Source organism: Streptomyces sp. NPDC045846, assembly GCF_056431605.1.
This window is the reverse complement of the sequence record NZ_JBWKKJ010000008.1, coordinates 618-113,430: the sequence shown is the minus strand read 5'-3', so window position 1 is coordinate 113,430 and position 112,813 is coordinate 618. Positions and strand designations below refer to the sequence as shown.

At 72.6% G+C, this 112,813-nt stretch carries 99 protein-coding genes and 4 pseudogenes (1 of these 103 running past the window's edge); 34 read left to right on the top strand and 69 right to left on the bottom strand.

Features of this window, described 5'->3' with window-relative positions; genetic code table 11:
- The 5 genes from AC07F3_RS23135 to AC07F3_RS23115 form a co-directional block, all read right to left on the bottom strand.
- Positions 1-583: the 5' portion of a Zn-dependent alcohol dehydrogenase gene (locus tag AC07F3_RS23135; RefSeq protein WP_479116368.1), read on the bottom strand. Its footprint begins 497 nt before the window's first position; only the first 583 of its 1,080 coding nucleotides appear in the window; the start codon lies at positions 581-583; the stop codon falls past the left edge of the window.
- Between the two features lie 44 nt (positions 584-627).
- Positions 628-2,022, bottom strand: coding sequence for an aldehyde dehydrogenase family protein (locus AC07F3_RS23130; protein ID WP_479116367.1), 1,395 nt, complete (start codon positions 2,020-2,022; stop codon positions 628-630).
- A 238-nt stretch (positions 2,023-2,260) separates the two neighbouring features.
- On the bottom strand, positions 2,261-3,652 hold the full coding sequence (locus AC07F3_RS23125) for a CitMHS family transporter (protein WP_479116366.1): 1,392 nt from the start codon (positions 3,650-3,652) through the stop codon (positions 2,261-2,263).
- 121 nt (positions 3,653-3,773) lie between these two features.
- On the bottom strand, positions 3,774-5,999 hold the full coding sequence (locus tag AC07F3_RS23120) for a molybdopterin oxidoreductase family protein (RefSeq protein WP_479116365.1): 2,226 nt from the start codon (positions 5,997-5,999) through the stop codon (positions 3,774-3,776).
- A gap of 78 nt (positions 6,000-6,077) precedes the next feature.
- Positions 6,078-6,653: a TetR/AcrR family transcriptional regulator gene (locus AC07F3_RS23115; RefSeq protein WP_479116364.1), complete on the bottom strand. Its 576-nt coding sequence runs from the start codon at positions 6,651-6,653 to the stop codon at positions 6,078-6,080.
- A 147-nt stretch (positions 6,654-6,800) separates the two neighbouring features.
- On the opposite strand from AC07F3_RS23115, the gene hmgA reads away from it, so the two are divergent.
- The 3 genes from hmgA to AC07F3_RS23100 are packed head-to-tail and all read left to right on the top strand — an operon-like array spanning position 6,801 to position 10,170.
- Positions 6,801-8,135 (top strand): homogentisate 1,2-dioxygenase, encoded by a 1,335-nt coding sequence (hmgA, locus tag AC07F3_RS23110; RefSeq protein ID WP_479116363.1) that lies wholly within the window; start codon positions 6,801-6,803, stop codon positions 8,133-8,135.
- Positions 8,136-8,158: 23 nt separating this feature from the next.
- Positions 8,159-8,911 carry a GntR family transcriptional regulator gene (locus AC07F3_RS23105; RefSeq protein ID WP_479116362.1) on the top strand — a complete coding sequence of 251 codons (753 nt, stop codon included), beginning with the start codon at positions 8,159-8,161 and terminating at the stop codon, positions 8,909-8,911.
- 14 nt (positions 8,912-8,925) lie between these two features.
- A complete protein-coding gene (locus tag AC07F3_RS23100) occupies positions 8,926-10,170 on the top strand; it encodes a type ISP restriction/modification enzyme (protein WP_479116361.1) in 1,245 nt (414 codons plus the stop codon).
- A 13-nt stretch (positions 10,171-10,183) separates the two neighbouring features.
- Here the strand turns inward: AC07F3_RS23100 and AC07F3_RS23095 are convergent, their stop codons facing one another.
- Both AC07F3_RS23095 and AC07F3_RS23090 read right to left on the bottom strand, forming a co-directional pair.
- Complete coding sequence (locus tag AC07F3_RS23095) at positions 10,184-10,717, bottom strand: GNAT family N-acetyltransferase (protein WP_479116360.1); 534 nt, start codon at positions 10,715-10,717, stop codon at positions 10,184-10,186.
- A 55-nt stretch (positions 10,718-10,772) separates the two neighbouring features.
- Positions 10,773-11,480: a TetR/AcrR family transcriptional regulator gene (locus tag AC07F3_RS23090; protein WP_479116359.1), complete on the bottom strand. Its 708-nt coding sequence runs from the start codon at positions 11,478-11,480 to the stop codon at positions 10,773-10,775.
- Positions 11,481-11,544: 64 nt separating this feature from the next.
- Here AC07F3_RS23090 and AC07F3_RS23085 point away from each other — a divergent pair, with 64 nt between their 5' ends.
- From AC07F3_RS23085 to AC07F3_RS23070, 4 genes and pseudogenes are all read left to right on the top strand, one after another.
- The gene (locus tag AC07F3_RS23085) at positions 11,545-12,507 is read left to right on the top strand and encodes an ATP-binding cassette domain-containing protein (RefSeq protein WP_479116358.1); all 963 of its coding nucleotides are present in this window, start codon (positions 11,545-11,547) and stop codon (positions 12,505-12,507) included.
- The gene (locus AC07F3_RS23080) at positions 12,504-13,286 is read left to right on the top strand and encodes an ABC transporter permease (protein ID WP_479116357.1); all 783 of its coding nucleotides are present in this window, start codon (positions 12,504-12,506) and stop codon (positions 13,284-13,286) included. The genes AC07F3_RS23085 and AC07F3_RS23080 overlap by 4 nt, the downstream gene beginning before the upstream one ends.
- Before the next feature lie 65 nt (positions 13,287-13,351).
- A pseudogene (locus AC07F3_RS23075) lies at positions 13,352-13,465 on the top strand (hypothetical protein); the annotation flags it as partial.
- 58 nt (positions 13,466-13,523) lie between these two features.
- Positions 13,524-13,777, top strand: a pseudogene (locus AC07F3_RS23070) (CoA transferase); the annotation flags it as partial.
- Between the two features lie 29 nt (positions 13,778-13,806).
- On the opposite strand, the gene AC07F3_RS23065 reads toward AC07F3_RS23070, so the two are convergent.
- Positions 13,807-14,070, bottom strand: a complete 264-nt coding sequence (locus AC07F3_RS23065; protein ID WP_189390052.1) for a hypothetical protein — start codon at positions 14,068-14,070, stop codon at positions 13,807-13,809.
- 276 nt (positions 14,071-14,346) lie between these two features.
- Here AC07F3_RS23065 and AC07F3_RS23060 point away from each other — a divergent pair, with 276 nt between their 5' ends.
- The gene (locus AC07F3_RS23060; RefSeq protein ID WP_479116356.1) at positions 14,347-15,987 is read left to right on the top strand and encodes a serine/threonine-protein kinase; all 1,641 of its coding nucleotides are present in this window, start codon (positions 14,347-14,349) and stop codon (positions 15,985-15,987) included.
- A gap of 6 nt (positions 15,988-15,993) precedes the next feature.
- Here AC07F3_RS23060 and AC07F3_RS23055 read toward each other — a convergent pair whose 3' ends face one another.
- Positions 15,994-16,803 (bottom strand): SGNH/GDSL hydrolase family protein, encoded by an 810-nt coding sequence (locus AC07F3_RS23055; protein WP_479116355.1) that lies wholly within the window; start codon positions 16,801-16,803, stop codon positions 15,994-15,996.
- Between the two features lie 269 nt (positions 16,804-17,072).
- Between AC07F3_RS23055 and AC07F3_RS23050 the strand changes: the two genes are divergently transcribed.
- From AC07F3_RS23050 to AC07F3_RS23030, 5 genes and pseudogenes are all read left to right on the top strand, one after another.
- Positions 17,073-17,486 carry a hypothetical protein gene (locus AC07F3_RS23050; protein WP_479116354.1) on the top strand — a complete coding sequence of 138 codons (414 nt, stop codon included), beginning with the start codon at positions 17,073-17,075 and terminating at the stop codon, positions 17,484-17,486.
- Positions 17,487-17,815: 329 nt separating this feature from the next.
- Positions 17,816-18,679 carry a glycosyltransferase family 2 protein gene (locus AC07F3_RS23045; RefSeq protein WP_479116353.1) on the top strand — a complete coding sequence of 288 codons (864 nt, stop codon included), beginning with the start codon at positions 17,816-17,818 and terminating at the stop codon, positions 18,677-18,679.
- Positions 18,676-19,701 (top strand): glycosyltransferase family 2 protein, encoded by a 1,026-nt coding sequence (locus AC07F3_RS23040; RefSeq protein WP_479116352.1) that lies wholly within the window; start codon positions 18,676-18,678, stop codon positions 19,699-19,701. The genes AC07F3_RS23045 and AC07F3_RS23040 overlap by 4 nt, the downstream gene beginning before the upstream one ends.
- Positions 19,698-20,507: a polysaccharide deacetylase family protein gene (locus AC07F3_RS23035; protein ID WP_479116351.1), complete on the top strand. Its 810-nt coding sequence runs from the start codon at positions 19,698-19,700 to the stop codon at positions 20,505-20,507. The genes AC07F3_RS23040 and AC07F3_RS23035 overlap by 4 nt, the downstream gene beginning before the upstream one ends.
- A 117-nt stretch (positions 20,508-20,624) precedes the next feature.
- A pseudogene (locus AC07F3_RS23030) lies at positions 20,625-21,836 on the top strand (lipopolysaccharide biosynthesis protein); the annotation flags it as partial.
- Here AC07F3_RS23030 and AC07F3_RS23025 read toward each other — a convergent pair.
- The gene (locus AC07F3_RS23025; protein ID WP_479116350.1) at positions 21,830-23,218 is read right to left on the bottom strand and encodes a xylan 1,4-beta-xylosidase; all 1,389 of its coding nucleotides are present in this window, start codon (positions 23,216-23,218) and stop codon (positions 21,830-21,832) included. The pseudogene AC07F3_RS23030 and the gene AC07F3_RS23025 overlap by 7 nt on opposite strands.
- A 119-nt stretch (positions 23,219-23,337) precedes the next feature.
- Here AC07F3_RS23025 and AC07F3_RS23020 point away from each other — a divergent pair, with 119 nt between their 5' ends.
- The gene (locus AC07F3_RS23020) at positions 23,338-24,438 is read left to right on the top strand and encodes a DUF5925 domain-containing protein (protein ID WP_479116349.1); all 1,101 of its coding nucleotides are present in this window, start codon (positions 23,338-23,340) and stop codon (positions 24,436-24,438) included.
- A 257-nt stretch (positions 24,439-24,695) separates the two neighbouring features.
- On the opposite strand, the gene AC07F3_RS23015 is transcribed toward AC07F3_RS23020, so the two are convergent.
- Positions 24,696-25,070, bottom strand: coding sequence for a GntR family transcriptional regulator (locus AC07F3_RS23015; protein ID WP_388983144.1), 375 nt, complete (start codon positions 25,068-25,070; stop codon positions 24,696-24,698).
- A gap of 292 nt (positions 25,071-25,362) precedes the next feature.
- On the opposite strand from AC07F3_RS23015, the gene AC07F3_RS23010 reads away from it, so the two are divergent.
- On the top strand, positions 25,363-25,863 hold the full coding sequence (locus tag AC07F3_RS23010; protein WP_479116348.1) for a ribonuclease FAU-1 family protein: 501 nt from the start codon (positions 25,363-25,365) through the stop codon (positions 25,861-25,863).
- Positions 25,864-26,005: 142 nt separating this feature from the next.
- Here AC07F3_RS23010 and AC07F3_RS23005 read toward each other — a convergent pair whose 3' ends face one another.
- Positions 26,006-26,482 carry a GNAT family N-acetyltransferase gene (locus AC07F3_RS23005; RefSeq protein WP_479116347.1) on the bottom strand — a complete coding sequence of 159 codons (477 nt, stop codon included), beginning with the start codon at positions 26,480-26,482 and terminating at the stop codon, positions 26,006-26,008.
- A gap of 195 nt (positions 26,483-26,677) precedes the next feature.
- Here AC07F3_RS23005 and AC07F3_RS23000 point away from each other — a divergent pair, with 195 nt between their 5' ends.
- Positions 26,678-27,706 carry a lytic polysaccharide monooxygenase auxiliary activity family 9 protein gene (locus tag AC07F3_RS23000; protein ID WP_479116346.1) on the top strand — a complete coding sequence of 343 codons (1,029 nt, stop codon included), beginning with the start codon at positions 26,678-26,680 and terminating at the stop codon, positions 27,704-27,706.
- Between the two features lie 73 nt (positions 27,707-27,779).
- Here the strand turns inward: AC07F3_RS23000 and AC07F3_RS22995 are convergent, their stop codons facing one another.
- Positions 27,780-28,640 carry an esterase/lipase family protein gene (locus AC07F3_RS22995; RefSeq protein WP_479116345.1) on the bottom strand — a complete coding sequence of 287 codons (861 nt, stop codon included), beginning with the start codon at positions 28,638-28,640 and terminating at the stop codon, positions 27,780-27,782.
- Between the two features lie 297 nt (positions 28,641-28,937).
- Positions 28,938-29,585: a TetR/AcrR family transcriptional regulator gene (locus AC07F3_RS22990; protein ID WP_479116344.1), complete on the bottom strand. Its 648-nt coding sequence runs from the start codon at positions 29,583-29,585 to the stop codon at positions 28,938-28,940.
- Positions 29,586-29,687: 102 nt separating this feature from the next.
- On the opposite strand from AC07F3_RS22990, the gene AC07F3_RS22985 reads away from it, so the two are divergent.
- A complete protein-coding gene (locus AC07F3_RS22985) occupies positions 29,688-30,425 on the top strand; it encodes an SDR family oxidoreductase (protein WP_479116343.1) in 738 nt (245 codons plus the stop codon).
- A gap of 173 nt (positions 30,426-30,598) precedes the next feature.
- Positions 30,599-31,279, top strand: a complete 681-nt coding sequence (locus AC07F3_RS22980) for a hypothetical protein (RefSeq protein WP_479116342.1) — start codon at positions 30,599-30,601, stop codon at positions 31,277-31,279.
- 73 nt (positions 31,280-31,352) lie between these two features.
- On the opposite strand, the gene AC07F3_RS22975 is transcribed toward AC07F3_RS22980, so the two are convergent.
- The 3 genes from AC07F3_RS22975 to AC07F3_RS22965 form a co-directional block, all read right to left on the bottom strand.
- Positions 31,353-32,324 carry a DNA polymerase Y family protein gene (locus AC07F3_RS22975; protein WP_479116341.1) on the bottom strand — a complete coding sequence of 324 codons (972 nt, stop codon included), beginning with the start codon at positions 32,322-32,324 and terminating at the stop codon, positions 31,353-31,355.
- Entirely contained in the window at positions 32,321-35,773 is a 3,453-nt protein-coding gene (locus tag AC07F3_RS22970) for a DNA polymerase III subunit alpha (protein ID WP_479116340.1), read from the bottom strand. Before AC07F3_RS22970 ends, AC07F3_RS22975 begins: the two co-directional genes overlap by 4 nt.
- A gap of 125 nt (positions 35,774-35,898) precedes the next feature.
- Positions 35,899-36,687 (bottom strand): VOC family protein, encoded by a 789-nt coding sequence (locus AC07F3_RS22965; protein ID WP_479116339.1) that lies wholly within the window; start codon positions 36,685-36,687, stop codon positions 35,899-35,901.
- A 163-nt stretch (positions 36,688-36,850) separates the two neighbouring features.
- Between AC07F3_RS22965 and AC07F3_RS22960 the strand changes: the two genes are divergently transcribed.
- A complete protein-coding gene (locus AC07F3_RS22960) occupies positions 36,851-37,867 on the top strand; it encodes an ABC transporter permease (RefSeq protein WP_479116338.1) in 1,017 nt (338 codons plus the stop codon).
- A 147-nt stretch (positions 37,868-38,014) separates the two neighbouring features.
- Here AC07F3_RS22960 and adhE read toward each other — a convergent pair whose 3' ends face one another.
- From adhE to AC07F3_RS22940, 4 genes are all read right to left on the bottom strand, one after another.
- On the bottom strand, positions 38,015-40,633 hold the full coding sequence (gene adhE / locus AC07F3_RS22955; RefSeq protein WP_479116337.1) for a bifunctional acetaldehyde-CoA/alcohol dehydrogenase: 2,619 nt from the start codon (positions 40,631-40,633) through the stop codon (positions 38,015-38,017).
- A 222-nt stretch (positions 40,634-40,855) separates the two neighbouring features.
- Positions 40,856-41,725: a slipin family protein gene (locus AC07F3_RS22950; protein ID WP_479116645.1), complete on the bottom strand. Its 870-nt coding sequence runs from the start codon at positions 41,723-41,725 to the stop codon at positions 40,856-40,858.
- Between the two features lie 134 nt (positions 41,726-41,859).
- Positions 41,860-44,049, bottom strand: coding sequence for a radical SAM/SPASM protein FxsBH, inactivated beta-hydroxylase extension form (fxsBH, locus tag AC07F3_RS22945; RefSeq protein ID WP_479116336.1), 2,190 nt, complete (start codon positions 44,047-44,049; stop codon positions 41,860-41,862).
- Between the two features lie 139 nt (positions 44,050-44,188).
- Positions 44,189-44,314, bottom strand: coding sequence for a hypothetical protein (locus tag AC07F3_RS22940; protein ID WP_479116335.1), 126 nt, complete (start codon positions 44,312-44,314; stop codon positions 44,189-44,191).
- A gap of 267 nt (positions 44,315-44,581) precedes the next feature.
- On the opposite strand from AC07F3_RS22940, the gene AC07F3_RS22935 reads away from it, so the two are divergent.
- Positions 44,582-45,478, top strand: a complete 897-nt coding sequence (locus tag AC07F3_RS22935) for a DUF4231 domain-containing protein (RefSeq protein WP_479116334.1) — start codon at positions 44,582-44,584, stop codon at positions 45,476-45,478.
- A 9-nt stretch (positions 45,479-45,487) separates the two neighbouring features.
- Here the strand turns inward: AC07F3_RS22935 and AC07F3_RS22930 are convergent, their stop codons facing one another.
- The 10 genes from AC07F3_RS22930 to AC07F3_RS22885 form a co-directional block, all read right to left on the bottom strand.
- Complete coding sequence (locus tag AC07F3_RS22930; protein WP_479116333.1) at positions 45,488-45,967, bottom strand: hypothetical protein; 480 nt, start codon at positions 45,965-45,967, stop codon at positions 45,488-45,490.
- Positions 45,968-46,130: 163 nt separating this feature from the next.
- Positions 46,131-47,036 carry a S1 family peptidase gene (locus AC07F3_RS22925; RefSeq protein WP_479116332.1) on the bottom strand — a complete coding sequence of 302 codons (906 nt, stop codon included), beginning with the start codon at positions 47,034-47,036 and terminating at the stop codon, positions 46,131-46,133.
- Between the two features lie 194 nt (positions 47,037-47,230).
- A complete protein-coding gene (locus AC07F3_RS22920) occupies positions 47,231-48,028 on the bottom strand; it encodes a DUF1684 domain-containing protein (protein ID WP_479116331.1) in 798 nt (265 codons plus the stop codon).
- Positions 48,025-49,335, bottom strand: a complete 1,311-nt coding sequence (locus AC07F3_RS22915; RefSeq protein ID WP_479116330.1) for an NtaA/DmoA family FMN-dependent monooxygenase — start codon at positions 49,333-49,335, stop codon at positions 48,025-48,027. The genes AC07F3_RS22920 and AC07F3_RS22915 overlap by 4 nt, the downstream gene beginning before the upstream one ends.
- Entirely contained in the window at positions 49,322-50,344 is a 1,023-nt protein-coding gene (locus tag AC07F3_RS22910; RefSeq protein WP_479116329.1) for an LLM class flavin-dependent oxidoreductase, read from the bottom strand. Before AC07F3_RS22910 ends, AC07F3_RS22915 begins: the two co-directional genes overlap by 14 nt.
- Before the next feature lie 76 nt (positions 50,345-50,420).
- Positions 50,421-51,419 carry an ABC transporter substrate-binding protein gene (locus AC07F3_RS22905; protein WP_479116328.1) on the bottom strand — a complete coding sequence of 333 codons (999 nt, stop codon included), beginning with the start codon at positions 51,417-51,419 and terminating at the stop codon, positions 50,421-50,423.
- A complete protein-coding gene (locus AC07F3_RS22900) occupies positions 51,419-52,183 on the bottom strand; it encodes an amino acid ABC transporter ATP-binding protein (protein WP_479116327.1) in 765 nt (254 codons plus the stop codon). Before AC07F3_RS22900 ends, AC07F3_RS22905 begins: the two co-directional genes overlap by 1 nt.
- The gene (locus AC07F3_RS22895) at positions 52,180-53,064 is read right to left on the bottom strand and encodes an amino acid ABC transporter permease (RefSeq protein WP_479116326.1); all 885 of its coding nucleotides are present in this window, start codon (positions 53,062-53,064) and stop codon (positions 52,180-52,182) included. The genes AC07F3_RS22900 and AC07F3_RS22895 overlap by 4 nt, the downstream gene beginning before the upstream one ends.
- Positions 53,065-53,098: 34 nt before the next feature.
- Positions 53,099-54,871 (bottom strand): FAD/NAD(P)-binding protein, encoded by a 1,773-nt coding sequence (locus AC07F3_RS22890; RefSeq protein ID WP_479116325.1) that lies wholly within the window; start codon positions 54,869-54,871, stop codon positions 53,099-53,101.
- A complete protein-coding gene (locus AC07F3_RS22885) occupies positions 54,868-55,722 on the bottom strand; it encodes an amino acid ABC transporter permease (RefSeq protein ID WP_479116324.1) in 855 nt (284 codons plus the stop codon). Before AC07F3_RS22885 ends, AC07F3_RS22890 begins: the two co-directional genes overlap by 4 nt.
- Before the next feature lie 469 nt (positions 55,723-56,191).
- Here AC07F3_RS22885 and AC07F3_RS22880 point away from each other — a divergent pair, with 469 nt between their 5' ends.
- Positions 56,192-57,160 carry an ABC transporter substrate-binding protein gene (locus AC07F3_RS22880; RefSeq protein ID WP_479116323.1) on the top strand — a complete coding sequence of 323 codons (969 nt, stop codon included), beginning with the start codon at positions 56,192-56,194 and terminating at the stop codon, positions 57,158-57,160.
- Positions 57,161-57,192: 32 nt separating this feature from the next.
- Here the strand turns inward: AC07F3_RS22880 and AC07F3_RS22875 are convergent, their stop codons facing one another.
- Positions 57,193-58,485: a DUF5685 family protein gene (locus tag AC07F3_RS22875; RefSeq protein WP_479116644.1), complete on the bottom strand. Its 1,293-nt coding sequence runs from the start codon at positions 58,483-58,485 to the stop codon at positions 57,193-57,195.
- Positions 58,486-58,808: 323 nt separating this feature from the next.
- Between AC07F3_RS22875 and AC07F3_RS22870 the strand changes: the two genes are divergently transcribed.
- Positions 58,809-59,246: a cell division protein SepF gene (locus AC07F3_RS22870; protein WP_114040025.1), complete on the top strand. Its 438-nt coding sequence runs from the start codon at positions 58,809-58,811 to the stop codon at positions 59,244-59,246.
- Between the two features lie 94 nt (positions 59,247-59,340).
- On the opposite strand, the gene AC07F3_RS22865 is transcribed toward AC07F3_RS22870, so the two are convergent.
- Both AC07F3_RS22865 and AC07F3_RS22860 read right to left on the bottom strand, forming a co-directional pair.
- Positions 59,341-60,534 carry an acyl-CoA dehydrogenase family protein gene (locus AC07F3_RS22865; RefSeq protein ID WP_479116322.1) on the bottom strand — a complete coding sequence of 398 codons (1,194 nt, stop codon included), beginning with the start codon at positions 60,532-60,534 and terminating at the stop codon, positions 59,341-59,343.
- A gap of 73 nt (positions 60,535-60,607) precedes the next feature.
- Positions 60,608-62,287, bottom strand: a complete 1,680-nt coding sequence (locus AC07F3_RS22860) for an MFS transporter (protein WP_479116321.1) — start codon at positions 62,285-62,287, stop codon at positions 60,608-60,610.
- Positions 62,288-62,789: 502 nt separating this feature from the next.
- On the opposite strand from AC07F3_RS22860, the gene AC07F3_RS22855 reads away from it, so the two are divergent.
- Positions 62,790-63,791 carry a phosphatase PAP2 family protein gene (locus AC07F3_RS22855; protein ID WP_479116320.1) on the top strand — a complete coding sequence of 334 codons (1,002 nt, stop codon included), beginning with the start codon at positions 62,790-62,792 and terminating at the stop codon, positions 63,789-63,791.
- Between the two features lie 91 nt (positions 63,792-63,882).
- On the opposite strand, the gene AC07F3_RS22850 is transcribed toward AC07F3_RS22855, so the two are convergent.
- Entirely contained in the window at positions 63,883-64,098 is a 216-nt protein-coding gene (locus AC07F3_RS22850) for an I78 family peptidase inhibitor (protein ID WP_114040021.1), read from the bottom strand.
- Positions 64,099-64,566: 468 nt separating this feature from the next.
- Here AC07F3_RS22850 and ctaD point away from each other — a divergent pair, with 468 nt between their 5' ends.
- On the top strand, positions 64,567-66,297 hold the full coding sequence (gene ctaD / locus AC07F3_RS22845; RefSeq protein WP_479116319.1) for an aa3-type cytochrome oxidase subunit I: 1,731 nt from the start codon (positions 64,567-64,569) through the stop codon (positions 66,295-66,297).
- On the opposite strand, the gene AC07F3_RS22840 is transcribed toward ctaD, so the two are convergent.
- The 3 genes from AC07F3_RS22840 to AC07F3_RS22830 form a co-directional block, all read right to left on the bottom strand.
- Entirely contained in the window at positions 66,294-67,121 is an 828-nt protein-coding gene (locus AC07F3_RS22840; protein WP_479116318.1) for a transferase, read from the bottom strand. The two genes, ctaD and AC07F3_RS22840, sit on opposite strands and share 4 nt — an antisense overlap.
- Positions 67,118-68,398: a glycosyltransferase family 4 protein gene (locus tag AC07F3_RS22835; protein ID WP_479116317.1), complete on the bottom strand. Its 1,281-nt coding sequence runs from the start codon at positions 68,396-68,398 to the stop codon at positions 67,118-67,120. Before AC07F3_RS22835 ends, AC07F3_RS22840 begins: the two co-directional genes overlap by 4 nt.
- A gap of 242 nt (positions 68,399-68,640) precedes the next feature.
- Positions 68,641-69,300 (bottom strand): transglycosylase family protein, encoded by a 660-nt coding sequence (locus tag AC07F3_RS22830; RefSeq protein WP_479116316.1) that lies wholly within the window; start codon positions 69,298-69,300, stop codon positions 68,641-68,643.
- A 505-nt stretch (positions 69,301-69,805) separates the two neighbouring features.
- Here AC07F3_RS22830 and AC07F3_RS22825 point away from each other — a divergent pair.
- Together AC07F3_RS22825 and AC07F3_RS22820 are read left to right on the top strand one after the other, a co-directional pair.
- Positions 69,806-70,579 carry a hypothetical protein gene (locus AC07F3_RS22825; RefSeq protein ID WP_479116315.1) on the top strand — a complete coding sequence of 258 codons (774 nt, stop codon included), beginning with the start codon at positions 69,806-69,808 and terminating at the stop codon, positions 70,577-70,579.
- A 130-nt stretch (positions 70,580-70,709) separates the two neighbouring features.
- Positions 70,710-71,093, top strand: a complete 384-nt coding sequence (locus tag AC07F3_RS22820; protein WP_479116314.1) for a hypothetical protein — start codon at positions 70,710-70,712, stop codon at positions 71,091-71,093.
- 47 nt (positions 71,094-71,140) lie between these two features.
- Here the strand turns inward: AC07F3_RS22820 and der are convergent, their stop codons facing one another.
- From der to aroH, 5 genes are all read right to left on the bottom strand, one after another.
- Positions 71,141-72,589 carry a ribosome biogenesis GTPase Der gene (gene der, locus AC07F3_RS22815; protein ID WP_114040015.1) on the bottom strand — a complete coding sequence of 483 codons (1,449 nt, stop codon included), beginning with the start codon at positions 72,587-72,589 and terminating at the stop codon, positions 71,141-71,143.
- Between the two features lie 70 nt (positions 72,590-72,659).
- The gene (locus AC07F3_RS22810) at positions 72,660-73,349 is read right to left on the bottom strand and encodes a lysophospholipid acyltransferase family protein (RefSeq protein WP_479116313.1); all 690 of its coding nucleotides are present in this window, start codon (positions 73,347-73,349) and stop codon (positions 72,660-72,662) included.
- Positions 73,307-74,014 (bottom strand): (d)CMP kinase, encoded by a 708-nt coding sequence (gene cmk, locus AC07F3_RS22805; RefSeq protein ID WP_479116312.1) that lies wholly within the window; start codon positions 74,012-74,014, stop codon positions 73,307-73,309. The genes AC07F3_RS22810 and cmk overlap by 43 nt, the downstream gene beginning before the upstream one ends.
- A gap of 99 nt (positions 74,015-74,113) precedes the next feature.
- Positions 74,114-75,199 carry a prephenate dehydrogenase gene (locus tag AC07F3_RS22800; RefSeq protein WP_450893698.1) on the bottom strand — a complete coding sequence of 362 codons (1,086 nt, stop codon included), beginning with the start codon at positions 75,197-75,199 and terminating at the stop codon, positions 74,114-74,116.
- On the bottom strand, positions 75,196-75,558 hold the full coding sequence (gene aroH / locus AC07F3_RS22795; protein WP_114040011.1) for a chorismate mutase: 363 nt from the start codon (positions 75,556-75,558) through the stop codon (positions 75,196-75,198). Before aroH ends, AC07F3_RS22800 begins: the two co-directional genes overlap by 4 nt.
- Positions 75,559-75,784: 226 nt before the next feature.
- Here aroH and AC07F3_RS22790 point away from each other — a divergent pair, with 226 nt between their 5' ends.
- The 3 genes from AC07F3_RS22790 (at position 75,785) to AC07F3_RS22780 (ending at position 77,565) form a co-directional block, all read left to right on the top strand.
- Positions 75,785-76,120, top strand: coding sequence for a DUF952 domain-containing protein (locus AC07F3_RS22790; protein WP_479116311.1), 336 nt, complete (start codon positions 75,785-75,787; stop codon positions 76,118-76,120).
- Positions 76,121-76,359: 239 nt separating this feature from the next.
- Positions 76,360-76,806: a Rieske (2Fe-2S) protein gene (locus AC07F3_RS22785; RefSeq protein ID WP_479116310.1), complete on the top strand. Its 447-nt coding sequence runs from the start codon at positions 76,360-76,362 to the stop codon at positions 76,804-76,806.
- Positions 76,807-76,824: 18 nt separating this feature from the next.
- Positions 76,825-77,565, top strand: coding sequence for a nucleotidyltransferase domain-containing protein (locus AC07F3_RS22780; protein ID WP_479116309.1), 741 nt, complete (start codon positions 76,825-76,827; stop codon positions 77,563-77,565).
- Here the strand turns inward: AC07F3_RS22780 and AC07F3_RS22775 are convergent.
- From AC07F3_RS22775 to AC07F3_RS22710, 14 genes are all read right to left on the bottom strand, one after another.
- The gene (locus AC07F3_RS22775; RefSeq protein ID WP_479116308.1) at positions 77,494-78,246 is read right to left on the bottom strand and encodes a nucleotidyltransferase domain-containing protein; all 753 of its coding nucleotides are present in this window, start codon (positions 78,244-78,246) and stop codon (positions 77,494-77,496) included. The genes AC07F3_RS22780 and AC07F3_RS22775 overlap by 72 nt on opposite strands.
- A gap of 3 nt (positions 78,247-78,249) precedes the next feature.
- A complete protein-coding gene (locus AC07F3_RS22770) occupies positions 78,250-79,263 on the bottom strand; it encodes an ADP-ribosylglycohydrolase family protein (RefSeq protein ID WP_479116307.1) in 1,014 nt (337 codons plus the stop codon).
- Positions 79,260-80,039 carry an NUDIX hydrolase gene (locus tag AC07F3_RS22765; RefSeq protein ID WP_479116306.1) on the bottom strand — a complete coding sequence of 260 codons (780 nt, stop codon included), beginning with the start codon at positions 80,037-80,039 and terminating at the stop codon, positions 79,260-79,262. The genes AC07F3_RS22770 and AC07F3_RS22765 overlap by 4 nt, the downstream gene beginning before the upstream one ends.
- Positions 80,036-81,118 carry an AAA family ATPase gene (locus AC07F3_RS22760; RefSeq protein ID WP_479116305.1) on the bottom strand — a complete coding sequence of 361 codons (1,083 nt, stop codon included), beginning with the start codon at positions 81,116-81,118 and terminating at the stop codon, positions 80,036-80,038. Before AC07F3_RS22760 ends, AC07F3_RS22765 begins: the two co-directional genes overlap by 4 nt.
- Positions 81,115-81,711: a nicotinamide riboside transporter PnuC gene (gene pnuC / locus AC07F3_RS22755; RefSeq protein WP_479116304.1), complete on the bottom strand. Its 597-nt coding sequence runs from the start codon at positions 81,709-81,711 to the stop codon at positions 81,115-81,117. The genes AC07F3_RS22760 and pnuC overlap by 4 nt, the downstream gene beginning before the upstream one ends.
- Before the next feature lie 142 nt (positions 81,712-81,853).
- Positions 81,854-83,029 (bottom strand): pseudouridine synthase, encoded by a 1,176-nt coding sequence (locus tag AC07F3_RS22750; RefSeq protein WP_114040004.1) that lies wholly within the window; start codon positions 83,027-83,029, stop codon positions 81,854-81,856.
- Positions 83,029-83,649: an SMC-Scp complex subunit ScpB gene (scpB, locus tag AC07F3_RS22745; protein ID WP_479116303.1), complete on the bottom strand. Its 621-nt coding sequence runs from the start codon at positions 83,647-83,649 to the stop codon at positions 83,029-83,031. Before scpB ends, AC07F3_RS22750 begins: the two co-directional genes overlap by 1 nt.
- The gene (locus tag AC07F3_RS22740) at positions 83,646-84,749 is read right to left on the bottom strand and encodes a segregation and condensation protein A (protein WP_479116302.1); all 1,104 of its coding nucleotides are present in this window, start codon (positions 84,747-84,749) and stop codon (positions 83,646-83,648) included. The genes scpB and AC07F3_RS22740 overlap by 4 nt, the downstream gene beginning before the upstream one ends.
- Positions 84,750-84,822: 73 nt before the next feature.
- On the bottom strand, positions 84,823-85,362 hold the full coding sequence (locus AC07F3_RS22735; RefSeq protein WP_479116301.1) for a hypothetical protein: 540 nt from the start codon (positions 85,360-85,362) through the stop codon (positions 84,823-84,825).
- Positions 85,347-86,498, bottom strand: coding sequence for a ParA family protein (locus AC07F3_RS22730; RefSeq protein WP_479116300.1), 1,152 nt, complete (start codon positions 86,496-86,498; stop codon positions 85,347-85,349). The genes AC07F3_RS22735 and AC07F3_RS22730 overlap by 16 nt, the downstream gene beginning before the upstream one ends.
- 404 nt (positions 86,499-86,902) lie before the next feature.
- Entirely contained in the window at positions 86,903-88,018 is a 1,116-nt protein-coding gene (gene ald, locus AC07F3_RS22725; protein ID WP_479116643.1) for an alanine dehydrogenase, read from the bottom strand.
- 181 nt (positions 88,019-88,199) lie between these two features.
- Positions 88,200-90,209, bottom strand: coding sequence for a tetratricopeptide repeat protein (locus AC07F3_RS22720; protein WP_479116299.1), 2,010 nt, complete (start codon positions 90,207-90,209; stop codon positions 88,200-88,202).
- Positions 90,210-90,408: 199 nt separating this feature from the next.
- Positions 90,409-91,035 (bottom strand): NUDIX domain-containing protein, encoded by a 627-nt coding sequence (locus AC07F3_RS22715; RefSeq protein ID WP_479116298.1) that lies wholly within the window; start codon positions 91,033-91,035, stop codon positions 90,409-90,411.
- Positions 91,036-91,172: 137 nt separating this feature from the next.
- A complete protein-coding gene (locus AC07F3_RS22710) occupies positions 91,173-92,864 on the bottom strand; it encodes a CTP synthase (protein WP_479116297.1) in 1,692 nt (563 codons plus the stop codon).
- A gap of 415 nt (positions 92,865-93,279) precedes the next feature.
- Here AC07F3_RS22710 and AC07F3_RS22705 point away from each other — a divergent pair, with 415 nt between their 5' ends.
- On the top strand, positions 93,280-95,085 hold the full coding sequence (locus tag AC07F3_RS22705; RefSeq protein ID WP_479116296.1) for a glycoside hydrolase family 15 protein: 1,806 nt from the start codon (positions 93,280-93,282) through the stop codon (positions 95,083-95,085).
- 156 nt (positions 95,086-95,241) lie between these two features.
- Complete coding sequence (locus tag AC07F3_RS22700) at positions 95,242-96,876, top strand: PucR family transcriptional regulator (RefSeq protein ID WP_469839430.1); 1,635 nt, start codon at positions 95,242-95,244, stop codon at positions 96,874-96,876.
- A gap of 18 nt (positions 96,877-96,894) precedes the next feature.
- Here the strand turns inward: AC07F3_RS22700 and AC07F3_RS22695 are convergent, their stop codons facing one another.
- The 3 genes from AC07F3_RS22695 to recN form a co-directional block, all read right to left on the bottom strand.
- Positions 96,895-97,974 (bottom strand): glycosyltransferase family 4 protein, encoded by a 1,080-nt coding sequence (locus AC07F3_RS22695; protein ID WP_479116295.1) that lies wholly within the window; start codon positions 97,972-97,974, stop codon positions 96,895-96,897.
- Positions 97,975-98,148: 174 nt separating this feature from the next.
- The gene (locus AC07F3_RS22690) at positions 98,149-98,874 is read right to left on the bottom strand and encodes a hypothetical protein (RefSeq protein ID WP_479116294.1); all 726 of its coding nucleotides are present in this window, start codon (positions 98,872-98,874) and stop codon (positions 98,149-98,151) included.
- Between the two features lie 42 nt (positions 98,875-98,916).
- Positions 98,917-100,662, bottom strand: coding sequence for a DNA repair protein RecN (recN, locus tag AC07F3_RS22685; RefSeq protein WP_479116293.1), 1,746 nt, complete (start codon positions 100,660-100,662; stop codon positions 98,917-98,919).
- Positions 100,663-100,812: 150 nt separating this feature from the next.
- On the opposite strand from recN, the gene AC07F3_RS22680 reads away from it, so the two are divergent.
- Entirely contained in the window at positions 100,813-102,165 is a 1,353-nt protein-coding gene (locus tag AC07F3_RS22680) for an FtsX-like permease family protein (protein WP_479116292.1), read from the top strand.
- A gap of 21 nt (positions 102,166-102,186) precedes the next feature.
- On the opposite strand, the gene AC07F3_RS22675 is transcribed toward AC07F3_RS22680, so the two are convergent.
- The 3 genes from AC07F3_RS22675 to AC07F3_RS22665 are packed head-to-tail and all read right to left on the bottom strand — an operon-like array spanning position 102,187 to position 104,276.
- Positions 102,187-103,104 carry an NAD kinase gene (locus tag AC07F3_RS22675; protein ID WP_469839437.1) on the bottom strand — a complete coding sequence of 306 codons (918 nt, stop codon included), beginning with the start codon at positions 103,102-103,104 and terminating at the stop codon, positions 102,187-102,189.
- Positions 103,101-103,916 carry a TlyA family RNA methyltransferase gene (locus AC07F3_RS22670; protein ID WP_479116291.1) on the bottom strand — a complete coding sequence of 272 codons (816 nt, stop codon included), beginning with the start codon at positions 103,914-103,916 and terminating at the stop codon, positions 103,101-103,103. The genes AC07F3_RS22675 and AC07F3_RS22670 overlap by 4 nt, the downstream gene beginning before the upstream one ends.
- Positions 103,917-103,964: 48 nt before the next feature.
- The gene (locus tag AC07F3_RS22665) at positions 103,965-104,276 is read right to left on the bottom strand and encodes a hypothetical protein (protein ID WP_479116290.1); all 312 of its coding nucleotides are present in this window, start codon (positions 104,274-104,276) and stop codon (positions 103,965-103,967) included.
- A 42-nt stretch (positions 104,277-104,318) separates the two neighbouring features.
- Between AC07F3_RS22665 and AC07F3_RS22660 the strand changes: the two genes are divergently transcribed.
- Positions 104,319-104,666: an SCP2 sterol-binding domain-containing protein gene (locus AC07F3_RS22660; protein WP_479116289.1), complete on the top strand. Its 348-nt coding sequence runs from the start codon at positions 104,319-104,321 to the stop codon at positions 104,664-104,666.
- Between the two features lie 513 nt (positions 104,667-105,179).
- On the opposite strand, the gene AC07F3_RS22655 is transcribed toward AC07F3_RS22660, so the two are convergent.
- Genes AC07F3_RS22655 through AC07F3_RS22640 form a run of 4 tightly spaced genes read right to left on the bottom strand, consistent with a single transcriptional unit; the run spans position 105,180 to position 109,202 of the window.
- Complete coding sequence (locus tag AC07F3_RS22655; RefSeq protein ID WP_479116288.1) at positions 105,180-105,980, bottom strand: ABC transporter ATP-binding protein; 801 nt, start codon at positions 105,978-105,980, stop codon at positions 105,180-105,182.
- A 56-nt stretch (positions 105,981-106,036) separates the two neighbouring features.
- Positions 106,037-107,065 carry a FecCD family ABC transporter permease gene (locus AC07F3_RS22650; RefSeq protein WP_479116287.1) on the bottom strand — a complete coding sequence of 343 codons (1,029 nt, stop codon included), beginning with the start codon at positions 107,063-107,065 and terminating at the stop codon, positions 106,037-106,039.
- Entirely contained in the window at positions 107,062-108,117 is a 1,056-nt protein-coding gene (locus AC07F3_RS22645; RefSeq protein ID WP_479116642.1) for a FecCD family ABC transporter permease, read from the bottom strand. Before AC07F3_RS22645 ends, AC07F3_RS22650 begins: the two co-directional genes overlap by 4 nt.
- Positions 108,118-108,173: 56 nt before the next feature.
- A complete protein-coding gene (locus tag AC07F3_RS22640) occupies positions 108,174-109,202 on the bottom strand; it encodes an HAD-IIA family hydrolase (RefSeq protein WP_479116286.1) in 1,029 nt (342 codons plus the stop codon).
- A 72-nt stretch (positions 109,203-109,274) separates the two neighbouring features.
- On the opposite strand from AC07F3_RS22640, the gene AC07F3_RS22635 reads away from it, so the two are divergent.
- Complete coding sequence (locus tag AC07F3_RS22635) at positions 109,275-110,558, top strand: DUF1015 domain-containing protein (protein WP_479116285.1); 1,284 nt, start codon at positions 109,275-109,277, stop codon at positions 110,556-110,558.
- 284 nt (positions 110,559-110,842) lie between these two features.
- Here AC07F3_RS22635 and AC07F3_RS22630 read toward each other — a convergent pair whose 3' ends face one another.
- Together AC07F3_RS22630 and AC07F3_RS22625 are read right to left on the bottom strand one after the other, a co-directional pair.
- Positions 110,843-111,676, bottom strand: coding sequence for a tetratricopeptide repeat protein (locus AC07F3_RS22630; protein WP_479116641.1), 834 nt, complete (start codon positions 111,674-111,676; stop codon positions 110,843-110,845).
- Between the two features lie 72 nt (positions 111,677-111,748).
- Positions 111,749-112,813: pseudogene (locus tag AC07F3_RS22625) on the bottom strand (hypothetical protein); the annotation flags it as partial.

Genomic DNA, 112,813 nt, shown 5'->3' with positions numbered 1-112,813 from the left:
GGGTGGCCAGGCCCACCCCGCCCACGCCGAACACCGCGACCGTCTCGCCCGCACGCACCCGCGCCGAGTGGTGGATCGCCCCGTATCCCGTCAGGACCGCGCAGCCGAGCAGCGCGGCCTCGGTGAGCGGCACGCCGTCGGGGAGCGGGATGAGGCAGTTCTCCGCGACGACGGTCTCCTCGGCGAACGCGGCCACGTTCAGACCCGGGTGGAGCTCGGCGCCGTCGGCGGTGCGCGCGTACACCGAGGCCGCGCCGTTCAGCGCGTTGACGCAGAGCCACACCTCGCCGAGCGAGCAGGGGTGGCAACTGCCGCAGGACGGAGCCCAGTTGAGGACGACCTCGGCGCCGGGGGCGACCGAGGTGACCCCCTCGCCGACGGAGACGACGGTGCCCGCGCCCTCGTGGCCGAGCACGGCGGGGACCGGGACCCGCATGGTGCCGTTGGTGAGCGAGAGGTCGGAGTGGCAGACCCCGGCGGCGGCCAGGCGGACCCGCACCTGGCCGGGGCCCGGCTCGGGAAGGTCGATGTCGGTGATCTCCAGCGGAGAGCCGACGGCGGGCAGTACGGCGGCGCGAACCATGGCGGGCGTTACTCCTGAGCGGTGGGAGGGGAAGGCGGACGGTCTCAGAACTGGAGCGACTTGGTCTGGAGGTACTCGGTCAGACCGTGGACGCCGAGTTCGCGCCCCACGCCCGACTGCTTGTAACCGCCGAACGGGGCGAGGGGGTTGAAGCGTCCCCCGTTGATGTCGACCTGGCCGGTGTCCATGCGGCGCGCGAAGGCCACGGCCTCCGCCTCGTCGCCCGCCCAGACCCCGCCCGCCAGGCCGTACACGGTGCCGTTGGCGATCCGCAGCGCGTCGTCCTCGTCCACGTACTTGATGATCGAGACGACCGGGCCGAAGATCTCCTCCTGGGCGATGGTCATCTCGGGGGTGACGTCCGCGAAGACGGTCGGCGAGACGTAGTAGCCCTGTTCCAGGGGTGCTTCGGCGCCGCCCACGACGATGCGCGCGCCTTCCTGGACGCCCTTCTCGATGTAGCCACGCACGCGCGCCAGCTGCTTGGCGTTCACCAGCGGGCCGACGCGGTCGCCGACGGTGTACTTGGCGGCGGCGGCCGAGGCCAGCTCGACGGCCTCGTCGTACTGGTCGGCGTGCACCAGCATCCGCGTCCACGCGCTGCACGTCTGGCCGGAGTTGGCCATCACGTTGGCGACGCCCACGCCGACGGCCTTCGCGAGGTCGGCGGAGGGCAGGATGACGTTGGCGGACTTGCCGCCCAGCTCCAGGGCGACGCGCTTGACGGCGCCGCCCGCCGTCGCGCCGATCTGCCGGCCGACGGCGGTCGAGCCGGTGAACGAGACCAGGTCGACCCCCTCGTGCCCGGCGAGCGCCTGGCCCGCGACCGGGCCGAGCCCGGTGACCAGGTTGAACACCCCGGCGGGCAGGCCGGTTTCGTGCACCGCCTCGGCGAAGAGCTGCGCGGTCAGGGGCGTGTCCTCCGCGGGCTTCAGGACGACCGTGCAGCCCGCCGCCAGGGCAGGTGCCACCTTGTTGACGATCTGGTGCAGCGGATAGTTCCAGGGCGTGATCGCGCCGACGACCCCGACCGGCTCCTGGTAGACCGTGGAGTTCCCGATCCGCTCCTCGAAGGCGTACGAGGCGGCGAGCTCGGCGTACGAACCGGCGACCGCGATCGGCAGGCCCGTCTGCACGGCCTGGGCGAAGGACGGCGGCGCGCCCAGCTCGGCGCTGATGGTCTCGGCGATCTCGTCCTTGCGCGCGACCAGGTGGTCCCGCAGCGCCGCGAGCCGGGCCGCGCGCTCGGCGGGCGCGGTCGCGGCCCAGGCCGGGAGGGCCGCGCGGGCGGCGCGTACCGCGGCGTCGACGTCCTCGGCCGTGCCGGCCGGGACGTGCCCGATGACCTGTTCGTCGGCCGGGTTCACCACCGCGATGGTGTCGCCGCCCGCGGCGGCCCGCCACGCGCCGCCGATGTACATGCCGTCGTGGGCCTTCATCGCAATCCTCCCGAGCGGAGCCAGTGTCGTCCGCCGCCTAAACTAGCGCCGTTAGTTTTTGGGCGCCAGAGGCGGCCCGCGGAGCCGGGAGCCCGCGCCCCCGCTTCCCCACCGGCGCCATCCTCCTGGTCTCCGGGCCGCTCCGCCAGGCACCCGCTTCGGCCACCGGCCGCGACGGCCGCCGGCGCGGCACGAAGGACGTGCCGCGCCGGAGAGCGACCGGGGAGGAGGGACCCGGTCAGATGATGCCGAACAGGATGCCCGAGGCGAGGACCACCAGGCAGGTGAGCGCCGCCCACTTCACGGTGAACCGGGTATGGTCGCCGAACTCCACCTTGGCCATGCCGACCAGCACGTACACCGCGGGAACCAGCGGGCTGGACATGTGCAGGGCCTGGCCGGCCAGCGAGGCGCGGGCGATCTCCAGCGGGGAGACGCCGTGCGCGGCACCGGCCTCGGCGAGGACGGGCAGCACGCCGAAGTAGAAGCCGTCGTTCGACATGAAGTAGGTGAGCGGCAGGCTGAGCAGGCCGGTGACGAGGCCCATCTGGGAGCCCATGCTGTCCGGCACCACGCCGACGAGCCAGTCGGCCATGTGCCTGACCATGCCGGTGCCGTTGAGGACGCCCGTGAAGACGGCGGCGGCGAAGACCATGCCGGAGACGTTGACGACGTTGTCGGCGTGGGCGGCGATCCGGGCCTTCTGGTCCTGGACGCGCGGGAAGTTGACGGTCAGCGCGAGAGCAGCGCCGATCAGGAAGAGCACCGGGATCGGCAGCCACTCCATGATCATGGAGGTGAGCAGTGCGACGGTGAGCAGCGCGTTGAACCAGTAAAGGCCGGGCCGCAGGGTCTCCCGCGCGGGGTCGAGCCCCTGGAAGTCGTCGTCCTGCGCGGCGCCCGCACCGGCCGCCGTACCCGCGCCGCCGCTCGCCGCGCGTGGGGCTTCGCCCGGGCCCCCGGCGCCGACCAGAACGGTCTCCGCCTCCGGCTCCAGGACCTGGTCGAGGGAGAGGTGGCCGACGCGCTTGCGCTCGCGCAGGCCGAGCACGTACGAGAGGACGAGGACCGCGACCAGGCCGACCGCCAGGGCGGGGATCATCGGCACGAAGATGTCGGAGGCGTCCAGCTTGAGCGCGGTCGCGGCGCGGGCCGTGGGGCCGCCCCAGGGAAGCGTGTTCATCACGCCGTTGGCGGTGGCGGCGACGCCGGTCATCACGACGAGGCTCATGCCGAGCCGCTTGTACAGCGGGTACATCGCCGAGACGGTGATCATGAAGGTGGTGGAGCCGTCGCCGTCGAGCGAGACGACCGCGGCGAGCAGCGCGGTGCCCACCACCACGCGCATCGGGTCGGCCTTGCAGAAGCGCAGGATGCCCCGGACGATCGGGTCGAAGAGGCCCACGTCGATCATCACGCCGAAGTAGATGATCGCGAACATGAGCATCGCGGCGGTCGGCGCGAGCGAGCCGACGCCCTTGATGACGTAGTCGCCGAGATGGGCTCCCTTGCCGACGAAGACGCAGAAGAGAGCGGGGATCAGAACCAGCGCCGCGATCGGCGACATCTTCTTCAGCATGATCAGGACCAGGAAGGTCGCGATCATGCCGAAGCCGAGGAGGGTCAGCATGGAGGACACCTAACGTTCACCCTTGAACTCCACCAGGGGCTGGCGGTGCGGATGACGTTAGGTCGCCGTTTCAATCCTTAACAAGATGTTGACACCTGAGCAATACGAGCAAAACTCCAGGTCACGACAGGGGTACGAGGTCGACGGGGAAGCCGTTGAGCACCGAGGTCCCCGACAGGGGGTCGATCCGCGATCCGTCGAGGAGCTGGTTGACGTTCACGCCGGGGCGGTCGGAGGCCACGGCGAGGCGGCTGCCGGGCCTGCTGTGTCCCCAGCCGTGCGGCAGGCTGACGACACCCCTGCGCACGCTGTCGGTGATCTCCACCGGGGCCGCGACGGTTCCGCCGTCCGCCGTGATCCGCACATCGGCCCCGTCGGCGAGGCCCAGCCGGGCCGCGTCCTCGGGGTGGATCTGGAGGGTGCAGCGGTTGGAACCGCCGTTCAGGGCGGGGATGTTGTGCAGCCAGCTGTTGTTGGAACGCAGATGGCGCCGGCCGACGAGCACCAGCGAGTCGGGCCGCTCCTCCAGGGCGGCGCGCAGCCGGGGCAGGTCGGCGGCGATCGGCGCGGGCAGCAGCTCGATCCGTCCGCTGCGGGTTCTGAGCACCTGCGGGAGGCGGGGTTCGAGGGGCCCGAGGTCGATGCCGTGGGGCCGCGAGAGCACGCGGTCCAGGGTGAGTCCGTCGGGGCGGGCGCCGAACCCGTCGCCGTAGGGGCCGAGCCGGAGCATGAGGTCCAGGCGCCGTTCGGGGCCGCTCACGCCGGTGAGCCGGGCGGCGAGCTCCTTGGCGTCCCGGCCGTGCACGGGTGAGCGCGGGTCGGCCACGGCCTTGGCGAGCGCGCCGTCGATGACCAGGGCGTCCACCGCGTCGGGCGCCGCGCCGTGCATGCCGGTCGCCGCGAGCACGAGCCGGGCGTGGATCTCGCACTCGTCCATGCGCCCGTCGGCGAGCGGGACGGCGGGCCGGGTGTAGCGGACCTGGTTGCGGACCGCGAAGCCGTTGAAGGCGAAGTCGAAGTGCGCGCTCTGCGAGGGCGGCGGCGGGGGCAGCACGACGTCGGCGTGCAGGGAGGTCTCGTTCAGGTACGGGTCGATGCTGACCATGAAGTCGAGCCCGGCCAGCGCCCGGTCGAGCCGGTCCCCGTCGGGTGCGGAGAGCACCGGGTTGGCGGCCGAGGCGATGAGCGCCCGGATCCGCCCCTCCCCCGGCGTCTCGATCTCCTCGGCGAGGGCGGCGAGCGGCAGTTCGGACTTGGCCTCGGGGTGCCCACCGACCCGGCTGTGCCAGCGCCCCAGCGCGAAGCCCTTGCCGGGGCCCGCCGGGCGGGGCGCCCGGTCGGTGGCGGAGAGCGGGAAGAGCGCCCCGCCCGGCCGGTCGAGGTTGCCGGTGAGGGCGTTGAGCACGTCGACGAGCCAGCTGGCCAGGGTGCCGTGCTCGACGGTGCAGCTGCCGATCCGGCCGTAGACGGCGGCGGTGGGGGCGGCGGCCAGCTCGCGGGCGATGGCCCGGATGACGTCCGCGTCCACGTCGCACACGGGGCCGACCGCCTCGGGCGCGAACTCCCCTACCGCGTCGGCCACTTCGGCCAGCCCCTCCAGGTGTGGCTCCAGCGCGCCCGGCGCGACGAGCTTCTCCTCGAAGAGCACCTGGGCGACCGAGGCGAGCAGCAGGGCGTCGGTGCCGGGCCGGATGGCGACGTGCCGGTCGGCGAGCTTCGCGGTACGGGTGCGGCGCGGGTCGACGACGGTGAGCGTGCCACCGCGCTTGCGCAGCGCCTTCAGCTTGCCGGGGAAGTCGGGGGCGGTGCACAGACTGCCGTTGGATTCCAGCGGGTTGGCGCCGAGCAGCAGCAGGTGGTCGGTGCGGTCGAGGTCGGGCACCGGGATGGCGAACGGGTCGCCGAAGAGCAGCCCGCTGGAGACGTGCTTGGGCATCTGGTCCAGGGTGCTCGCGGTGAAGAGGTTGCGGGTGCGCAGCGCCCCGAGCAGGACGGGCGGGTACAGGGCGCCGGCCATGGTGTGGACATTGGGGTTGCCGAGCACGACGCCGACCGCGTTGGGCCCGTACTGCTCGATCACAGGCCGCAGCCGGGCCGCGATCAGGTCGAAGGCCTCGGCCCAGCTCGCCTCCTCCAGCTGGCCGTCGCGCCGCACGAGCGGGCCGGTGAGCCGGTCGGGGTCGTTGTCTATGTCCGCGAAGGAGGCGCCCTTGGGGCAGATGAAGCCCCGGCTGAACACGTCGTCCGCGTCGCCGCGGGCCCCGGTGACCCGCCCTTGCTCGACGGTGAGGCTCAGCCCGCAGGTGGCTTCGCAGAGCGGGCAGATACGCAGGGCGGTGCGGGACATTCGTCCTCCCAGGGCGGCGGCGCGCGGGCCCTTCGAGCATACCGACCGGTAGGCATGGCGGGGAGGCCCCGGAGCCGGTCAGTCCAGGGTGCGGGCGAGGTAGGCGTGCAGGAGCTGCCGTGTCTCCGCGACGATGTGCGGGTCGCCCTGCGGATCGGTGCGGAAGGCGAGCCGGAGCGTGGCGTCGGCCGCCTCCACCGCGACCAGGATGACCCGCCGCAGGTCCGCGTCCAGGGTGCGGCCGAACTGGGTCGGCAGGAGCTCGGCCAGGCGGTCGGCGAGCAGGTGGTTGGCGTCGGAGTCCGGGTCGGGGACGGGCTGGGGACCGCCGAAGTCGACCAGGTTGAAGCCGGGCACCGTCTGCTTCAGGACGAGGTACTCGTCCAGGACCGCGTCGACGGCGCCCCGCCAGTCGGCCGCCTCGATCGTTTCGAGCCGCGCGTTGATCATCCCGGCGTAGCGGTCGAGGTTGCGGGCGGCGAGCGCCTCGGCCATGGCCCGCTTGTTGCCGAAGAAGCGGTAGACGGACCCGATGGGCACGCCCGCGCGCTGGGCGACCGCCCGGGTGGAGAGGTCTTCGTAGCCGGTTTCGTCGAGGAGTTCGGCACAGGCGTCGAGTATCCGCGACAGGCGCTCGGCACTGCGCTGCTGCACGGGCGCCCGGCGGAGGTTCGCGTGGAGATCAGGAGCAGGAGGCACGCGCCCATCATGCCCCGCCCGGCCGGTTTTGCCGTTGACGCGACCGCATCGTAATCCTACGGTTGAGCATAGGATTCCGGCACGGCAGCAGGAGAGCGGACGATGACGACCACCACCGGCGCACAGGCGAGGAAGATCGCGGAGGGCCTCGGCCACTCCCGCGGTTTCGGCAACGAGCACAGCTCGGAGGCCGTCCCCGGCGCCCTTCCGCACGGCCGCAACGCGCCCCAGCGCGCCCCGCTCGGCCTGTACGCGGAGCAGCTGAGCGGGTCCGCCTTCACCGAGCCGCGCGCGAGCAACCATCGCTCCTGGCTGTACCGGATCCGGCCATCGGCCGCCCACCCGCCGTTCACCCGCGCCGACAACGGGAACCTCCGCTCGGCCCCCTTCACCGAGACCGTGCCCGACCCGAACCGGCTGCGCTGGAACCCGCTGCCCGAGCCCCCGGCCGGCACCGACTGGCTGGCCGGGCTGTGGACGCTCGGCGGCAATGGCGACGCCACCCAGCGCACCGGCATGGCGGTGCACCTCTACCACGCCAACTCCTCGATGGAATCGCGGGTGTTCAGCGACGCGGACGGTGAGCTCCTGATCGTCCCCGAGCGCGGCGGGCTGCTCCTGCGCACCGAGCTCGGCCTGCTCGCGGCCCGCCCGGGCGAGGTCGCCCTGATCCCGCGCGGTGTCCGCTTCCGGGTGGAGCTGCTCGACGAGAGCGCGCGCGGCTACGTGTGCGAGAACTACGGCCGCCCCTTCGAGCTGCCCGAGCTCGGCCCGATCGGCGCCAACGGCCTCGCCAACGCCCGGGACTTCCGGGCCCCGCTCGCCGCGTACGAGGATGTCGAGGGCCCGGTCGAGGTCGTCAACAAGTTCTGCGGCAACCTCTGGACCGCGACGTACGACCACTCGCCCCTGGACGTCGTGGCCTGGCACGGCACCCACACGCCGTACGTCTACGACCTGCGCACCTTCAACGTGATGGGCACCATCAGCTACGACCACCCCGACCCGTCGATCTTCACCGTGCTCACCTCGCCGTCCGACACCCCGGGCCTGGCGGGCGTCGACTTCGTGGTGTTCGCGCCGCGCTGGCTGGTCGGCGAGGACACCTTCCGCCCGCCGTACTTCCACCGCAACGTCATGAGCGAGTACATGGGCCTGATCGAGGGCGCCTACGACGCGAAGACGGCCGGAGAAGGGGGCTTCGTGCCCGGCGGAGGTTCGCTGCACAACATGATGTCGGCGCACGGCCCGGACCGGGAGACCTTCGACCGGGCGAGCGCCGCCGAGCTGAAGCCGCAGAAGATCGACGACGGCCTTGCCTTCATGTTCGAGACCCGCTGGCCGGTCACCGCCACCGGTCAGGCGGCGACGGCCGACCACCTCCAGCGGGGCTACGACGACGTGTGGCAGGGTCTCCAGCGCCACTTCCGCTCCTGAGCACCACCTGATACGGAATCCCTGTGACCTCCTCCTTCGCACCCGACTCCCTGGTCCTGAACCGGAAGCTGCCGCTCTGGTACCAGGTGTCCCAGTCGCTGCGCGCCTCGATACTGGGCCGCTCCCCCGACGCCTCGCTGCGCCTGCCCACCGAGGAGCAGCTCGCCGCGCACTACGGGGTGAGCGTGCTGACGATGCGTCAGGCGCTCAAGGAGCTGGAGGAGGAGGGCCTGATCAGCAGGCACCGGCGGCGCGGCACGTTCATCGAGCCGGCCGCCCGGCGGGCCTCCCCGGTCCGGCTGCTGGGCTCGATCGACGCGATCGTGGCCCAGCAGTCGGGCGAGCGCACCACGATCCTGGGCCACGGCCCGGAGCCGGTGCCCGGTGACCTCGCGGAGTACTTCCCCCACTGCGCCGAGATCGTCACCTACCGGCGGCTGCGGTGCGAGGAGGAGAGCGGCGAGCCCACCAACTGGGCCCACAACGCGGTGCGTCCGGAGGTGGCCGCCGCGATCGACCTCGCCGATCTGGGGCGCTGGCCCATGACGAAGGTGCTGCGGGACGCGGTCGGGGTGGACATCGCGCGCATCACGGACACGGTGGAGGCCCGGCTCGCCGACCCCGTCACGGCCGAGCTGCTGCAAGTGCCGCTGCTCTCGCCGATCCTGCACTACACGGGAGTCACCTACGACGGGAAGGGCCAGGTCGTCGACGTGGCCCGGATCCACTACCGCGGTGACCGCTTCTCGTTCTCGGTGACGGTCGAAGCGCGCTGAGCCTTCCCCCTAGCATGCTGGCTGTGAGCGATGACGTGCCTCTCCTCGACGACCTGATGCCCTGGTCGGTGGCGCCGCTGCGGCTGGGGCGGGACTGGGTGGTGGCGCCGGACGAGCGGACCCTGCGCTCGCGCTGGGACCTGCTCGTACGGTCCGAAGGAGCCGAGCGGGAGCGATTGTTCGAGCCGAGCCGGTCGCGTACGCCCCGCTCGGCGGTGGCCGCGCTGCCCGGCCACGACGGCGGCACGGGCCCGTTCGAGCGGGAGCGCGGCGCGTGCCCGGCCCCGGTCCGCCTGCGGTGCGGCCCCTTCGACGAGCAGTGGCTGATACCGGACCAGCGCCTGATCGACGCCGCCCGGCCCGAGCTGTGGCGGGTGGCGGACGCGCACCAGCTCTTCGCGGTGGAGCAGGGGTACGTTCCGGCGGCCGCCTCCTCCGCCCGGAAGAAGACCGACGGCCCCGGGGAGGCGGGTCCCGCGCTGACCCTCTCGGCCGTGCTGCCCGACGGGCACTCCCCCGCCGGACGCCCGGGCCGCATCCGCCCGCTCCACCGGCGCCCCGGCGGCCTCGAACCGAACCTGGCGCCGGGCCTGCTCGCCTTCCTCGGCGGGCTGTACGCCACCGACGTCACGCCCCGGGACGTGCTCGCCTGGGCCGTGGCGGCCGCGTCCCCGGGCGCCGGGGGATGCGAGGTGCCACTGCCCATGGATCCCCAACTATGGTCCGTGGGCGTGGAGTTGGGGCGGCGCATCAGCACCCTGATGGTGCGCGGCGCGCACGGGGGCGAGAAGCCCCGGCTGCCCGGCGGGCGGCGGCCCTATGTCCGGGCGGCCGTGCCGGCCCGTCCGCTGGAGCTGCGGTACGACGCCGGGGAGGAGACCCTGCACGTGGGCGACGGCGGCCGGATCTCACCGGTGCCGCCGCAGGCCTGGGAGTTCCAGGTCGGCGGGGTGCGGATCATCGAGCTCTGGTTCCAGCGGCGCACCGGGCCGGTGGAGCCGGGCACCCCGGCCGCGATCGGCCCGGCCGGCTGGCCCCAGGAGTGGACCTCGGATCTCCTTGAGCTCATCACGGTACTCGCCCTGCTCGGCGAACTGCGCCCGTCCCAGGCCGAGTTGAGGGCGGCCGTCACGAAACAGGTGACGCGGGACCGGCTCCGCGCCGCGGGCGTCCTGCCGGTGCCGGACGGGGCGCGGCGGCCCGCGTCCGTGCTGGACCACCCCGAGGAGGGCCCCGGCGGCCAGTTCGCCCTCATCTGAGGTGCGGCCGGGCTCAGGCCTGGTACTCGGTCAGGTCGATGGCGTGGATGTTGAGCGCGTGCCCGAACTCGGGGTGGACCGTCTCGCGCTCCAGCTTCATCCCGAGCTTGCGCATCACGTTCTCGGAGGCCTCGTTGCCCACCCGCGAGACGCTGATGACGCGTTCGAGCCCGCGGTCCTGGAGGGCGAACTCCAGCGAGGCGTGGGCCGCTTCGGACGCGTACCCCTGGCCCCAGAACGGCCGGCCGAGCCGCCAGCCGATCTCCACCTCGTGCGCCGCCTCGGGGAGGTAGTACGGCACGGACAGGCCGGTGAAGCCGATCAGCTCGCCGGAGCCGAGGAGCTCGACGGCGAAGAGCCCGAAGCCCTCGGCGTCCCACTCGTCCTCCCAGCGCTCGATGTCCTCGGCGGTCCGCTCCAGATCGCGCACGGAGCCGTCGCCGATCCAGCGCATGACCTCCGGGTCGGCGTGGATCTCGGACATCGGGACCAGGTCGTCGTCGGTCCAGCGGCGCAGCAGGAGGCGGGGGGTGCGGATCTCGGTCATGGGGTCATCCTGCACGGACGGGGGCCCGAGCCGGAAATCCGCCGCCCGCGCCCCGCTACCCGCCGAACCCGTCGAGCGTCCTGGTCAGCGCCCGCTCGAACACCGCGTCCAGGTCGATGGGCCCGGAGTCCTCCGCGAAGGCCGCGGCCAGACGCGGGTAGCGGCCGGTGGAGACCTGGCTGAGCAGGTAGGCGATCCGCACACCGTGCTCCTGCTCGGGCGACCAGGGCAGCGAGCGGGTCCGCTCGGCGGTGGCGATCTCGTTGGCGACGTAGGTGGTGACCACGCCGTTCACCGAGGCGATCAGCTCCATCTTGGTGCCGTACTTCGCGTCCAGCGGGTCCAGGCACGTCATGCAGTGCTCCAGGTAGCGCAGCGCGTTGGGGCTGAAGCCGTACACCGGGGACATGAGGCGGGGCACCCAGGGATGGCGGTGCATCAGGGCCCGGGTCTGGTGGGCGAGGCCGAGCATGTCGGCCCGCCAGTCCCCGGTCGGCGGGCTCAGGTCGTACTCGGCGCTGACCGCGTCCACCATCAGCTCGTACAGGTCCTCCTTGCGCGGCACGTAGTTGTAGAGCGACATCGTTCCGCAGCCGAGTTCGGCCGCCACATGGCGCATGGAGACCGCGTCGATGCCGTCGGCGTCCGCGATCCGCACGGCGGCGGCCGCGATGTCGGCACGGCTGAATGCGGGCCTCGGGCCCCGTCCGGCGCGCTCGGGGCGCGCCCAGATCACTTCTGGTTCAGCAGGTCGCCCTGCCATGGATCATCACCTCGCCCCCCATCGTAGTTACGTACGGCGTACGTAGTGCGCTATGGTGAGCCGCATGACGACTACGTACGCTGTACTTAGTGAAGGTCTGGAGAAGCGCTTCGGCGAGGTCCGCGCGCTGCGCGGCCTCGATCTCGCGGTCGCCGAAGGGACCGTCTGCGGGATGCTCGGGCCGAACGGCGCGGGCAAGACGACGGCCGTCCGGCTGCTGACGACGTTGCTGGCGCCGGACGCGGGCTCCGCCCGGGTCGCCGGGCACGACGTGGTGCGCGAGCAGGACGCGGTGCGCCGGCGGATCGGCGTGACCGGCCAGTCGGCCTCCGTCGACATCGAGCTCACCGGACGCCAGAACCTCCGCCTGTTCGCCCGGCTGCACGGCATGCGCGGCGCGACGGGGCGACGGCGCGCGGACGAACTCCTCGACCAGTTCGCCCTGTCGGACGCGGCCGACCGCGCCGCCGGCACGTACTCCGGCGGCATGCGACGCCGCCTCGACCTCGCGGCGAGCCTGCTCACCCGGCCACGGGTCCTCTTCCTCGACGAGCCCACCACCGGCCTCGACCCGCAGAGCCGCAACCAGATCTGGGCCGCCGTGCGGGACCTCGCGGCCGAGGGCACCACCGTGCTGCTCACCACGCAGTACCTGGAGGAGGCCGACCGGCTCTCCGACGACATCGTCCTCATCGACCAGGGCCGGGCCGCCGTCACCGGCCCCCCGGCCGAGCTCAAGGCCCGCATCGGCTCCTACGCCGAGGTCGTGGTGGCCGACGAGGCAGCCCTGCCCCAAGCCGTCGCGGTCCTCGACCAGTTGACGGGTTCGGAGCCCCAACTCGACGCCGCCCGGCACACGGTGGGCGCCGTCTGCCCCGATCCGACGCTCACCCTGCCCCGCGTCGTGCGCGAACTGGACGCCGCCGGGGTCCCCATCCTGGACGCGAGCCTGCGTCCACCCACCCTCGACGAGGTGTTCCTGCGCCTGACCGGCGCCGCCAACTCCCGTAAGGAGCTCGTGACATGACGTCGCTCGCATACGACAGCACCGCCCTGCTCGGCCGACAGCTCCAGCGCATCCGGCACGCGCCCGGCGTGCTGATCCTCACCCAGACCATGCCGATCACGATGCTGCTGTTCTTCGGCTACGTCTTCGGCAGCGCGCTGGCGGTGCCGGGCGAGCAGTACCGGGCCTATCTGGTGCCCGGCCTCCTGGTGGCCACCGCGGCCAACGGCCTGATGACCGGCATGTTCCAGGCCGCCCAGGACTCCCACCGCGGCGTCATGGACCGGTTGCGCACCCTGCCGATGAGCCGCGCCGCGGTGCCGGTCGGCCAGAGCGCGGCGGACCTCCTGACGCACGCGGTCGGCATGATCCCGCTGATGCTCGTGGGGCTCGCGGTGGGCTGGCGGGTCGAGCGCGGGCTGGCGGGGGCGCTCGGCGCCTTCGGACTCCTGATGCTGCTCCGCCTGGCGACCACATGGGCGGGGCTGTTCCTCGGCCTGCTGACGCGGAGCGAGGAGGCCGCCGGACAGCTGGGGTCGGCGACCTTCATCCTGCCGCTGCTCTCCAACGCGTACATCCCCACCGACCGGCTCCCGCGCTGGCTGCGGGCCGTCGCCGAGTGGAACCCGATCAGCGCGGTCTCCTCGGCCGTCCGCGAGCTCTGCGGCAACGCCTCGCCCGCCGCCGACGCCGCCTGGCCGGTCGCCCACCCGGTGGCGGGCTCACTCGCCTGGTGCGCCTTCCTGCTGCTCGTCTTCGTACCGCTCGCGGTCCGCCGCTACGCGAACACCGGGCGCTGAGCGGGGCAGTGAGGTGACAGGTACGCGGGGAGAGCCTCGTCCTCGCCGATCCGGACGCCCGCGCCGTGAAGGCCGAGCGCATCGACGACACCGCGGCCCTCGGACTCGCCGCCCGCTTCGTGGGGTGCGACCGGGGCACGGAGGAGGTCGCGCTCGACCTGAAGGACCCGCGCGGGCCTGATATGCCGCAGGGTCTGGTCGCGGAAGCGGACGTGTTCGTGCGGAGCTTCGCGCAGCGCCGCGGCCGGGCTCAACACGGTCGAGGACATCGCCGGGCATCGGCGGCCCGCGGCACGGGGCCGCCGACGGGAGGTGGAGTCACCGGCGGGGCCGCTGCGGGCGCTGCTGCCGCCCATCGATCTGGGCGGCAGTCAGGAGGCGCGGACGGGTGCGGTGCCCGCGCTCGGCCAGCACACCTGAGCGACGCCGCGGCCCTGGGAATGACGGACGAGCAGATGGCAGAGCTGCGCCGGGACGGAGTGATCGCCTGAACGCGGTGCGCGTGGTGTCGGGGGTCGGTTCAGCCGCGGCTGCCGAAGAGCGAGCGGCGCAGCCGCCGCAGCGGCGCGAAGAGCGAGACGCGAGCACTCTTGCTCTTGCGGGTGTGCGCAACATCACGCGAGGTCAGCTCGCGCATCAGCAAGGTCGCCTCGGCCGCCTCGCGCTGCGGGACGGCGGGGCCGCCCAGCACCGAGAGATGGCGGTCGAGCCGCGAGCTGGTCGCGCTGCTCCCGCAGGTGATGGCAGGCACTCGTGCCCTGCCGCGCATTGTTATCTGTTCCATGTCACTCCCCACCCGTACGAGGGCACCCGGCCCCGGGCAGGTTAACCCTATCGCCCCCGCGTCACACTCGTGTATCCCGGTGGCAGGATTCACCTGGAGGGGCCGCAGGTTGACAGCCATGCTCCGAATCCATCTGATTCCAGGGCGAGTTGGACAGATTACTGACAGCCCCTCACGCAGAGTCGCGACCCGTGTTCGTACAGACTGTTCCATGCCGTTCAAGGGGGCGGCAGCGGGGCGCCCCTGAGCTAACTTGGAAGGGTTTCTCCGCCGCGGATGGGGGGCTCGCCAGTGAGCGAAGTGCCGGGCAGTGAGCAGCGATTGATCGCGGGGCGCTACCGGCTTCTCTCCCCTCTGGGCCGGGGCGGCATGGGCGTCGTGTGGCGCGGGCGGGACGAGGTGCTCGGGCGGGAGGTCGCCGTCAAGGAGGTCCGGGCCCCGGCCTCCCTGGACTCCCCCGAGACCGAGCGGCTGTACGCGCGGCTCGAGCGGGAGGCGTGGGCGGCGGCCCGGATCTCGCACCGCAACGTGGTGACCGTGTACGACGTCGCCACCGAGGACGGCCGACCGTGGATCGTCATGGAGCTGGTGCGCGGCCTGGCGCTGTCCGACGTGCTGGACGCGGAGGGCCCGATGACCCCGCAGCGCGTCGCGCGCATCGGCGCCGAGGTGCTCGCGGCTCTGCGGGCCGCGCACGAGGCCGGGGTGCTGCACCGCGACGTGAAGCCGGCGAACGTGCTGCTCGCCAACGACGGCCGGGTGGTGCTGACCGACTTCGGCATCGCCACGGTGGCGGGCACCCAGACCCTCACCCTCACCGGCGAGGTCGTCGGCTCGCCCGAATTCCTGGCCCCCGAACGGGCGTTGGGCCGCACTCCGGGGCCCGCCTGCGACCTGTGGTCCCTGGGGGTCCTGCTGTACGCGGCGGTCGAGGGCAACTCGCCGTTCCGCCAGAACACCCCGCTGTCCACGCTGCGGGCCGTGGTCGACGACGCGCTCCCGCCGCCGCGCCGGGCGGGCCCGCTCGCTCCGGTGATCGAGGGGCTGCTGCGCAAGGACCCGGCGGAGCGCTGGGCGGCCGAGGAGGCGGAGCACCAGCTGCGAGTGGTCGCGGCGGGCGGCACCGTGCGGATCCCGCCGGGAGGGTTCGAGGCAACGACGGTGGCCGTGCCGCCCGGACCGCCGACTCCGGTGCTGCCGCTCGCCGCCGCGGTCGCGGCCGGGACCGACACGGCGGCCCCCCAGGACCGCGGCCGCTCCCGGCACACCGGGGCGGTCCTGCTCGCGGCGGTCCTGGTGCTGCTGCTCGCACTCGGCTGGCTCGTGTACGCGCTGGTGAAGGACAGCGACCGGAGCGGCGGCGGGAGTTCGGCGAGCGGCGCGCCCGCCCCCTCCGTCCCGCACTCCTCCCCCACTCCCGGGACCTCCGGCTCCGCCGGCCGCGCGAGCGGTACGCCGTCCGTCTCCTCGTCCGCGAGTGGCGGCGGCTCCTCGGCCTCCTCCTCCGCCTCCTCGCCGGCCGCACAGTCGGTGGAGGTCAACCTCCAGGTGGTGCGCGGGAGTTATCAGGGCCCGTGCCCGGCGCCGAGCGCCTCGGCCCCCTCGATGGTGGCCGTCTTCACCGTGGGGCACGCGCCGGCGGACGTGGAGTACCGCTGGGTCACCCGGGACGGCGAGTCGTCGGATCCCGGCTGGAAGACGCTGTCGTTCCCCGCGGGCGGCCCGCGCACCCGCCAGGTCGTGCACACCGAGTCGCCCGCGCGGAGCGGGTCCAACGAGCTCCACGTCGAGGCGCGCGGGCCGGTGAAGGCCTCGTCCGGTCCGGTCGGCTACACGGTGACGTGCGCGGAGGAGACCCCGACGGGCGGGGCCTCCTCCTCCCACTCGCCGCCGGGCACGTCCACGCCCGCCGGCTGAGCGGAATCAGGCCGCGTTCGTGAAGGTGGGCAGGTAGCCGCCCGACTGTCCGGCGGCGGTGGGGTGGTAGGACTCGCCGATGTTGGTCCAGACGACGCTGTTCAGCCACGGGCTGCCGGAGCAGATCTCGTGTCCGGTGAAGGCCGGGACGACGTCCGCGAAGCTGAAGCCGTGGTCCACGGCGCGCTTGGCGGTCACCGAGTTGAGCTCGTCGGCGGCGCCGTTGATCGCCGAGCGGGAGGTGTCGCTGAGGCCCGCGATGCAGGTTCCGTCGAGCTTGTAGAAGTGCGGGTAGCCGATGACGACGACGTGGGCGTTGGGGGCCTTGGATCTGATCGCCGAGTACACCGAGTCGAGCAGTCCGGGCAGCGTCGAGTCGACGTAACCGCGGGCCGCCGACACCTTGCTGAGGCAGGTGGCCTGCGAGTACAGGACGCAGCTGGTCATGACGTCCGAGAACCCGGCGTCGTTGCCTCCGATGGTGATCGAGACGAGGTCGGTGGTGGAGCTGAGCGGGCCGAGCTGGTTCGCCGTCACATCGCCCGTGCGGGCGCCGGAGCAGGCGGTGAAGTCGAACGAGGCGGGCGAGTGCGCCGCCGCCCACAGGGCCGGGTACGCCCTCGTGGAGCGTTTGCAGCTGCCGCTCGCACTGTCGTAACTGCCGGCGCCGACGCCGGAAGAGTACGAGTCGCCGAGGGCCACGTAGTGGGATCCGGCCGCCTGGGTTGCCGCTGCGGCCACGCCGGCCCCGGTGAGGGAAAGCGCGACAGCCAGCACGAGCGCCCATGCATATGCCGCGATTCGGGACAGTTTCATGGAACCTCCTTGAGCGGGTTTTCCGCCACGGCAGTGGTACCAGCCCCCACAGGCCGCGGGAAGTGTCCATGCCAAGAACAGCGCGCGGACATCTGCGCCTATCTGGTGATCCGTCAGCAACTCGCGGGTAATCCTTCACCGGAGCGCCACACTCCGCTGACGGAGCGTCAATTCCTGTACGTCGTAGGCACATCGACGTCTTGACGGCACAGTCCGGACTGCGCCACATTGAAGCCTCGCATCCGGCGCATCGGGGGGAACCGTCGCCAATGCAGACCATCAGTGACAGATCGACAGGTGGCATGTCGGCCACCGATCTGCTGTCCGTTCTGGCGGGAGCGGCCCTCGCCGCCTCGGCCGCGGGCGCCGTCCTGGCGTTCGCCGGCCTCGACTCCCCGCTGCGCGCTCCGCTCGCGCTCCTTTATCTGGTGGCCGCGCCCGCGGAAGCGGCCCTTTTCGCCCTGCGCCGACTGGAACCGCTCACCCGCATGGTGGCGTCGTTATCAGGAGCGGTACTCATCGATCTGCTGACCGCCGAAAGCATGGCAGGTCTGCACCTTTGGTCGACCCGGAACGGCATCACAGCCGTGGGCGTGATCAGCCTTCTCCTCTTCCTGGTGGGAACGGGGGTGAATCGCTCCGAATGTGACCGTGAAAGTCCGGTCGAAAACACAGAAACGTGAGGCCTCGACTGAGGTCTTGCCATACAGTCCCCATCATCAATACCGTCTTACATCCACCCGCAACGGTCCATCATGCACAGCGGCACTGGGGGAGGGCTCAAGCGTCGCGATGGATACCGGAACGGGGCGCGGTAAGGGGGGTGCCGTGCTCGGCCTTCGCCATGCGTCGGCCGGAACACGGGCCGCGCGGCCAGCAAAGCCAGCTCACCCAATGCGTACGGTGCGCCATGCCGTCATGACCGGGTGAGAACCCCCCTTTCGTAACCGGAAAAACATCCGGACCGCCCGGGGGCGGGCGGTCCACCGGACGAGAGGGACAGAGACTCATCATGACTCCTTCCGTGCGCCCGGCCGTCCCGGGCCAAGATCAATTAATTGCGGAATCACCCGCCGACCCCACGACAGCGGGTGCCGCCAGCCGAATATCCGCTGCCTATCGACCGGTTTCGGCGAATCTCGCCATTGCGCCGCCGGTGAGCGTCGTGATCCCGGCGATGAATGAGGCCGAGAACCTTCCGCATGTGTTCAAGACGCTTCCGGACTGGATCCACGAAGTCGTCCTGGTCGACGGGAATTCCACCGACGACACCGTGCGGGTCGCCCGCGAACTGTGGCCCGACGTCAAGGTCGTCAAGCAGGTGGGAAAGGGCAAAGGTGACGCCCTGATCAGCGGCTTCGCCGCCTGCACCGGCGACATCATCGTCATGGTCGACGCGGACGGCTCGGCGGACGGCGAGGAGATCGTCAGCTACGTGTCGGCCCTGGTCGGCGGCGCCGACTTCGCCAAGGGCTCCCGCTTCGCCAACGGCGGCGGCACCGACGACATGACCCCGATCCGCAAGCTCGGCAACGCGGTGCTGTGCGCCATCGTCAACCGCAAGTTCGGCGCCCGCTACACCGACCTCTGCTACGGCTACAACGCCTTCTGGAAGCACTGCCTGGACAAGATCGTGCTCGACTGCTCCGGGTTCGAGATCGAGACCCTGATCAACATCCGGATCGTCAAGGCGGGCCTGCGCGTCCAGGAGGTCCCCAGCTACGAGTACAACCGGATCCACGGCGTCTCCAACCTCAGCGCGGTGCGCGACGGCATCCGGGTCCTGAAGGTGATCCTCAGGGAGAAGGCGGTGCCCCGGTCCCGCCGGCGCACCCAGGCGGTCTTCCTGAACACACGGCGGGGAGAGGTGTCTTGACGGAGCGTCGGTTCTCCGTGGTGATCTGCGTGTACACCGAGGAGCGCTGGGAGGACATCCTGGCGGCGGTCTCCTCGGTGCGCACGCAGTCCCTGCCCGCCCTGGAGACGCTGCTCGTGGTGGACCACAACGAGCGGCTCCTGGAACGGCTCACCAAGGAGTTCGAGCAGGCAAGGGCGTCCGGGGAGGTGCGGGTGCTCGCCAACGCGGGCCCCCGCGGCCTCTCGGCCGGGCGCAACACGGCCATCGCCCTCGCCCGGGGCGAGTTCGTGGCCTTCCTCGACGACGACGCCGTGGCCGAGCGCGACTGGCTGCGGCACTTCGCCGAGGGGTACGACGACCCGCGGGTGATGGCGGTCGGCGGGAGGACGGTGCCCGCCTGGGCGTCGGGGCGCAGGCCCGCCTGGTTCCCCGAGGAGTTCGACTGGATCGTCGGCTGCACCTACCGCGGGCTGCCGCCGGGCCGGGTCGAGGTGCGCAACGTCCTCGGCGGCAACGCCTCCTTCCGCGTCCGTGCTTTCGACGCCGCGGGCGGCTTCGCCACCGGCATCGGCCGCGACGGCGACAAGCGGCCGCTGGGGTGCGAGGAGACCGAGCTGTGCATCCGGCTCAGCGAGGCGCTGCCCGGCGCCGTCCTGCTCATCGACGACCGCTCGGTGATCCACCACCGGGTGCCCGCGGCCCGCGAACGCTTCGGCTACTTCCGGACGAGGGCGTACGCGGAGGGCCTCTCCAAGGCGCTGGTGGCCCGAAGCGTGGGCTCCGGCAGGGGACTTGAGTCGGAGCGGCGCTACACGACCCGGGTCCTTCCGGCCGGTGTGGCGCGCGGCCTGCGGGACGCGGTGCTGGGGCGGCCCGGCGGCGCGGGCCGCGCGGGCGCCATCGTGACCGGCGTCGCGGTGGCGGCCGGCGGCTATCTGCTCGGCACCGTACGGGCGCTGCGGAACGGGGCCGGTTTCACCGTGGCACCCATCGAGCGGGTGCGGCACACGGAGGCGAACGAGGAGGGTGAAGCGGCATGACGACTGCGCGGACGGGGCCCGTGCCCATCCTCATGTACCACTCGGTGGCGCACTGCCCCGCGAAGGCGGCGTACCGGCTCTCGGTCTCGCCGGACGCGTTCGCGGACCAGATGGAGCTGCTCGCGGAGCTGGGCTGCACCCCGGTGACGACGGCCCAGCTGGCGCACGCCTGGCGCACGGCGGGAGCGCTTCCACGCCGTCCCGTCCTGATCACCTTCGACGACGGCTACGAGGGCGTGCACCGCCACGCTCTGCCCGTCCTCGCCAAGCACGGCTTCGCCTCGACGCTCTTCGTCTCCACGGGCTGGCTGCGCGGCGCGTACGACGAGGGCGGCGCCCTGGACACCATGCTGGACTGGGACCAGGTGCGCGAACTCGCCGCGGCCGGCGCCGAGATCGGCGGGCACAGCCACTCCCATCCCCAGCTGGACCAACTGCCCGACGAGCGGCTCTGGTTCGAGACGCTGCGCTGCAAGGAGATCCTCGCCGACGAGCTCGGCCGCCGCCCCGTCTCGTTCGCCTACCCCTACGGCTACTCCAGCCGACGGGTGCGGCGCACCGTACGGTCGGCGGGCTTCTCCCAGGCACTCGCGGTGGGCAACGCCCTGGCCGAGCGGCGCCAGGGCCCGTACGCCCTGGAGCGGGTGACGGTCCGGCGCGGCACGAATCTCGACACCTTCGAGCGGCTCGTGGCGGGCAGCGGCCGCGACATCGCGCGCACCTTCGCCGCCGACCGCGTCCTGACGAAGGGATACGCCCTGGTCCGCAGGGCCCGGCAGGCCGGGCGGAAGCTCGGCGGCAACTGACGACCGACCGGAAGGCGAGCGGTAGCCGTGGCTGATGTGAGCACCGCCCAGGACCGGAGTACACCGACCCAGGACAAGCGCCGGACCAGCCCCCTCCTCCGCAACGCCTACGCGCTCATGCTGAACACGGGCATCAGCGCGGTGCTCGGCCTCGGCTTCTGGCTGGTGGCCGCCCGGTACTACACCGACGATGCGGTCGGCCAGGGTTCGGCGGCGATCGCCGCCATGAAGTTCCTGGCCGGGCTCACCGCGCTCACCCTGACCGGGGCGATGGCCCGCTTCATTCCGGTGGCGGGCGCCGCCACCGGCCGTCTCGTCCTGCGCACCTACGCGCTGAGCGCGTGCGTGGTGGGCGTGGCCGCGCTCGTCTTCATGGAGACGCTCGACTTCTGGGGCCCCTCGTACCGGTTCCTGCACGGCCCGTTCAAGGGGCTCGGCTTCATCGCGGCCGTCATCGCCTGGTCCGTCCTCACGCTCCAGGACGGGGTGCTCACCGGGCTGCGCAGCGCGTTCTGGGTGCCGGTCGGCAACACGGCGTTCTCCGCGGTCAAGCTGCTGCTCCTGGTGGTGATCGCGGCCTCGCTGCCGACCAGCGGCGTCTTCGTGTCGTGGGTGGCCGCGATCGCGGTGTCCGTCCTGCCGCTGGGCTGGCTGGTGTTCCGGCGCCTGGTCCCCCGCCATGTGGAGCTCACCGCGCGGACCGTCCGTCCGCCGAGCTGCCGGGAGCTGGTCCGCTTCCTGGCCGGCGACTCCACGGGTTCGCTGTTCGCGCTGGCGGTGGTCTACCTGGTGCCGGTGATCGTGGCCTCGCAGATCAGCTCGGCGGACAACGCGTACTTCTACATCGCCGCGACCATGGGCGGCACCGTCGAGCTGCTCGCCATCAACATGGGCGCCTCGCTGACCGTCGAGGGCGCGCACGATCCCAAGCGGCTCGGCCGCAACGCACGGGCCGCGCTGCTCCGCATGATCAGGATCGTGCTGCCGATCTGCGCGTTCCTCTTCGCCTTCGCGCCGCACATCCTGCACGTGTTCGGGGAGGGATACGCCCGGCATGCCACGCCGCTGCTGCGCTGGCTGGTGGTCGGGGCGCTGCTGCGCGTGGTGATCGAGCTGTACTTCGCGGTGCTCCGCGCGCAGAGCCGCACCGGCGGACTCGCCCTGCTCCAGGGCGCGTTGTGCGTCCTGGTGCTGGGATCCACCCTCGCGCTGCTGGGGCCGCTGGGCCTGACCGGCGTCGGCATCGCGGAGGTCGCGAGCCTGTCGGTGATCGCGGTGGTCGCGGCGGTGAGGCTGCTGCGGGTGCTGCGCTCGGCGGAGCCTCAGCGGGTCAGCCAGCGCACCTCGTAGGCGGCCATCGGGAACGACCTGCCGTCGACCTTCGCGTCGATGGACCGGCCCAGGGTGTTCACGACGAGCACGTCCTTGCCGCTCGCCAGCACCCGCACGTTCGGCACGTCGTCGGCGGCGACGCTGACGGTGGCGAAGCGGGTGCCCGGCGGGAATGCCTTGGCGAACCTGGCGATCAGCGCGTACATGGGCAACTCCTTGCCCCCGTCGCCCTGTTGGGTCGGTGTCCACAGGCAGCCGGGGCACGGGCCGCCCTGCGCCTCGGGGCTCCAGTAGAACGCGGTGCTCACACCGCCGCGCGCCAGGGCCATCATGCCGACGGCCTGGGTGGCGACGCGCCGCTGTTCGCTCCAGCCGGACTTGTCGGGCTCGACGTAGTACTCGGCCCACCACACCGGCAGTCCGCTCTGCTGGCGCACCCAGTCGCTCACGGCCGTCAGCTTGTCGCTGGCGCCGAAGGCGTCGGGGAGCATCTGGTTGGTGCGGGTGAATCCGGCGCCGTCGACCACCGCGAAGTCGGCGCCGTTCTTGTGCTTGTTCCAGTACGTGAAGGCGTCGAGCACCCGCTGGTCGACCGAGCCCCAGGGGCCCTTCAACGTGGACGCGTACGACTGGTCCTGCGGCCCGAAGCTGTCCATGACCAGATAGGGGCCGCCCACCAGGTTCCGCCGGTCGGCCTTCTTCAGCGCGTCGTAGACCTGGTTGTAGAGCTGGGTGTAGCCCTCGTAGTTCCAGCGCTGGGCGGTGTCGTCGTAGAAGCCCTTGAGCTCGTTCCACACGATGAAGTGCCGCACGTCCGGATAGCGCTGGGCCACCTTCGCGGCGAGCGCGGCGAAGTCCTTGTAGTGGGTGGGCAGCGGCGCCGACTCCAGCGCCTGCACGCTCCAGTCCGTCTTGCTCGCCCCGGACCGGCCGCCCTTCATCCAGTCGGGCGCGCAGCACAGGGTGATGACGGGCGTGGCGCCGGTGGAGCGGATGTAGCGCACGCGCCGGTCGAGGTCCGAGAAGTCGTACGTGCCGGGCGACGGCTCGGGGTTGCCCGCGCCCCAGCCCATGATCGCCTGGTTCTGGGGCAGGCCCTGCGCCGAGAGCAGGTCCCGGGCGCGCGCCACGGCGTCGTCGTCGCCGGTGTCGGCGCTGTACTGCGTGTGCGTGAAGCCCCAGCCGAGCGCGGGGTCGGTGTTGCTCGCGCCCGTCCGGCCGGGACCTCCCTCGCCCCCGCCCCGGTGCGTACACCCGACGGCCGCCAGGACGAGGCAGAGCACGGCGAGGAGGGCGGCGGCCAGCGGCGGCCGGCTCCCGCGCCGGGGCGACGCCACGGACCCGCGACGGCGAACGGTGGTGCCACGATGACGTTCCATCACGAGGGAGCGTATCGGCGGTGCTCGTCATTCCGGCCAGTTTTGCCGGAACGGGGACAGAACCACCCCCGACCATCAACGGGACAAAACACGTGCGCCCACGGGCGTGTTGGCGGATCATGGGCGGCATGTCTACCCCCGAGGCCGCGCTGCCGATCCGGCTCACCATGGACGACAGCGATTCTCCGTCCGATGTCGTCGACGCGCTCTTCCTCGGCCGCTTCGCCACGGGCGAGCAGCCGTTCTCGCACAGCTCCTCCATCGACCGGGTCAAGAAGGGCGCCAGTCTGCTGCCGCCCTCGGCGCAGGTGCTGCGCGCCGCCCGCGACGACGACCGCAGCGCGACGCTCGCCGAGGGCGCGGGCTGGACGCTGCTCGTCTCGCGCTGGAACCGGGGCGCGGACGTGACGGTGACCGCGACCACCGAGGAGCTGGCCGAGCAGGTGCTGAAACAGGCCACCGAGGGCGCCGAGGACGAACCGGAGCCGCAGCCCGAGAACGTCACGATGGGCTTCTGGTACGTGTCCCCGCGGCGCGGCCCGCACCGCACGACGCGGCAGATCGCGGCCGGCACCTGGGACGAGGTGCGGCCCAACTACACCGCGCCGGTGGCCGATGCGATGGACCGCCTGATGAAGGTGACCCCGGACGACATCGCGGGCCGCCTGCTGCTGCTCCACGGTCCGCCGGGCACCGGCAAGACCTCGGCGCTGCGCACCCTGGCACGGTCCTGGCGCGACTGGTGCCAGGTGGACTGCGTGCTCGACCCGGAGCGCCTGTTCAACGACGTCGGCTATCTCATGGACATCGCGATCGGCGAGGACGACGGCAGCGCGAAGGGCCGCTGGCGGCTGCTCCTCCTGGAGGACTGCGACGAGCTGATCCGCGGCGAGGCCAAGCACACGGCGGGCCAGGCCCTCTCCCGGCTGCTGAACCTGACCGACGGCCTGCTGGGCCAGGGCCGCAACGTCCTGGTGGGCGTCACCACCAACGAGGACCTGGAGCGGCTGCACCCCGCGGTGGTGCGCCCCGGCCGCTGCCTCGCCCGCATCGAGGTCGGCCCGCTGACCCGGGCGGAGGCCGTCGGCTGGCTGGGCACGGAGGAGGGCATCACCCGAGACGGCACCACCCTGGCCGAGCTGTACGCCCTGCGCCGCGGCACGACCCCGACCTCCCTCCCGGACCAACGCCCAACCCCGGACGCGGGCCTGTACCTCTGACAACCGCCGGGGGACGGGGCAGCCCCCAGGGGCGCGGGGAACTGCGCGACCAGCCACGCACGCCCCGCACCCGACCGAACTCACCCCCACCGGGCATTCCCCGCACCCCCAACATCCGCCACCCGAAGGCACCTTGCAACCAGCACCCCCAGGGGCGCGGGGAACTGCGCGACCAGCCACGGACGGCCCGCACCCGACCGAACTACCGCCGGAGGCTTTCGGGAAGGGGCGGGGAGGGGCGAGCCCGCCGCAGGCGCCTACTTCCCGTACGCCGCCCGCAGCGCGTCCTCGACCACCGCACGCGCCGCGTCCCGCCCGAGACCGAGCCGCAGAACCTCACCCGCGTACGCGGCGGCCGCGGCCGCGGCGAGCCGCTCCGAAGCCTCCCCCGCCGCCGCCACGAACGTCCCGTTGCGCCCCCGGGTCTCGATGACCCCGTCCGCCTCAAGGGCCCGGTACGCCTTGGCCACGGTGTTCGCGGCGAGCCCGAGCTCCTCGGCGAGGCCCCGCACCGTGGGCAGTTTGTAGCCGACCGGCAGCCTCCCGGACCGGGCGCGGTCGGCGATCTGGGCGCGCAGTTGCTCGTACGGCGCGGTCGCGGCGCCCTGGTCAATCACGATCTTGAGGGTCACGGACCGATTCTCCCCCGCGTCCGCGCCCGGCGGGAACGCGGGCGCCACCGTGGGGTCCGGCGACACCTGAAAGGAGGCCTCAGGCCGACGCCCCCGGCTCCGGTCCGCCCACGCGGAAGACGGCGCCCCCGCCCGGGCACCGAAGACGCGGGCGCAGAAGACGCGGGCTCCGAAAAGGGGAGGCGCCGGTCGCACGGCTCCGCATACGTTGCGAGCGGGCCCGCCCGGAGAACGCCCCGCTTCCGGCGATCGCCCCTGGTCCGATACCCGATATGTGCCCCGGAGGTACGTCATGTCCCCCAGCTCGGCTGAGGCCGGCACCCTTGTCGATGTCGTCCTGGTCAAGGCCGGACGTACGAAGCTGCGTTACCCGGCGTCGGTGGTGTCCGACGACGGAACCCGGCTGACCGTACGCGCCCCCTGGGCGGCCGAGGGGACCCGCGACTTCGGCTTCGTCCGGTTCGAACCGGGCGACGTGTTCACCGAGCACTACTGGCGCGACCGCTGGTACGCCGTGAAGGAGGTGCGCGACGCCGACTCGGTGCTCAAGGGCTGGTACTGCGACATCGCCCGGCCCGCTGTGCTGCGGAACGCCGAGCTGATCTCCGAGGATCTCGACCTCGACCTCTGGGTCTCGGCCGACGGGGCGAGCGTACTGCGCCTGGACGAGGACGAGTTCGCCGAGAGCGGCCTGTCCGAGAGCGACCCCGATGCGGCGGCCCGCGCCGTGGCCGCGCTGGACGAGCTCGAACTCCTGGCGAAGCTCGGCAAGTTCACGTCGTTGATCGACTGACGGTCGTCGGGCGCGCGGATCCACAACCACACGCCGGGGGAAAGCCGTTCACAGCACGGCTCGGCGTTCGACGGGGTGAGGCGGGCAAGCCCGCCTCACCCCCTCAACACGGCGGGTATGCCCCCATCGCGCCGCATCGCCCTCAGCCCCGACCGGCCTCGCCCTCCGTACGAGGACCGAGCGTCTTGCGGTAGTGGAGGCGGTCGTAGGGCCCTTCCACCCGCCGCTCGACCAGGTCGTACCCGTAGCGCGGATAGATCTTCTGGTTCTCCCACATCATCGCGTTGGTGTAGAGCCGGACCTCGGGCAGGCCGAGCGCCCGCGCGTGCTCGTCCACGAAGTGCAGCAACCGGCGTCCAAGGCCCGTGCCCCTGACGTCCGGGTGGACGGAGATCGAATCGAGGAAGAGGTGGTCCGGCTCCGCGACGAGGACCAGGACGCCCACTACCGGATCTCCGGTCACGAACACCCGCCCCGCGGCGACGTCGGCGGCGTGGTCGGCCTCCATGGGGGCGGGCACGACCCCGATCCGTTCGATGTAGGGGCGGTAGGCGGCATCGGTGACCTCCTTCACGCGGGGCACGTCATCGGGGGTCGCAAGCCGGATCTCATCGCTCATGGAGCCACGGTACGGGGCGGACGTGCCCGTTCTTAATCACTTCTGAGTGGGTCCTTAACCGCACCATAAGGATCGCCATCCCCCGCTCCCAGCAGGGGATTTCGCGGTGGGGCGGGGCTAGCGTGCTGATCGCCGGACGGGATGTCCAGCACCCCCACACCCCACGCCCGCGCACCATCGAAGGAGTACGTCACGATGACCTTCCCCCAGCTCTCCACCGCGTTCGAGCAGCGGGGACCCCGTCGGCGCAGGGCCGCCGTCGTCGCCGCGCTCGGCTTCGCGCCGCTCGCCCTCACCGGGCTCGCGGCCGGGCCCGCCGCCGCGCACGGCTCGATGACGGACCCGGTCAGCCGGGTCTCGGCCTGTTACGCGGAGGGCCCGGAGAGCCCCAGGTCGGCCGCGTGCAAGGCCGCGGTCGCCGCGAGTGGTGCGCAGGCCTTCTACGACTGGAACGCGGTGAACATGGCCAACGCCGCGGGCAGGTCGAAGGAGATCATCCCGGACGGCCATCTGTGCAGCGGCGGCAACGACAAGTACAAGGGCCTGGACCTGGCCCGCGCCGACTGGCCCGCCACCAAGCTCTCGGCGGGCAGCCACACCTTCCACTACAAGGGAACGGCGCCGCACAAGGGCTCGTTCGCGCTGTACATCACCAAGGCGGGCTACGACCCGTCGAAGCCGCTGAAGTGGTCGGACCTGGAGGCGACGCCCTTCGCCGAGGTCACCGACCCGCCGATGCAGGGCGGCGACTACGTCTTCGAGGGCAGGATTCCGGCCCGCTCCGGCCGCCACCTGATCTATTCGATCTGGCAGCGTTCGGACAGCCCCGAGGCCTTCTACACCTGCTCCGACGTGGTGTTCGGCAAGGACGGCGGCGCGGCGGGCGCCCCGGCTCCGACGGCCTCCGCGCCCACCGAGCAGGAGATCGCCGACGGCGCGGCCAAGTCGACCGTCCAGCACCACCACGGCGACGCCACCATGAGCACCTCGCCGAGCGGGGCCCCGGCGAAGGGAGGCGACGCCCCGGGCAACGAGCCGCGGGCGGACGGCGCCGCGGCCACGCAGGTCGGCACCACCGGCACGCAGAACCTGGCCGAGACCGGGGGCGACAGCAGCACGCGGTACCTCGCCATGGGGGGCGCGGGCGCGATCGCGATCGGTGCCGCGGCGCTCTTCGCGACACTGCGGCGCAAGGCCGTGGCAACCGGTCGGCACGGCCGCTGACCCGCACGCACACGCCGCCCCTCCCGGATGCCGGGAGGGGCGGCCGCGTAGCGGCGCGGGCTCCGACGGTGGGTCAGCCGATGGCGGAGGCGCAGGTGGTGGGGGTGGCGTGCGCCGGGTCGAGCGCGTTGCTCACCTCGTGGTACGCCACGCGGTCGGTGAGGCCGATCGCCACGTGTTCGGAGAGGTCGGCGGCGCACTTGTCCTGGATGAGGACGTTGTGGACGTCGGGGCCGTTCAGGAACTGCGAGCGGTAGGGGGTGACCACCTCGTCGTACTTCGTGGCGATGACCGTGTAGTGGACTCCGGGGACGGTGTCGCCGCCCTGGTTGAGCTGCGTGACGAAGGGCGATCCCGCCATCTGGTCGGCGAGGCCCGGTGTGGCGAGCGTCAGCAGGTCCTGGGCGCCGGGGAAGTACGGCAGGAGCTGGGTGAGACCGTCGAGGGTGGTGCCGTGGTTGTCGGGGGCGATGCCGACGAGGGCGTTGACCTTGGACGCGCCGCCGAGGAACTTCAGGTACCAGCGCGGCATCATGCCGCCCTGGGAGTGGCCGACCAGGTCGGCCTTGGGGGCGCCGGTCGCGGCGAGCACCTTGTCGACGTAACCGGCGAGCTGGGCCGCCGACTTGTCGATGGGACCGAGGCCGTCGAACAGCGGCACCCCGGGAAGCTGGCCGTAGTCGAGGGAGAAGACGCAGTACCCGCGGGCGACCAGGTACGGAGCGAGGGCGAGCCAGTTGTCGGTGCCGTTGCCGAAGGTGCCGTGCACGAGGACGACGGGCCGGGGGTGGGCGGCGGACGGTTTGCAGGAGTAGTCGTTCCAGCCGCTGCTCGGCGCGGACTGGGCGTGGGCGGCGGTGGCGGGGGCGAGCGAGGCCGCGGCGGCCAGCAAGAGCGCCGAGAGCGGTCTGAGCACACGTTTCCAGGGCAGCATCGGGTGATCTCCTTGCGGCTCAAGGGAGTTGCGACGGAGGGGGTGCCCTGCGGCCCGGACCACAAGTGAGGTGCCGTACTGGGTGCGTACGGGCGTGCTCACGCCAAATTACGTACGGGTAGCCCAGGAGTGAAGTTACGCGTCAGTAAAAACTGTCGTGTCGTGGGTTCACCCTTCTCGCGGCGACCGCGGCCACCCGGTCGCCGCTCTGCCCGTACGGCCCCACGCCCCGCACCGGCGCGGCGCGCGGTGCGGGCCCCGTCGCCCTCTGCCGACGGGGCCCGCACCGCCACCGGCTCAGCCCCGGCCCGCGGTCTCGCTGCCGAGCAGGGGGCCGAGGGCGGTGGCGATCTCAGCGGCGAGGGACTCGTTCACCGGCGCGTGGCCGCTGAGCAGGCGGTACCACATCACGCCGAAGGCGAAGTCGACGGCCAGGTCGAGCGAGGCGGCGCCGCCCGGCCGCAACTGCCCGCTCGCCACGCCCCGTTCGAGGATGTCCCGCAGGGCCGCCCGGCGGGGCGCGATGACCTCTTCCTGGAGGCGACGGGCGAGCGAGGCGTCCGCCTGCGCGTCGGCCATCAGCCCGACCACCGCCCGGCCGACGGCGCCGCGCGTGAGCCGGAAGGTGTGGCCGAGCATCTCCTCGACGTCGCGGTACACGTCGCCGGTGTCCGGGAAGAGCTGGGCCGGGCTGCGGTGCGGCAGTTCGGTCAGCACTTCGAGCAGGACGTCCTGCTTGGTGGGCCACCAGCGGTAGACGGTCTGTCGGCCGACCTGGGCCTCGTCCGCGATCCCCTTGATCGTCAACTCCTGGTAGCCGTCCCGGCGGCAGAGCTCCAGTGCGGCGTCGAGGACGGAGCGCCTGGCCGCCTCGCTGCGGGGACGCCCACGAGGCGGGGCGCCGTCCGCGAGTCCGTCCGCCGGTCCGTTCTCGATTTCCTTCATGCGAGCAGTTTACAAGACACGATGCCTCGGAATACTCTTTACGAGACAGTGAGCCTCGAAAAGCACAACGGCCCGTACGACAGGGCCTGGAAGGACTGCGCCATGAACGAGCGAGTTGTGATCGTCGGCGGCACCTCCGGCATCGGCCTGGCGGCCGCGCGCCGCCTCCTGGGCGAGGGCAGGGACGTCGTCATCACCGGCCGCGACCCCGAACGGCTGCGGGCCGCCGTGGACGAACTGACCGCGCTCGACGACGCCTCGGGAACGGCGAGCGGTTCGGTCGTGGACGCGCGGGACGAGGCGGCCACCACCGAGTTCTTCGCGGGGCTGGGCCGGGTGGACCATGTGGTCGTCGCCGCGACCGGCTCCACGGCCGCCGGGCCGTTCCGCTCGGTGTCGACGGACGCGCTGCGCGCCGCGGCCGAAGGCAAGCTGATCGCGCACAGCCTCACCGCGCGGGCCGCCCTCGACGTCCTGTCCCCAGCCGGGTCGATCACCTTCGTGACGGCGGCCTCGGCGGGCGCGGCGATGCCCGGCACGGCCGGTCTGGCCGCGGTCAACGCCTCGGTGGCGGCCATGGTCCCGGTGCTGGCGGTGGAGCTGGCCCCGGTCCGCTTCAACGCGGTGTCCCCGGGGGTCGTGGACACCCCGTGGTGGGACTGGATGGACGCGGACGCCAAGGCGGAGACGTTCGCGGCGTACGCCAAGTCCACCCCGGCCGGCCGCACCGGTCGCCCGGAGGACATCGCGGACGCGATCTCCTTCCTGGTGGGCAACAGCTTCACGACAGGCGTCGTCCTGACGGTGGACGGAGGCGCCCGCCTGGCCTCGGGGGCGTGAACCAGGGAGCGCCGGGCGGAGACCGTCCGCCGCGCCCGTTCCTCTCAACTCCGGTTCATTTGTCGGCAGTTCGCAACGACGCGCCCCCGGGCGTCCCGGTCCGGTGACTTCACGACGGGTATCACCCCCCTCGCGGTACGTTCACGGCGAGTGCCCATGCCTTGGGGGGAACCATGCGCAAGATCCTGCTCGCGACCGCTGCCACCGCCTGTCTCGTCCTGACCGCGTGCGGTCCCGGAGGGGGCGGCTCGACCGGCAAACCGTCCGCCTCCCCGACCGCGAGCGGGCCGCCGTCCGCGTCGACGCCCGCGCCCGGTGGCACCCCCGCCGACGGCTCGGCCACACCGAGTGCGGACCCGGGCTCCGACCGGGCCGCTCTGCCGCTCGGCGTGCCGTCCCGCACCGTGGGGACCAAGCTCGTCGGCATCCTGGAGATCACACCCACGACCGTCGTCTACACCAAGGAGGGGAACGGAACCACCTCACGATTCGGCACCTTCGCCGTCATCACGACCAAGGACGCCTCGCTGACCGCGAACGCCGCGGACGAGGAGCCCGCGAGCGCCAACGGGACCAAGGGAGGCTGGCGTTGGACGGCCGCCGACGGGCAGAGCGTGGCCGAGGGCAACGGCACCGCGTACAAGGTCCTCGTGCCCGGATACCACGGGGTCGGCGAGATCGAGCCGGGCACCTCCCAGCTGCGCTCCGAGGTGTTCGACCTGACGCCGGAGCAGGCCAGGGCGGGCGGCACGCTCGTCTACACGGACGCCACCCGGTCCGAGAACCGCTGGAAGATCCCGCCGGTCGACTCGGGGCCGCAGGTGGCCGACGTCAAGAAGCGGCTGGCTTCCTGAATGTGCGCCCACCGGAGCGTCCTTCGCGGACCGAGGGTGTGACCAGCACCCGGGGCCGCCCGACCGTCGAGGTTCAGGCGGCGTCCGAGAGCGTTCCGGGGACGATGGCCCGGGGGCCGAACTTGGCGCGGGCCCGGTCGGCCACCGCCTCGATGCGGCGCGACCGCTCGTCCTCGGGGTCGAACGTGAGCTGGTGCGCGGCGAGTTCGGCCGCCACCAGCCCCTCGGCCCGTAGCGAGATGCCGCGCACCCTGGCGCGTTGCAGGCCGAGGGCCGCGTGGAGGGCGTACGCCGACTCGGCCAGCACGGGCGAGTGGGCGCAGGCCTCGCGCAGGTTGCGGGTCCGGGTGGTGCGGGACCGGTCGGCGTAGCGCACGGTGAGGCTGAGGGAGCGGCACACCTGACCGGCGCCGCGCAGCCGGACGCCGAGTTCCTCCGCGAGACTGAGCAGCGCGCGGCGGTGGCGTACGGGGTCCACCTCGTCGCGGGGGAAGGAGCGTTCGGCGGCCAGCGAGGGCGCGGAGGCGTTCGGCGTCACGGGGGTGCGGTCGATACCGCGGGCACGCTCCTGGAGTTCGCGCCCGGCCCTGGCGCCGAGGATCCGCTGGACGGTGGCCGGCGGCGCCTGGGCGAGGCGGCCCGCGGTGTCGAGTCCGTACGCGCAGAGGGTGCCCGCGGTGGCGCGTCCGACGCCGTCCAGGGCGCGGACCGGCTGGGCGGCGAGGTAGCGGTCCACCTCGTGGGGGCGCACGGTCCGGGTGGTACCGGGTCTCGCGTCCCGGGCCGCCATCCTGGCCAGCATCGGGTTGGGCGCGAGCCCGATGGCGCAGTCCAGGCCGAAGTGGGCGAGCGCGCGGACCCGCAGGACCGCGGCCAGTTGCCCGGAATCCCGGCCGAAGTACTTCTCGGCGCCGCCCAGGTCGGCGAGCAGTCCGTCGGGCGGGAGCGCCTGGACCACCGGGGTGAGGCCCTCGGCCAGGGCGATCAGAGGGGGAAGCGCCGCTTCGCCCGTCGCAAGGAGGTGGAACCGTGCACAGAGGATCATCCCGCGCTCCCGGGGCTGGAGTGCCACAACTTCCGCCCCGTGGCGGCCTGTTCACCGGCCGGTCGCAGGTCGGCCCAGGGGTGCAGTTCGTAGCCGGTGGACAGGTGGATGCGGCGGTCGTGGTCGGCGGGTGCGGCGGCATCGCTCGCGGCGCCGGGCTCGGTGTCCGTGGTGGGGTCGGGCGGGGTCGCGAGGCGGTCCGAGACCGCGTCCAGACCGCCCGCGCGGCGCAGTTCGACGAGGTCGGCGAGGTTCCAGGCGCGGGCGCCCACCACGCTGACGCTGTGCGGGCCGCGTCGCTGCACCACGCCTCGCACCAGGAGCAGCCAGGAGTGGAAGACGGTGTAGGCGCAGGCGTCGTGGCTGTCGTCGAAGAAGGCGAGGTCGACCAGGCCCGTGCCGTCGTCCAGGGTGCTGAAGACGACCCGCCTGCCGGAGCGGATCGGCGGGGTCTGGGTGGCGGCCTTGGCGCCCGCGACCAGGACGGTCCGGCCGTGCTCGACCTCGCGCAGCTGCTTGGCGGACAGGACGCCGAGTTCGTTCAGGAACGCCCTGTGGTCGTCCATGAGGTGGCGCGAGGCGTCCATGCCGAGGACGCCGAGTTCGGCGCTGAGCCGTTCCGCGCCGTCCAGGTCGGGCAGCCCGGCCCCGGCCGTCAACAGGCCGCCGTCCAGCGGGAGTTGACCCCCTGCGGCGCGGCGGGAGCCGTGGAGTTCGGACAGGTGGAGCAGGAGGTCGCGCCGGTTGGCGCCGAACGCGTCGAGCGCGCCGATCCGGGCGAGCCGTTCGGCGACCGGCCGGCCGGGCCTGGCCCGCTGCCAGAAGTCGCGCAGCGAGGCGTAGGGCCGGCCCGCCTCGATCCGTTCGCTCTCGGCCCCGCTGATCCCGTGGACGTCGCGGAGGGCGAGCCGCACCCCCCACTTACCGGACACCAGTTCGATTCGATGGGTGACGGAGGACCGGTTCACGTCCACCGGCAGGATCGGCACCCCGCGCCTGCGCGCGTCCGCGAGCAGCAGGCGCTTCGGGTACATCCCGGGGTCGTGGGCGAGCAGTCCGGCGTAGAAGGCGGCCGGATGGTGGGCCTTGAGCCAGGCCGACTGGTAGGTGGGCACGGCGAAGGCCACGGCGTGCGCCTTGCAGAAGCCGTACGAGCCGAACGCCTCGACGATCTCCCAGGTGTGGGCGATCACCTCGGGCGAGTAGCCGCGTTCCTGGGCGCGTTGGGCGAACCAGACCTTGATGCGCGCCTGGGAATCGGGGTCGGAGAGCCCGCGCCGCACCCGGTCGGCCTCGCCCCGGCCGCAGCCGGTCATGACGTCCACGATCTCGATGATCTGCTCGTGGAAGACGACCACGCCGTAGGTGTCGCGCAGCGCGTCCGCGAGGTCGGGGTGCGGGAAGCGGACCGGCGCCCGTCCGTGCCGGGCCTCGATGAAGGGCCGCACCATGTCGGCCGCGACCGGCCCGGGGCGGAACAGCGAGATGTCGACCACGAGGTCGTGGAAGGTGGACGGCTGGAGCCGCCCGACCAGGTCGCGCTGGCCCGGCGACTCGATCTGGAAGCAGCCCAGCGTCTCGGCGGACCGGATGAGCCGGTACGTCTCCGCATCGCCCGGCGGCACCTGCGCCGGGTCGTCGAGGTCCAGCCGCTCGCCCGTCGCCCGGCCGATCTCGGCGACCGCGTGGGCCATCGCGGACTGCATCCGCACGCCCAGGACGTCCAGCTTGAGCAGCCCGAGCTCCTCCACGTCCTCCTTGTCGAACTGGGACATCGGGAACCCGTCGCCGCTGGTGGGCACCACGGGGGTGCGGCGCAGCAGCGAGGCGTCCGAGAGGAGCACGCCGCACGGGTGCATGGCGACGCCGCGTGGCAGGGCGTCCAGGGCCTCGACGAGCTCCCAGAGCCTGCCGTAGCGGTCCATCTCCCCGGCCAGGGCCCGGAGTTCGGGAAGTTCGCGCAGCGCGGTGCGGGCGTCGCGGGCCCGGATGTGCGGGAAGGACTTGGCGATCTTGTCGATCAGGGCCGGGTCCATGGACAGCGCGGCGCCCACGTCGCGGACGGCGTGCCGCACCCGGTAGGTCTCGGGCATGGCGACGGTGGCGACCCGCTCGGCGCCGAAGCGGTCGATGATCGCGCGATAGACGTCGAGGCGGCGGGCCGACTCCACGTCGATGTCGATGTCGGGCAGCACCGGCCGCCGCGTGGACAGGAAGCGCTCCATCAGGAGCCCGTTCTCGACGGGGTCGGCGTGCGCGATGCCGAGGAGGTGGTTGACGAGGGAGCCCGCGCCGGAGCCGCGCGCGGCCACCCGGATGCCCATCTCCCGTACGTCGTCGACGACTTGGGCCACGGTGAGGAAGTACGAGGCGTATCCCCAGTGCGCGATGATGTCCAGCTCGTGATGCATCCGCTCCCAGTACGCGCGCCGGCCCGCGAGGCCGCGCAGCACCATCCCGGCGGCGGCCCGGGAGGCGAGGACGCGCTGGGGGGTGCGGTGGGCGGCGCCGACGAGGTGGGGCTCGGGGTAGCTGACGGTGCCCATGCCGAGGTCGCCCTCGGGATCGACGAGGCACTCGGCGGCGGTCTGTTCGGTCATGGCGAGCAACCGGTGGGCCACGTCGCGCCGCCACCCGGCCGCCTCGGCGACCCGCTCGGCGATCTTGAACATGTCACCCGGGTCCTTGAGCCAGCGCTCGCCGCTGTCGAACGGCGCTCGCACCGGGACCAGGCGCCGCGCCGCGTCGAGCACGTCGGCGACCGGGCCCTGCCCGGGGTCGGCGTACCGCACGGCGTTGGTCAGCACGGCGCGCACGCCCTGTTCGGCGGCGAAGCCGACGGTGCGCGCGGCGAGCCGCAGCGAGCCGGGGCCCGTGCCGCGGAGCCCGTGGTGGACGGCTTCGAGGCGGAGCGCGTCGCCGTAGAGCTCCCGCCAGGGCGCGAGCAGGGTGGCGGCGCGGTCGGGGCGGCCCGCGCCGAGCGCGCGGCCGATCTCGGAGGCCGGGCCGAGCAGCACGGTGAGCCCTGGGGCGGGCAGTGCGGAGCGGGGCAGGAGCGGACGCCCCTCGGCGGTGTGCGCGGCGCTGACCAGGCGGCAGAGTTCGGCCCAGCCGGCCGCGCCGTCCCGGGCGAGGAAGGTGACCCGGGGGGCGGACTCGTCGACGAACGCCCCGCCCCGTACGGGCGTGCGCCGCCGGGTCCGCCCTTGGGCGGGCCCCGTGTCCCCGAGGAGTTCCGGCACGGCCAGGTCGGCCCCGAACAGCGGCCTGATCCCCGCCTCGGCGCAGGCCTTGGCGAAGCGGACCGTGCCCGCGAGGGTGTCCCGGTCGGTCAGGGCGAGGGCGTCCATGCCGCGTTCGGCGGCACGTTCGGCCAGCCGCTCCGGATGGGAGGCCCCGTACCGCAGGGAGAAGCCCGAAACGGTGTGCAGATGCGTGAAGCCGGGCATCCGCACCTCCTGACCAGTCCGTTCTCACCTCCCCTTCCTTCCACCATAGACCAATATCGAACGCACGTGCGAGTCCGTGCGAACAAACAACCGCCTGCCGGAAGGTCCGGCAGGCGGTCGCGGGGTCAGGCCGTGGCGCTCGTGATCACGGCGAACGGGGCGCCGAACGGGTCGAGCAGCATCGCGATCCGCCCCACCCGCTCGACGTCGACGGCCGGGATGATGACGGTCGCGCCGAGCCCGGCGGCGCTGGCCACCGTGGCGTCGCAGTCCTCGACCTCGAAGTACGGGTGCCATTCGGAGGTCGACCCGGCGTCCAGGTTCTGCTGGGGCAGCTCCATGAGGCCGCCGTGCATGGTCTGCTCGCCGCCGCCGGCCGGGCCGGTGATGGTGTAGACGACGCCCTCGCCCATGGGCACGTCCCGGCTCTCCCACGACAGGACGCTGCCGTAGAACGCCTTCGCCGCCGCGGCGTCGGTGGTGTACAGCTCGATCCAGCTGACGCTGCCGGGCTCGTTGACGAGTTCGAGGCCGTCGGTGTCCCCCGGCTCCCACACGGCGAACTCGGCGCCCGTCGGGTCGGTGAAGCCCGCCATCCGCCCGGCCGTGAAGACCTGCGACGGCGGGACGCGGACCGTGCCGCCCGCCTGCTCGACCGCCTTGGCGGTGGCGTCGGCGTCCACCGTGCGGAAGTACACCGTCCAGGCCGACCTCGCTCCCTCGTCGGTCAGCGGGCCGACGGCGGCCAACGTCTTGCCGTCCTGCTGCAGGAAGCCGTAGCCCCCGGCCTCCGGCCCCGCGGACTGGAACCGCCAGCCGAACAGGCTGGTGTAGAAGGCGACGGCGGCGTCGATGTCGGGGGTCCCCAGGTCGAGCCAGTTCAGCCCGCCCGGTACCTGCGTGGAGGTCAGCATGAGGTGCTCCTGTCGCGTGGGTCGGCCGCTCCGGGACGAGGGCCCCGAAAGCCTTGCACCCAGCGTGGCAGCGGGCACCCGCCCCCGACAGCCGGACGCCCCGGCTCAGCCATTCGGCCCCGCACCGACTGCGTGAACGCACCGTGCGGCAGAGCGTAGGGGCATGACTTTCGTCGACGAGGTGAAGAACGCCGTCACCGTGCGGGCCGCCCTTCTGGTCATCGGCGTACTGGGGCTGATGGTCGCCTTCATCGCGTCCTACGCGGGCGCCTTCCACAGCCCGAAACCCCAGGACATCCCGTTCGCCGTGGTCGCACCCCCGCAGGTCAGCGGGCAGCTCACGCAGAAGCTGGGCGCGCTGCCCGGCGACCCGCTGGACGTACGGACGGCCAAGGACGAGGCCGACGCCGCCCGGCAGGTGCGCGACCGCCGGATCGACGGGGCCCTGATCGTCGACCCCCGGGGCACCACCGACAAGGTGCTGGTGGCCAGCGGCGGCGGGGCCTCGCTCGCGCAGGCGGTGGAGGCGATCGTGACGGGGGCCGAGAAGGCGCAGCAGCGCACCGTGAAGGTGGAGGACATCGCCCCCGCCTCGGCGGGCGACTCCCGCACCCTGTCCTCGTTCTACCTCGTCGTCGGCTGGTGCGTGGGCGGCTATCTGTGCGCCGCGATCCTCGCCATCAGCGCGGGCGCCCGGCCCGCCAACACCCATCGCGCGCTGATCCGGCTCGCGGTGCTCGCGGTGTACTCGATCGCCGCCGGGCTGCTCGGCTCGCTCATCATCGGGCCGGTGCTCGGCGCGCTGCCCGGCAGCTATCTCGGGCTCGCCGGGCTCGGCGCGCTCGTCGTGTTCGCGGTGGGCGCCACCACCCTCGCCTTCCAGGGGCTCGCCGGGGTGGTCGGCATCGGTCTGGCGATCCTGGTCATCGTGGTGCTCGGCAACCCGAGTGCGGGCGGCGCCTATCCGTATCCGCTGCTCCCGCCGTTCTGGCGGACGATCGGACCGGGGCTGCCGCCGGGCGCGGGCACCTGGGCGGCCCGCTCCATCGCGTACTTCAGGGGCGAGTCGATCAGCGGCCCGCTCCAGGTGCTCTCGATCTGGGCCGTACTCGGCGCCGTCGTCACCGTGGTCCTGGCCGGGCTGCGGCGGGACCGCGCCGAGAAACCGGTGGGCGTGTGAGGTCCCCCCACCGCTCGGGCCCGCCGAACAGGCAGTCTCCGCACGGCGGATGGAGCGCGCGCACGGACCCGGCTCCCTCCACCTGACCACCTCAAAGGGCCGCCCCGCGCGAGAACGGCGCGGGGCGGCCCTTGGCGTGCGGGAGACCTACTTGCCGTAGTACGCCCGGGTCATGAGCTCCATCATGTCGTCGATCATCGGCATCCGGGGGTTGGCCGGGGCGCACTGGTCGGCATAGGCGTTCATCGCCTGGACCGGCAGGGCCTCGATGAAGGCGGTCTCGTCGACGCCCTCCTCCTGGAACGAGGCGGGGATGCCGCACTTGGCGCGCAGCTCCTCGACGGCTCGGGCGTAGGACTCGACGCCCTCCTCGGGGGTCGCGGCCGGCAGGCCGAGCATCTTCGCGATCTCCTGGAAGCGCTCGGGGGCCCGGTAGACCTCCGCCTTCGGCCACGGGGTCGCCTTGCCGCAGGCCTGGCCGTTGTGCCGGATGACGTGCGGCAGGAGCAGCGCGTTGGTGCGGCCGTGGGCGACGTGGAAGGTGTTGCCGAGGGTGTGCGCCATGGCGTGCACCAGGCCCAGGAAGGCGTTGGCGAAGGCCATGCCCGCCACGGTCGAGGCGTTGTGCATCTTCTCCCGCGCCTCGGGGTCCCCGGCGCCGTTCACCACGCAGCTCTCCAGGTTCTCGAAGATCAGCTTGATGGCCTGGAGGCAGAGGCCGTCGGTGTAGTCGTTGGAGTAGACCGAGACGTACGCCTCGGTGGCGTGGGTCAGCGCGTCGAAACCGGAGTCGGCGGTGACGGTGGGCGGCAGGCCCATCGGGAGCACCGGGTCGACGATGGCGACGTTCGGGGTCAGCGCGTAGTCGGCCAGCGGGTACTTCTGGGCGGCCGCCGGATCGGAGATGACCGCGAACGGGGTGACCTCGCTGCCCGTGCCCGAGGTGGTCGGGACGGCCACCAGCTGGGCCTTCTCGCCGAGCGCGGGGAACTTGTAGGCGCGCTTGCGGATGTCGAAGAACTTCTCCTTCGTGTCCGCGAACTCGATCTCCGGGTGCTCGTACATCAGCCACATGATCTTGGCGGCGTCCATGGCCGAGCCGCCGCCGAGCGCGACGATGGTGTCCGGCCGGAAGTCGCGCATCAGTTGCGCGCCGGTCCGGACGGTGGCCAGCTCCGGGTTGGGCTCGACGTTGTCGATGACCTGGAGCACGACCGAGTCGGCGCGGGCCTGGAGGATGTCGGTGACCTTCTGGACGAAGCCGAGTTCGCCCATCGTCCTGTCGGTCACGAGGGTGACCCGCTTCAGGCTCTCCATCTCGCCCAGGTAGCGCAGGGAGTTGCGCTCGAAGTAGATCTTCGGCGGGACCTTGAACCACTGCATGTTGTTGTTGCGCCGTCCGATCCGCTTGATGTTGACCAGGTTGACCGCCGTGACGTTGTTGGACACCGAGTTGTGTCCGTACGAGCCGCAGCCGAGGGTGAGGGAGGGCAGGAACGCGTTGTAGACGTCGCCGATGCCGCCGAAGGTGGACGGGGCGTTGACGATCACACGGACCGCCTTGACCCGCCGGCCGAACTCCTCGGCGAGCCCGTCGTCCTCGGTGTGGATGGCGGCGCTGTGCCCCAGGCCGTTGAACTCGACCATCCGCGCGGCGAGTTGGAGGCCGTGCTCGGTGGAGTCGGCCTTCAGGGCGGCCAGGATCGGGGACAGCTTCTCGCGGGTGAGCGGCTCGCCCTCCCCGACCTCCGCGCACTCGGCGATCAGGACCGAGGTCGTCTCGGGTACCTCGAAGCCCGCCTGCTCGGCGATCCACCGCGGGGAGCGGCCGACGACCGCGGCGTTGAGCCTGGCGCCGCCGCAGGTGGTGGCGAAGGCCGTGGTGCCGAAGACGAACTCCTCCAGCTTGGTCTTCTCGGCCGCGTTCAGGACGTACGCGCCGAGCCGCTGGAACTCGGCAAGGCCCCGCTCGTAGACCTCCTGGTCGAGGATGACGGCCTGCTCGGAGGCGCAGATCATGCCGTGGTCGAAGGACTTCGACAGCACGATGTCGTGCACGGCCCGGGCGAGCTTGGCGCTGCGGGTGACGTAGGCGGGGACGTTGCCCGCGCCGACGCCGAGGGCGGGCTTGCCGCACGAGTAGGCGGCCTTGACCATGGCGTTGCCGCCGGTCGCGAGGATGGTGGAGACGCCCGGGTGGTTCATCAGGAGGCCGGTGGCCTCCATCGAGGGTGCCTCGATCCACTGCACGCAGTTCTCGGGCGCCCCGGCCGCGACCGCGGCGTCCCGCACCACGCGGGCCGCGGCCGCCGAGCAGTTCTGCGCGGAGGGGTGGAAGGCGAAGACGATCGGGTTGCGCGTCTTCAGGGCGATCAGCGCCTTGAAGACGGTGGTCGAGGTGGGGTTGGTGACCGGGGTCATCGCGCAGACGACGCCGACCGGCTCGGCGATCTCGGTGATGCCGTTCAGTTCGTCGCGGCTGATCACCCCGGCGGTCCGGAGGCCGCGCATCGAGTTGACGACGTGCTCGCAGGCGAAGAGGTTCTTGACGGCCTTGTCCTCGAAGAGGCCGCGGCCGGTCTCCTCGACGGCCAGCCGGGCCAGCTCGCCGTGCTCGCTCAGCGCGGCCAGGGACGCCTTCTGGACGATGTGGTCGACCTGCTCCTGAGTGAGCGTCTCGAACCGGTCGAGCGCCTCCAGGGCTCCCCGCACCAGCGTGTCGACCATGGTCTCGGCGGTGTCGTTCCCGGCGTTCTTGGCCTCCATGGCAGGGACTCCTTCTGGTCGGGCGCTACGGCTTCGCGAGCGGTTCCGCGATGCCTTTCCGATGTCTCCATTCGACACCTGCACGCGTCGCCCGCGGGCCCGACAAAGCCCTCTACCCGGAGGCCGAAAGCCCCTTCACGTGACCGGGCGTCACCCAGAAATCCTGCGCTGACCTGCCCGAACGGCAAGGGACTTTGGCCCCATGCGCGCTTGTGAAAACTTTCACAAGTTTTCCCGTGTGCTCTCGCCCTCGCCGAAGAGCTCCGAATGCGCCTGCGCCGCGGGCACCTGAGGCCCGGCGGCGGCCGCGTCGGACGGCGCGGCCGGGGCGGCCTGCTGGGCCCGCTCCAGGAACCTGAGCAGTTCCACCGGGAACGGCAGGACCAGCGTCGAGTTCTTCTCCGCGGCCACCGCCACCACGGTCTGCAACAGCCTCAGCTGGAGAGCGGCCGGCTGCTCCGACATCACGCCCGCCGCCTCGGCCAGCTTCTTGGAGGCCTGAAGCTCGGCGTCCGCGTTGATGACCCGCGCCCGGCGCTCCCGGTCGGCCTCCGCCTGGCGGGCCATCGAGCGCTTCATCGTCTCGGGCAGCGACACGTCCTTGATCTCGACCCGGTCGATCTGCACGCCCCACCCCATGGCCGGGCTGTCGATCATCAACTCCAGGCCCTGGTTGAGCTTCTCCCGGTTCGACAGGAGATCGTCGAGGTCGCTCTTGCCGATGATCGAACGCAGCGAGGTCTGCGCCATCTGGGAGACCGCGAACTGGTAGTCCTCGACCTGGACCACCGCGTCCGTCGGGTCCACCACCTTGAAGTAGATCACCGCGTCCACCCGGACCGTGACGTTGTCGCGCGTGATGCCGTCCTGCGCGGGCACCGGCATCGTGACGATCTGCATGTTCACTTTCCGCAGCCGGTCGGCGAAGGGGACGATCATCGTGAAGCCGGGGCCGCGCACCGAGTCCTTCAGCCTGCCGAGCCGGAAGACCACCCCGCGCTCGTACTGCTTGACCACCCGCGCCGCCGCCAGCACATAGACGGCGCCGGCGGATCCGACGGCGATGCCGGCAGCCACCAGTGCTTCGACCATCACGGCCCCCAAGGGTCCGAATCGGACGTGTACTTCGACGGTAACTCCGCACCTCCCCCGAAGGGGAGCCCGCGGCGGAAGCGGACCGTCACGGCCCCGAACGCTGCGCGCTCGCCCGTGCCCCGGCCACATGGTCAGCGGGCCCGGCCGCGCGCCGCCTCCTCCCATTGCGCGCGCACGGTGCGGACCAGGTGCTTCCCGGCGACGGTCAGCTCGGGTGCCCCCTCCAGCACGTTCAGCGCGGACCCGACCGCGACCAGGCCCCGCTCGTCACCGTCGTACGCGGCGACCGCGACCCCTTCGAACGCCTCGGCGAGCAGCCGGGAGACCGGGAGCCTCCCCCAGGGCGTCGGGTGCCGCCACATCCCGTCCATGTCGTACAGGTCCTCGACGTCGAGGAGGGCGCGCAGGGCCGCCCCGCGGGCGCCTCGCAGCAGCGCGCGAGCGAGGGGTTCGCCCCGCAGGCCGACCGGCAGGCCGAGCGCACCGCAGCCGTGCCGCCCCACCACCGGGCCCGTTCCCCGGGCGAGCGGGGTGAGGGTGGTGAGCACATCGGCGCCCGCGTGGGGCCCGGCGCTCTCGGCGAGGCGGGCGCGCGCCCACGCCACCCGGCGCCCCCACGCGGCGGCCTCGCACGCGCCGAGCGGGGGCAGGACGGGGGTGCCGAAGCAGTCGCGGTACGGGTCGAGATCGTCCAGGACCAGTCCCCCGGCCCGGCCCAACACCCGCCATCCCGGGGCCGGTTCGGCGGGGCGGGCGATGTGCCGCTCGCCGTCCGCGGACCGCACCCGGAACCCGTGGCGCGCGACGGCGACCTCGGCCACGCCCTCGGTTCCGGGGCCGGACAGGCTCAGTTCGCCGAGCGTGGGCAGATGCAGCCGGCCGTCGGACCAGCGGACGGGGACGGTCAGTTCGCCGCCGTCGTGCACCGCGGCGGCCGCCGTGTACGCGGCCAGGCGGCACGCCCTCGCCACGGCTGACGGATGGCCGTCCCGGAGCGCCTCCAGGGCGGCCAGGAGCCAGCCGCGGGCGTAGGGGTGGGCCAGGACGGTGTCCAGGCCCGGCCCGTCGACGGCCGTGGTGAGCTCCCAGATCCGGGCCCACTCGGCGCCGCCCCGGCCGCCGAGCCCGGCGTGCAGGCGCGCGAGCAGCAGGCGGTTCACCTCCAGTGAGGACAGCGCGAGTTGAAGGACGCCGGGGAGCCGCGGAGGCGGGGTGCGGGCCTCGATGCCGCGCACCAGGGCCAGCAGGTCCGGGCAGTACACCGACGGGTTGTCGAAGCCCCGGTCCGCTCGGTAGCGGTGCGTGTAGTGGCCGCCTCCGCAGGAGCGCACGACCGGGCAGCGGCGGCACTCGGCGCTCACGCCGGCGAGTCCGCGTCTGCGGGCGCGCACCCCGGGGTGGGCGGCGACCGCGTCGAAGTCGTCCCGGAACACGGAGAACCCGGTGGCGGCCGCGCCCTCGTAGGCGGACTTCAGCGAGTCGACCTGTTCCAGCGAGCCGTCGGTCTCCACCACGACGATGTCGGTGGGGGCCAGGCCCAGGGACTCGGTGAGGCTGGGGCCGCCGTGCAGGGTGGAGAGCACCGAGTCGAAGAGCCGCACCGGGACGGTCCTGCCCTGCGCGTCCCAGCGGTCGAAGACGGCGAGCAGCCAGTCGGCGTACGGGGCCGCCGGGGCGCGGGGCCGGGCGGGCGGGGTCTCCCAGGTGGCGTGCGGCAGCAGGTAGTCGATGCGGGGCGGGTCGAGGGCGGTGAGCGCGTCGTGCACCGCGACCGGGTCGTTGGCGAGGTCGATGGTGCACAGCAGCCCGGCGAACAGCCTTCGGTAGCGCGGCTGTTGGAGCAGTTCGACGGCGGCGAGGACCTGCGGGTGGCTGCTGCGGCCGTCGGCGAAGCGCCGGTGGCGGTCGTTGGCGGCGCGGTCGCCGTCGAGCGAGAGGCCGACCTTCACGCCGAACTCGGCGAACAGGTCGAGGTGGCGCGGGCTCAGCAGCACGCCGTTGGTGTGGATGCGCAGATCGAGCCCCGCGACCGGCGTGACGGCGGCGGTCAGTTCCGCGCAGACGCGGCGCAGCCGCTCCGGACCGGCGAGCAGGGGCTCGCCGCCGTGCAGAATCACCGAAACGGAAGTCAGCCGGTGCTTTTCGGCGTGCTCGGCCAGTCGTTCCGCGGTGCGGCGAATGACGTCGTCGGAAACCGCCCGGGGCCGGCCGCGCCAGCTCTGGTCTGCGGCTTCGTACACATAGCAATGGTCGCAGGCCAGGTCGCACCTGCTGTGAACTTTCAGGACGATCTCGCGGAATGGGGCCGACGGTCCTGTCATTCCGCCAGTTTAGCGAGGACCGGAATTCGACCACCCGGAAGCGGAGTTCACCGGGAATTCCCCGGGGCCCCGCCCGGCCCGTCCGTTCCATCGGTCCCCGCCGGGCGCACCCGGCGGGGACCTGATGCCAACTCCCGTGTCAGAGCGAGGAGTTGAAGGAGGACACGGAAGTGGAGCGATGGTCGTCCGAGGCGTCCAGGATCCTGCTGAGCATCTTGTCGGCGGCCCGGTCCGTGCCCTTCTCGGCCAGTTCGGCCAGGGGCACCCGGTCCTTCTTCGCTGCGGCGAACGAGGCTGAATCTACTGAATCTACGAAGGGTTTCACGTTCGTCCCTGAGGTGAGTGATAACCGCACGTGGACAGTGGCACCGGCACATGCACCGTTGCAGTGTCGGCGGGACGACTTTACTCTCATCCCCACCAGCGGATGGAGTACGCAAACGGGGCGCACAGGGGTCGCCCTTGCGAAAGAACGCAGGAAAAACCGCAGACGGGGGTGCATGTGACGGCGATTCCCGGCCCACTGCAGAGCATGGTCTTCCGGAACGCGGATCTGCCGGGCCTCTTCCACCACGCGGACGCGCTGGCGATCGGCCGGCAGCAGTCGGCGGTCAAGCTGACCCGCACCCAGCTCTCGCTCCTCGTCGTCGGCGCGCTCGCCACGGCGCTCCCGCGGGTACGGGTCGGCGGGGACTTCCAGCTGCTCAGCGCGCTGAGTGCGCTGGCCTATGCCGGGGTGCTGCTCGCGAGTTTCGGGGCGGCCCGCAGGCACGCGGCGTCGCACTGGCAACTCAACCGCTCCGCCGCCGAGTTCATCAAGTCGATGTGCTGGCGCTACGCCGTGCACGGCGCGCCCTTCGACCTCAACGCCCCCGATCCCGAGGGCCTGTTCGTCGCCCGCGTCGAGGAGGGCCTGCGGGAGCTGCGGAAGGTCGGCTGGCGCGACCCGCGCGAGGACGGCGAGCTCGCCGACGGGGACCTCGTCACGCCGAGCATGCGGGAGTTACGGGGCAAGTCGTTCAACGTGCGCAAGGAGACCTACGTACGGGACCGGCTCATCGAGCAGCGCAACTGGTACCGCCGCCGCCAGGAGACCTCGCGGCGCGCCACCCGGCTGTGGTCGACCGCGATCACGCTGCTGACCCTCCTCGCCCTCCTCTTCGCCGCGCTCCAGACCTTCTCGGTGGCCCGGGAGGTGAACGCGGCGGGGGTGCTGTCGTCGTCGGCCGCGGCCTGTCTCGCCTGGAGCGAGGTCCGCCGCCACCAGCCGCTGATATCGGCCCACGCGCTGGTGGAGCAGGACCTGATGGAGATGCACGTGGCGATGGAGAACATGGTCACCGAACGGCAGTGGCCGCAGGCCGTGTACGAGACCGAGCGCGTGGTCTCGCCCCAGCACACGGACTGGCTGGCGCGGCTGCGGAGTTGACCCGCCCGCTCAGATCCTGCTGACGCCGTCGCACCAGACGACCGTGACCGGCCGGCCGAGGCTGCGGGCGTACTGCACGATGTCGCCGGTGCCGCCGAGGCCGCGGGCCGGCAGGCCGTCCCACACGGCCACGAGGCGGTCGCAGTTGTCCGCGATGTAGGCACCGGCCGCGTAGTAGGCCTCGTCCGTGGAGTGCGGGTAGCCGAGCGCGACCTCCTGGCTGGCGCGCCGCTTGAGGCCCCGGTAGCGGGCCAGTTCGGCGGCGTCCGCGAAGCCCGTCTCGTAGTCGCCGCTCGGGATCACCACGGTCAGGGCGGCGCCGCAGTCCAGGGCGATGTCGGCGAAGAGCTGGTCGGCGCCGGTGGCCAGGCTGGAGAGCGCCTCCAGAGAGCCGTCGTGGCCGCAGAGCAGGGCGCGCAGCCGGTCGCGGATCTCCTCGAAGGCGTCGGACGGGATGTCCCGGTGGCCGGTCACTCCGATGCGCTTCAATTGCGTCTCACCCCGTGTGTCCGGCGCCGGTCACTCTCGGACCCGTTCTGCTGCCCTTGCACATCCTCTCAAAACAGCGCATCGCGTCCAGCCGGAAGCCCCCGTCCGGTTCTCCCGGGCGGGGGCTCGACCGCCGGCCTGGCCGACGTCTGGTGACGTGCTGTCAGAAAAGGCTCACGCCATAGGCGTTCATGGCTTGGACCACCGGCTGGAAGAACGTCGTACCGCCGGAGGTGCAGTTGCCGCTGCCGCCCGAGGTGAGTCCGAGTGCGGTGGAGCCGGCGTAGAGCGGGCCGCCGGAGTCACCCGGCTCGGCGCACACGGTGGTCCTGATGAGACCGGACACGATGTCGCCGTTGCCGTAGTTGACCGTCTGGTTGAGCGCGGTGACCCGCCCGCTGTGGATGCCGGTGGTCGAGCCGCGCCGGGTGACCGTCTGGCCGACCGTCGGGTTGGCCGCACTGGTGATGCGCTGGCTGCCGACGGCGCTCGGGTGCGCGAGCGAGGTGTTCGTGTACTGCACGAGACCGTAGTCGTGGCCCGGGAAAGTGGTGCCCACGGTCGGGCCGATGCTCGTGGCGTGCGACGTGCTGGTGTAGTAGTTCGGGTAGCCCTGGGTGCAGTGACCGGCCGTCAGGAAGTAGTACGTGGAGCCCCGCCTGACGTTGAAGCCCAGCGAGCAGCGCCAGCTGCTGGTGTAGATCGCGTCGCCGCCGGAGAGCAGCTTGGTGAACTTCCCCGGCGTCCGCTCGATGCGCAGGGCGCCCGCGTTGGCGCCGGCCTCGCGCTCGATCTTCGCCAGGTCGGCCGCCGAGACGGTCGAGTCGGCGGTGACGACGACCTTGCCGGTGGCGCTGTCCACGCTCCATGCGGTGCCGGCCACGTCCGCGCCGCGCACGGCGTCGCTCGCGGCGGTCAGGGCCGCGGCCCCGAAGGTGTGGGTGGGGGCGGCACTGGCGTGCGGGACGGCTATCGCCACAGCGGCGAGCAGTCCGGTGGCGACGGCCGCGAACTTGGTGCGTCTCGCGAGACCGGAGGGGGGTGTGGGGGTGGTGCGCTTGATCCTCACTTCTGTTCCTCCCGAGGGGAATCGAGGGGCCCGTGGCTGGGGGGACCCCGTGAGGCGCAGCCAAGGATGACGGCAGCACAACAAGGCGCAAGCCGTGCTCCTGACAAGCGCTGCGGAGGAGTATTCGGGGGCCCGGCCGGGGCGCGCAAGGGCGCCTTTTGGCCGGGCCCCGCGAGGAGGCGCGCGCCGGGGGGTCAGCGGGTGCGGATGTTCCGCTCCCCCGCCGGGATGTCGAGGGGCAGGGTGTTGCCCGGGGGCGGGAAGGGGCAGATGAAGTGGTCGGCGAAGGCGCAGGGCGGCAGCACCGCGCGGTTGAAGTCGACGGTCACCGAGCCGTCGGCGGCGGGGGCCTCGGGCCGCAGGAAGCGGAACCGGAAGGTGGATTTGCCGCTGGTCCCGTCGGCGAACACCGCCCACAGCGAACCGTCCGCCTCGACCGAGACCTGGAGGGTGTGCTCCCGGCCGCCGAGCGTGAAGGCGATCTCCCCGGCGAGTTCGAGCCCCCGCTCGACCCCGTCGGCGTTCGCCACCCGCACCCGCGTCCGCCCGTACGGGCGGAAGGTGCCGGGCAGCCGGAACCGCTCCTCGTACGGGGTGGCGTCGATGCCCGCGAAGGCCTGGCGCGCCGGGGAGGCCGGGTCCCACACCCGGAGCCCCCAGAGGCCCTCGCGGCGCAGCACCACGAGCCTGCGGTCCCCCTGGGCGAGCCGGGCCTTCGCGGCCGGTCCCTCATCCGCGCCGAGGCGCACCTCGCCGGTCAACGGGGCGCCGTCCAGGGTGAGTTGGTGCTCAGGCGCCGCGGTGAGCACCAGCTCGTCGCCGTCCTCGCGCCACCGGCCGAGCTCCTCGGGCACGCCGTCCGCGAGCCAGTGGGTGCCGGTCAGGGCGAGCGGTCCGTACGGCGCGGAGACCGACGCGACGCGGTCCTCGTGCCACTTCTTCCAGTCGAGCGCGGGATCGGACCGGGGGTCCTGCTGTGCTTGCGTGCTCATGCGGTCAACCTTTCCACACCGGGGGTGCGCAGCCCGAGGTGTGAGCGCAGCGTGGAGCCGGTGTATTCCGTGCGGAACGCGCCGCGCTCCTGGAGCCGTGGCACCACCTGGTCGACGAAGTCGTCCAGGCCGCCGGGGGTGAGGTGGGGGACGAGGATGAAGCCGTCGGCGGCGTCGCCCTGCACGAAGGCGTCGAGTTCGGCGGCCACCGTGTCCGGGGTGCCGATGAAGGACTGGCGGCCGGTGGTCTCGATCACCGTCTGCCGGATGGAGAGCCCCTTGGCCTCGGACAGGGCGCGCCACTTGGCGGCGATCTCGAAGGCGTTGGTGATCTTCACCCGGCCCTGTACGAGCCCGGAGTCCGGGTCGGGATCGATCTCGGGCAGCGGGCCGTCGGGGTCGTAGCCGGACAGGTCGCGGCCCCAGATCTGTTCGAGGGCCAGGATCGCGTTCTGCGGCGAGACCTGCTGGTGGCGGATCTCGGCGGCCTTCTCCTGGGCCTCGGCCGCGGTGTCGCCGAGCACGAAGGTGACCCCGGGCATGATCAAGAGGTCGTCGGGCTCGCGGCCGTACTGGGCGAGCCGGCCCTTCACGTCGGCGTAGAAGGCGCGGCCCGCCTCCAGGGTGCCGTGCCGGGTGAAGATGACGTCGGCGGCCGACGCGGCGAACTCGCGGCCCTCGCCGGAGTCGCCGGCCTGGATGACGACGGGGTGGCCCTGCGGGGAGCGCGGCACCCCGAACTTCCCCTCGATGCGGAAGTGCCGCCCGTGGTGGGCGAACGCACCGGACGCGCCCCGCGGCTCCCAGGAGTCCCACAACTCCCGTGCGGTGGCGACGAATTCGGCGGCCCGGGTGTAGCGGTCGGCGCGGTCGAGGAAGCCGCCGCGGCGGAAGTTCTCGCCGGTGAAGGCGTCGGGCGAGGTGACCACGTTCCAGGCGGCCCGGCCGCCGCTGAGGTGGTCGAGCGAGGCGAACCGGCGGGCGATCTCGTACGGCTCGTTGAAGGTCGCGTTCACCGTGGCGGCGAGGCCCAGCCGGTCGGTGACGGCCGCGAGCGCGTTGAGCAGGGTGATCGACTCGGGACGCCCCACCACGTCGAGGTCGTGGACGCGGCCCTTGTGCTCGCGCAGTCGCAGGCCTTCGGCGAGGAAGAAGAAGTCGAACCGGCCGCGTTCGGCGGTCCTCGCGAGGTGCTCGAAGGAGGAGAAGTCGATCTGCGACTTCGAGCGCGGGTCGGCCCAGACGGTGGTGTTGTTCACGCCGGGGAAGTGGGCGGCGAGGTGGATCTGCTTCTTACCCGTGGTCATGGCGGCCTCCGCCGGCGGTGGCGTACTGGTTGACGGGCCGTGCCAGGCCCAGGTGTTCGCGCAGGGTGGCGCCCGGATAGAAGTGGCGCAGCAGACCGCGGTGCTGGAGGACCGGCACCGTGGCCCGCACGATGAGCGCGAGGTCGCGCACGGGGTCGGCGAGGCGCAGATGGAAGCCGTCGACGGCGCCCTCCTCGTACCAGTCCCCCAGCAGTCCGGCCAGTTCCACGGCGTCCGCCGTGGTGTGCGGCGCCACCGGGATCGAGCCGAGCACCCGCAGCCGTTCGGGGTCGCGGCCGTGCGCGCGGGCCCGGTCGCGCAGTTCCTCCCGGGCCGTGCGCGCGGCGAGCGGATCCTGGGTGCGTACGAGGGCGACGTCGGCGTGGCGCACGGCGGCGGCCCTCGGCTCGGCGGCGGTCGCGTCGATGACGGTGACCGGATGGCCCTGCGGCGGCCGGGGCACGATGGCGGGTCCGCGCACGGAGAAGGCGCGGCCCTCGAAGTCGACGTAGTGCAGCTTGTCCCGGTCGATGAAGCGGCCGGTCGACTCGTCGCGTATCTCGGCGTCGTCCTCCCAGGAGTCCCACAACCTGGCCGCCACGTCGGCGACTTCGCGAGCCTCGTGCCACGCCTCGGCGGTGCGGAGCGCGGGCCGTCGCCCGAAGAGCCGGGCCTCGGCCTCGGTGGTGGACACCTCCGGGCTCCACCCGGCCCGGCCCCGGCTCACCCAGTCCAGGGTGGCCACGGCCGAGGACACGTGGAAGGGCTCGGTGTGGGTGGTGTTCACGACCGGGACCAGGCCGACGCGTTCGGTGGCGGGCGCGACCCGGGAGAGCACGGCGAGCGCGTCGAGCCCCGGCCGCGCGAAGGAGTCCCCGAGCGTCACGAAGTCGAGGGTGCCCTGCTCGGCGAGGCGCGCGAGCGAGACGAAGTGCGCTGCGTCGTAGTGCCCGGCCCCGTCGAGGGAGGCGGCGAGATGCAGGGGGCCGCGCACGGGTGGTGCGGACATGGTGGGCCTTTCTGTCATGGTCTGTTGCCGTATGTCGTCATCGGACGGCCGGGCGGGCCCGGGCGGCCCGGCCCGGTCACGGCCTGGGCCTGGGCAGTCCCGGCGGGTTGATCTCGGAGTGCGTCACCGCTTCACCGGACAGCCCCCAGCGCGCGAGCACCTTGGCGTAGGACCCGTCCTGGATCACGTGGTCGAGGGCCGCCGCATAGGCCGCGACCAGCCCGCTCCCCTTCTTCGTCGTGGCGGCGATCTCCCCCTGGAGACCGGCGCCGCCACCGGAGTACGTGCCGGCGATCTCGGTCTGTCCCGCCGTGGCCACGTGGTAGGCGGCGGACGGGTTGGGTCCGAGGTAGGCGTCGATGCGGCCGGACTGGAGGGCCAGGTAGTAGTCGGTCGCCTTCTGGAAGTACTTGACGGACACGGGCTTCAGCCCGGCCTTCACGTCCTGCTCGCTCCAGTCGAGCAGGATCTTCTCCTGGTTGGTCCCGGAGGACACCGCGATGGTCCGGCCCGCCACGTCGCGCGGCCCCCGCACCTTCCAGCCGGCGCCCTTCTTCGCCTCGAAGGCGAGCTGGTCCTTGCGGTAGGTCGCGAAGTCGTACTTCTCCTTGCGCTCCTCGGTGACGGTGACGTTGGAGAACACCGCGTCGAACTTGCCGCTGTCGAGCCCGACGAAGAGGTTCTCCCAGGAGACGGGCTGGAAGGTCGGCCGCACACCGAGGGTGTTCGCGACGAGCGTGGCGATGTCGAGCTCCACGCCGATGGGGGTCTTGTCGTCGGTGGCGTAGAAGCTGAGCGGCGGTACCGAGCCGGTGGCGACGCCCACGCCGAGGGTGCCCCGGGCGCGCACCGCCGCCGGGAGCTGCGCGGCGATCGCGTCGACCTTCCGCTCCCTGATCCGGTGCTGGTCCGGGCCGAGGTTGATGCCGGTGGACCTGGCGCCGGGCGCGACCGCTTCGGTGGCGGCGTCGCCGGCGCCGCAGGCGGTGAGGAGGCCGGTGGCGGCGAGGGTGGCGAGGACGGCGGCGAGGGTGCGGTGCGCGGACACGGACGTACTCCGGGGGGATCGGGGCATCACAGGACCTTGGAGAGGAAGGCGCGGGTGCGCTCGTGCCGGGGCGCGTCGAGCACGGCGGCGGGCGGGCCCTGCTCGACGATCACTCCGGCGTCCATGAAGACGACGGTGTCGGCGACCTCGCGGGCGAAGCCGATCTCGTGCGTGACGACGATCATCGTGGTGCCGGCCGCCGCCAGGTCCTTGATGACGTCGAGGACCTCGCCCACCAGCTCCGGGTCGAGCGCCGAGGTCGGCTCGTCGAAGAGCAGCAGCTTGGGTTCGAGGGCGAGCGCGCGGGCGATGGCGACGCGCTGCTGCTGTCCGCCGGAAAGCTGCCTCGGGTAGGCGTCCGCCTTGTCGGCGAGACCGACCCGGGCGAGCAGCTTGCGGGCGGCGGCCACCGCGTCCTTGCGCGGCCGCTTCAACGCCGCGACGGGCGCCTCGACGATGTTGTCCAGGACGGTGAGGTGGGGGAAGAGGTTGAAGTTCTGGAAGACGAAGCCGATCCGGGTGCGCTGTTTGAGGACGTCGCGTTCGCGCAGTTCGTACAGCTTGTCGCCGGAGCGCCGGTAGCCGACGAGCGTGCCGTCGACGGTGATCCAGCCGCGGTCCACCTTCTCCAGGTGGTTGATGGTGCGCAGCAGCGTCGACTTACCGGAGCCGGACGGCCCGAGGACGACGGTGACCTCACCCGCCCGGACGTCGAGGTCGATGCCTCGCAGGACGTCCAGGGAGCCGAAGCTCTTGTGCACGGACCGGACTTCGACCATGGCGGTGCTCATCGCACGGCCCCCTTCGCGTAGTGGCGTTCGACGTAGTGCTGGAGGACGGAGAGCACGGTGGTGAGCAGCACGTACCAGACGGTGGCGACCATGAGCAGCGGCACGACCCTGCCGTTGCGGCCGTAGACGACCTGCACCTGGTAGAAGAGCTCGCCGATCGCCATGACGGAGACGATCGAGGTGCCCTTGAAGAGCGAGATGATCTCGTTGGCGGCGTTGGGCAGGATGGAGCGCATCGCCTGGGGCAGCACGATCCGCCGGATCTGCCGGAGCCGGGGGATGCCGAGGGCGGCCGCCGCCTCCGACTGGCCGGCGTCGACGGCCAGCACGCCGCCGCGGACGATCTCGGCCGCGTACGCCGCCTGGTGCAGGGCGAGCCCGAGGACGGCCGCGCTCATCGCGCCGACGAGCCCCACCGTGTCGAAGGCGAGGAAGCCGGGCCCGAAGGGGATGCCGAACGTCAGCCGCTTGTACAGGTAGGCCAGGTTGAACCAGAAGAGCAGCTGCACGATGAGCGGGATCGAGCGGAAGGCCCAGATGTAGCCGAAGGCCACGGCCTTCAGGAACGGGCTGCCCGACAGGCGCATGAAGGCGAGGACGATGCCGAGCGCGAAGCCGAGTGCCGTTCCGTAGAGGGTGAGTTGGAGGGTGACCCCGACGGCCTTGAGGATGGTCTCGGTGGTGAAGAAGCGGGCGAAGACGTCCCACTCCCAGGCCGGGTTGGTGAGGAGCCCGTGGCCGAACTGGGCGACGAGCACCGCGGTGACGGCGACCGCGGCCCAGCGCCAGGGCCTGCGCACGGGCACCACGGTGAGCGAGGCGGGGTCCGGCCGCAGGGCGGGTGCGGCCGTGTCGAGGGGTGGATCGCTGGTGAGCGACATGGGTGTTCCTTCGGGAAGGGGGCGGGGGCGGCGGTCAGGCGCTGAGGCGGCGACACGCGAGGTCGCGCAGGAAGGTCAGCGCGGCGCGGGCCGTGGCGTCGTTCTGCCGGAAGGCGGCGCCTCCGGTGCGCGGCCTGGTGAACGCCCCCGCCGCACGCGCGACGGTGAAGGGACCGAGCGCGAACCGGCGCGGGTGCGCCCGGCCGTCCCGTCCGAGGATCCGGCCGTCGGCGGGGTCGACCTGGAGCAGGCCGGTGTCGGCCGCGCCCGCCCCCTCCTCGTACAGCGAGCGGAGCAGCGGGCTGCCGGGGCGCTCCGCGCTGGGCTCGGGCAGCCGGGCCTCCACCAGGGCCGTCGCCTCGATCCACCGGCCGGGCACGCTGGCGCTGCCCGCCCGGAAGACGCCGCGGGACTCGTCGGCCTCGACGGTGAGGCCCGCGCCGAGGAAGCGCACGACGCCCGCGTCGGACAGCGCGAGCAGCTGACGCAGCCGGGGCCCGGGCGGTCCGGAGGCGAGGAAGCTGAAGAACCCGTGCCACCAGCCGCCCACATCGCCCACCCGCAGCAGCTGCCCGTAGACCGAGAGCAGCCCGAGGAACACCGCTAAGTCCTGGGTGCTCTCCGCATCGTGACGGCGTGTCAGATCCGACTGGATGTGTGCGCGCAGGCCGTCCTGGAGGCTTTCGTACGAGGTGAAGCGCAGGCCGTCGAGCGGGTGGTCGAGGGCTTCGAGGTCGAGGCGGTCGGCGGGGTCGGGGACGGCGGAGGCGATCAGGGCCCCGAGTGCGGGGCTGCCGGGGTCGGCGGCGGCGTACTTCTCCTCGAAGTCGGCCCAGGCGCCCAGGGTGCGTTCGGGGTGGGCGGTGAACAGGCGGTGGTAGTGGGCGAAGCTCAGCTCCTTGTCGATCAGGGGCCACAGGTCGCGCCGGAAGTCGGGCCGGGCCGGGCGGCTCAGGAGGGCGTCCACCTCGGCCGGGCCGAAGAACCGCGGCAGGGGCGGCCGTTCGCCGGTCCAGGTGTAGCCGATCTTGGAGTGGTAGGGCACGCCGCGCCGGGACCCGACGTACAGCACGGGTTCCCGGCCGGAGGGGAGGTAGGTGCCGTCCGCGTCGTAGCGTCCGCCTCGGCCCTCGGTGAGCAGGGCCATGAGGTCGACGAAGGCGAGTCCGAAGCCCCGGACGATGACGGGTTCGCCCGGACGCAGCGGGGTCAGGTCGCTGTCGGCGGTGAAGGCGGGCGGCAGGTGCACCAGGCCGTGCCGGTGGGCGAAGTCCGCCAACTCACGTTGTTCCGGGTCGGGTTCGGCGTCCAGGTGGCCGAGGGTGAGGACGACCAGGTCGGCGACGAGCGGTGCGGTGCGGCCTTCCAGCCACACCCGCTGGCGGCCCTCGCGCGGCCCGCCGAGGCGGGTGGCTCGGGCGCGGTGCTCGTGCACGGTGACGGTGGGCGGCAGCGCGGCCACCGCGTCCTCGTACACCCAGCGCAGGTACGCGCCCTGCGCCCGCCGGCTGGGGAAGGTGCGGCCGTCGAGGCCGGACCACTCGGCGAGGGTGGGCCCGGGGCGCACCGGGCCGTCCTGCGGGACGGTGTCGTCGGTGAACATGGTGACGTCCTCGGCCATGGAGTTCATCCACAGCAGCGGCGACTGGTCGGCCCGCCAGATCCGGCCGCCGCCCGCGGGGTGCGGGTCCACCAGATGGATGTCCAGGGGCTGGTCCCCGTACAGGAGGGGGAGGTTGGCGGCGAGCCGTTCCAGGAGGCCGGTCCCCCGCGGACCGGCCCCCACCACGACGAGGGACGCGCTCACCGGGCACCCGCCGAGCCGCGCGCGTAGTACCGCTCGACGTAGTGCTGGCCCACCGACAGGAGCGAGGTCACCACGACGTACCAGAGCGTGGCGACGAGGAGCAGCGGGACCACCTGGTAGGTGCGGTGGTAGATCAACTGGGCCGAGTACAGCAGGTCGTTGACGGCGATGACCGAGACGATGGAGGTGCCTTTGAGGGTGCCGATCAGCATGTTCCCGGCGGGCGGCACGATGGAGCGCATGGCCTGCGGCAGGACGATCCGGTGGAGCCTGCGCCACCGGCCGAGGCCCAGCGACTGGGCGGCCTCCACCTGGCCCCGCTCCACGGAGAGGATGCCGCCGCGCACGACCTCGGCGGCGTAGGCGGCCTCGTGCAGGGTGAGCCCGACGACGGCCACGGTGACCGGGCCCATCAGGTCGACCGTGCGCACCCCGAGGATCTTCGGGTACAGCGCCCCGATGTTGAACCAGAACAGCAGCTGCACCAGGATCGGCGTGGATCTGAACAGCCACACGTAGCCCCAACTCACCGCTTTCAGCACGGGGTTGGCGGACAGCCGCATGACGGCGAGCAGGGTGCCCAGCGCGAAGCCGAGCGCCATCACGACGGCGGTGAGCCAGACGGTGAGCCAGAGTCCGCGCAGTACGGCGGTGGTGGCGAAGTAGTCGGCGACCACGTCCCACTGGAAGGCCTCGTTGCGCACCACGGAGGTGAGCGCGAGGCCGAGCAGCAGAAGGACGACAACTGCCGTGGCCCGCTGGCCCGTTCGGCGCAGGGGTACGACTCGCAGGGTTCCCGGAGAGCCGTCCTCGGGGGCTACGGACGGGCGTTTGGACAGGGTGAGGGACATGCGAAGGCTCCGTGGATGCAGAGATCGAACACGGGAAATGCCTTCACGAACACACAGCGCGGCGGTGCGGAACCGAGCCCCTCAGCACGGGTTCCGTCGCCGAGGCTATGCGCTGTGTACTGGAGGTTGTCAAGCTTGTCCGCACTGTGGGCGTTACGTCTCAGCGCGGTTGACGCGGAAACGGATGCCTGTTCCACTTGGGCCATGCATCCGCAGCAGTGGCTGGTCACGCGCTCCCACATCGACTTCGGTCGAGTGTGGTCCTCTTCCTGTTGAGCTGACCCCCTGCACGGTTTCCTCGTGACTCCCGTGCGCCTTCGCGCCGTGCCCCCGCGGCATTTCCGCGTGCCTTCACCTCACTGAACACTCGCGCACCCCTCCCCTCGGCATCCCCGCACCACCCGGTCACACGTCACCCGTCACCCCCGGGCACATCCGCCTGCCCGAAATCCCTGGAGCGCACCCCGTCATGAGCAGGTCCCGAAGCCTGAGCAGATCGCGCAACTTCGCCGCGTTCGCCCTGATCACCGCCGCGGCACTCGGCCTCACCGCCTGCGGGTCGGGGGACCCGGGCGACGTGGGAGCGGCGGGCAACGCGGCGCCCGCGGCCGGGCACGGGGCGAAGATCCCCACCGCGGACGTGGTGTCGGGTGTCCGCAAGGACGAGGCGGCCGCCGCGCTGCTGCCGGAGAGCGTCCGGACGGCGGGCAGCCTCACCCTCGCCGCCGCCGTCGGGACACCGCCGGGGGCCACCTACCTGGAGGACGGCAGGACGGTGGTCGGACAGGACGTCGACTTCGCGGACGCCGTGGCCAGGGTGCTCGGCCTGAAGCTGAGGCGCGAGGTCGCCTCCTTCGAGGCGATCCTGCCCGCGCTCGACAGCGGCAAGTACGACGTGGGCACCGGCAACTTCGGCGTCACCGACGAGCGCCGCAGAACCATCGACTTCGTCACCTACATCAACGACGGCCAGGGCTTCGCCGTCCGCAAGGACAGCAAGCTGGCCCACGTCACCGACCTGTCCCAGCTCTGCGGCCTGAACGTGGCGACCGGCGCGGGCACCACCTTCGAGGCGACCCTGGAGAAGAACAGGCCGAGGTGCGCGCAGGCGGGCAGGAAGCCGTACGAGGTGCAGACCTACAGCGACCAGGGGGCGCTGTGGATCTCGCTCCAGCAGGGCCGCAGCGATGTCGTCATGTCGACGATCAACGGGCTGCGGTACGCGGTCGACCGGCAGCCGGGGCTGACGTTCCTCAACGAGTTCCACCGCCTCGACGTGGGCTTCGCCTTCAAGAAGAACACCCCGCTGGCCCCGGCCTTCCGGGCCGCCGTCGACCGGCTGAAGAAGGACGGGACGTACGACAGGATCCTGGCGAAGTGGGGCACCACGGGATCGGGCATCGAGCAGTCCCAGATCTCACCGCCCGAGCACAAGTAGCCCTTTGCGTAAGGGAGTTGATCTGCCGCGGCTCAGCAGCCGGCGCCGAGACAGGCGCAGCACTCACAGCACTGGCACACCTCGCAGCAACTGCAGTCGCAGTCGCAGTCGGTGCAGCAGCCCTCGCGCTTCTTGCGCGACCACGGTCCCTCGTACTCGTCGGCGCAGCACAGCTTGCAGGTGCAGCACAGGCCGATGAACGCGGCACAGCCCGCGAAGAAGCCGCGCGGCTGGGGTCTTGGCGGCTCCGGGCTGAAGCCGGGCCCCTGGCCGCCGGGCCCGAACCCGCCCGGCCCGCCACCGTGGTGGCCCCCGCCGTAGGGGTTGCCGCCGCCATAGGGGGCGCCGCCCCCGTACGGCTGGCCGCCGTAGGGTCCCTGGCCCTGGTACGGGTTGCCGCCCTGCTGGTGCGGCTGCCCGTAGGGGCCGTACGACGCCTGGTGCCCGGCGTCGTGGGGGTGGCCGCAGGCCGTGGTGCGGAACGAGCGGTTCACCGACTGGGTCAGTTCGTGGGCGAGCAGGACGTGGGCGAGCCTGCCGTCCACGAAGTCGGCGTCGCGCAGGGCGAGCCGGATGCCGTGCACCGCGTCGTCGGCGAGCCTGCGGGCCTCGACGAGGTCGGTGCCGGTGGCGGCGAGCGGGTTCCAGGCACCTGACGCGGCGTCGGCCTCCCGGTCCTCCACGGCGTCCAAGAGGTGTGCGAGCCGCCCGAAGAGGCGGCCCGCCTCGGCGAGCGGCGCGATGTTGTGCGGCTTTCCGGCGAGCACGGCGGTGTGCGCGAACGCGGCCGCCGTGGCCGTCTCGGTGGGCTCGGTGACGGTCAGCAGGGAGGTGCCGGGGCCCGCGAGCTCCTCGATGGCGCCCTGCCGGTCGACGGCGTCCACGAGGACGGCCGTGTCGAAGCCGAGCGAAGCGCCGGTGCGCGCGCCCGCCCGGTCCCAGCTCCTGGCTATGCGCCGGGCCGCGAGCGCGACCGGCTTCCGCTTCAGCAGGCCGTCGCGGTCGGCCACGTGGTCGCGGACCTTCGCGGAGGCGAGCACGAGGGAGACGGCCGCGGCCAGCCGGGCGCCCTCGCCCCGGGCGACGGGAGCGGTCCGCATCGCGCGCAGCGGGCAGGGCCCCGCTGTGCGCCGCCAACCGGTGCTCCGCTCGGCCTGAGCCTCCGTCAGAACCGAGACGATCAGGCCGTCGTAGTTGGTCACGACCCGGGCGAGCTGGCCGTGGTCGGACCGAAGTGCCAGGCAGAGCCCGCAGAGATGGGCCATCCACTCCGTCTTCAGGCCCTCGGTGAGCCGATGCGAACAGGGCCTGACGATTCCGAACACAGCTCTCCCCCGAGTGACGTTGGGCACCCCGCCCGACGCGTCGTTCTTCAGTGCGGCACGCATCGTATCGAGTGATCCGTTCACCCGTACGACGGCTGTGTCACTCATGTGGAGGGACATACATAATTTTGTTACGCCGGGCTTCACGTACCGGGCGTATCCCAGAGGATTCCTGACGAATCGCCACATGATCTGTGCCAGTACCGTCACGAATCACCTGCGCGGCGACTATCCACTTGGCGCGGTATCCGCATCATGGACGACCATAGGGATACGGAACTGAAGAAGTAGCAAGAAGAAGACCGCAGCGAGAGGAGGCGTCCATGGGATCGGTGCGCAAGGCGAGTGCATGGCTGGGACTTGTCGAGGACAACGACGACCGCTACTACGACGACGAGTTCACCGAAGGTGCCGCCGAGTCCGGCGAGGCCTGGGTGACCGACCCCCGGGTGCAAGTGGCCTCCGAGACGGCCGAGGAGCAGGGCCGCCGCATCGCCACCGTCACGCCGGACGGCTTCCGGGACGCGCGGGGCATCGGCGAGCTGTTCCGCGAAGGCGTGCCGGTCATCGTGAACCTGACGTCCATGGACGCCGGTGACGCCAAGCGCGTCGTCGACTTCGCGGCCGGACTCACCTTCGGCCTGCGCGGCTCCATCGAGCGCGTGGCGACCCGGGTCTTCCTGCTGACCCCCGCCGACACCCAGATCGTCAGCGGCGAGGCCGCGGGCCGCCAGACCGGCGGCTTCTTCAACCAGAGCTGAGCCCTCAGATGTCCCACGGCCGGGGACCCGGGGGCCGGCCCCCGGGAGAGACGGCGACCCGCACCGAGCACGGCGCTCGCCGGCCCGGCCGTTCCTAGCGGAACGCGTCGAGTCCGGTGAGCGCCTTGCCCAGCACCAACTGGTGCATCTCGACGGTGCCCTCGTAGGTGAGCACCGATTCGAGGTTGGTGGCGTGCCGCATCACCGGGTACTCCAGCGAGATCCCGTTGGCGCCGAGGATCGTGCGCGAGGTGCGGCAGATCTCGATCGCCTCCCGCACGTTGTTGAGCTTGCCGAAGCTGACCTGCTCCGGGCGGAGCCGTCCCGCGTCCATCCGGCGGCCCAGGTGGTGGGCGAGCAGGATCCCCTTGTGCAGTTCGAGGGCCATGTCGGCGAGCTTGGCCTGGGTGAGCTGGAAGCCGCCGATGGGCCTGCCGAACTGCTCGCGGGTCTTCGCGTAGTCGACGGCCGCCTCGAACGAGGCCCGGGCCGCGCCCATCGCGCCCCACACGATGCCGTAGCGCGCGTGCGAGAGGCAGCTGAGCGGGCCCTTGAGGCCGGTGACGCCGGGCAGCACCGCGTCGGCCGGCAGCCGCACCTCGTCCAGGACCAGCTCGCTGGTGACGCTGGCCCGAAGCGACCACTTGTGCTTGATCTCGGGGGCCGTGAAGCCGGGGGCGTCCGTCGGGACGGCGAAGCCGCGGATGCCCTCGTCGGTCTGGGCCCAGACCACCGCGACGCCCGCCACCGAGCCGTTGGTGATCCACATCTTGCGGCCGGTGAGCACCCAGTCGGTGCCGTCCCTCTTCGCGTACGTCCGCATGCCGGCCGGGTCGGAGCCGTGGTCGGGTTCGGTGAGGCCGAAGCAGCCGATGATCTCGCCCGCCGCCATGCCGGGCAGCCAGCGCCGCTTCTGCTCCTCGGAGCCGAACCGCCAGATCGCGTACATGGCGAGCGAGCCCTGGACGGAGACGAGCGAGCGGATGCCTGAGTCGGCCGCCTCCAGCTCCAGGCAGGCCAGGCCGTACTGGACGGCGGTGGCGCCCGCGCAGCCGTAGCCGGTCAGGGACATGCCGAGCGCGCCGATCGAGCCGAGTTCGCGGGCCAGTTCGCGGATGCCGGGCAGTTCGCCGTTCTCGTACCACTCGGCGATGTGCGGCAGGACCCGGTCGGCGGCCCAGGAGCGCACGGTGTCGCGGATCGCGAGGTCCTCGGGGCCGAGCAGGTCGTCGATGCCGATCGGGTCGGCCGGGTCGAAGGGGGGCAGCTTGGAGGAAGGAGCGGACATGAGGGCGCCTCCGCGGCTCTCGCTCAGCTAAAACTAGCGGTGTTAGTTATGACGTGAGCGCTGACGTTACGGGTCAGTGTCCCGTGCGTCCAGACTCCACCGTGGCCACGTCGCCGGGCCGCGCCGGGGACGGCAGCTTCACGCTCAGCTGCTGCGACTGCCTCGGTTCGGACCCGAACGCGGGCTCCGGCTCCTCGTCCCGCTCCGGCCCACTGACCGAGCAGTCCATGATCCGCGGAAGCCGCAGCCCGGCCACCGCGCCCAGGAGCAGCAGCCCGGCGCTGACGAACAGGGTGACGTGCACGCCGTGCACGAAGGAGTTCCGGGCCGCGGTGCGCAGCGCCTCGCCCGCGGAGCCGCCGAGGCGGGCGGCGACGTCGTAGGCCTCGCCAAGGGAGTTGGACGCGGCGGCCGAGGCCTGGGCGGGGACGCCGCCGACGGAGGCGAGGCCGGGCGCGTAGGCGGCGTTCATGACGCTGCCGAGCAGCGCGATGCCCATGCCCGCGCCGAGCTGGTAGGAGGTCTCCCCGATGGCGGCCGCACCGCCGGCCCGCTCGGGCGGGGCCTCGCTCAGCATCGATTCGTACGCCGCGAAGAGGGTGGTCTGGAGCCCGAAGCCGAGCAGCACGAACGAGACGATCATCAGCGCCGGCCAGTCGGTCTGGCCCATCAGGACGAGCAGCAGCACGGCGGCCGCGGTCAGCACGAAGCCCGTGCAGACCATCCGGCGCGGGCCGAGCCTGCGCAGGGTGTACGACCCGGTCGCGCCCGCCGCCATCGCGGCGAAGGTGAGCGGCAGCATGCGCAGACCGGTCTGGAGCGGGGAGAGGCCGAGCACGAGCTGGAGGTACTGGACGGCTATGAGCTCCAGGCCGACCAGCGCCAGCATGGCGACGATGATGCAGCCGACCGAGGTGGCGAAGGCGGGCCGGGAGAACATCCGGATGTCGATGAGCGGATGCGCGCGGCGGCGCTGCCTGCGGACGAAGAGGGTGAGCAGGGCGGTGCCGAGACAGAGGGCGGCGAGCGTACGGCCGTCGAAGAGACCCTCTCCGGCGCCGAGCCGCTTCACGCCGAGCACCAGCGCGAGTATGCCCCCGGCCGCCATCAGCGCGCCGAGCACGTCCCAGGGCCCGTCCGAGCTGCCCTTGGACTCGGGCAGGAGCCAGCGGCCCAGCGGCAGGATGAGCGCCATCAGCGGGATGTTGACGAGGAAGACCGAGCCCCACCAGAAGTGCTGCACCAGGAAGCCGCCGAGCACCGGCCCGGTGGCGGCGCCGATCGCGGCGACCGCCGTCCAGATGCCGATGGCGGTGGCCCGCTCGCGGCGGTCGGGGAAGACGACGCGGAGGATGGAGAGCGTGGCGGGCATGATCATCGCGCCGCCGATGCCGAGCAGCGCGCGGGCCGCGATCAGGACCGGCGCCGACTCGGCGAGCGCGGCCACCGCGGAGGCGGCGCCGAAGATCCCGTAGCCGAGCAGCAGGACCCGGCGCCGGCCCACCCGGTCGCCCAGGGTGCCGAAGAGGATGAGGAGCGCGGCGCAGACCAGGGGGTAGGCGTCCACGATCCAGAGCAGTTCCACGGAGCCCGGCCGCAGGTCCTCGGTGACCGAGGGGATCGCGACGTGCAGGACGGTGGCGTCCAGCGCCACGAACAGCAGGCTCACACAGAGGACGACGAGGATGACCCAGCGGTTGGCGCCGCCCGCGCGGACGCGCGCTCGCGCACCGGTCATGGTCGTCCCTGTCATGTACGTACCTCCCAGTACTGCGGGCTCTCGGAGCCCGGGACGGTGCGGCCGCAGCGGACCGTGCCATCACCACTCTCGCGGTCGGTGGGCCCGGTGGACCAGTGACCAGCCCTGATCGTGATCCCCGGGGCCCGGCATCGACGGGCGAGTGATTCGTCAGCGTACGCGAGTTCCCCACCGGGGCGCGTGGTCCACCTCTCACCGCGCGGCCCGCCGAGGTGTGGCGTACGCCACGGTGATACCACCCATAGGGTGATCTTTACGCTCCGTACCGGACCGGTGACAGAAGGGTGAATTCCGCTCCCCCGTCGGGCAAACGGAATTCCGCCGCATACAAACGGGCCTTCCGGAGGTGAGACGAATGAATAGGGACCGGTGTCCCGGGGTATTTCGCGACCGGCTGGGAATAACGGTGGGCGTGAGACATACTCCACATCACATCGTCATCACAAAGACCCCGGATCGGCCTGGGCCGTCACTCACTCGCTGTAACGTCGATTGAGTGCGTACTGACCGAATCTTCGCCCGCCTGGACCGGGAGCCCGAGCCACCGAAGATAGAGATCCCGCGGATGAGCCGTCACCGCGTGGTCCTCTTCGGCGCGACGATGGCGTTCTACCTCGCCATCGTCGTCGCCGTGCTGGGCTCGTCCTGGCTCGTGGAGCTGGACTGGAAGGTCATGCTGTACCGGCCGTACGAACACTGGCCGCAACTGCACGCCTTCCTGGACTACTTCGTGGTCCTCGGCCAGCGCGGACCCACCGCGGTGATGGTCATGGCCTGGCTGGGCTGGCGCTCCTGGCGCCAGCACACCCTCCGGCCGCTCCTGACTCTCGGGGCGGCCCTTCTGCTGCTCAACATGACGGTCGGCGCGGTCAAGCTCGGCCTGGGACGGCTCGGGCCCCACTACGCGACGCAGATAGGGTCCGCCGAGCTCTTCGCCGGCGGCGACATATTTCCCTCGGGGCACACCGCCAACGCGGTCGTGACCTGGGGCATCCTCGCCTACCTCGCCACCACGCCGCGCGCCCGGCGCTGGCTCTCGGTCGGCTCCGCGATGGTGGCCCTTGGCGTCGGCGCGACCACGGTCTACCTCGGTACGCACTGGGTGAGCGATGTGCTCCTGGGCTGGGCGGCCGGGCTGCTCATCCTGCTGGCGCTGCCCTGGTTCGAGCCGCTGATCGCCCGCGCGGAGGCCTTCGTCTTCGCCGTGCGCGAGAAGGTGCGCGAGCGCAGGCGGACCCGCGGTACGGCGGCCCCGGCGCCCGTACCGGCCCCGACCGTGCCCGCGATGGTGCCCCAGCGCGGCCACGACGAGGACGACGCCCCCGTGCGCGAGCCGGTCGGCGCCGCGAGCGGGCGCGGGCCCGGCCGGCCGCTCCCGGCCAGGCCCTACCAGCCGACCCGCTCGGAGCGACCCCCGGTCGTCCCGTCCGGCACCCGGCGCCCCCCGCACACCGAGCGGGCGCCGCGCACCGCCCCGGCCCGCCCCCTGGGCGGCTGACGGCGGCGCGGTCGACGCGCGGTACGCACCCATGACGAAGGCCCCCGGTGAGTCACCGGGGGCCTTCGTCATGGGTGCGTACGGGGACGGCTCAGCCGTGCCAGCAGCGGGTCACGGTGCCGTGCTCGACCTCGAAGTTCAGCCGCCCCGCCAGATACTCCATGGTGATGATCGAGCCCGGCGGGAGCGACCTGACGGTGGACCAGCCGCGCGACCTGGCGAGCCGCTCGGCGCCCTCGGCGTCGAGGCCGACATAGGACTCGGGGGCGTCGTCGGGATGGGCGGAGTGGGACGGTATCGGTGCCATGCCACCCACCGTAGGCGCGCCGCCCCGACGACGGAAGCGGGGGCTCCCGTGACCCGCGAGCCGGGTGTGATCCCGCCGCGAACCCGCTGGTTGTCCGCCTCCGGTACCCCACCAGTCACACTTCTGTCACAGGATCGGCGCTCGGGTTCCCTTCGAACTCCGTCACTCGTACGGGCAGTTCCTGACCCCTTGCCCAGTTATCGCACACCCCGCTTCCAGCCGCCCGAACGCATTCCTGGAATTGATGCAATTCTTACGCCGGACACTTCGGCAATTCCCACTCGACGGCACGCCGAAGGAAATTGACGATGCATAGGTAATTCACCGCACCCTTACACAATCGCTACCCGGATCCCCGCCTCCCGGGGCCCCCGGAGCTCGGCCGGATGGAGCACGCCCCCTGTTGCGACGGCCCCGGGCGCGAGCATCATGGCCCCTGGCCTGATGCCGGACACCTCAGGGGGTGCGATGGGTACGGAGACGGTGACCCGGGCGGCGGAGCCCGCGAAGGCAGGCCGGCCGGGCGCGGTGATCGTCGCCTGGCTGACCACCACGGACCACAAGAGGATCGGGCACCTCTACCTGATCACGTCGTTCGTCTTCTTCCTGATCGCCGGTGTGATGGCCCTCCTGATGCGGGCCGAACTCGCCCGCCCCGGCCTCCAGATCATGACCAACGAGCAGTACAACCAGCTCTTCACGCTGCACGGCACGATCATGCTGCTGCTCTTCGCCACCCCGACCTTCGCCGGGTTCGCCAACGCGATCATGCCGCTGCAGATCGGCTCCCCCGACGTCGCCTTCCCGCGGCTGAACATGCTGGCCTACTGGCTGTTCCTGTTCGGCGGCCTGATCGTGCTGGGCTCGGTGCTGCTGCCGACCGGGCCCGCGAGCTTCGGCTGGTTCGCCTACGCGCCGCTCAACTCGCTGACCCGCTCCCCCGGTGCCGGCGCCGACCTCTGGATCATGGGGCTCGCGCTCTCCGGCTTCGGCACCATCCTCGGCGCGGTCAACTTCGTGACCACCATCATCGGGATGCGCGCCCCCGGCATGACGATGTTCCGGATGCCGGTCTTCACCTGGAACGTGCTTTTCACCTCGATCCTGGTGCTCATCGCGTTCCCGGTGCTGGCGGCGGCGCTGCTCGTCCTGGAGGCGGACCGCAGGTTCGGCTCGGTGGTCTTCGAGGCGCAGAACGGAGGAGCGCTGCTGTGGCAGCACCTCTTCTGGTTCTTCGGCCATCCCGAGGTCTACATCATCGCGCTGCCGTTCTTCGGCATCATCACGGAGATCATCCCGGTCTTCTCCCGCAAGCCCATCTTCGGCTACATGACCCTCATCGGGGCGACGGCGGCCATCACGGGGCTCTCCATCGTGGTGTGGGCCCACCACATGTTCGCCACCGGGGCGGTGTTGCTGCCGTTCTTCTCGTTCATGTCCTTCCTGATCGCGGTGCCGACCGGGGTGAAGTTCTTCAACTGGACCGGCACGATGCTCAAGGGCTCACTGAGCTTCGAGACACCCATGCTGTGGGCCGTCGGCTTCCTGGTGAGCTTCCTGTTCGGCGGCCTCACCGGCGTCATCCTGGCCTCGCCCCCGCTGGACTTCCACGTCACGGACTCGTACTTCGTGGTCGCCCACTTCCACTACGTGGTGTTCGGGACGGTGGTCTTCGCGACCTTCGGCGGCTTCTACTTCTGGTGGCCGAAGCTGACCGGCAGGATGCTCGACGAGCGGCTCGGCAAGATCCACTTCTGGACGCTCTTCGTCGGCTTCCACACCACGTTCCTGGTCCAGCACTGGCTGGGCGCGGAAGGCATGCCCCGGCGGTACGCGGACTACCTGGCGGCCGACGGCTTCACCGCGCTCAACACGGTCTCCTCGATCGGCGCGTTCCTGCTGGGCCTGTCCACGCTGCCGTTCTTCTACAACGTCTGGAGAACCGCGAAGTACGGCGAGAAGGTCGAGGTCGACGACCCCTGGGGGTTCGGCCGCTCGCTGGAGTGGGCCACCTCGTGCCCGCCGCCCCGGCACAACTTCGTGACCATCCCCCGCATCCGCACCGAGTCCCCGGCCTTCGACCTGCACCACCCGGAGTTCGCCCCGTTCCGCGACGACCTGCCTTCCCTGGAAGAGCCGCCCGAGCCGGCGGCGGTGCCGGCCGCACAGGAGCCCGGGCCGAGGGAGCCGCGCTCCTAGCCGCGCACCGCGTCGACCCGCACGCTCAGGTCGTTCGCGCCCGTGTAGTACGGGCGCACCACGCCCTCGCCCACCCGCGAGCCCGGGTACACGAAGATCACCTGCTTCAGGGGGACGTCGTCCAGGATGCGGGCCAGCCGGACGGCCGCCGCGCCGGGGCCGTTGGCCAGCCACAGGTCCCAGAGCCACTCCTTGGCGTCGAGTCCCTCCGCGAGGGGCGCGTACGGCAGCGTGAAGGCGAAGCCGTCGCCCTCGGGGGTGGCGGGCACCCGGTGGACCCGGCCGGCCGCGCCGCGCAGCCGCGCCTCGACGGTGGCGCCGGGGGCGAGCCCCGCGCCGTACAGCCGCCCGTGCACCGTGACCGCGTCCTCGCCGACGCGGATCGTGCCGGTCTCGGCGTGCGGTCTGCGCAGCCAGCTGCGGACGATCAGCTCGCCCGAGCGGCCCGGGTAGGGGATGCGGACCGCGACCCGGTCGGCGTCCGGCCCCGGCTCCCGGTCGACCAGCGCGCGCAGGTCCCGGGTGCCCGGCTCCAGGCGCTGCTCGGCGCCCTCGCCGAAGCGCAGGTACGCGTCCCACACGCCCTCGGCCATGTCGACCGTGCTGGGCAGCACCGCGCGCAGCACGCCCTCCGCGGCCGGGGTGAGCGGGAGCAGCACGTCCGGGCCGGGGTCGGCCCCGCGCCGGCGCAGGACGAGCGCGGCGCCCGGCCGGCCGGCCCCCGTGACGTCGAAGGTCACTCCGCCCGCGGAGTCGGCTATGCAGTGGGCGCGCGGCGCGGCGGAGGCGCTGCCCGTGTCCGGGGACTCGGCGGTGGTGGTCATGCGGTCTGCCCTTTCCGGAGCACGGAGGCGGCCTTGTGGCGCAGGGCGTACGCCCCGTCGAGGGCGGAGCTGCGGGCCCGGTGCAGCGACTCGCGCAGCGCCCCGGCGGAGCGGCTTCCCGCGCCCTGGGCGTGCAGCTCCCGGAAGATCTCCTCGTGGCGCTCGGCGATCCTGGACGGGTCGAAGCGCGCGGAGTTCTCCAGGGCCGCCTTGGCCATGCGGTGGCGCAGGCCGTCGTCCTGGATCAGTTCGAGCAGGGCCTCGGCCACCGCGTCGGCGTTGCCCGTCTCGACGAGGCGGCCGTCCACCCCGTCGTCGATGATCTCGCGCGGCCCCTGCGGGCAGTCCGTGGAGACGACGGGGAGCCCGCAGCGCATCGCCTCGACGATGGTCATGCCGAAGGACTCGTGGCTGGAGGTGACGGCCGCGAGGGAACCCTTGACCCACTCGCTGTCGAGGTCGCCGGACAGGCCCATGAGGAACACATGGTTGTAGAGGCCAAGATCGTCGATCAGGTTCCGCAGCGCCTCGCGTTCGTTTCCGAAGGCGTCGCCGGAGCCGTAGATCCGCAGCTTCCAGTCCGGTCGTACGGCGACGATCCGCGCGAACGCCTTGACCAGCAGGTCGTACCGCTTGACCGGGGTGAGCCGCCCGGCCGCCACGACCAGTTTGGCGTCGCCGTCGGCCGGTTCCAGGGCGGGGGCGGGTACCGCGTTGGGCACCGCCTCGACGCGTACGTCGGGCAGTCGCAGGGCCCGGTAGGCGGCCGCGTCGGCGCCGGTGACCGTGGTGATCGCGTCGAGCAGCGGATAGGAGTGGGCTATCTCGCCGCGCAGCCGGTAGCTGTGGCCCGGCAGGGTCAGGTGCTCCTGGCCGACCCGGACCACGCCGGGGCGGGTCTCGCGCGCGATGTGCACGTTGAGCCCGGGACGGGTGCCGATGACGACGTCGGCCTCGACGGACCGCAGGTGCGCGCCGATCCGGGCGTCGGTGAGGCGGCTGTACTGGCTGTGGCGGCCGTCGCCGCGCGGGAAGACCTTGGCCGGCTGCCGGTGCTGGGGGTGCTCGCCCTCGTACTCCGGGCTGCTCTTGCGCAGGTCGACCAGGTGCCTCAGCCGGACGCCCTCGGGGGCGGGGAGGGTGGGCTCGTCGTGGTGGCGGAAGACGGAGACGATCTCGACGTCGTGCCGCTGCGCGAGCTCACCGGCGAGGTTGAAGGTGGACCGGATGGTGCCGCCCAGGCTGTACGCGTTGTGCAGCAGAAAGGAGAGGTGCATGCGCCACGCGTCCCTTGGTCATTCGATCGATCGGTCGGTCTTGCGCTTGATCATCCGGCCGGCCGGATCGGCCGGGCCCGAAACCCTTCGGTCAGCATCGGACTGTACTTGGGTTGAGCGTCACCCGTACTCCAGGGGCCGATCGCCGCTGGTCCACCCGGGGGCCGGAACGGGCAGGGCGGCACCGGCGATTTTCGGGCAGCGGCGAGCCCCGTCCGGGCGGCCGGACGGGGCTCTGTCCGTCAGATCTTCAGGTGCTGTCCCGGCAGAATGAGATCGGGGTCACCGCCGATGACGGCCCGGTTGGCCGCGTACAGCGTCTCCCAGCGGACGCCGTGGGCCGCCGCGACGGTGGACAGCGTGTCACCGCTTCTGACCGTGTACGTGCCGGCCGGAGCGGCGGGCGCGCTCTCGGTGCGGAGCGGGACGGTGTGCTGCTGCGGCGCGGGCGCCTTGTGCGGCTTGGGCGCCGCCTGCTGCGGGCGCGCGGCCTGCTGCGGCCGGGCGGGCTCGCCCGCCGCGGGCGCGCTGCCGTACGCCCCCGCCTGACGCGAGCACGACGGCCACGCACCCCAGCCCTGCGAGCGCTGCACCTTGGAGGCGATGGCGATCTGCTGCGCCCTGCTGGCCCTGTCGGCGGTGGACGCGTACGCCCCGCCGCCGTGCGCCCGCCAGGTGCCGGCGTCGAACTGGAGCCCGCCGTAGTAGCCGTTGCCGGTGTTGATGTGCCAGTTTCCACCGCTCTCGCACTGGGCGATGCGGTCCCACACACCGGAGTCCGCCGCGGCGGCCGGGCCGGTGGCGACGCTGAGCAGGGCGAGCGGCGCCGCCACCGCGGCCCCGATCAGCGCTGCCGTGCCACGCCTGCGCGGGGAGCTGGAACCACTGGTACCAACAGACATGAAATCCCTTTCGAAGGACCCGGGGTCCCCCTGGGCGGCGCGGCCCTCGGCGCGTCCGGCGCCTCGTTCCGCACCGTCCCCGCCCGCCGGAAGGTCGTAGCTGGCTGTGCGGCCGGCGGGCGTTCCCGGGCGGTGCTCGATGCACACGGCGGTGGAATCTAGGGACCTCCGGCGCCCGGCATCAACCAAAGCCCCGTCATTCCAGGCCAGTTGCCTGTTACCGGGAGTATCGGCGATTTCAGGCCACCCACTTCATGCGCAGATATCGATATTTGTCGACCTGTCACCGAAGCGATCTGTGACCCAGCTCACCAGGACAACTTCCGTGCTCTCCCCATCTGTTGACGGGGAGTGAAGGGTTCCGCCGGTGAATTCACCCTCCGCTGGCGGCGGTTCGATTCCGTTCGCCTTCGCGCGTGACCCCGGCCACAGATCGCCCGTTGTCGTTTGTACGAGAGAAGCCGGGAACCGCCCGGCGCATCCACTCAGTTCCTAGGAGCCACCCGTGCCGCGCATGCTCGACGTCAGTGAGGACGTCCGCGCCGAGATCGGCGACGAAGAAGCCGAGCGGCTGCTCGCCGGCGAGAACGCCCCGGGCAGCTACGACTGCACCTCCTGCCGCACGCCGGGCGACTCCGAGCAGGAGCGCACCAGCACCGTCCTGTTCGTCGGCGAGGAGACCGCCGTCCTCGCCTTCGCCCACGCCAGCTGCATCCCCTCCCAGGTCGTCCAGGTCGCCGAGGAGCAGCTCCAGGGCGCCGTCCGCTCGATCACGGGCGAGGAGCCCGTCGGGGGCGCGCCCGAGCAGGCGGTGCTCGGCATCACCAGCGGCCTGGTCCTGATCGAGGGCGACCTGCATCCGGCGCTCGTCGTCGAGCCGACCGGCCCCATCGCCCGGCCGGGTTCGGGCGGCACCACCGACGAGTTCCTCCCGCTCCTCATCGAGCAGGGCTTCGTGCCGGTGACCGACATGGGGCGGCTGCCCTCGGTGCTGCCGGGCTGGTCCGTGCTGCTCGCGATGGGCCAGCTGCACGCGGTGCTGCAGCCCGGCACCGGCGGGGGCACCGGCTCCGTCTCCTGGTGGCAGGCGCACCAGCCGCTCCAGGTGACGGACGGCTGGCGGGCCGCCGCCAACAAGTCCCAGCGCGTGCTGGTTTTCGCGGCCCCGGTCGGCATGATCGGCCAGCAGCCCCGCGAGGACCTGCTCAGGGACGCCCTGGAGAAGGCCGCGGCCGACGGCCGGCTGGTGGCCGCCGCCATGCCGCTGGCCGGCACCTGAGGTTCCCTCCCGCGCGCCCGTCCCGGCCGGTCCGCGGCGGGCGCGGAAGGGGCGTGGGGAACCGGGCCGCGCGCTACCGATAAGCCGAAACACCCCGCATCCCCGGCCCTACCGGGTCGTTGGCACATACGTGCACACATACGACCCCTCCCGCCAGCCGTACCAGTCCCAGATCCCCGCCATGCGCCCGTCGGGCGACGCCTCGGGAGCCCACTCCCCCACGCCGATCTACGACGCGCTGTACTCGGAGTACCGCCGGTCCTTCCGGGCCCTGCCCGGCGACCGGTCCGGCGAGGAGGACCTCGGCTTCACCGCCTTCGCGGCCCTCGGTGGCGGGTTCACCGCGATCCACGGCGCCCGCGTCGGCCAGCAGTCCGGCCACCACACCCAGCACTTCCCCGCCACGTACGCGGGGAACTGGCAGCTGCACCCGGCGATGAACGCGAACGGGCGGCAGTACACCGGGCACCAGCTCCCGGCGGCACTGCCGCCCGGCCCCCGCAGGGGGCTCTGACCTCCTGCCGCGAGGGACTCGCTCCCTCACGGCCCTCGGTGTGGGGGTTACTTCTTGCGGCCGCGCTTCTCGCGCACCCGCACCGAGATGTGGATCGGAGTGCCCTCGAAGCCGAACTCCTCGCGCAGCCGGCGCTCGATGAAGCGCCGGTAGCCGGCCTCGATGAAGCCGGAGGCGAACAGGACGAAGCGGGGCGGCTTGGTGCCCGCCTGCGTACCGAACAGGATGCGCGGCTGCTTTCCGCCGCGGATCGGGTGCGGGTGACCGGCGACGAGCTCGCCGAGGAACGCGTTGAGGCGCCCGGTCGGAACGCGCGTCTCCCAGCCCGCCAGGGCCGTCTCGATCGCCGGGACCAGCTTCTCCATGTGGCGGCCGGTCAGCGCGGACACGTTGACCCGGGGCGCCCAGGCGACCTGCTGCATCTCGGTCTCGATCTCGCGCTCCAGGTAGTAACGCCGCTCCTCGTCGAGGGTGTCCCACTTGTTGTACGCGATGACGAGCGCGCGGCCCGCGTCGACGGCCATCGTGATGATCCGCTGGTCCTGCACGGAGATCGGCTCGCTGGTGTCGATGAGGACGACCGCGACCTCCGCCTTCTCGACGGCGGCGGCGGTACGCAGCGAGGCGTAGTAGTCGGCGCCCTCCTGGAGGTGGACGCGGCGGCGGATGCCGGCCGTGTCGACGAACTTCCAGGTGACCCCGCCCAGCTCGATGAGCTCGTCGACCGGGTCGCGGGTGGTGCCGGACAGCTCGTTGACGACGACGCGCTCCTCCTTGGCCACCTGGTTCAGGAGCGAGGACTTGCCGACGTTCGGGCGGCCGATGAGGGCGATGCGGCGCGGGCCGCCCACCGCGGTGCCGAAGCGCTGCGGCGGGGCCTCGGGCAGGGCCTTCAGGATCTCGTCGAGCAGGTCGCCGGTGCCGCGGCCGTGCAGCGCCGAGATGGGGAAGGGCTCGCCGAGGCCGAGCGACCACAGGGCGGCGGCGTCGGACTCGCCGGACATGCCGTCGACCTTGTTCGCGGCGAGCACGACGGGCTTGCCGGCCCGGCGCAGCAGCTTGACGACGGCCTCGTCGGTGTCGGTGGCGCCCACGGTGGCGTCGACGACGAAGACCACGGCGTCGGCGGCCTCGATGGCGTACTCGGCCTGGGCGGCGACGGAGGCGTCGAGGCCCAGGACGTCCTGCTCCCAGCCGCCGGTGTCGACGACCTTGAAGCGGCGCCCGGCCCACTCGGCCTCGTAGGTGACGCGGTCGCGGGTGACGCCGGGCTTGTCCTGGACGACGGCCTCGCGGCGGCCGATGATGCGGTTCACCAGGGTCGACTTGCCGACATTGGGGCGGCCGACGACGGCGAGGGCGGGGAGCGGGCCGTGGCCGGCCTCGCCGAGCGCCTCCTCGACGTCCTCGACGTCGAAGCCCTCTTCGGCGGCGAGCTCCATGAACTCCGCGAACTCGGCGTCGCCGAGAGCTCCGTGTTCGTGCTGGTCGTTCATGAAGTCCGTACCTCGTTCATCGTGGTGATCGGTGGATCGCGATCGGGCGGTCCACTACTGAAAGTCTGGCCTAGCGCCCGGTCAGGCGCCTGGCGGTGTCCAGGTGGCCGGTGAGCCGGTCCTGGATGCGGACGGTGGCCTCGTCCAGGGCTCTGCGGGTCCGCCGTCCGCTGCCGTCACCGGCTTCGAAGGCGTCCCCGAAGACGACGTCGACGCGGCTGCGCAGCGGCGGCAGCCCCTTTATCAACCGTCCCCGGCGCTCGGTGCTTCCCAGCACCGCCACCGGGACGATGGGCGCCCCCGACCGTACGGCGAAGTAGGCGAGGCCCGCCCGCAGCGAGGCGAAGTCGCCGTCGCCCCGGGTGCCCTCGGGGAAGATCCCGAGGACGCCGCCCCGGTCGAGCACGCCCAGCGCCTCGGTGATCGCGGCGCGGTCGGTGACCGACCGGTCCACCTTGAGCTGGCCGATGCCCTCCAGGAAGGGGCCGAGCGGCCCCACGAAGGCTTCCTTCTTGATCAGGAAATGGGTGCCGCGCGGTGCGGTGCCCATGACCATCGGGCCGTCGATGTTGTGGGAGTGGTTGACGGCGAGGATCACCGGGCCGCTCGCCGGAACCCGCCAGGCGCCGAGCACCCGGGGCTTCCACAGCCCGTACATCAGGCCGACACCGATCCGGCGTCCGATCTCGGCGCCTCGCTCGGCCGCGGGAACCACTGTCACTTGGCGGCCTGCTTCTCCTCGATGAGGGTGACCACGCACTCGATGACCTGGTCGAGCGTGAGCTCGGTGGTGTCCACCTCGACCGCGTCGTCGGCCTTGGCCAGCGGGGAGGTCTTGCGGCCGGAGTCCGCCGCGTCCCGCTTGATCAGGGCTTCCCTGGTGGCCGCCACGTCGGAGCCCTTGATCTCGCCGCTGCGGCGGGCCGCGCGGGCCTCGGGGGACGCGGTGAGGAACACCTTCAGGTCGGCGTCGGGCAGCACGGTCGTGCCGATGTCGCGGCCCTCGACCACGATGCCCTGTTCGGCCCCGGCCGCGATGTCGCGCTGGAGCTGGGTGATCAGGGCCCGCACCTCGGGCACCGCGCTGACGGCGCTCACCTTGGAGGTGACGTCCTGGGTGCGGATCGGCCCGGAGGCGTCCTCCCCGTCGACGGTGATGGTCGGCGCCGACGGGTCGGTGCCGGAGACGATCACGGGCTTGGCGGCGGCGACCGCGATCTCCGCCGGGTCGTCGATGTCGATGCCGTTGGTGATCATCCACCAGGTGATCGCCCGGTACTGGGCGCCGGTGTCCAGGTAGCTCAGCCCGAGCTTGGCGGCGACCGCCTTGGACGTGCTGGACTTGCCGGTGCCGGAGGGGCCGTCGATGGCGACAATCACAGCTGCCGGAGCGGTCCGGGCGGCGCTTTCCACGGTGACGGACACCTTCCTGGTACGGGGCGGGGATGCTCGGGGCGCAAATCCGCCCCGTACAAGGTTACTGGCTCGTGCGAGCCCGCCGTCCCGCCCCGTCCTCCCAGCCGCTCACTGCCTGATCGACCAGCCCCGTTCGCGCAGCGCGGCGGTCAGGCCGGGGGCCGCGGCCGGCTCGACCATGAGCTGGACCAGGCCCGCCTGCTGGCCGGTGGCGTGCTCGATGCGGACGTCCTCGATGTTGACACCGGCCCGGCCCGCGTCGGCGAACAGCCGCGCGAGGCCGCCCGGCTCGTCGCTGAGCAGCACGGCGACGATCTCGTACGTGGCGGGAGCCGCCCCGTGCTTGCCGGGCACCCTGACCCGGCCCGCGTTGCCGCGCCGGAGCACGTCCTCGATGCCGGCCGCGCCGCCCCGGCGCTTGTCCTCGTCGGCGGACTCCAGGGAGCGCAGGGCGCGCACCGTCTCGTCGAGGTCGGCGGCGATCCCGGACAGCACGTCGGCGACCGGGCCCGGGTTCGCCGAAAGGATCTCCACCCACATCCCGGGGTCGGAGGCCGCGATGCGGGTGACGTCGCGAATGCCCTGGCCGCACAGCCGGACCGCCGTCTCGTCGGCCTCTTCGAGGCGGGCGGCGACCATGGAGGAGACCAGCTGCGGGGTGTGCGAGACCAGGGCGACGGCCCGGTCGTGGGCGTCGGCGTCCATCACGACCGGCACGGCGCGGCACAGCGCGACCAGTTCGAGCGCGAGGTTGAGCACCTCGGTGTCGGTGTCGCGGGTCGGCGTGAGCACCCAGGGACGGCCCTCGAAGAGGTCGGCGGTGGCGGCGAGCGGGCCCGAGCGCTCCTTGCCCGCCATGGGGTGGGTGCCGATGTAGGAGCTCAGGTCGCAGCCGAGGGCGAGGAGCTCGCGGCGCGGGCCGCCCTTGACGCTGGCCACGTCGATGTAGGCGCGGGCCACCCCGTCCCGGATCGCCCCGGCCAGCGTGGCGGCCACGTGCGCGGGCGGCACGGCCACGACCGCGAGGTCGACCCGGCCCTCGGGCGGCTCGTCCGTGCCTGCGCCGAGCGCGGCGGCGGTGCGGGCCTGGCCGGGGTCGTGGTCGGCGAGGTGCACGGCGATCCCGCGGCTCGCGAGGGCCAGGGCGGCGGAGGTGCCGATCAGGCCGGTACCGATGACGAGGGCGGTTCTCACTGGGCGATGTCCTTGCGCAGGGCGGCGGCGGAGCCGAGGTAGACGTGGGCGATCTCGGCCTTGTCGAGGTAGGTCTCGACGTGCGCCAGGACCCGGACGACCCGGGGCATGGCGCCGGCTATGTCGAGCTCCTGCGCACAGAGCAGCGGTACGTCGGTGAGGCCGAGGCGGCGCGCGGCCACGGCCGGGAAGTCGCTGTGCAGATCGGGGGTGGCGGTGAACCAGATGCTGATGAGGTCGTTCGGGGTCAGCTCGTTGCGCTGCAGGATCTCGGTGAGCAGCGAGCCGACCTGCTCGTCCATGTGCGCGGACTCGTCCCGCTCCAGCTGGACGGCCCCACGGACCGCTCGTACCGCCACGACGTGCTCCTCGGCTCGGCCTTCGTTCCCGTTCAGCGTAGTCAGCGCCGCCGACGGGCGGACACGGTGACCGCCCCGAAGGCCGCCCCGGGCCGTTTTCCGCCGCGGTCGTGCCCGCCGGACGGGGGCGCACGGCGCAACGGCCCGGCTCCCGGGAACCCCGCCGCCACCTGGGCAGACCGCGCTCCCTGGGCCCGGGCGGCGCGGGGTGCGGTAGAACCGACGCATGATCCTGCATGTCGTTCCCCTGGTCGAGTGGTCGGCCGACCCCGGTCTGCCCTACCGCCCGCCCTCGCTGGCCACCGAGGGCTTCGTGCACTGCTCGGCCGACGAGGCGTCGGCGCTGGCCGTCGCCGACGCCCACTACCGCGACGTGCCGGGCCCGCTCCTGGCCGTGTGCGTCGACGAGTCGGCGCTGGCCGCCGAGGTCCGCTGGGAGGGCGGCGGGGACGTGCTGTTCCCGCATGTGTACGGGCCCGTCGAGCGGGCGGCCGTGACGGCGGTGCTCGAAGTACGGCGGGACGCCGAGGGGCGCGCGCTGGGCCTCGCGCCCCGGACGTGACCCTGGTGCGCCTGTCACCGGCCCCGGGCAAGGGAGTTGGGTGGGTACGCGCGGGAACATCCCCTCGTCGGTGCTTCGCGTCGGGGGCGTTCGGCGCGAGGATGCTCCCGCAGCGCGTACGTCCGAAGGGCCAGCACGGCGCCCGGACGTTCGGCGTGAGGACCGCACGTCCGGCGTGAGGGACAGCGCACGGGCACGGTGGCGCCTCGCGTCCGCCCCGACGACTTGAGGAGCACACGATGGACGCAGTCAACAGCCGCAGGACGGTACTCGTGGCCGCGGCGGGCGCGGTGGCGCTCGCGGGTTGCTCGACCTCCGGGAACGGCGGCGGTTCGTCGCCCTCCCCCGGCGGCACCGCCGCCTCCGCGCCGGGCGGGTCCAACCCGCCCGCCCGGTCCGGGCAGGTCCTCGGCACAACGGCGGACATCCCGGTCGGCGGCGGCAAGGTCTTCGCGGAGCAGAAGGTCGTCGTCACCCAGCCGGAGGCGGGCACCTTCAAGGCCTTCTCGGCGGTCTGCACCCACCAGGGCTGCACCGTCACCAGCGTGTCGGGCGGCACCATCAACTGCCCCTGCCACGGCAGCAAGTACCGCATCGCGGACGCCTCGGTGGCAGGCGGCCCGGCCCCGCGTCCGCTGCCCGCGCGGCAGATCACCGTCGACAAGGATTCGATTCTGCTGCCCTGACCGGCGAGCATGGGCGGCATGACACCCGAGGAGCTCGTCGCAGGCCACACCATCTACGCGTGTGTCATGGGCTCGCGCGCCTTCGGCCTCGCGACCGCGGACAGCGACACCGACGTGCGCGGGATCTACCTCGCGCCGACACCGTTGTTCTGGCGTTTCGAGAAGCCCCCGGCGCATGTCGAGGGCCCGGCGGACGAGCAGTTCAGCTGGGAGCTGGAGCGGTTCTGCGAGCTGGCCCTGCGGGCCAACCCGAACGTCCTGGAGTGCCTGCACTCCCCGCTGGTCGAGTACGCCGACGACACCGGGCGAGAACTCCTGGCGCTGCGCGAGGCGTTCCTGTCCCGGCAGGCCCACGAGACGTTCGCCCGGTACGCGCTCGGCCAGCGCAAGAAGCTCGACGCCGATGTGCGCCAGTACGGCGCGCCGCGGTGGAAGCACGCCATGCACCTGCTGCGGCTGCTGAGGAGCTGCCGCGATCTGCTGCGCACCGGCGTGCTCACCATCGACGTCGGCGCCGAGCGCGACCGGCTGCTCGCGGTGAAGCGCGGCGAGGTGGCCTGGTCCGAGGTGGAGTCCTGGATGGCGCGCCTGGCCGCCGAGTCGGACGAGGCGGCCGCGACCACACCACTGCCTCCCGAACCCGACCGGGCCCGGGTGGCGGACTTCCTGTTCCGCGCGCGCCGCGCGTCAGCGTTCGAGGCGGACGCGTACGACGAAGTCGTGCAGCGCGTCGTGTCCGGTGGGGGCGCCCGGCAGTAGCGAGACGGCCTGCGCCTCGTCCAGGGCGGCGTGCAGCGCCTCGATGTCGGCGGCCACGCGCTCCGGCTCCGGCCCGGTCGCGGGGCCGTGCTCGGCCTCCGCCTTGGCGGCGATCAGCTCGGGCAGGTAGCCGGGGGCCGCCACCTCGCCGATGAGAGCGGTCAGATCCGCCTCCACCCGGCCACTGCGCATGAGGTGGATGCCGGTGAGCAGCACCCTGAACGCGTAGAGCAGCGGCTTGAGTTCACCGGTCTTCTGGAACAGCCGCCACTGCGTGCCCGCGAACCCGCGGTAGTGGTGGGCGTGGTGCGAGGTCAGCACCGTGGGCGCGAGCGAGACGAGTTCGGCGTGCGCGTCGGTCGTGTGCACGACCAGCGGCGAGAGCAGCTGCTCCAGTACGTAGCCGTTGCGGCGCAGCATCAGGCGGACGAACTTGCGCAGGTCGTGCGTGACGAGATCCATCTCCACGCCGTCCCGGTCCCACATCCGCTCCCGCGTCTCCGCCGGTTCGCGCAGGCCCACCAGCGCCTCGGTCGGCAGGACGTGGACGCCGCGCAGGTCGACGTCCGAGTCGCGGGAGGGGAAGCCGTACAGGTGGGCGCCCGAGACCGTGGCGAACAGCAGCGGGTCGGGCTGTCCGGCGATCACGGGCGCGAGGTCGGCGGTATGGAGTTCGATCATGGCTCAAGCATCCCAGAGGGCCCCCAGGGTCAGGAGTTCACTGCGGTACTCGATGCGCTCGGCCCACTCCTTGGGCCAGGCCGCCGCTCCCAGGTGGGCGCCCGCGAACGCCCCGGCCAGGCAGGCGATGGAGTCCGAGTCGCCCTGGGTGCAGGCCGCGCGGCGCAGGGCCGTGAGGGGCTCGTCGGGGAAGAGCAGGAAGCAGAGCAGGCCCGTGGCGAAGGCCTCCTCGGCGATCCACCCGTCGCCGGTCTCCAGGCACGGGTCGGTCTCGGGCGAGGGGTTGCGGAGCGCCTTGAGCACCCGGTCGAGCGCGTCCAGGCACTCGTCCCAGCCGCGTGCGATGAAGTGGCCGGGGGTCGGATCCTGCGCCCGCGTCCACAGGTCGCCGAGCCAGCGCTCGTGGTAGCGGACGCGGTTCTCGTACGCGTACGAGCGCAGCTGGCCGACCAGGCCCATCGGGTCGGCGCCCTGGGCGAGCAGGTACACGGCGCGCGCGGTGAGGTCGGAGGCGGCGAGCGCGGTGGGGTGCCCGTGGGTGAGCGCGGACTGCAACTGGGCGGCGCCCGCCCGCTGTTCCTCGCTCAGCCCCGGCACGAGGCCGACCGGCGCGACCCGCATGTTGGCGCCACAGCCCTTGGAGCCGAGCTGACTGGCCTCCTGCCACGGAAGCCCGCCGTCCAGCTTGGCGCACGCCACCAGGCAGGTGCGGCCGGGGGCGCGGTTGTTCTCGGGCGAGTGGTACCAGTCGACGAACTCCTTGCGGACGGGCCCTTCGAGCCGGGCCGGGCCGAGCAGGCCGCTGTCCATGGCGGTGCGGATGCCGCGGCCGAGGGCGAGCGTCATCTGGGTGTCGTCGGTGACGAACGCGGGGCTCGGCAGCGCCATCTCGCGCCACGGCCCGCACTTGGTGAGGATCGCGGGCACGTCGTTGAACTCGGTCGGGAAGCCGAGGGCGTCCCCCAGCGCGAGCCCGATCAAGGCACCGGTCGCCGTCTGTTTCGCAGCACGGTTCATGTCTGTCGTCCCTCCGGGCGCATCAGGGGCGGGTGCAGCGCGGTGGCCGGTCCCGCCCGGTAGAGCGCGGCCGGTTTGCCCCGGCCGCCGGTCAGCCGCGAGGCGCCGGTCACCTGCTCGACGAAGCCGGGCGTGGCCAGGACCTTGCGGCGGAAGTTGGGGCGGTCCAGGGCGGTGCCCCAGACCGTCTCGTACACCTGCCGCAGCTCGCCGAGGGTGAACTCGGGCGGACAGAACGACGTCGCGAGGCAGGAGTACTCGAGCTTGGCGCCGACGCGTTCGTGGGCGTCGGCGAGGATGTCGGCGTGGTCGAAGGCGAGCCGGCCGTACGAGCCGAAGGCGACCCACTCGGCGTGCGCCGCGTCGCCGCCGCCGCGCGGTTCGGGCAGGTCGGGCACGAGCGCGGTGTAGGCGACCGACACCACCCGCATGCGGGGGTCGCGGTCCGGCTCGCTGTAGGTGCGCAGCTGTTCCAGGTGCAGCCGGGCCACGACGTCGTCGGCGAGCCCGGTCTCCTCGGCCAGTTCGCGCCGGGCCGCGAGCTCGGCGGACTCGCGCGGCAGCACGAAACCGCCCGGCAGCGCCCAGTCCCCCGCGTACGGCTCCTGGCCGCGCCGGATGAGCAGCGCGTGCAGGGCGCCCTCGCGGACCGTGAAGACGGCCAGGTCGACGGTGACGGCGAACGGCTCGAAGGCGTACGGGTCGTACCCCTCGGGCGCCTTGTCCCGCGGCCCCCGGGCACCCCCCTCCAGGGCCCGGGGGCCGACGGTGGTCATCGTCGCTCCGGCAGCGGGTCGGCGAGGTCCCAGCCCCGGTCGAGCAGCGCGTCCACAGCGGCGACGGCGGCATCGAGCCGTTCCTCGTGTGCCCCGTGAAGCTCGATGAACTCCCTTTTGGTACGGATCAGTTCGGCCCGGAACCGGTCGGTCATCCAGGGCCGCAGCTCCTCCCCGTCGCGCAGCCCGTCGTCCTCGAAGGGCACCCCCTCGTGGTCGGTGAGCAGCCACAGGTGGTGGGCCGCGGCCCGGTCGGCGACGGCTTCGACGCGCGGGCCGCGGCGGCCCAGGTAGCGCTCGTGCCACACGGTGGTGGCGAAGGAGTCGGTGTCGCAGAACAGCACGGGCGAGCCGAGGCCCGCGGCCCGGTTCTCGCGCTCGTTCTGCCGCTCGGCGATCACCGGGAACTCGTCCGAGCCGAACTCGACGTCCTCCCACTGGGCCTGCGGGTAGCGCGAGCGCAGCGCGGCCAGCTTGCCCTCGCTGTACTCCCGCCCGTACTCCGCCACCCACCGGGTGCGCGCCCACACGCCGCCGCGCGCGCGGTAGTGCTCGGCCAGCGCGCGGGCCATCGTGGTGGTGCCGGTCGACTCGGCGCCGAGCACGACCACGCGCCGGGCCAGCCAGGCCCTGACCGGCTCTTCGAGGAAGTCCCAGCTGCCCACCGGGTCCTTGCGCACGGCCGTGCCGGAGACCGGGAACAGGGTGCGGTCGAGGTCGACGAGGACGTGCTCGGCGCCGAAGCGGCGGGCGAGTTCGTCGCCGTACGACTCGGAGGTGAAGACCGCGTCGACGCGCTCGGGGACCGCGCCCTTGAAGACGGCCAGGTGGGCGTCCCAGACAGCGGGGTCGTTCAGGTCCATCTCGATGTCGTCGACGGCGCCCACGACCCGCGCGCCCGGGTGCACCGCGCGCATCCACTGGACCCGCTCGGCCAGCGGCACCGTCTCGACGGAGGCCGCGCAGACCAGCACCGTGAGCCGCTCGCAGCGGTCGGCGGCGGTGCGCACCAGGTGGTGGTGGCCGGCGTGCGGCGGGTAGAACTTGCCGAGGACCAGGCCGTGTTCGTACGTCTTCATGCCGCCACCTCCGCGAGGCGGGCCGGGCGGGCGGCGAGCTCGCGCCGCCAGCCCCGCAGTCCGATCAGGCACAGGGTCAGGAACCCGGCGTACAGGAGCGAGGTCAGGTAGAGCTCCTTGTAGGCGTAGAGCGGGATGTAGACCACGTCCGCCGCGATCCACAGCCACCAGGACTCGACGAGCTTCCGGCACTGCCCGTACGTCGCCGCGAGCGAGAGCGCGGTGGTCAGCGCGTCCCAGAACGGGACCGTCGAATCGGTGGCCGCGCCGAGCAGGAAGGTGAGCGCGACGGTCCCCACCGCCCCCGCCGCGAGCAGCCACAGCCACTCGGTGCGGGTCGTCCGCCGGACCGGAAGCGTGCCGGGACCTGATCCACCCCCGTGGGCCCAGGTCCACCAGCCGTACCCGGCGAGGGCGATGAAGACGACTTGGAGTCCGGCGTCCGCGTAGAGGCCGGAGCGGAGGAACAGCACGATGAAGAACACGTTGTTGGCGAGTCCCACCGGCCAGTTGGCGATGTGCTGCCGGGCCACCAGCCAGACGCACAGCGCGCCGGTCGCGAAGCCGAGGATCTCGGTCCAGGTGAGGCTCACGCCCGTACCCCCTTAATAGTCACTGTGACTATAAAGGTGTTCGGGCGGTCGCACAAGGTTGCGGAGGGAGCGGACGCGAAAGAGCCCGGCTCCCGTGCGACACGGGAACCGGGCTCCTCTCAGCGGGAGTTGGCCGGGGCCTTTAGAGGTCGACCTCGCGCATCAGCATGCCGACCTCGGTGTTGGTGAGGCGGCGCAGCCAGCCGGACTTCTGGTCGCCGAGCCCGATCGGGCCGAAGGCGACGCGCACCAGCTTCTCGACCGGGAAGCCGGCCTCGGCCATCATGCGGCGCACGATGTGCTTGCGGCCCTCGTGCAGCTCGATCTCGACGAGGTAGTTCTTGCCGGTCTGCTGGACGACCCGGAAGGCGTCGGCCCGCGCGTAGCCGTCCTCCAGCTGGATGCCCTCCTTGAGCCGCTTGCCGATCTCGCGCGGCAGCGGGCCCGTGATGGCGGCCAGGTAGGTCTTCTTCACGCCGTACTTGGGGTGGGTCAGCCGGTGGGCCAGCTCGCCGTGGTTGGTGAGCAGGATGATGCCCTCGGTCTCGGTGTCGAGCCGGCCGACGTGGAAGAGCCGGGTCTCGCGGTTGGTGACGTAGTCACCGAGGCACTGGCGGCCGTCCGGGTCCTCCATGGTGGAGACGACGCCGGCCGGCTTGTTCAGCGCGAAGAACAGGTACGACTGGGTGGCGACGGTCAGGCCGTCCACCTTGATCTCGTCCTTCTCCGGGTCGACGCGCTTGCCCTGTTCGAGCACGATCTCGCCGTTGACCTCGACGCGGGCCTGCTCGATCAGCTCCTCGCAGGCGCGGCGCGAACCCATGCCGGCCCGGGCGAGCACCTTCTGCAACCGCTCGCCCTCCTGCTCGGCGCCGGGGAAGGTCTTGGGCGTCTTCACGTCCGGCTTGTCCGCGTACCGGTCGCGGTTGCGCTGCTCGATCTTGGCGTCGAGCTCGCGCGGGCGGGCCGCGCCGAGGCGCTGGCCGTGCGGGCCGCGACGGACCGGGGTGCCGCCCTGGGGAGCCTTGGGGCCGCCCTTGGCGCCGCCGCGGGCCGAGGCGCCCCGGCCGCTGCGGGGAGCGTCGGACGAACCGCCGCCCACGTCGTAGGTGCGCTCCTCGGGACGCGGGGGCCGCTGCTTGCCGCTGCCGCTCTGGCGCGGGCCGCCGCCCTGGCGCTGTCCGTCGCGCCCGCCGCCGGCGCCGCGGTTGCCGCCCCGGCCGCCGGCGCCACCACTGCTGCTGCCGCGGCCGCCGCTGTTGCCACCACGGCTCCCGCCGTTGTTTCCGCTGCTGTTCCTGCCGCTGCTGCTTCGCATCACATTTCCGTCTTGTCGTCTGCGGGGGTTTCCGGCGCGTCGGGCGCGTCCGGATCGAACGACGGCACACCCTCCAGCGTCTCGGCTTCGATCGCGTCCGCCTCGGGGAGGAAGGGCGCGAGCTCCGGGAGCTCGTCCAGGCCGCGCAGGCCCATCCGCTCCAGAAAGTAGTTCGTCGTCCTGTACAGGATCGCACCTGTTTCGGGTTCCGTGCCCGCCTCGTCGACCAGACCCCGCTGGAGCAGGGTCCGCATGACCCCGTCACAGTTCACCCCGCGCACCGCCGAGACCCGCGAGCGGCTCACCGGCTGGCGGTAGGCGACGACCGCGAGGGTCTCCAGGGCCGCCTGGGTGAGCCGGGCGTGCTGGCCGTCCAGGACGAAGCCCTCGACGGCGTCCGCGTACGCGGCCCGGCTGTAGAACCGCCAGCCGCCCGCCACGAGCCTCAGCTCGAATCCGCGGCCCTGGACGGTGTACTCGTCGGCCAGCTCCCGCAGGGCGTCCGCCACGACCCGCCGCGGCCGCTCAAGGACCTTCGCGAGGTGGTCCTCGGTGGCGGGCTCGTCGACGACCATGAGGACGGCTTCCAGGGCCGGCTTCAGCTCCAGTTCCTCCGTCACGCCTTCTCCTCCGTCACCTCTCGGTCGAACTCGTCGGTCACCGTCGGCGTCCCGTCGCCCTCCCCGCCGCTCCAGCGCACCACCAGCTCCCCCAGCGCCTCGTCCTGGTCCAGGGCGACGGCCTTCTCGCGGTACAGCTCCAGGAGGGCCAGGAAGCGGGCGACGACCGTGAGGGTGTCCGGGGCGTCCTCGGCCAGCACCCGGAAGCTGACCTCCCCGGCCTCCCGCAGCCGCGCCACCACGATCTCGGCCTGCTCCCGCACCGACACCAGCGGGGCGTGGATGTGGTCGACGTACACCTGCGGCTTGGGCTTGGGCTGCATGGCCTTGACGGCCAGCTTCGCGAAGCCCTCGGCGCCGATGCTGATGACGACCTCGGGCAGCAGCTCGGCGAGGTGCGACTCCAGGCCGACGGTGCGCGGATACCGGCGCGCCTCCGTGTCGAGCCGCTCGCTGAAGATGTCCGCGATGCGTTTGTAGGCGCGGTACTGGAGCAGCCGCGCGAACAGCAGGTCGCGGGCCTCCAGGAGGGCGAGGTCGGCCTCGTCCTCCACCTCGGCGGCGGGCAGCAGCCGGGCGGCCTTGAGGTCGAGCAGGGTGGCCGCGACGACGAGGAACTCGGTCGTCTGGTCCAGGTCCCAGTCCGCGCCCATGGCCCTGATGTGCGCCATGAACTCGTCGGTCACCTTGGAGAGCGCGACCTCGGTGACGTCCATCTTGTGCTTGGAGATCAGCTGGAGGAGCAGATCGAAGGGCCCCTCGAAGTTGGCCAGCCGGACGGTGAACCGCCCGTCCCCGACTTCACTCCCCGCGGCCGCCGCGGCGTCGGCCTCGGGCCGCGCCCCCAGGGGGGCGGGAAACCGCGCGCCCGGCTCAGGGCGGCCCGCACCCGCCGACGCGAGCTCGGGCACCTCTTCGGGGGCGGGCTCGGGCTCGGCCGCGGAAGGCCGTGCGTCCGGGCCGGGCGCGGCGGAGGCGTCAGCAGCACCTCGGAGGGGCTCGGGAGGGGGCGAGGTGGGGGGCAGGGCACCCGGGCCCCGCCCCAGCGCACGCCGAGCCCCCCGCGTCGCGGGAACGTTCGGGTCGTCGGCGGTGGGCAAGAGACGGTCCAGGGAGTACGGAGCGGGCGGTACGGGGGCGCGGCGGCAGCGGCCGCACGCCGCAGGCTAGCGGCTACCGCCCCCGAAGACGCCGTACGAGGATGCTCGCGTCGCCCCGGGACTCCAGGTCCGCGAGCACCACGGCGACCGCCTCGCGGACGATCCGGCCGCGGTCGACCGCGAGACCGTGCTCCCCGCGCAGGACCAGGCGCGCGTGCTCCAGGTCCATCAGCTCCTCGGCGGAGACGTACACGGTGATCTTCTCGTCGTGCCGTTCGCGCCCGCTGGGCCGCCGGTTGGCCGCGCGCTGCCGGCGCCGCTGCTGGGCGGTGCCCGAGCCGGAGCCGCCCTGGGCGGGCGTGCGCCGGGTCTTGGCGGTCTCCGCGTCGGCGGCGGCCCGGCTGCGCGGTTCGGCCGAGCCGGAGTCCTCCTCGGCGGCGGTGTGCTCCGTCTCGGGCGCGGGCTCGGCGGCGACGGGCTCGCTCTCGCCCGCCGGGGACGGCACCCTGGCCTCGCCGTTGGCCCCTCGCCTCGGGGTGGACGGCGAGAGCGCCATCCCCCCGGTCGTACGGAACAGCTCGTCGGCCCCGGGCAGACTCACTCGGCGTGACACCGGGCGAGCACCTCCCTGGCGAGCTGACGGTAGGCGGCCGCGCCGACGGAGTTGGAGGCGTACGTCGTGATCGGCTCACCGGCGACGGTGGTCTCCGGGAAGCGCACGGTCCGGCCGATGACCGTGTGGTAGACGTGGTCGTCGAAGGCCTCGACCACGCGGGCCAGGACCTCGCGGCTGTGCACCGTGCGGGAGTCGTACATCGTGGCGAGGATGCCGTCCAACTCCAGGTCGGGGTTGAGGCGTTCCTGCACCTTCTCGATCGTCTCGGTGAGCAGCGCGACACCGCGCAGCGCGAAGAACTCGCACTCCAGCGGCACGATCACCTTGTGAGCCGCCGTCAGGGCGTTCACGGTGAGCAGGCCGAGCGAGGGCTGACAGTCGATCACGATGTAGTCGTAGTCCTGCATCAGCGGCTTCAGGGCCCGCTGGAGCGTGGACTCGCGCGCGACCTCGCTCACCAGCTGCACCTCGGCGGCGGACAGGTCGATGTTGCTCGGCAGCAGGTCCATGTTCGGGACCGCGGTCTTGAGCAGCACCTCGTCGGCCGACATGCCCCGCTCCATGAGCAGGTTGTAGACGGTGAGGTCGAGTTCCATCGGGTTGACGCCGAGGCCGACCGACAGGGCACCCTGCGGGTCGAAGTCGACGAGCAGGACGCGCCGTCCGTACTCGGCGAGCGCGGCACCCAGGTTGATGGTCGACGTCGTCTTGCCCACGCCGCCCTTCTGGTTGCACATCGCGATGATCTTCGCGGGACCGTGGTCGGTCAGGGGACCCGGGATCGGGAAGTACGGCAGCGGCCGTCCGGTCGGGCCGATCCGCTCGCGGCGCTGACGGGCAGCGTCGGGGGCGAGGGTGGCCGCGTACTCGGGGTCGGGCTCGTACTCGGCGTCGGGGTCGTAGAAGTGCCCCTGGGGCACCTCGTCAAAGTCGGCGAGGGCGGCGGTCTCCCGGCCGCTCTCGTTGCCGGCCGTGGCGTTCACGTGTAGGCCGTCCATCATCCGTGGGGCTGTCGTCATGTGCTGGGTGGGGACCGTCCCCGCGTGCGTGGGAAGCAGAGTGGTTTCGGAGGTGCGGACCGCGACGGAGCCGACAGCCTCGGGCCCCGAAGGGCTCTGGCCCCGTACGGACATCCCCGCAGGGATTCCTGACTGACCACCTCCGGGAGTAAATGTCGACTCATTCACAAGTCGTCTTACCTCCTTGGACGTGACCAGGAAACTTTATCGATAGGTCAGCGTGGCACCATGCCGACGGTTGGCGACTCTATGGCGTGTCACCGGTCCGCAGCAACACAATCCGCCGGACCCGGCCCGATGTGTCGGCAATGGAACACCACTCTGTCAAGGGCGTACGGGGACTCGGGCGCACGTTTCACCAGTGCGCGAAACGGTTAAAGGGTTACGTTCGAGGCGAGTTGAGCAAGCCCGGCGCAGGGGGGCGGAAGTGTCGCGATACACATCCGGCCGGACCTTGGTCGACAAGGTCCGGCCGGATGTACGAGGTTGACGGCCCGCGTTGACGGACCGGCGACCGGCTAGCCGAGGAGCGAGTTCAGCTCGACCTGCTCCAGGCCGTGCGCCTCTGCGACCGGGCCGTAAACGACCTGGCCGTCATGGGTGTTGAGGCCGAGGGCGAGTGCGGCGTCGCGGCGCAGCGCCTCGACCCAGCCGTTGTTCGCCAGCGACACGATGTAGGGCAGCGTGGCGTTGGTGAGGGCGTAGGTGGAGGTGTTCGGCACCGCGCCCGGCATGTTGGCGACGCAGTAGAAGACCGAGTTGTGGACCATGAAGGTCGGCTCGGCGTGGGTGGTCGGACGCGAGTCCTCGAAGCAGCCGCCCTGGTCGATCGCAATGTCGACAAGGACACTTCCGGGCTTCATCTTGGCGACGAGCTCGTTGGTGACCAGCTTGGGAGCCTTGGCGCCGGGGATGAGCACCGCGCCGATGACGAGGTCGGCCTCGACGACGGCCTTCTCCAGCTCGTAGGCGTTGGAGACGATCGTCTGCACCTTGGTGCCGAAGATCTTGTCGGCCTCGCGGAGCTTGTTGATGTCCTTGTCGAGCAGGGTCACGTGGAAGCCCATGCCGACGGCGATCTGCGCGGCGTTCCAGCCGGAGACACCGCCGCCGATGACGACGGCGCGGCCCGCGTGGGTGCCGGGGACGCCGCCGGGCAGCACGCCGCGGCCGCCGGCCGAGCGCATCAGGTGGTAGGCGCCGACCTGCGGGGCGAGCCGGCCCGCGACCTCGGACATCGGGGCGAGCAGCGGCAGCTGGCGGTTGGCCGTCTCGACCGTCTCGTACGCGATCGCGGTGGTGCCGGACTCCAGCAGGGCGTCCGTGCACTCGCGGGAGGCGGCGAGGTGCAGGTAGGTGAAGAGCGTCTGGTCCTTGCGGAGGCGGTGGTACTCCTCCGCGATGGGCTCCTTCACCTTGAGCAGCAGGTCGGCGGTGGCCCAGACCTCGTCGGCGCTGCCGAGGATCTCCGCACCGGCGGAGACGTACTCGGCGTCCGTGATCGAGGAGCCGACGCCGGCGTTCTGCTCGACGAAGACCTGGTGGCCGTGGCGCACGAGCTCGTGCACGCCGGCGGGGGTGATGGCCACCCGGAACTCGTTGTTCTTGACCTCGCGGGGGATACCGACCTTCACGTCGATCACGGTCCTTGGCTCAGGGGAAAACGGGGGCAATGCGATACCTACCCGGACGCAAGGAGGCGCACCGGGAGACACCACAGGAAGTTGCGGCGGAGCCAGTCTAATGAAGGTTTTCCAGCTGTCTACCCTTACAAAGCTTCAATCTTTGGCCGAAGCACTGCGGATTTCGCAGGCCTCATGGCCTTGACGGCTCATCTTCCAGCAATCTGTCGGCCGTGGCCCGGTGGATCCGTGCCGCGGTGGGGTCGCCGAGCCGGTCCAGGGTGTCGGCGAGCCGGAGCTGGAGCGCGGCCTGGAGACGCAGATCACCGGCCTTGCGCGCGAACTCCACCGCCTCGCGGCAGGTGCGCAGCGACTCCTCGGGGCGCCCGGCGTACTCCTGGACCCGGGCCGCCTCGCTCAACGCCCTTGCCTGGCCCGGGAGATCGCCCAGCCGCCGGTATCCGGCCACCGCGGCGCGCCAGCAGCGCAGCGCCTCGCCGTAGCGGCCCGCGTAGGTGTGCACGGTGGCGAGCCGCCCGTACAGCCGGGCCTCGTCCGCCCGCTCGCCGCGCGCGAGCCGCTGGGACAGGGCCCGCCCGTACCAGTCGGAGGCCCGCTGCCAGTCCCCCAGCTCCTGGTGGGCGCCGCCTACGGATTCCATCGCGCGGCCGGTCGCGTAGGGGTCGCCCGCCGCGCGGCCCGCGTCCAGGGCGGCCCGGTAGCGGGCGAGCGCCTCGGCGGTCCGCCCGGTCCCCGCGTCGAGGTCGCCCAGGTTGAGCAGGGCCGCGGCCTTCTCGCGGTGCAGGTCGCGCCGGTCGGCGACGTCGAGGACGAGCTGGTGGAGCCCGTACAGCTCGGGAGCCGCAGCCTCGGCGCCCTGGTGCGCGGCGAGCGCCCTCACCAGCGCGGCCACCAGGCGCCGGGCCAGGGTGTCGAGGTCGCCGTCCTCCACCGCGAGCCGGGCGGCGGCGAGCAGCGCGGGCCGGCGGCCGCGCAGCCAGGCCTCGGCCATCGCCGCGCTGGGGAAGCGCAGGGCGCGCGGCAGGCCCGCGAGCTTGCGGCGGGCGGACGAGCCCTCCGGCTCGGTGACCGCCCGGCAGGACTGGAGCAGCCGCACGGTCCGCTCCAGCATCCGGGCCCGGGCCAGCTCGATCTCGCCGGGCCGGTCGACGGCCTCGCACAGCGCGCGCAGCAGCGGGGCGAGGGCGCCGGGCACCCGGTACTGCTCGGGCGCGGCCGGGTCGCGCCGCAGCAGCCCGTACGCCACGAAGTCGGTCAGCGCCGCCTGGGCGCCCGAGACCGAGCAGCCCGCCAGCGCGGAGGCGGTGTGCGCGTCGGCGATCCCGGCGGGGGCGAGCGACAGCAGTCGCAGTATCCGCGCGGCCGGCTGCGAGAGGGACTCGTACACGAGGCGGAAGGAGCGCGCCAACGGGCGGGCCGCGCTGGGGAGTTCGGCGCCGACCTCGGACATGGCGCGCAGCTGTTTGGCCACGTCGGAGACGGCGGCCTTCGGGCGGGCCGCGAGCCAGCCGCCGACCAGGACGAGGGCCGCGGGCTGTCCGCCGCACGCCTCCACGAGCATCTCGGCGGCGCGCGGGTCGACCGTGACCCGGACCGCGCCGGTGAAGCCCTCCAGGAGTTCGACGGCCGACTTGACGTCGAGACCGCCCAGCGTGCAGGGGCGGACGTCGGGGATTCCGGTGAGCGGGCCCTGGGCGGTGGCCACGACCAGACTTTCGGAGGTGTCGGGCAGGAGCGGGCCGACCTGCTCGGCGTCGGCGGCGTCGTCGAGCAGCACGATCGCCCGGCGGCCCGCGAGCGCCCCGCGGACCAGCTCGGTCAGCTCGTCCTGCCCGGCCCCGGGCGGCACCGGCACGTCCAGTGCCTCGAGCAGGTCCCTCGCGACCCGGTCGGCCGGGACGCGCGCCCCGCCGGGCTCGGTGAGCGAGGCCCGCAGCACCCCGTCCGGGTAGTCGTCGGCCACCTGGCGGGCGAGTTCGGCGGCGAGCGCGGTGCGTCCCGATCCGGGTCGCCCGGCGATCAGCAGGACCCTGGCCCGGGGCGACTTCTTTCCTGACAGGGTGTCAAGTCCGGCCCGTTCGATGTCGGTCCGGAGCTCCTTCAACTCCCGCTGCCTGCCCAGGAATTGCCCGGTACGCTGCCCGGCGGCAGCCCCGCCCACGTCCACCGCCTGATCCGTCACGGGCCACGCTCCGTCCGCCTGAGCACCTGGAGACCGTGCGGGTCTCCGCACGGGCAGTCCGAGCGTAGTTCACCCTTCGTGACCGTTTGGGCGGAGCAGGGCCCACTTTCGCCCGATGTCGCCCGATCGGATCAGCAGATTTTCAGATCGGTCGACGCGGGACGGGAACAGGCGGGTCCCACCCGCTACCAGGCGGGGCTCAGTCCTCGAAGGGCCGGGCCGGCCAGGGCGCCCCGGCCGGGCGCAGGGAGTCGACGCCGTCCCCCCGCAGCACTGCGGCCAGCGCGAGCGCGCCCACCACCAGACAGGTGTTGTGCAGCTCCCCCGCGAGCGCGCCCCGGACGAGATCGTCCAGCGGCACCCGGGCCAGCTCCATGTCGGCCTCCTCCTCGGAGACCTCGAAACGCTCGCCCTCCGCCTCGGACAGGTCCTGGGCCAGGAAGATCCGTACGGCCTCGTCGCTGCCGCCGGGGCTCGGGAACACGTCGGTCAGGACGTGCCACTGCCCGGCCTTGACGTGCGCCTCCTCGTACAGCTCGCGCTCGGCGGCGTGCAGCGGGTTCTCGCCGGGCACGTCCAGGAGCCCGGCCGGGACCTCCCAGAGCTTGTGGCGCACGGGGTGGCGGTACTGGCGCAGCACCAGGACGCGGCCCTCGTCGTCCAGCGCCACGACCGCCACGGAGCCGGGGTGGACCTGGTAGTCCCGCTGGTGCACCGAGCCGTCGGGCATCACGACGTCATCGGTGCGCACCCCGGTCTTGTGACCGGTGAAGGGGGTGGCGGTCGCCACGATCTGCCAGTTCTCGGCGGTGTCCTCGATGGCCATGACGGCGTCCTCCCACAGTGCGCACCAACAGCAGAACAGAAAACCGGGGCACGGGCCCTTGATGAGGACCCGTACCCCGGCGACGACTGGGTTCTCCCCTGATCGAGCGTAGTCGAGAGCCAGGGGAATCCCGGCGACTACGTGGCGGGCTTGCCCGCCTTGCGCACTTCCTCCTGCCGCTGCACGGCCGCCTTGACCAGGCCCGCGAAGAGCGGGTGCGGACGCGTCGGGCGCGAGCGCAGCTCCGGGTGCGCCTGGGTGGCCACCAGGTAGGGGTGCACCTCGCGCGGGTACTCGACGTACTCGACGAGCTTGTTGTCCGGGGACGTGCCCGAGAAGACGATGCCCGCCTTCTTCTCCAGCTCCGCGCGGTAGGTGTTGTTCACCTCGTAGCGGTGGCGGTGGCGCTCCTCGACGTAGGGCTGGTCGTCGTAGACCTCCCGCACGATGGAGCCCTCGGCGAGCTTCGCCGGGTACAGGCCGAGCCGCATCGTGCCGCCCAGGTCGCCCGCGCCCTCGACGTACGCCAGCTGCTCCTCCATCGTCGAGATGACGGGGTGGGCGGTGGCGGCGTCGAACTCGGTGGAGTTGGCGTCCGGGATCCCGGCCAGGTTGCGCGCCGCCTCGATGACGATGCACTGCAGGCCGAGGCAGATGCCGAGCAGCGGCACCTTGTTCTCGCGGGCGTACTGGATCGCGCCGATCTTGCCGTTCACGCCGCGGTCACCGAAGCCTCCGGGCACCAGGATCGCGTCCACGTCGCCGAGGTGCTTCTTGGCGCCGGCCGGGGTCTTGCAGTCGTCCGAGGTGACCCACTTGACCTTGACGCGGGCCTTGTTGGCGAAGCCGCCCGCGCGCATGGCCTCGGTGATGGAGAGGTAGGCGTCGGGCAGGTCGATGTACTTGCCGACCAGCGCGACGGTGACCTCGTGCAGCGGGTTGTGGACCCGGTCGAGCAGGTCGTCCCACTGCGTCCAGTCCACGTCGCGGAACGGCAGGTCCAGCTTGCGGACGACGTAGGCGTCCAGGCCCTCGGTGTGGAGCACCTTGGGGATGTCGTAGATCGACTTGGCGTCGATGGCGGCGACCACGGCGGCCTCGTCCACGTCGCACATCAGCGAGATCTTGCGCTTGATGGACAGCGGCACCTCGCGGTCGGCGCGCAGCACGATCGCGTCGGGCTGGATGCCGATGTTGCGCAGGGCGGCGACCGAGTGCTGGGTCGGCTTGGTCTTCAGCTCGCCCGAGGGGCCGATGTAGGGCAGCAGCGAGATGTGCACGACGAAGACGTTGTCGCGGCCGACCTCGTGGCGCACCTGGCGGACGGTCTCCAGGAACGGCAGCGACTCGATGTCGCCGACCGTGCCGCCGACCTCGGTGATGACGACGTCCACGTCGTCGGTCGCCATGCGGCGGATGCGGTGCTTGATCTCGTTGGTGATGTGCGGGATGACCTGCACCGTGTCGCCGAGGTACTCGCCGCGCCGCTCCTTGGCGATGACCTGCGAGTAGACCTGGCCGGTGGTGACGTTGGCCGAGCCGTCGAGGTCGACGTCGAGGAAGCGCTCGTAGTGGCCGATGTCCAGGTCGGTCTCGGCGCCGTCGTTGGTGACGAACACCTCGCCGTGCTGGAACGGGTTCATCGTGCCCGGGTCGACGTTCAGGTACGGGTCGAGCTTCTGCATCGTGACCCGAAGGCCCCGCGCCTTGAGGAGCGCACCCAGGCTGGAGGCAGTCAGACCCTTGCCGAGGGAAGAGGCGACACCCCCGGTGACGAAGATGTGCTTGGTCGTCGTGGCTGCGCTGTTGCGCGAAGCCGTGGGCTGCATGGCCAAGAGGGGGCTCCCGTGGTCGCTGTGTGGAGTGCGTGCCGGTCACCCTGTGTGGATCTCGTGGGAGATTCCGGGGGGTGCCGTCGCTGCGGTTCGGGGCTTTTTTCAGCACCCGGCCACGGGCTACCAGGGTATCAGCGACAGCGGGAGACCGCGTCCGACCACGCTCTGTGTGCGGCCGGACAGCACTGCGTGCAACACTCACCCATTTGGCCCAATGGCGTTCAAGGAAGGCTCCAGCGGATCACTGGGGTGCGTCGTATCCTGCTCGGACACTCGCTTGCCGAGCCTCCTGGTAGCACGGCACCACCCCGTCCGTCACCCGGAACATGCGCTCGTTGGCGAACCCTTGACCGCTGTCGCTGTAAGCGCCCCCAGGGGGCGGACGTGGCCGTTCGACTGGAGATTGCACGTGGCCGGGCGCATCGAGGATTACGCACTCATCGGAGACATGCAGACCGCCGCACTGGTCTGCCGGGACGGCACCGCGGACTGGCTCTGCCTGCCCCGCTTCGACTCGCACGCCGTCTTCGCCGGACTGCTCGGCACCGAGGAACACGGTTTCTGGCGGGTCGGCCCGGCCTACGGTGCCGACGACGCACCCCCGACGGCCGACCGCCGCCGCTATCGGGGCGACTCGCTCATTTTGGAATCGGAGTGGGACACCCCGCGCGGCACGGTCCGGGTGACCGACTTCATGCCGCCGCGTGACGGCGCCCCCCAGCTGATCCGCATCGTGGAAGGCGTCACCGGCCGGGTGCCGATGCGCTCCACCCTGCGCATGCGCTTCAGTTACGGGCGGATCACCCCCTGGGTGCACAAGGTCGACACGCGCACGGTCGCCGTCGCGGGCCCGGACTCGGTGTGGCTGGACACCGAGGCGGAGACGTACGGCAAGAACCTCACGACGTACTCCGACTTCACCGTCTCCCCCGGCGAGCGGGTGGCGTTCACCATCAGCTGGCAGCCCTCGCACCGGGAGCCGCCCGCGCTGCCCGAGCCCGAGGCGTCCCTGGTGGCGACCGAGGACTTCTGGCGGGAGTGGGTGGAGCACTGCACCTACCACGGGCCCTACCGCGAGGCCGTGGTCCGCTCCCTGATCACCCTGAAGGCGCTCACCTACGCCCCGACCGGCGGCATCGTGGCCGCGCCCACGACCTCGCTGCCCGAGCACATCGGCGGCGAGCGCAACTGGGACTACCGCTACACCTGGCTGCGGGACGCCGCGATCACCCTGTCCTCGCTGCTGCGCACCGGCTACCGCGAGGAGGCCCGCGCCTGGCGCGAGTGGCTCCTGCGCTCGGTCGCGGGCGACCCCGAGAACCTCCAGATCATGTACGGGATCGCGGGCGAGCGGGAGCTCGGCGAGACGGAGCTCGACTGGCTGCCCGGCTACGAGAACTCGACGCCGGTGCGGGCCGGCAACGGCGCCGCCCACCAGCTCCAGCTCGACGTGTACGGCGAGGTCACCGAGGCGCTGCACCTGGCGCACATGACGGGCCTGGCCCGCAACGACTACGCCTCGCTGCTCCAGCTCAAGCTGATCCGGTACCTGGAGAGCCACTGGGACCAGCCCGACGAGGGCATCTGGGAGGTGCGCGGGCCGCGCCGCCACTTCGTGCACTCCAAGGTGATGGCCTGGGTCGCCGTCGACCGCACGATCAAGCTGATCGAGTCCGGCGACGCGGACGGCCCGCTCGACAAGTGGCGCCAGCTGCGCGACGACATCCACCGGGACGTCTGCGAGAAGGGGTACGACAAGGAACGCAACACCTTCACGCAGTCCTACGGCTCCAAGGAGCTGGACGCGTCGTTGCTGCTCATCCCGCAGATGGGCTTCCTGCCCCCGGACGACAAGCGGGTGATCGGCACCATCGAGGCGATCCAGCGCGAGCTGTCCACGCCGGACGGGTTCATCCTGCGCTACCCGACGACGGGCGGCGACGAGGACAACCTGGACGGTCTCCTGGGCGAGGAGGGCGCGTTCCTGGCCTGCTCGTTCTGGCTGGCGGACGACCTCGCGATGATCGGCCGGGTCGACGAGGCCCGCAAGCTCTTCGAGAAGCTCCTCGCCCTGCGCAACGACCTGGGCCTGCTCGCGGAGGAGTGGGATCCGCACCTCCAGCGTCAGGTCGGCAACTTCCCGCAGGCCTTCAGCCACGTTCCGCTGATCGACACGGCGCTGCGGCTGACCGCTTCGGGCGCGTACGGCGGCTGACGGCGCACCCGCCCCGACCCGCGGTGTCCCGCGGCCGCCCCGCGTGACGTACGCCACAAGGGGCGGCTTCCGGGACGTAACCGCAGGTAGCGTCCGCCGCATGCGGTGTCGTCCCGGGGCCGGGCCCGGGTCCCGCGGGACGAGAGGTGGGTCGCAGTGGACACGCAGGGCGGGATCACCGTGCAGCGGGCGCTGGAGCTGCCCGGGCTGCGCGGCGGCCTCCCGGAGGTCGTCGCGGGCGCCGAACGGCTCCAGCGCACGGTGCGCTGGGTGCACGCGGGCGAGGTGCCCAACATCGCCTCGCTGCTCAAGGGCGGCGAACTCCTCCTGACCACCGGGCTTGGCCTCGGCACCCGCCCCGCCGAGCAGCGCGCGTTCGTGCGGCGGCTCGCGGACCGGGGCATCGCCGCCCTCGTCGTCGAGCTCGGCCCGCGCTTCGCCCGCCTGCCGGCCACCCTCGTGGAGACCGCCCGGGCCGCCGGGCTCCCCCTGGTCCAGCTGCACCGCGAGGTGCCGTTCGTCGCGGTGACCGAGGAGATCCACACCGAGATCGTCAACGGCCACTACGCCCTGCTCCAGCGCGCCGAAGAGGTCCACCAGCGGTGCACGGGCGCGCTGCTCGGGGGCGGCGGGATCCCCCAGGTCCTCGGCATCCTGGCCGACTTCACCGCCAACCCGGTCTTCCTGGAGACCCCGGACGGCCAGCTCCTGTACGCCGCCGCCTGTGACGCGGGCGAGGCGGCCGCCGACCCGCTCCAGGTCTGGGAGGGGCTGCGCGGCCAGCGCGAGGCGCGCGCCTCGGGACCGCCGGCGGGCGCGGTCCTGGTCGACGTGCCGGGCGGCGGCCACGGCGCGGGCGCGGTACGGGCCCGCCTCGCGCTGCTCGCGGTCGGCCCGCCCCTGCTGCCGGTGCACCGCATGGCGGCCGAACGGGCCGCGGGCATCCTCGCCGTCGTCCTCATGCAGGCCCGCCAGGAGGAGGAGCTGGCCGCGCGCGGCCGCGGTGACTTCCTGACCGACCTCGCCGAGGGCCGCATCACCCCCGAGGACGCCCCCGCCCAGGCCAAGGTGCTCGGCTTCAAGCCCGGCGAGGGGCCGCTGCTCCCGGTCGTCATGCGGCTGGCCTCCGAGCTCGCCCCGACGGGCAACTGGGCGGTCCTCGCCCGGGCGGTGCTCGAAGAGCTGTCCTCGGTGGGCGTGCCCGTGCTGCTCGGCGTACGCCCCGTCGAGGGCCGCGTTCCGCTGCTGCTCGGGCTGCGCTCGGAGACGGAGCGCACCGCCGTCGCCGACCGGGTGGCGGCGGCGCTGCGGGCGGGCGTCGAGCGGGCCGGGCTCATGGGCGCGCGGGCCGGTACGCAGCCGGTGGTCGTGGTCGGGGTCGCGGGCGGCTGGGCGGCGGCCGGGGCCGGGCTGCGGCACGCGGCGGAGACGGCGGCCGCGGCGCAGGGGCTGCCCGAGCGGCCCTGGTACGACGCGCGCCGCCTCGACATCGACCTGCTGCTGTGGCGGCTGCGCGAACACCCCGACCTCGCCGCGTTCGTGGAGCGCGCGATCGGCCCGCTCCAGGCCCACGACCGGGCCTCGCGGCCGCCCCTGCTGCCCACCCTGGAGAGCTATCTGGCGCACGCGGGCCGCAAGGCGGAGACCGCCCGCGAGCTCCACCTCAACCGCCAGACCCTGTACAACCGGCTGGCCCGCATCGCGGACCTCCTGGGCACGGACCTGGACGACCCGCAGACGGTGCTCGCCCTGTCGCTCGCACTGCGGGCCCGCCGGCACGCGACCGGCTGAGGCCGCCCGACCCGGGGCCTAGGAGCCCACCAGCTCGTCGTAGACGGCCAGGACCTGAGCAACCGTTTCGTCCTCGGTGGGCCAGGTCTCGGCCTGCACCCGCCCGGCCGCGGCCAGCGCACCGCGGGCCCCGGGATTCCCCAGCAGCCCCGCGACCGCGTCCGCGAGCGCGTCGGCGTCCCCGTACGGGACGAGCAGGGCCGCGTCCCCCACCAGCTCCGGCACGCCGCCCACCGCGGTGGCGACCAGCGGCACGCCCAGGCGAAGGGCCTCCTGGGCGAGCAGCGAGCGGGCCTCCCAACGGCTCGGCAGGACCGCGATGTCGGCGGCCGCGAGCAGCTCGGTGATGTCGTCGCGCCGCCCGATGAGCCGGACCGGCAGCGACTCCGCCTCGATCCGGCGTTGCAGCGCGGCCCGGCCGCGCCCCTCCCCCGCGATGACGAGCAACGGCACGGTGGCGAGATCGCGCCAGGTGCGGGCGGCGTCCAGGAGCACCTCGTAGCCGCGGTGTTCGACGAGGCTGCCCACGGCCATCAGCAACGGCCGGTCCACGGCGCCGAGTTCGGCCCGCGCCTTGCCGTCGAGGAGCCCGGACGCCAACCGGGGCGCCGGGACGGCCACCGGAGCGAGCCGGGCGTCCCGGGCGCCCCGGCTGCGCGCCCGGTCGACCAGGTCGGACGAGGTCGCCAGGACCACCGCGGCGGCCCGCGAGACCCGGCGCTCCACCAGCCGCAGGACCTGGCCGCGGGCGCCTTCGGCGTGTGCGCGGGTGTGCCAGGTGACGACCAGCGGCACGCCCCTGCGGCCCCTGAGCGCGAGGGCGGCACGGACCGCGGCGTGCAGCCCGTGCGCGTGGACCACGTCGGCATCGGCGCAGGCACCCCGCAGGGCGCCGACCGCCGCCGGGTCGCTGCGCCGCGAGACCGCCACGAAACGGGCCCCGGCCGCGGGGAAGTCGTACTCCCGCTCCAGTTCGGCGGGGGCGCAGACGGTGACGCGTACGCCCCGCGCGACCAGACCGGCCGCGAGCGACCTGACGTGCGCGCTGCTGCCCGCGCTGCCGCCGCCCAGCACTTGGACCGTACGCAGCTGTGACACGTGAACAGGCTCCCGGAGCGGCCGAGTCGGCGGTGGAGGTCGGTGGTTCCCGGCCAAGGATGCCAGCCCGTACGGGCGTTCCGGCACCGTCCGGAGGTTCCTTCCGTGTCGCGCCGGGTGGATCACCGCACCCGATACACCCCCACGGGTGAACGAACAGATGCGCCCACGTGCTCAGCGCGCGAGGCGCGACTCCGCCCGAGCGGCCGCGGCGAGCAGGGCCGCGGCGTGCACGGCGAGACCGGTCCGCGAGTTGCCGCCCGCGATGGCGACGCCGAGGGCCGCGCCCAGCGCGTGCGCGCCGCTGTCGCCGATCATGGTGCGCTCGCCGAGGTCGTCGGCGAGCACCGCGGCGGCCGCCCCCATCGGCACGGCCGCCTCGGGCCCGCGCAGCAGGCCGGGGGCGGCCGCGGCGAGGACGAGACCGGTGGCGCGGCCGGGCCGCAGGTCCACCAGGTTGACCAGGTGCGCGGTTCCGGCAACCACCACCCCGGCGAGCACCTTGTCGACGGCCCGCTCCTTGAGCAGCGCCCCGGCCACCAGACCGGCCCCGCCGATCCCGATCAACTTGACCGCGCCACTGGTGACTTCACCGCGCGCGAGCGCCCCCAGATGGTCCCGGAAGCCGCGCCGGTGGTCCCCCCGGACATCGTCGTACGCCCCGCACAGCGCGGCCGCGCCGACCGCCACGAGCCCGGCGGCCCGGGTCGGCAGGGTCGCGCTCCCGGCGAGCGCACCGAGCGCGACGGCGGGCCCGGAGTACAGGTCGACGGTGCGTCCCGCGTAGTTCTTCCGCGTGAACCGCTCGTCCCGCCGCGTCCTCGTGAGCCCCGCGTAGACACCTCGCGCGACCGCCCCGGCCACCCCGAACGCCCTGATCCCGCGCACCACGTCAGCCATACGGGTCACCCTACGAGAGCCGCGGGGTGACCCGTCGAGCGGCTATCCGTCCGCGCGGGCCGTGGCGAGGAGCTCCTCCGCGTGCGCCCGGGCCGCCTCCGAGTCCTCCTGACCGGCGAGCATCCGGGACAGCTCGCGCACCCGGTCCTCGCCCTCCAGGACCGTGACGCCGGAGCGCGTGACCGTGCCGTCGTTGGTCTTCTCGACCAGGAGCTGGCGGTCGGCGAAGGCCGCCACCTGCGGCAGGTGCGTCACCACGACGACCTGCGCCGACTTGGCGAGCTTGGCGAGCCGGCGGCCGATCTCGACCGCCGCCTTGCCGCCGACGCCCGCGTCGACCTCGTCGAAGAGGTACGTCGGCACCGGGTCGGTGCCCGCGAAGACGACCTCCACCGCGAGCATCACGCGCGAGAGCTCACCGCCGGAGGCACCCTTGGCGATCGGCCGCGGCGGCGCGCCCGGGTGGGGCGCGAGCAGCAGCTCGACCTCGTCGGCGCCGGTCGGCCCGTACGCCACGGTCCGCCCGCCGACCTCCACGCCCGAGGCCTCGTCGACGGCCTCGCTCTGGCTCACCGAGAACGACACCCGCGCGTGCGGCATCGCGAGCGAGGCGAGCTCGGCGGTGACGGCCTCGGCGAAGCGGGCCGCGGCCTCGGTGCGGGCGTCCGTCAACTCCTGCGCCAGGACGGACAGTTCGCCCCGCAGCCCGTCCCGCTCGGCCGTGAGCTGCTCGATCCGGTCGTCGTCGCCATCGAGTTCGGTCAGCCGCGCCGCGCCCTCCTGCGCCCACGCCAGCACGGCCGTGATGTCCTCGCCGTACTTGCGGGTCAGGGCGGTCAGGGCGGCCCGGCGTTCCTCGACGGCGGCCAGCCGCAGCGGGTCGGCGTCCAGGTCGTCGGCGTACCCGGCGAGTTCGCCCGCCACGTCGCCGAGCAGGATGCCGATCTCGCCGATGCGTTCGGCGAGCGCCGCGAGCGCGGGGTCGTGGGAGCGCACCGCCTCCAGGGCCCGGTGGGCGCCGGCGACCAGGGTGGTCGCGTCCACGCTCTCCGGGTCCTCCGGGTTGCCGGCCAGCGCGGCGTGCGCGAGCGCCGCCGCGGAGGCGAGCGCCTCGGCGTGCCCGAGCCGTTCGGCCTCGGCCGCGAGCTCGGCGTCCTCACCGGGCAGCGGCTCGACGGCGGCGATCTCGTCCAGCCCGAACCGCAGCAGATCGGCCTCCTGGGCGCGCTCGCGCGCCCGTGTGACCAGCTCCTCCAGCTCCACGGCGACGGCCCGCAGCCGCCGGTAGGCCCCGGCGTACTTGGCCAGCGGGCCCGCCACCGCGTCACCGGCGTACCGGTCGAGCGCCTCGCGCTGCCGGGCCGGACGCAGCAGGCCCTGCTGGTCGGTCTGGCCGTGCACCGCGACGAGTTCGTCGGCGAGTTCGGCGAGCACCCCGACCGGCACCGACCGCCCGCCGAGGAACGCCCGTGAGCGGCCCTCCGCCGAAACGGTACGGCTCACCAGCAGCGCGCCCTCGTCGAGCTCGGCCCCGGCCTCCTCGGCCCGCAGCACCGCCGAGGTGCCGGGCCGCAGCGCGATCCGCCCCTCGACGACCGCCACCTTGGCGCCGATCCGCACCAGCGCGGGGTCGGCACGTCCGCCGAGCAGCAGCCCCAGGCTGGTGACGACCATGGTCTTGCCCGCACCGGTCTCGCCGGTCACCGCGGTGAAACCGGGCGACAGCTCGACGACAGCGTCGTCGATGACCCCGAGCGACCGTATCCGCATCTCCTCCAACACGGACACGACCTTACGAGGTCCGCGGCCCTGTGTGCGACGCCCCCCGGCCGGTCACCCTCTCGTGGAGCCCCGACCGCCGGCCCGGGGGAAATCCCCAGCAAGATCATGAGGCCTGCCGGATGGCCCCGGCGCCACCCTGCCCGCGAGGCTTGCCCCATGAGTACAGGACTGGCGCGCTCCGCCCTGCGCGGTCACCGCCCGGCGTTCGTCGGGACGTTCGTGGCCGCGCTGTTCGCCGCGACCGTGGTGAGCGCGTCGCTGACCCTTCTGGTCAGCACATCGGCGGACGGCCTGTCCGCGTCGGCGCGCCGCGCGCTCGCGGCCAACGACATCGGCGACATGGCGGTCGTGATGCTGATCGGCTCGATCTACCTGTCGGTCTTCGTGATCGCCTCGACGATGGGCGCGGCGGTGACCCAGCAGCACCGGGAGCTGGCGCTCGTCCGGGCCGTCGGGGCCCGGCCCCGGCAGGTGCGGCGGGCCGTGGTGGCCCAGGCGGTCGCCGCCGCCGTACCGGCCGCGCTCGCCGGGTTCCTGCTCGGCGGCGGCCTGTTGAGCCGGGTCTGGTTCGCGGGGCTGCGCGACCACGGGCTCGTCCCGGCCGAGGTGACCTACCGCTTCACGTGGTGGGCGCTGCCCGTCTGCCTGGCCGTCGCCGTGGTCACCTCGGCACTCGCCGCCTTCCTGGCCGCGCTGCGCTTCTCGCTGCTGCGCCCGGCGCGGGCCCTGGACGAGGCCGCGGCGGGCCGGCGCACGCTCGGCAGGGTGCGGGCCCCGCTGGGCGTGATCGCGGTGGCGGGCGGCGGCGCCCTGTCGGTGTCGCTGGCCCACCAGTCCGCCGACCGAGCGGGGCAGGCCTCGTTCCTCGTGCTGCTGCTGTTCTGCGTCGGCGCGGGGCTGCTCGGCCCGAAGGTCGTGGGTCCGGCCGCCCGGCTCGTCTCGGCCCCGGCCCGCCGGTTCGGCGGCAGCGCGCGCCTGGCGATGCTCAACGTCCGCTCGCAGCCGCGCCGCTTCTCGGCCGCGGTGGTCCCGCTGGTCCTGGTCACGGGATTCGGGCTCACCAAGATCGCGATGCATACGACGGCGGCCCACTACACGGGGTCGGCGGGCAGCGCGGGCGAGGTCTGGCTCGACTACTTCGGCACCGGCCTGTACGCCGGTTTCGCCGCCATCGCGGCGGCCAACACCCTGGCGATGATCTCCTTCGAGCGGCGCCGCGACATCGCCCTGCTCCGGGTGGTGGGCACCCTGCCGGGCCAGGTCCGCTCGATGGCCGCCTGGGAGGCCGCCATCGTCGCGGCCACGGCCCTGGTGCTCGGCGCGGTGGTCGCCCTGGCGACGCTGGCGCCGATGCTCACGGCCGCGTTCGGCTCCTGGGTCCCGTTCCTGCCGTGGCCGACCGCGCTCGCCCTGGCGGGCGGCACGCTGGTCCTGACCCTGCTGGCCACGGGCATACCGGTGCGCTCGGCCCTGCGCCGACGGGCCATCAGGACGCTCGCCGCCTCCTGAGGCCCCCGGCGCCCGGCCCCGTCAGTGCGGCGCGCCGCGCCAACCCGACACCGGCAGCGCGAACTTGGCGACCAGCCGGTCGGTGAACGACGCGTGGTGCAGCCGGGCCAGCCGGACCGGGACCGCCCCGCGCCGCACCTCCACCCGGGCGCCCGAAGGGAGTTCGACGGTGCGGCGCCCGTCGCACCACAGCACGCCGTGCGGGGTGTGCGGCTGCACCTCGACCGCGAGCACGGACGTGGGCGAGGTGACCAGCGGCTTGGCGAACAGCGCGTGCGCGCTGATCGGCACCATGAGCAGCGCCTCGACCTCGGGCCACACCACGGGCCCGCCGGCCGAGAAGGCGTACGCGGTCGAACCGGTCGGGGTGGCGCAGACGATGCCGTCGCAGCCGAACCCGGTCACCGGGCGGCCGTCGATCTCCAGGACGACCTCCAGCATCCGCTCCGGCGAGACCTTCTGGACGGCGGCCTCGTTCAGGGCCCAGTCCTCGTGCACCACGTCGCCGTTGTTGTGCACGACGACGTCGAGGGTCATCCGCTCCTCGACCTCGTAGGCCCGCGTCACGACCCGGTCGACGACCTTGTCGAGGTCGTCGCGCTCGGCCTCCGCGAGGAAGCCGACGCGCCCCAGGTTGACGCCGAGCATCGGCACACCGGAGGCGCGGGCCAGCTCGGCGCCGCGCAGCAGGGTGCCGTCACCGCCGAGGACGATGAGCAGTTCGCAGGCGTCGAGGCACTCGGCGGCGGCCTCCTCGACGATCTCCGCCTCGGCGGGCAGCGGCAGGTCGGCCGCCTCCGCCCGCAGCACCCGTACGCCGATGCCGCTGCGCAGCAGGCCCCGGACCACCAGTTCCGCACTGCGGATGGCGGCCGGTCTCCCCGTGTGCGCGAGCAGGAAGACAGTACGTGCCGATGTGTCGTTCTCCGACGAGCTCAACGGGGTCCCTCCGCCACTGCGCGCTCCACGTCCGCGGGATCGAGCGCGGGCGCCCCGGCCCGCAGCCACAGAAAGTACTCGACGTTGCCGGAGGGCCCGGGCAGCGGGCTCGCGGTGACCCCGGCCACCCCGAGGCCCAGCGCGGCCGCCTGCGCCGCCACCGTCCGCACCGTCTCGGCCCGCAGCTCGGGGCTGCGCACCACACCGCCACTCCCGAGCCGCTCCTTGCCGATCTCGAACTGCGGCTTGACCATGAGCACCAGGTCCGCGTCGGGCGCCGAGCACCGCACCAGGGCGGGCAGGACCAGGCCGAGCGCGATGAACGAGAGGTCTCCCACGACCAGGTCCGCGGGCTGCCCGTCGATGTCGTCGAGCGTCAACTCGCGTACGTTCGTACGGTCCTTCACGGTGACCCGGTCGTCACTCTGAAGGGACCAGGCGAGCTGTCCGTAGCCGACGTCGACGGCGACCACGTGCCCGGCTCCGGCGCGCAGCAGCACATCGGTGAAGCCGCCGGTCGAGGCCCCGGCGTCGAGCGCCCGGCGGCCCTCGACCTTCAGCCCCCGCGGTACGAAGGCCGCGAACGCCCCGGCCAGCTTGTGGCCTCCGCGCGAGACGTAGTCCGGATCGCCGTCGTCCTCGACCACGACGATGGCGGCAGCGGTCTCGACCTGGGTCGCGGACTTGGTGGCGACGGTCTTGCCGACGCTCACCCGCCCCGCGGCGATCAGCTGGGCGGCGTGCTCCCGCGACCGCGCGAGTTTCCGGCGCACCAGCTCGGCGTCGAGGCGGCGGCGTGCCACTCCTGCCACGTTCGGTTCAGCTCCTGTAGTCGTAGGTGTCGGCGGCCCGGCGGGCCGCTAGGGGCGGTGGTCCGCCAACGGCCGGACCGGCCCGGAGGTTCCCGGCACGGCTCCCGGTACGGGAGGCCCCTGACGGGTGTCGAGCGCGGTCAGTGCGTCGCGCAGCCCCCGGTGTACATCCTCGTACACCTCCAGGTGGCCGTCCGTACCGAGGTGGTCGACGTCCCCGAGCCGCTCGACGAGGGCGTCGATCGCGGCGTCGCCGGTGGGGGCACGGGGCACGTCCAGTGGCGAGGGGCCGGCCGCGTCGGGCTCCGCCGCACGTTCCACCTGGGGTTCCGCCTCGGGGCCCGGCATCGAGTCGCTCATGCCAAGACGCTACCGCGAAGCCCTGGGGTACGGTCGATCACGATGGCGACCAAGGAGGAGTGCCGCGACGCACTCGACAGGCTTTCGGACAATCTGGCCCGCGCGGAGGGCGACGTGCATGCCGCCGCCGCGCTGGACCGCTCGCTGAGCTGCCACATCACGGATCTGGACGTCACCTTCGCGGGGCGCCTCCAGGACGGCCGCATCGAGGTCCACGACACGGCTTCCGGGCCGCCCCGGGAGAAGGCGCAGATCCGGCTGGCGATGAAGGGGGACGATCTGGTGGCCATGGTGGGCGGCGAGCTGAACTTCGCGAAGGCCTGGGCTTCGGGGAGGGTCCGCCTGGAAGCGAGCTTCCGCGACCTCCTCCGCCTGAGAACCCTCCTCTGACCCGGCCCCGGGAGCCGTAGCCCCCTCCCGCCCCGGGCCGTCCAGGCCCAATCCGCGAACGGTGCCGGGCGGCTCGCACAGTTCCCCGCGCCCCTTGGCGGCACGGTGCTGGCCAGCACGCGCAACCTCAGCCCGTCCGGGTCTGGGCCGGACCCCCAGGCCCTCTGCGGACCGTGCCGGGTCACCCGCGCAGTTCCCCGCGCCCCTTGGCGGCATCGTGCTGGCCAGCATGGGCAACCTCAGCCCGTCCGGCGTTTGAGGACGAGCGCCGTTCAGGCGCGAACCGGGGTCTGGGGCAGAGCCCCAGGGCCCCTGCGGACCGTGCGTGGTTGCTCGCGCAGTTCCTCGCGCCCCTTGGCGGCATGGTGCTGGCCAGCATGGGCGACCTCAGCCCGTCCGGCGTTTGAGGACGAGCGCCCTCAAGGCGCGAACGGGGTCTGGGGCGGAGCCCCAGGAGTTCTGGGCGGCCTCACACCCCCGGAGGGTCTCGGGAAGGGGCGGGGTGGGGAAAACTCAGCCCACCAAGGCCCCCCGCCGAGGCGCCGCCGGCACCACCAGCGGAGTCCCCGTCTCCGGATCCGGAATCACCTGGCACCGCACCCCGAAGACCCGCTCGACGAGCTCCGCCGTGACCACGGACGAGGGCGCCCCTGAAGCCACCACCTCCCCCTCCCGCAGGGCGATGAGGTGAGTGGCGTACCGCGCGGCCTGGTTGAGGTCGTGCAGCACGGCCACCAGCGTCCGCCCCTGCGCCTCGTGGAGCTGGGCGCACAGGTCCAGAACCTCGATCTGGTGCTGGATGTCCAGGAACGTCGTCGGCTCGTCGAGCAGCAGCAGCGGCGTCTGCTGGGCCAGCGCCATGGCGATCCAGACGCGCTGGCGCTGCCCGCCGGACAGCTCGTCGACGTACCGCTCCCCGAGCCCCCCGACCCCCGTCGCGTCCATGGACTCCTGGACGATCCGCTCGTCCTCGGGCGACCACTGCCGCAGCAGCCCCTGGTGCGGGTAGCGCCCGCGCGCCACGAGGTCGCCCACCGTGATCCCGTCCGGCGCGATCGAGGACTGCGGGAGCAGCCCGAGGGTCCTGGCGACCTTCTTCGCGGGAAGCGAGTGGATGGCCTGCCCGTCGAGCAGCACCCGCCCCGAGGTCGGCTTCAGCATCCGGGAGAGGGCCCGCAGCAGCGTGGACTTGCCGCACGCGTTCGGTCCGACGATCACCGTGAACGAGTGGTCCGGGATCTCGACCGACAGGTCCTTGGCGATCACCCGCTGGTCGTAGCCGAGGGTGACCGACTCGGCGCTGAGGCGCTGCATGCTCGTACTCCTGGTAGAAGTGCCGGAATCCGCGAGGGAGTTGGGGGCAGTGGGGCTCATATCCGGCCCGCCCTGCGTTCGGTGACGAGGAGCCACAGCAGGTAGACGCCGCCGACCATCCCGGTCAGGACGCCCACCGGCAGCGTGCTCTCGCCGAAGAGCCGCTGAGCGGCCCAGTCGGCGACGACCAGGAGGGCCGCGCCCATGCAGGCGGAGGCGAGGATGTTGGGCCCGGTGGCACGGGTGAGGCGGCGGGCCAGCTGCGGCGCGGTCAGCGCCACGAAGGAGATGGGCCCGGCGGCCGCGGTCGCCGAGGCGTTGAGGAGGACGGCGCAGAGCATCAGGACGGTACGGGTCCGCTGCACCGGCACGCCGAGTGCGTACGCCGCGTCGTCACCCATCTCCAGCATCCTGAGCGGCCGCCCGAACGCGAGGACCACCGGAAGCAGCACCGCGAACAGCACGAGCAGCGGCCAGACCTGGGCCCAGTCGCGCCCGTCGAGCGAGCCGGTGAGCCAGACCATCGCGCGGGTGGCGTCCACCAGCGTCGACTTGGTGAGCAGGTAGTGGATGCCCGCGGTGAGCATCGCGGCGGCGCCGATGCCGACGAGCACGAGCCGGTAGCCGTGCACGCCCTTCTTCCACGCCAGCAGGTAGACGGCGACGCCGGTCGCGAGACCGCCGACAAGCGCGCCGAAGGAGACCGCGACCGCTCCGCCGTGGAAGAACACGATGACGGTGAGGGCACCGACCGAGGAGCCCTGCCCGAAGCCGATGACGTCCGGACTGCCCAGCGGATTGCGGGAGATGGACTGGAACAGCGCCCCGGAGATCCCGAGCGAGGCACCCACCAGGAGCGCCACGAGCACGCGGGGCAGCCGCAGTTCGTTGATGATGAAGTCCTGTGCGGGCGTGCCCGATCCGAGCAGGCTGCTGACGACGTCGGCGGGGGCGATCGTGAAGTCGCCGGTGCCGATCAGGACCACGGCGGCCGCGAGCGCGAGGACGGCGAGCCCGCCGACCACGGCCACCGCGCGAGGCTCGGCCCGCAAGGAGAGGCCGCCGGGAATACGTATCGCCTTCACAGCTGGGCCATCCTCCTGCGCCGTACGAGATAGATGAACACGGGCCCGCCGATGAGCGCGGTGACGATGCCGACCTGGAGTTCGGCGGGCCGGGTGACGACCCGCCCGACCACGTCGGACCCGAGCAGCAGCACGGGCGAGAGCACGGCCGCGTACGGCAGGATCCAGCGCAGGTCGGGCCCGGTGATGGCCCGGACGATGTGCGGGACCATGAGCCCGATGAAGACGATCGGCCCGCACGCGGCGGTCGCGGCCCCGCACAGCAGGGTGATCACGAGCATCGACGTGACGCGGGTCCGGGTGAGGTGGGCGCCGAGCGCGCGGGCCGTGTCGTCGCCCATGGCCATCGCGTTGAGCGGCCGCGCGAGCAGCAGGGCGACGACGAGGCCGACGAGGATGAACGGCGCGACCTTGGTGACGGTCGCCATGTCCGCCGAGGCCAGCGAGCCGACCTGCCAGAACCGGAGCTGGTTGAGGGCCGCGGAGTCGGTGAGCTGCACGGCGTTGATGTAGCCGTAGAGCGCGGCGCTCGCCGCCGTCCCCGCGAGCGCGAGCCGCACGGGCGTGGCGGCCCGGCTGCCGCCCAGGAGGTACACCGCGGCCGACACGACGCCCGCGCCCAGGAACGCGAACCACACGTATCCGGTGAGGGAGTTGACGCCCAGGAAGCTGATGGCGGAGACCACCGCGGCCGCCGCTCCCGCGTTGACGCCGAGGATGCCGGGCTCGGCGAGCGGGTTGCGGGTGAGCGCCTGCATGACCGCGCCGGCGATCCCGAGCGCCGCCCCGACCAGCAGCCCGAGCAGGGTCCGCGGCACCCGCACGTCCTGCACGAGGACGTCGTTGGCGGTGCCCGAGGCGTGGAAGAGGCCGTGCCAGGCGTCGCCGAGCGGCATGGGTTTCGCGCCGACCGCGATGCTGGCGACGGCGACGAGCGCCAGCGCGCCCAGGGAGGCGAGCAGGCCGACGGCGCGCAGCGTACGGCGCCGGGCGGTCGGGGCCGGGGGCGCACAGGTGGTCCCGTCGCGCGGCTGAGGAGGACTGTCTACCAACACGCAAGTTAGGTTAGCCTACCCTGCTCTCCGCTGGCGCGCCCCGGCCACCGGCCTCAAAGCCCCAGCAGCTCCAGCGCCTTCGACGGGTCCAGCTCGCACGCCCCGTCCCCGGCATGGCTCCACGCGGCCGCGCACAGCGCCCGCAGCCCGTCCATCGCCTCCCCGTCCCCGTCGAGCGCAAACGCCCCGTCCGCGACGGACGCGGTCCAGCCGCCGCACGTGAACCCGCCCTCCCGCGCGGCCACTTCGGGCTGCCCGGTGAGCAGACCGCGCAGATCCGCGTCGACGAAGGTGGGCCGGTGCTCCGGCCGCGCGGCCAGGAGCTGGGCCCCGTCGGTCACGCCGGTCAGCACGAGCAGCGAGTCGACGCCACCGTTGAAGGCGCCCTCGATGTCCGTGTCCAGCCGGTCCCCCACCACCAGCGGCTTCCGCGCGCCGGTCCGCAGCACCGTCTCCCGGTGCATCGGAGGCAGCGGCTTGCCCGCGACCTGCGGCTCGGCACCGGTGGCGATCCGGACGACCTCGACCGCCGCGCCGTTGCCGGGCGCGATCCCCCGCCCGCTCGGGATCGTCAGGTCGGTGTTGGAGGCGAACCAGGGCACCCCACGGGCCACCGCGTACGAGGCCTCCGCGAACCGCGCCCAGGTGATGTCGGGGCCGCCGTAGCCCTGCACCACGGCCGCCGGCTCGTCGTCGGCCGACTCCACCGGGACGAGCCCCCGCTCGACCAGCGCGACCCGCAGCCCCTCGCCCCCGATCAGCAACACCCTTGATCCCCGCGGCAGTTGGTCGGCGATGAGCCGGGCCACCGCCTGCGCCGAGGTGATCACGTCGGTCGGCTCCGCGGGCACCCCGAGCTCCGTGAGGTGCGCGGCCACCGCGTCCGGCGTCCGCAGCGCGTTGTTGGTCACGTACGCGAGACGCATCCCGCCGTCCCGCGCCACGGCCAGCGCGTCAACGGCGTGCGCGATCGCCGCACCGCCCGCGTAGACCACCCCGTCCAGATCCAGCAGGGCCGTGTCGTACGCCTCGTTCAGCGCCCGTTCGCTGCCGCTCGGCATGATCCGGCCGGTCTGGCTCATCTTCATCCACTCCTCGTTCGATGCTCTCCCCCCGATCATCGCGCATGCCCGTCCCCCACATACGATGCACGGATGAGCACAACTGGGCGTGCGGACCTCGGGCTGCGCCTGATCCCGTTCCGCGGACTGCGCTATGTTCCCGAGCGGATCGGCAGCCTCGCCGCCGTGACCTCACCGCCGTACGACGTGGTCGTACGCCCCGACGGGCTGCTCCACCTGGAGTCGGCGGATCCGTACAACATCGTCCGGCTGATCCTCCCGCAGGCGTCCTCCCCGGCCGCCCGCAACCAGCAGGCCGCGCTCACCCTGGACGACTGGCTCGACGAGGGCGTCCTCGCCCCGGACCCCGAGCCCGCCCTGTACGTCTACGAGCAGGAGGGCGACGGCATACTCCAGCGAGGCCTGATCGGCGCCCTGGCCCTGTCCGAACCCGCCGCCGGTGTCGTGCTGCCGCACGAGGACGTGATGCCGCACGTCGTCGAGGACCGCGCGGCCCTGATGCGCACCACCGCCGCCCACCTCGAACCGCTGCTCCTGACCTACCGCGGCGCGAGCACCCCGACCGGCGCGACCGCCGTCATCGACCGCACGATCCAGCGCGAGCCGCTCCTGCGCACCACCACGGAGGACGGTTTCCGCCACCGTCTGTGGGCCCTCACGGATCAGGCCGATCTCGCGGAGGTCCAGTCCGACCTCGCCGCCCATCAGGCGGTCATCGCCGACGGCCACCACCGCTGGGCCACCTACCTGCGCCTGCGCGACGAACAGGCCTCGCCCGGGCCCTGGGACTTCGGCCTGGTCCTGCTCGTGGACACGGCCCGCTACCCGCTGCGCGTCCGCGCCATCCACCGCCTCCTGCACCGCCTGCCGGTCTCCAAGGCCCTCGCGGCGGTCACCGCGTCCGGCGCCTTCCGCGTCCGCACCCTGGAGGTCCCGCTCGCCCGCGCCCTGGAGACGCTGGCCGAGGCGGCGTCCGAGGGCAACGCCTTCCTGCTCGCGGGCGACGGACGCTTCCACCTCCTGGACCGCCCGGACGAGGCGCTGCTCGCCCGCACGATCCGCGCCGACCGCCCGGCGGCCTGGCGCTCGCTGGACGCGACGGTCCTCCACTCGACCCTGCTCGACGAGATCTGGCGCATCCCGGACACCCCCGACGACATCGCGTACATCCACGACACGGCCGCTGCGGTCGAACAGGCCGAGCGCCACAACAAGACGGCGGTCCTGATGCACCCCGTACGCGAGGAGGTGGTCCGTGACCTGGCCCGCCAGGGCGTCACCATGCCCCGGAAGTCGACCTCCTTCGGCCCGAAACCGGCCACGGGCCTGGTGCTGCGCAGCCTGACCGTGAACTGAGCGGGCAAGGAGAACCGGCCTGAACCGGCCACAAAAAAGAGGCGGCGCCCCGAGCGGGGCACCGCCTCTTTTCAACTGTCAGACATCAGACGCCGCCAGCTGTCAGACACTCGCTGTCAGACGTTCTAAGGCGGACAGCGAGTGTCAGACGTCCTCTGCCAGACAGTTTCTGTCAGACGTCACCTGTCAGACGGCTTCTGCCAGACGCCATCCGTCGGACGCCATCTGCCAGACGCCATCTGTCAGCCCTTCCCCGTCAGACGGTTTCTGTCTGGCAGCCGTTGTCAGGCGTCCTTGTTGACCGGCGGGAGGGGCTCGCCGGGGGCGGGCTCCACGAGGTCGGCGTCGACGATCTCGGCGGCGTGCGCGGCATCCGCGTCGTCGCCCTCGAAGTCGTCCTCCTCCTCGCCCTCGTCGGCGAAGTCGGGCTCGTCAGCCAGGTCATCGGCGGCGGGGGCTTCGATGTCGCCGTCCGCCTCGTCCTCGACCATGGCGTCGACGAAGTCGACACCGTCCATCTCCGCGAGCCGGTCGGAGGCGTCGGTCGTGCCGTCCTTGTCCGCCTCCAGCGCCTTGGCGAACCACTCGCGGGCCTCGTCCTCACGCGTGGCCGCCAGCAGCGCGTCCGCGTACGCGTAGCGCAGACGGGCGGTCCACGGCTGGACGGAGTTCGACGCGAGCTCAGGGCTCTGCAGGGTCACGATGGCGGCGTCCAGCTGCCCCATGTCCCGGCGCGCCCCGGCCGCGACGAGACGCATCTCGACCTGCCCGGCCTTGTCCAGCTTCTGCACCTCGGGCTCGCCGGCCATGGCCAGCGCCCGCTCGGGACGCCCGAGCCCGCGCTCGCAGTCGGCCATGACGGGCCACAGCTCGACGGACCCGGTCATGCGCCGCGCGGCACGGAACTCCGCGAGGGCCTCCGAGTACTTCTGCGTGGCGTACGCGGCGAAGCCCGCGGCCTCACGAACGGCGGCGACACGGGAGGCGAGCCGCAGCGCGATGCGCGAGTACGCGTAGGCCTGCTCGGGCTCCTCGTCGATGAGCCGGGCCACCATCACCAGGTTGCACGCAACCTCCTCGGCAAGGCCCTTGGGCAGGCTCATCAGCTCCTGGCGCACGTCCTCGTCGATCTCGTTGCCGGTGACGTCCTCGTCGATCGGCAGCCGCTTGACGGGCTCACGGTCACGATCCCGGTCCCGGTCGTCACGGCGCCCGTAGCCACCGCGGTCCTCGCGCGCCCCGTAGCCACCCCGGTCGTCCCGCCGGTCGTCCCGGCCGCGGTACCCACCACGGTCGCCGCGGTCGTCGCGACGGAAGCCACCGCGGTCGTCATCGCGACGCGGGGCCGGACGGTCATCACGACGCCCGTACCCACCACGGTCATCGTCCCGACGCGGGGCCGGACGGTCATCACGGCGGAAGCCACCGCCGCGGTTGTCGTCGCGACGGAACCCACCGCGGTCGTCATCACGGCGCGGAGCCGGACGGTCGCCACGGTCGTCCCGACGGAACCCACCCCGGTCATCGTCCCGACGCGGAGCCGGACGGTCATCACGACGCCCGTACGAAGACCCGCCACCACGGCTGTCATCGCGACGGAAGCCACCGCCGCCACCGCGATTGTCGTCCCGACGGAACCCACCACGGTCATCGTCGCGGCGGAAGCCACCGCGGTCGTCATCACGACGCGGGGCCGGACGGTCATCACGACGCCCGTACGAAGACCCGCCACCACGGCTGTCATCGCGACGGAAGCCACCGCCGCCGCCACGGTTGTCGTCACGGCGGAATCCGCCGCGGTCGTCATCGCGACGCGGGGCCGGACGGTCATCACGGCGGAAGCCACCGCCGCGGTTGTCGTCACGGCGGAACCCACCGCGGTCGTCATCACGGCGAGGGGCCGGACGGTCATCACGACGCCCATAGGAAGAACCGGAACCACCACGGTTGTCGTCGCGACGGAAGCCACCGCCACCACCGCGATTGTCGTCCCGACGGAACCCACCACGGTCGTCATCACGACGCGGAGCCGGACGATCATCACGACGACCGTACGAGGAGCCGGAGCCGCCGCGGTTGTCGTCGCGACGTCCGTACGAGGACCCGCCACCACGGTTGTCGTCCCGACGGAAGCCACCGCGGTCGTCATCGCGACGCGGGGCCGGACGGTCATCACGACGCCCATAGGAAGAACCGGAACCACCACGGTTGTCGTCGCGACGGAAGCCACCGCCACCACCGCGATTGTCGTCCCG

Excerpts from the sequence above, each read along its gene's own strand:
- AC07F3_RS23045 (WP_479116353.1), top strand. The coding sequence starts at position 17,816 with ATGACTCCTTCCGTGCGCCCGGCCGTCCCGGGCCAAGATCAATTAATT.
- AC07F3_RS23090 (WP_479116359.1), bottom strand. The coding sequence starts at position 11,480 with ATGGCAGGGCGACCTGCTGAACCAGAAGTGATCTGGGCGCGCCCCGAG.
- adhE (WP_479116337.1), bottom strand. The coding sequence starts at position 40,633 with ATGGAGGCCAAGAACGCCGGGAACGACACCGCCGAGACCATGGTCGAC.
- AC07F3_RS22635 (WP_479116285.1), top strand. The coding sequence starts at position 109,275 with ATGAGCACAACTGGGCGTGCGGACCTCGGGCTGCGCCTGATCCCGTTC.
- AC07F3_RS22655 (WP_479116288.1), bottom strand. The coding sequence starts at position 105,980 with ATGCAGCGCCTCAGCGCCGAGTCGGTCACCCTCGGCTACGACCAGCGG.
- AC07F3_RS22785 (WP_479116310.1), top strand. The coding sequence starts at position 76,360 with ATGGACGCAGTCAACAGCCGCAGGACGGTACTCGTGGCCGCGGCGGGC.
- AC07F3_RS22980 (WP_479116342.1), top strand. The coding sequence starts at position 30,599 with ATGCGCAAGATCCTGCTCGCGACCGCTGCCACCGCCTGTCTCGTCCTG.
- AC07F3_RS22900 (WP_479116327.1), bottom strand. The coding sequence starts at position 52,183 with ATGAGCACCGCCATGGTCGAAGTCCGGTCCGTGCACAAGAGCTTCGGC.
- AC07F3_RS22780 (WP_479116309.1), top strand. The coding sequence starts at position 76,825 with ATGACACCCGAGGAGCTCGTCGCAGGCCACACCATCTACGCGTGTGTC.
- AC07F3_RS22760 (WP_479116305.1), bottom strand. The coding sequence starts at position 81,118 with ATGAAGACGTACGAACACGGCCTGGTCCTCGGCAAGTTCTACCCGCCG.
- AC07F3_RS22710 (WP_479116297.1), bottom strand. The coding sequence starts at position 92,864 with ATGCAGCCCACGGCTTCGCGCAACAGCGCAGCCACGACGACCAAGCAC.
- AC07F3_RS23055 (WP_479116355.1), bottom strand. The coding sequence starts at position 16,803 with ATGAAACTGTCCCGAATCGCGGCATATGCATGGGCGCTCGTGCTGGCT.
- AC07F3_RS23125 (WP_479116366.1), bottom strand. The coding sequence starts at position 3,652 with ATGCTGACCCTCCTCGGCTTCGGCATGATCGCGACCTTCCTGGTCCTG.
- AC07F3_RS23100 (WP_479116361.1), top strand. The coding sequence starts at position 8,926 with ATGCTGGCTGTGAGCGATGACGTGCCTCTCCTCGACGACCTGATGCCC.
- AC07F3_RS22665 (WP_479116290.1), bottom strand. The coding sequence starts at position 104,276 with ATGAGCGACTCGATGCCGGGCCCCGAGGCGGAACCCCAGGTGGAACGT.
- AC07F3_RS22880 (WP_479116323.1), top strand. The coding sequence starts at position 56,192 with ATGAGCAGGTCCCGAAGCCTGAGCAGATCGCGCAACTTCGCCGCGTTC.
- AC07F3_RS22885 (WP_479116324.1), bottom strand. The coding sequence starts at position 55,722 with ATGTCCCTCACCCTGTCCAAACGCCCGTCCGTAGCCCCCGAGGACGGC.
- AC07F3_RS22850 (WP_114040021.1), bottom strand. The coding sequence starts at position 64,098 with ATGGCACCGATACCGTCCCACTCCGCCCATCCCGACGACGCCCCCGAG.
- AC07F3_RS23000 (WP_479116346.1), top strand. The coding sequence starts at position 26,678 with ATGACCTTCCCCCAGCTCTCCACCGCGTTCGAGCAGCGGGGACCCCGT.
- AC07F3_RS22835 (WP_479116317.1), bottom strand. The coding sequence starts at position 68,398 with ATGCACCTCTCCTTTCTGCTGCACAACGCGTACAGCCTGGGCGGCACC.
- AC07F3_RS22970 (WP_479116340.1), bottom strand. The coding sequence starts at position 35,773 with ATGCCCGGCTTCACGCATCTGCACACCGTTTCGGGCTTCTCCCTGCGG.
- AC07F3_RS22920 (WP_479116331.1), bottom strand. The coding sequence starts at position 48,028 with ATGAGCACGCAAGCACAGCAGGACCCCCGGTCCGATCCCGCGCTCGAC.
- AC07F3_RS22750 (WP_114040004.1), bottom strand. The coding sequence starts at position 83,029 with ATGCGAAGCAGCAGCGGCAGGAACAGCAGCGGAAACAACGGCGGGAGC.
- AC07F3_RS23095 (WP_479116360.1), bottom strand. The coding sequence starts at position 10,717 with ATGACCGAGATCCGCACCCCCCGCCTCCTGCTGCGCCGCTGGACCGAC.
- AC07F3_RS22865 (WP_479116322.1), bottom strand. The coding sequence starts at position 60,534 with ATGTCCGCTCCTTCCTCCAAGCTGCCCCCCTTCGACCCGGCCGACCCG.
- AC07F3_RS23050 (WP_479116354.1), top strand. The coding sequence starts at position 17,073 with ATGCAGACCATCAGTGACAGATCGACAGGTGGCATGTCGGCCACCGAT.
- AC07F3_RS22960 (WP_479116338.1), top strand. The coding sequence starts at position 36,851 with ATGACTTTCGTCGACGAGGTGAAGAACGCCGTCACCGTGCGGGCCGCC.
- AC07F3_RS22860 (WP_479116321.1), bottom strand. The coding sequence starts at position 62,287 with ATGACAGGGACGACCATGACCGGTGCGCGAGCGCGCGTCCGCGCGGGC.
- AC07F3_RS22935 (WP_479116334.1), top strand. The coding sequence starts at position 44,582 with ATGGTCTTCCGGAACGCGGATCTGCCGGGCCTCTTCCACCACGCGGAC.
- AC07F3_RS22870 (WP_114040025.1), top strand. The coding sequence starts at position 58,809 with ATGGGATCGGTGCGCAAGGCGAGTGCATGGCTGGGACTTGTCGAGGAC.
- AC07F3_RS22730 (WP_479116300.1), bottom strand. The coding sequence starts at position 86,498 with ATGTCCGTACGGGGCCAGAGCCCTTCGGGGCCCGAGGCTGTCGGCTCC.
- AC07F3_RS23025 (WP_479116350.1), bottom strand. The coding sequence starts at position 23,218 with ATGGAACGTCATCGTGGCACCACCGTTCGCCGTCGCGGGTCCGTGGCG.
- AC07F3_RS22660 (WP_479116289.1), top strand. The coding sequence starts at position 104,319 with ATGGCGACCAAGGAGGAGTGCCGCGACGCACTCGACAGGCTTTCGGAC.
- AC07F3_RS22770 (WP_479116307.1), bottom strand. The coding sequence starts at position 79,263 with ATGAACCGTGCTGCGAAACAGACGGCGACCGGTGCCTTGATCGGGCTC.
- AC07F3_RS22985 (WP_479116343.1), top strand. The coding sequence starts at position 29,688 with ATGAACGAGCGAGTTGTGATCGTCGGCGGCACCTCCGGCATCGGCCTG.
- AC07F3_RS22790 (WP_479116311.1), top strand. The coding sequence starts at position 75,785 with ATGATCCTGCATGTCGTTCCCCTGGTCGAGTGGTCGGCCGACCCCGGT.
- AC07F3_RS23065 (WP_189390052.1), bottom strand. The coding sequence starts at position 14,070 with ATGGAACAGATAACAATGCGCGGCAGGGCACGAGTGCCTGCCATCACC.
- ctaD (WP_479116319.1), top strand. The coding sequence starts at position 64,567 with ATGGGTACGGAGACGGTGACCCGGGCGGCGGAGCCCGCGAAGGCAGGC.
- AC07F3_RS23035 (WP_479116351.1), top strand. The coding sequence starts at position 19,698 with ATGACGACTGCGCGGACGGGGCCCGTGCCCATCCTCATGTACCACTCG.
- AC07F3_RS23130 (WP_479116367.1), bottom strand. The coding sequence starts at position 2,022 with ATGAAGGCCCACGACGGCATGTACATCGGCGGCGCGTGGCGGGCCGCC.
- AC07F3_RS22775 (WP_479116308.1), bottom strand. The coding sequence starts at position 78,246 with ATGATCGAACTCCATACCGCCGACCTCGCGCCCGTGATCGCCGGACAG.
- fxsBH (WP_479116336.1), bottom strand. The coding sequence starts at position 44,049 with ATGACAGGACCGTCGGCCCCATTCCGCGAGATCGTCCTGAAAGTTCAC.
- AC07F3_RS22840 (WP_479116318.1), bottom strand. The coding sequence starts at position 67,121 with ATGACCACCACCGCCGAGTCCCCGGACACGGGCAGCGCCTCCGCCGCG.
- AC07F3_RS23010 (WP_479116348.1), top strand. The coding sequence starts at position 25,363 with ATGTCCCCCAGCTCGGCTGAGGCCGGCACCCTTGTCGATGTCGTCCTG.
- AC07F3_RS22830 (WP_479116316.1), bottom strand. The coding sequence starts at position 69,300 with ATGTCTGTTGGTACCAGTGGTTCCAGCTCCCCGCGCAGGCGTGGCACG.
- AC07F3_RS23005 (WP_479116347.1), bottom strand. The coding sequence starts at position 26,482 with ATGAGCGATGAGATCCGGCTTGCGACCCCCGATGACGTGCCCCGCGTG.
- AC07F3_RS22765 (WP_479116306.1), bottom strand. The coding sequence starts at position 80,039 with ATGACCACCGTCGGCCCCCGGGCCCTGGAGGGGGGTGCCCGGGGGCCG.
- AC07F3_RS22715 (WP_479116298.1), bottom strand. The coding sequence starts at position 91,035 with ATGGCCATCGAGGACACCGCCGAGAACTGGCAGATCGTGGCGACCGCC.
- AC07F3_RS22690 (WP_479116294.1), bottom strand. The coding sequence starts at position 98,874 with ATGGCTGACGTGGTGCGCGGGATCAGGGCGTTCGGGGTGGCCGGGGCG.
- AC07F3_RS22975 (WP_479116341.1), bottom strand. The coding sequence starts at position 32,324 with ATGATCCTCTGTGCACGGTTCCACCTCCTTGCGACGGGCGAAGCGGCG.
- hmgA (WP_479116363.1), top strand. The coding sequence starts at position 6,801 with ATGACGACCACCACCGGCGCACAGGCGAGGAAGATCGCGGAGGGCCTC.
- AC07F3_RS22965 (WP_479116339.1), bottom strand. The coding sequence starts at position 36,687 with ATGCTGACCTCCACGCAGGTACCGGGCGGGCTGAACTGGCTCGACCTG.
- AC07F3_RS22905 (WP_479116328.1), bottom strand. The coding sequence starts at position 51,419 with ATGCCCCGATCCCCCCGGAGTACGTCCGTGTCCGCGCACCGCACCCTC.
- AC07F3_RS22680 (WP_479116292.1), top strand. The coding sequence starts at position 100,813 with ATGAGTACAGGACTGGCGCGCTCCGCCCTGCGCGGTCACCGCCCGGCG.
- AC07F3_RS23085 (WP_479116358.1), top strand. The coding sequence starts at position 11,545 with ATGACGACTACGTACGCTGTACTTAGTGAAGGTCTGGAGAAGCGCTTC.
- AC07F3_RS22915 (WP_479116330.1), bottom strand. The coding sequence starts at position 49,335 with ATGACCACGGGTAAGAAGCAGATCCACCTCGCCGCCCACTTCCCCGGC.
- AC07F3_RS23080 (WP_479116357.1), top strand. The coding sequence starts at position 12,504 with ATGACGTCGCTCGCATACGACAGCACCGCCCTGCTCGGCCGACAGCTC.
- AC07F3_RS23020 (WP_479116349.1), top strand. The coding sequence starts at position 23,338 with ATGGGCGGCATGTCTACCCCCGAGGCCGCGCTGCCGATCCGGCTCACC.
- AC07F3_RS22640 (WP_479116286.1), bottom strand. The coding sequence starts at position 109,202 with ATGAGCCAGACCGGCCGGATCATGCCGAGCGGCAGCGAACGGGCGCTG.
- AC07F3_RS22990 (WP_479116344.1), bottom strand. The coding sequence starts at position 29,585 with ATGAAGGAAATCGAGAACGGACCGGCGGACGGACTCGCGGACGGCGCC.
- AC07F3_RS23060 (WP_479116356.1), top strand. The coding sequence starts at position 14,347 with ATGGGGGGCTCGCCAGTGAGCGAAGTGCCGGGCAGTGAGCAGCGATTG.
- AC07F3_RS22950 (WP_479116645.1), bottom strand. The coding sequence starts at position 41,725 with ATGGTCGAAGCACTGGTGGCTGCCGGCATCGCCGTCGGATCCGCCGGC.
- AC07F3_RS23120 (WP_479116365.1), bottom strand. The coding sequence starts at position 5,999 with ATGTCCCGCACCGCCCTGCGTATCTGCCCGCTCTGCGAAGCCACCTGC.
- der (WP_114040015.1), bottom strand. The coding sequence starts at position 72,589 with ATGAACGACCAGCACGAACACGGAGCTCTCGGCGACGCCGAGTTCGCG.
- AC07F3_RS22895 (WP_479116326.1), bottom strand. The coding sequence starts at position 53,064 with ATGTCGCTCACCAGCGATCCACCCCTCGACACGGCCGCACCCGCCCTG.
- AC07F3_RS22995 (WP_479116345.1), bottom strand. The coding sequence starts at position 28,640 with ATGCTGCCCTGGAAACGTGTGCTCAGACCGCTCTCGGCGCTCTTGCTG.
- AC07F3_RS22910 (WP_479116329.1), bottom strand. The coding sequence starts at position 50,344 with ATGTCCGCACCACCCGTGCGCGGCCCCCTGCATCTCGCCGCCTCCCTC.